The 115,343-nt window shown below is 41.2% G+C and carries 98 protein-coding genes, 2 tRNA genes and 1 riboswitch (2 of these 101 cut by a window edge); of the genes, 88 read left to right on the forward strand and 12 right to left on the reverse strand.

The genetic code is table 11. The features are described 5' to 3' along the window. From dgoD to IEW05_RS07450, 10 genes are all read left to right on the forward strand, one after another. Positions 1-325, forward strand: partial view of a galactonate dehydratase gene (gene dgoD, locus IEW05_RS07405; RefSeq protein ID WP_188537266.1) — the end only. Its footprint begins 827 nt before the window's first position; the window shows 325 of its 1,152 coding nt (coding positions 828-1,152); its start codon lies beyond the left edge, outside the window; the stop codon is at positions 323-325. A 123-nt stretch (positions 326-448) separates the two neighbouring features. Continuing rightward, positions 449-3,457 carry a glycoside hydrolase family 2 TIM barrel-domain containing protein gene (locus tag IEW05_RS07410; protein ID WP_188537268.1) on the forward strand — a complete coding sequence of 1,003 codons (3,009 nt, stop codon included), beginning with the start codon at positions 449-451 and terminating at the stop codon, positions 3,455-3,457. Between the two features lie 151 nt (positions 3,458-3,608). Next, positions 3,609-5,300: a cache domain-containing sensor histidine kinase gene (locus tag IEW05_RS07415; protein ID WP_194434100.1), complete on the forward strand. Its 1,692-nt coding sequence runs from the start codon at positions 3,609-3,611 to the stop codon at positions 5,298-5,300. Then, entirely contained in the window at positions 5,258-6,460 is a 1,203-nt protein-coding gene (locus IEW05_RS07420; RefSeq protein ID WP_188537272.1) for a response regulator transcription factor, read from the forward strand. Before IEW05_RS07415 ends, IEW05_RS07420 begins: the two co-directional genes overlap by 43 nt. A gap of 169 nt (positions 6,461-6,629) precedes the next feature. Further along, positions 6,630-7,952: an ABC transporter substrate-binding protein gene (locus IEW05_RS07425; protein WP_188537274.1), complete on the forward strand. Its 1,323-nt coding sequence runs from the start codon at positions 6,630-6,632 to the stop codon at positions 7,950-7,952. Between the two features lie 30 nt (positions 7,953-7,982). Further along, entirely contained in the window at positions 7,983-8,867 is an 885-nt protein-coding gene (locus IEW05_RS07430) for a carbohydrate ABC transporter permease (protein WP_188537276.1), read from the forward strand. A gap of 14 nt (positions 8,868-8,881) precedes the next feature. Next, complete coding sequence (locus IEW05_RS07435; protein ID WP_188537278.1) at positions 8,882-9,745, forward strand: carbohydrate ABC transporter permease; 864 nt, start codon at positions 8,882-8,884, stop codon at positions 9,743-9,745. A 202-nt stretch (positions 9,746-9,947) separates the two neighbouring features. Beyond that, entirely contained in the window at positions 9,948-10,940 is a 993-nt protein-coding gene (locus IEW05_RS07440; protein WP_188537280.1) for a hypothetical protein, read from the forward strand. Between the two features lie 14 nt (positions 10,941-10,954). Further along, positions 10,955-11,215: a helix-turn-helix domain-containing protein gene (locus IEW05_RS07445; protein WP_188537283.1), complete on the forward strand. Its 261-nt coding sequence runs from the start codon at positions 10,955-10,957 to the stop codon at positions 11,213-11,215. A 132-nt stretch (positions 11,216-11,347) separates the two neighbouring features. After that, complete coding sequence (locus IEW05_RS07450) at positions 11,348-11,932, forward strand: hypothetical protein (protein WP_194434101.1); 585 nt, start codon at positions 11,348-11,350, stop codon at positions 11,930-11,932. 124 nt (positions 11,933-12,056) lie between these two features. Here IEW05_RS07450 and IEW05_RS07455 read toward each other — a convergent pair whose 3' ends face one another. Next, entirely contained in the window at positions 12,057-12,965 is a 909-nt protein-coding gene (locus IEW05_RS07455) for a DMT family transporter (protein WP_188537288.1), read from the reverse strand. A gap of 137 nt (positions 12,966-13,102) precedes the next feature. On the opposite strand from IEW05_RS07455, the gene IEW05_RS07460 reads away from it, so the two are divergent. The 3 genes from IEW05_RS07460 (at position 13,103) to splB (ending at position 16,066) form a co-directional block, all read left to right on the forward strand. Beyond that, positions 13,103-14,515 (forward strand): aminotransferase-like domain-containing protein, encoded by a 1,413-nt coding sequence (locus tag IEW05_RS07460; RefSeq protein ID WP_188537290.1) that lies wholly within the window; start codon positions 13,103-13,105, stop codon positions 14,513-14,515. 78 nt (positions 14,516-14,593) lie between these two features. Beyond that, positions 14,594-15,022, forward strand: coding sequence for a DUF2383 domain-containing protein (locus tag IEW05_RS07465; RefSeq protein WP_188537292.1), 429 nt, complete (start codon positions 14,594-14,596; stop codon positions 15,020-15,022). An 18-nt stretch (positions 15,023-15,040) separates the two neighbouring features. Then, a complete protein-coding gene (gene splB, locus IEW05_RS07470) occupies positions 15,041-16,066 on the forward strand; it encodes a spore photoproduct lyase (protein WP_188537295.1) in 1,026 nt (341 codons plus the stop codon). 49 nt (positions 16,067-16,115) lie between these two features. Here the strand turns inward: splB and IEW05_RS07475 are convergent, their stop codons facing one another. After that, positions 16,116-16,904: an alpha/beta hydrolase gene (locus tag IEW05_RS07475; protein WP_229753290.1), complete on the reverse strand. Its 789-nt coding sequence runs from the start codon at positions 16,902-16,904 to the stop codon at positions 16,116-16,118. Between the two features lie 176 nt (positions 16,905-17,080). On the opposite strand from IEW05_RS07475, the gene IEW05_RS07480 reads away from it, so the two are divergent. From IEW05_RS07480 to IEW05_RS07625, 30 genes are all read left to right on the forward strand, one after another. Then, positions 17,081-17,218, forward strand: a complete 138-nt coding sequence (locus tag IEW05_RS07480; protein WP_188537299.1) for a putative immunity protein — start codon at positions 17,081-17,083, stop codon at positions 17,216-17,218. A 92-nt stretch (positions 17,219-17,310) separates the two neighbouring features. Continuing rightward, positions 17,311-19,122, forward strand: coding sequence for a sensor histidine kinase (locus IEW05_RS07485; RefSeq protein WP_188537301.1), 1,812 nt, complete (start codon positions 17,311-17,313; stop codon positions 19,120-19,122). Next, the gene (locus IEW05_RS07490; protein WP_188537303.1) at positions 19,115-20,710 is read left to right on the forward strand and encodes a response regulator; all 1,596 of its coding nucleotides are present in this window, start codon (positions 19,115-19,117) and stop codon (positions 20,708-20,710) included. Before IEW05_RS07485 ends, IEW05_RS07490 begins: the two co-directional genes overlap by 8 nt. Positions 20,711-20,816: 106 nt before the next feature. Next, positions 20,817-22,145, forward strand: a complete 1,329-nt coding sequence (locus IEW05_RS07495) for an ABC transporter substrate-binding protein (protein WP_188537305.1) — start codon at positions 20,817-20,819, stop codon at positions 22,143-22,145. A gap of 60 nt (positions 22,146-22,205) precedes the next feature. After that, positions 22,206-23,087, forward strand: coding sequence for a carbohydrate ABC transporter permease (locus IEW05_RS07500; RefSeq protein WP_188537307.1), 882 nt, complete (start codon positions 22,206-22,208; stop codon positions 23,085-23,087). Between the two features lie 13 nt (positions 23,088-23,100). Further along, on the forward strand, positions 23,101-23,934 hold the full coding sequence (locus IEW05_RS07505) for a carbohydrate ABC transporter permease (protein WP_188537309.1): 834 nt from the start codon (positions 23,101-23,103) through the stop codon (positions 23,932-23,934). Between the two features lie 406 nt (positions 23,935-24,340). After that, positions 24,341-24,613, forward strand: a complete 273-nt coding sequence (locus IEW05_RS07510; RefSeq protein ID WP_188537311.1) for a hypothetical protein — start codon at positions 24,341-24,343, stop codon at positions 24,611-24,613. Positions 24,614-24,627: 14 nt separating this feature from the next. Then, a complete protein-coding gene (locus IEW05_RS07515; RefSeq protein ID WP_188537313.1) occupies positions 24,628-26,352 on the forward strand; it encodes a hypothetical protein in 1,725 nt (574 codons plus the stop codon). Between the two features lie 120 nt (positions 26,353-26,472). Next, on the forward strand, positions 26,473-27,573 hold the full coding sequence (locus IEW05_RS07520) for a helix-turn-helix domain-containing protein (RefSeq protein ID WP_194434102.1): 1,101 nt from the start codon (positions 26,473-26,475) through the stop codon (positions 27,571-27,573). Positions 27,574-27,576: 3 nt separating this feature from the next. After that, positions 27,577-28,836, forward strand: a complete 1,260-nt coding sequence (locus tag IEW05_RS07525) for an FAD-dependent oxidoreductase (protein ID WP_188537317.1) — start codon at positions 27,577-27,579, stop codon at positions 28,834-28,836. Positions 28,837-29,206: 370 nt separating this feature from the next. Next, positions 29,207-30,121, forward strand: a complete 915-nt coding sequence (locus IEW05_RS07530; protein WP_188537319.1) for a DUF5692 family protein — start codon at positions 29,207-29,209, stop codon at positions 30,119-30,121. 201 nt (positions 30,122-30,322) lie between these two features. After that, positions 30,323-31,522: an MFS transporter gene (locus tag IEW05_RS07535; protein ID WP_229753291.1), complete on the forward strand. Its 1,200-nt coding sequence runs from the start codon at positions 30,323-30,325 to the stop codon at positions 31,520-31,522. 48 nt (positions 31,523-31,570) lie between these two features. Next, positions 31,571-32,668, forward strand: a complete 1,098-nt coding sequence (locus IEW05_RS07540; RefSeq protein WP_188537321.1) for a glucosaminidase domain-containing protein — start codon at positions 31,571-31,573, stop codon at positions 32,666-32,668. Positions 32,669-32,744: 76 nt separating this feature from the next. Further along, positions 32,745-33,092 carry a YojF family protein gene (locus tag IEW05_RS07545; protein ID WP_188537323.1) on the forward strand — a complete coding sequence of 116 codons (348 nt, stop codon included), beginning with the start codon at positions 32,745-32,747 and terminating at the stop codon, positions 33,090-33,092. A 23-nt stretch (positions 33,093-33,115) separates the two neighbouring features. Beyond that, the gene (gene bshB2, locus IEW05_RS07550; protein WP_188540771.1) at positions 33,116-33,772 is read left to right on the forward strand and encodes a bacillithiol biosynthesis deacetylase BshB2; all 657 of its coding nucleotides are present in this window, start codon (positions 33,116-33,118) and stop codon (positions 33,770-33,772) included. 173 nt (positions 33,773-33,945) lie between these two features. Further along, the gene (locus IEW05_RS07555; protein ID WP_188537325.1) at positions 33,946-34,884 is read left to right on the forward strand and encodes an aldo/keto reductase family protein; all 939 of its coding nucleotides are present in this window, start codon (positions 33,946-33,948) and stop codon (positions 34,882-34,884) included. A 47-nt stretch (positions 34,885-34,931) separates the two neighbouring features. After that, positions 34,932-35,375 carry a hypothetical protein gene (locus IEW05_RS07560; protein WP_188537327.1) on the forward strand — a complete coding sequence of 148 codons (444 nt, stop codon included), beginning with the start codon at positions 34,932-34,934 and terminating at the stop codon, positions 35,373-35,375. A gap of 104 nt (positions 35,376-35,479) precedes the next feature. Beyond that, entirely contained in the window at positions 35,480-36,223 is a 744-nt protein-coding gene (locus IEW05_RS07565) for a glycoside hydrolase family 25 protein (RefSeq protein WP_188537329.1), read from the forward strand. A 114-nt stretch (positions 36,224-36,337) separates the two neighbouring features. Beyond that, positions 36,338-36,919 (forward strand): bifunctional transcriptional activator/DNA repair enzyme AdaA, encoded by a 582-nt coding sequence (locus IEW05_RS07570; RefSeq protein ID WP_188537331.1) that lies wholly within the window; start codon positions 36,338-36,340, stop codon positions 36,917-36,919. Then, positions 36,882-37,448 carry a methylated-DNA--[protein]-cysteine S-methyltransferase gene (locus IEW05_RS07575; protein WP_188537333.1) on the forward strand — a complete coding sequence of 189 codons (567 nt, stop codon included), beginning with the start codon at positions 36,882-36,884 and terminating at the stop codon, positions 37,446-37,448. The genes IEW05_RS07570 and IEW05_RS07575 overlap by 38 nt, the downstream gene beginning before the upstream one ends. A gap of 542 nt (positions 37,449-37,990) precedes the next feature. Continuing rightward, the gene (locus tag IEW05_RS07580) at positions 37,991-38,932 is read left to right on the forward strand and encodes an alpha/beta hydrolase (protein WP_188537335.1); all 942 of its coding nucleotides are present in this window, start codon (positions 37,991-37,993) and stop codon (positions 38,930-38,932) included. A gap of 264 nt (positions 38,933-39,196) precedes the next feature. After that, a complete protein-coding gene (locus tag IEW05_RS07585; protein WP_188537337.1) occupies positions 39,197-40,372 on the forward strand; it encodes an alanyl-tRNA editing protein in 1,176 nt (391 codons plus the stop codon). 209 nt (positions 40,373-40,581) lie between these two features. Continuing rightward, a complete protein-coding gene (locus IEW05_RS07590) occupies positions 40,582-41,490 on the forward strand; it encodes a carbohydrate ABC transporter permease (protein ID WP_188537339.1) in 909 nt (302 codons plus the stop codon). 27 nt (positions 41,491-41,517) lie between these two features. After that, entirely contained in the window at positions 41,518-42,342 is an 825-nt protein-coding gene (locus tag IEW05_RS07595) for a carbohydrate ABC transporter permease (RefSeq protein ID WP_188537341.1), read from the forward strand. A gap of 127 nt (positions 42,343-42,469) precedes the next feature. Further along, a complete protein-coding gene (locus IEW05_RS07600; protein ID WP_188537343.1) occupies positions 42,470-43,828 on the forward strand; it encodes an ABC transporter substrate-binding protein in 1,359 nt (452 codons plus the stop codon). 117 nt (positions 43,829-43,945) lie between these two features. Beyond that, the gene (locus tag IEW05_RS07605) at positions 43,946-45,763 is read left to right on the forward strand and encodes a cache domain-containing sensor histidine kinase (RefSeq protein WP_188537345.1); all 1,818 of its coding nucleotides are present in this window, start codon (positions 43,946-43,948) and stop codon (positions 45,761-45,763) included. After that, positions 45,741-47,342, forward strand: coding sequence for a response regulator transcription factor (locus IEW05_RS07610; protein ID WP_188537347.1), 1,602 nt, complete (start codon positions 45,741-45,743; stop codon positions 47,340-47,342). Before IEW05_RS07605 ends, IEW05_RS07610 begins: the two co-directional genes overlap by 23 nt. Positions 47,343-47,373: 31 nt before the next feature. Next, positions 47,374-49,275 carry a DUF2264 domain-containing protein gene (locus tag IEW05_RS07615; RefSeq protein ID WP_188537349.1) on the forward strand — a complete coding sequence of 634 codons (1,902 nt, stop codon included), beginning with the start codon at positions 47,374-47,376 and terminating at the stop codon, positions 49,273-49,275. Further along, complete coding sequence (locus tag IEW05_RS07620; protein ID WP_188537351.1) at positions 49,256-50,377, forward strand: glycoside hydrolase family 88 protein; 1,122 nt, start codon at positions 49,256-49,258, stop codon at positions 50,375-50,377. Before IEW05_RS07615 ends, IEW05_RS07620 begins: the two co-directional genes overlap by 20 nt. Positions 50,378-50,471: 94 nt before the next feature. Further along, positions 50,472-52,241, forward strand: a complete 1,770-nt coding sequence (locus IEW05_RS07625) for a glycoside hydrolase family 3 protein (RefSeq protein ID WP_188537354.1) — start codon at positions 50,472-50,474, stop codon at positions 52,239-52,241. Positions 52,242-52,247: 6 nt separating this feature from the next. On the opposite strand, the gene IEW05_RS07630 is transcribed toward IEW05_RS07625, so the two are convergent. The 7 genes from IEW05_RS07630 to IEW05_RS07660 form a co-directional block, all read right to left on the reverse strand. Next, positions 52,248-53,090, reverse strand: coding sequence for a sugar phosphate isomerase/epimerase family protein (locus tag IEW05_RS07630; RefSeq protein ID WP_188537356.1), 843 nt, complete (start codon positions 53,088-53,090; stop codon positions 52,248-52,250). Further along, a complete protein-coding gene (locus tag IEW05_RS07635; RefSeq protein ID WP_188537358.1) occupies positions 53,087-53,791 on the reverse strand; it encodes a rhamnogalacturonan acetylesterase in 705 nt (234 codons plus the stop codon). Before IEW05_RS07635 ends, IEW05_RS07630 begins: the two co-directional genes overlap by 4 nt. A 101-nt stretch (positions 53,792-53,892) precedes the next feature. Then, a complete protein-coding gene (uxaC, locus tag IEW05_RS07640) occupies positions 53,893-55,290 on the reverse strand; it encodes a glucuronate isomerase (protein WP_188537360.1) in 1,398 nt (465 codons plus the stop codon). A 44-nt stretch (positions 55,291-55,334) separates the two neighbouring features. Next, positions 55,335-56,822: a UxaA family hydrolase gene (locus IEW05_RS07645; RefSeq protein ID WP_188537362.1), complete on the reverse strand. Its 1,488-nt coding sequence runs from the start codon at positions 56,820-56,822 to the stop codon at positions 55,335-55,337. A gap of 14 nt (positions 56,823-56,836) precedes the next feature. Beyond that, on the reverse strand, positions 56,837-58,246 hold the full coding sequence (locus IEW05_RS07650; protein WP_188537364.1) for a tagaturonate reductase: 1,410 nt from the start codon (positions 58,244-58,246) through the stop codon (positions 56,837-56,839). 142 nt (positions 58,247-58,388) lie between these two features. Further along, complete coding sequence (locus tag IEW05_RS07655; protein ID WP_188537366.1) at positions 58,389-59,384, reverse strand: LacI family DNA-binding transcriptional regulator; 996 nt, start codon at positions 59,382-59,384, stop codon at positions 58,389-58,391. Positions 59,385-59,493: 109 nt separating this feature from the next. After that, entirely contained in the window at positions 59,494-61,839 is a 2,346-nt protein-coding gene (locus IEW05_RS07660; RefSeq protein ID WP_188537369.1) for a helix-turn-helix domain-containing protein, read from the reverse strand. A 398-nt stretch (positions 61,840-62,237) separates the two neighbouring features. On the opposite strand from IEW05_RS07660, the gene IEW05_RS07665 reads away from it, so the two are divergent. The 9 genes from IEW05_RS07665 (at position 62,238) to IEW05_RS07705 (ending at position 73,227) form a co-directional block, all read left to right on the forward strand. Then, positions 62,238-63,572 carry an extracellular solute-binding protein gene (locus IEW05_RS07665; RefSeq protein WP_229753292.1) on the forward strand — a complete coding sequence of 445 codons (1,335 nt, stop codon included), beginning with the start codon at positions 62,238-62,240 and terminating at the stop codon, positions 63,570-63,572. Positions 63,573-64,017: 445 nt separating this feature from the next. Then, positions 64,018-65,565 (forward strand): extracellular solute-binding protein, encoded by a 1,548-nt coding sequence (locus tag IEW05_RS07670; protein ID WP_188537373.1) that lies wholly within the window; start codon positions 64,018-64,020, stop codon positions 65,563-65,565. Positions 65,566-65,698: 133 nt separating this feature from the next. Beyond that, positions 65,699-66,667, forward strand: a complete 969-nt coding sequence (locus IEW05_RS07675; RefSeq protein WP_188537375.1) for an ABC transporter permease — start codon at positions 65,699-65,701, stop codon at positions 66,665-66,667. 21 nt (positions 66,668-66,688) lie between these two features. Beyond that, positions 66,689-67,564 carry a carbohydrate ABC transporter permease gene (locus IEW05_RS07680; RefSeq protein ID WP_188537377.1) on the forward strand — a complete coding sequence of 292 codons (876 nt, stop codon included), beginning with the start codon at positions 66,689-66,691 and terminating at the stop codon, positions 67,562-67,564. A 51-nt stretch (positions 67,565-67,615) separates the two neighbouring features. Continuing rightward, positions 67,616-68,713: a glycoside hydrolase family 88/105 protein gene (locus tag IEW05_RS07685; protein WP_188537379.1), complete on the forward strand. Its 1,098-nt coding sequence runs from the start codon at positions 67,616-67,618 to the stop codon at positions 68,711-68,713. A 100-nt stretch (positions 68,714-68,813) separates the two neighbouring features. Further along, positions 68,814-69,923: a glycoside hydrolase family 88/105 protein gene (locus tag IEW05_RS07690; protein ID WP_188537381.1), complete on the forward strand. Its 1,110-nt coding sequence runs from the start codon at positions 68,814-68,816 to the stop codon at positions 69,921-69,923. Between the two features lie 33 nt (positions 69,924-69,956). Further along, positions 69,957-71,324: a glycoside hydrolase family 28 protein gene (locus IEW05_RS07695; RefSeq protein ID WP_188537383.1), complete on the forward strand. Its 1,368-nt coding sequence runs from the start codon at positions 69,957-69,959 to the stop codon at positions 71,322-71,324. 11 nt (positions 71,325-71,335) lie between these two features. After that, positions 71,336-72,232 carry a dienelactone hydrolase family protein gene (locus IEW05_RS07700; protein WP_188537385.1) on the forward strand — a complete coding sequence of 299 codons (897 nt, stop codon included), beginning with the start codon at positions 71,336-71,338 and terminating at the stop codon, positions 72,230-72,232. Between the two features lie 35 nt (positions 72,233-72,267). Next, positions 72,268-73,227, forward strand: coding sequence for a pectinesterase family protein (locus IEW05_RS07705; RefSeq protein ID WP_188540772.1), 960 nt, complete (start codon positions 72,268-72,270; stop codon positions 73,225-73,227). A 296-nt stretch (positions 73,228-73,523) separates the two neighbouring features. Here IEW05_RS07705 and IEW05_RS07710 read toward each other — a convergent pair whose 3' ends face one another. Both IEW05_RS07710 and IEW05_RS07715 read right to left on the reverse strand, forming a co-directional pair. Continuing rightward, positions 73,524-73,955, reverse strand: a complete 432-nt coding sequence (locus IEW05_RS07710; RefSeq protein WP_188537387.1) for a flavodoxin domain-containing protein — start codon at positions 73,953-73,955, stop codon at positions 73,524-73,526. 291 nt (positions 73,956-74,246) lie between these two features. Next, positions 74,247-75,599, reverse strand: coding sequence for an MFS transporter (locus IEW05_RS07715; protein WP_188540773.1), 1,353 nt, complete (start codon positions 75,597-75,599; stop codon positions 74,247-74,249). A gap of 389 nt (positions 75,600-75,988) precedes the next feature. On the opposite strand from IEW05_RS07715, the gene IEW05_RS07720 reads away from it, so the two are divergent. The 35 genes from IEW05_RS07720 (at position 75,989) to IEW05_RS07890 (ending at position 114,337) form a co-directional block, all read left to right on the forward strand. Continuing rightward, complete coding sequence (locus tag IEW05_RS07720; RefSeq protein ID WP_188537389.1) at positions 75,989-76,576, forward strand: TetR/AcrR family transcriptional regulator; 588 nt, start codon at positions 75,989-75,991, stop codon at positions 76,574-76,576. A gap of 30 nt (positions 76,577-76,606) precedes the next feature. Then, complete coding sequence (locus IEW05_RS07725; RefSeq protein ID WP_188537391.1) at positions 76,607-77,554, forward strand: SDR family NAD(P)-dependent oxidoreductase; 948 nt, start codon at positions 76,607-76,609, stop codon at positions 77,552-77,554. Positions 77,555-77,711: 157 nt separating this feature from the next. Further along, entirely contained in the window at positions 77,712-78,716 is a 1,005-nt protein-coding gene (locus IEW05_RS07730; RefSeq protein WP_188537392.1) for a LacI family DNA-binding transcriptional regulator, read from the forward strand. A 203-nt stretch (positions 78,717-78,919) separates the two neighbouring features. Beyond that, positions 78,920-80,191, forward strand: a complete 1,272-nt coding sequence (locus IEW05_RS07735) for an extracellular solute-binding protein (protein ID WP_188537394.1) — start codon at positions 78,920-78,922, stop codon at positions 80,189-80,191. A gap of 33 nt (positions 80,192-80,224) precedes the next feature. Continuing rightward, positions 80,225-81,169: a carbohydrate ABC transporter permease gene (locus IEW05_RS07740; protein WP_188537397.1), complete on the forward strand. Its 945-nt coding sequence runs from the start codon at positions 80,225-80,227 to the stop codon at positions 81,167-81,169. Positions 81,170-81,185: 16 nt separating this feature from the next. Next, the gene (locus IEW05_RS07745) at positions 81,186-82,019 is read left to right on the forward strand and encodes a carbohydrate ABC transporter permease (RefSeq protein ID WP_188537399.1); all 834 of its coding nucleotides are present in this window, start codon (positions 81,186-81,188) and stop codon (positions 82,017-82,019) included. Between the two features lie 8 nt (positions 82,020-82,027). Beyond that, positions 82,028-83,671, forward strand: a complete 1,644-nt coding sequence (locus IEW05_RS07750; RefSeq protein ID WP_188537401.1) for a glycoside hydrolase family 13 protein — start codon at positions 82,028-82,030, stop codon at positions 83,669-83,671. A gap of 64 nt (positions 83,672-83,735) precedes the next feature. Continuing rightward, on the forward strand, positions 83,736-86,063 hold the full coding sequence (locus IEW05_RS07755) for a glycoside hydrolase family 66 protein (RefSeq protein ID WP_188537403.1): 2,328 nt from the start codon (positions 83,736-83,738) through the stop codon (positions 86,061-86,063). Positions 86,064-86,229: 166 nt separating this feature from the next. After that, complete coding sequence (locus IEW05_RS07760; RefSeq protein ID WP_188537405.1) at positions 86,230-88,260, forward strand: alpha/beta hydrolase fold domain-containing protein; 2,031 nt, start codon at positions 86,230-86,232, stop codon at positions 88,258-88,260. A 367-nt stretch (positions 88,261-88,627) separates the two neighbouring features. Next, positions 88,628-89,887 carry a tyrosine--tRNA ligase gene (tyrS, locus tag IEW05_RS07765; protein WP_188537408.1) on the forward strand — a complete coding sequence of 420 codons (1,260 nt, stop codon included), beginning with the start codon at positions 88,628-88,630 and terminating at the stop codon, positions 89,885-89,887. Between the two features lie 174 nt (positions 89,888-90,061). Continuing rightward, entirely contained in the window at positions 90,062-90,532 is a 471-nt protein-coding gene (locus IEW05_RS07770; protein ID WP_188537410.1) for a low molecular weight protein-tyrosine-phosphatase, read from the forward strand. A gap of 15 nt (positions 90,533-90,547) precedes the next feature. Then, complete coding sequence (hrpB, locus tag IEW05_RS07775) at positions 90,548-93,082, forward strand: ATP-dependent helicase HrpB (RefSeq protein ID WP_188537411.1); 2,535 nt, start codon at positions 90,548-90,550, stop codon at positions 93,080-93,082. 315 nt (positions 93,083-93,397) lie between these two features. Further along, positions 93,398-93,898: a PTS sugar transporter subunit IIA gene (locus tag IEW05_RS07780; protein WP_188537413.1), complete on the forward strand. Its 501-nt coding sequence runs from the start codon at positions 93,398-93,400 to the stop codon at positions 93,896-93,898. 29 nt (positions 93,899-93,927) lie between these two features. Next, the gene (gene nagE, locus IEW05_RS07785) at positions 93,928-95,382 is read left to right on the forward strand and encodes an N-acetylglucosamine-specific PTS transporter subunit IIBC (RefSeq protein WP_188537415.1); all 1,455 of its coding nucleotides are present in this window, start codon (positions 93,928-93,930) and stop codon (positions 95,380-95,382) included. A 268-nt stretch (positions 95,383-95,650) separates the two neighbouring features. Next, positions 95,651-96,217, forward strand: coding sequence for an ATP-binding protein (locus tag IEW05_RS07790; RefSeq protein ID WP_188537417.1), 567 nt, complete (start codon positions 95,651-95,653; stop codon positions 96,215-96,217). Positions 96,218-96,408: 191 nt separating this feature from the next. Then, positions 96,409-96,768, forward strand: a complete 360-nt coding sequence (locus IEW05_RS07795) for a replication termination protein (protein ID WP_188537419.1) — start codon at positions 96,409-96,411, stop codon at positions 96,766-96,768. A 118-nt stretch (positions 96,769-96,886) separates the two neighbouring features. Beyond that, positions 96,887-97,082: riboswitch (cobalamin riboswitch) on the forward strand. A 149-nt stretch (positions 97,083-97,231) separates the two neighbouring features. Next, the gene (metE, locus tag IEW05_RS07800) at positions 97,232-99,514 is read left to right on the forward strand and encodes a 5-methyltetrahydropteroyltriglutamate--homocysteine S-methyltransferase (RefSeq protein WP_373285785.1); all 2,283 of its coding nucleotides are present in this window, start codon (positions 97,232-97,234) and stop codon (positions 99,512-99,514) included. A gap of 199 nt (positions 99,515-99,713) precedes the next feature. Beyond that, positions 99,714-100,340: an FMN-dependent NADH-azoreductase gene (locus tag IEW05_RS07805; protein WP_188537423.1), complete on the forward strand. Its 627-nt coding sequence runs from the start codon at positions 99,714-99,716 to the stop codon at positions 100,338-100,340. A 157-nt stretch (positions 100,341-100,497) separates the two neighbouring features. Further along, complete coding sequence (locus tag IEW05_RS07810) at positions 100,498-101,001, forward strand: metal-dependent hydrolase (RefSeq protein WP_188537425.1); 504 nt, start codon at positions 100,498-100,500, stop codon at positions 100,999-101,001. 33 nt (positions 101,002-101,034) lie between these two features. Beyond that, positions 101,035-101,520, forward strand: a complete 486-nt coding sequence (gene infC / locus IEW05_RS07815; RefSeq protein WP_188537427.1) for a translation initiation factor IF-3 — start codon at positions 101,035-101,037, stop codon at positions 101,518-101,520. Between the two features lie 93 nt (positions 101,521-101,613). Continuing rightward, a complete protein-coding gene (locus tag IEW05_RS07820; protein ID WP_188537429.1) occupies positions 101,614-102,111 on the forward strand; it encodes a hypothetical protein in 498 nt (165 codons plus the stop codon). A 140-nt stretch (positions 102,112-102,251) separates the two neighbouring features. Continuing rightward, positions 102,252-103,010 (forward strand): SDR family oxidoreductase, encoded by a 759-nt coding sequence (locus IEW05_RS07825; RefSeq protein ID WP_188537431.1) that lies wholly within the window; start codon positions 102,252-102,254, stop codon positions 103,008-103,010. 164 nt (positions 103,011-103,174) lie between these two features. Continuing rightward, positions 103,175-103,888: an MgtC/SapB family protein gene (locus IEW05_RS07830; protein WP_188537433.1), complete on the forward strand. Its 714-nt coding sequence runs from the start codon at positions 103,175-103,177 to the stop codon at positions 103,886-103,888. A gap of 104 nt (positions 103,889-103,992) precedes the next feature. Next, complete coding sequence (locus IEW05_RS07835; protein WP_188537435.1) at positions 103,993-105,768, forward strand: ABC transporter ATP-binding protein; 1,776 nt, start codon at positions 103,993-103,995, stop codon at positions 105,766-105,768. 23 nt (positions 105,769-105,791) lie between these two features. Continuing rightward, complete coding sequence (locus IEW05_RS07840; RefSeq protein ID WP_188537437.1) at positions 105,792-106,469, forward strand: response regulator transcription factor; 678 nt, start codon at positions 105,792-105,794, stop codon at positions 106,467-106,469. After that, the gene (locus IEW05_RS07845; RefSeq protein WP_188537439.1) at positions 106,466-107,536 is read left to right on the forward strand and encodes a sensor histidine kinase; all 1,071 of its coding nucleotides are present in this window, start codon (positions 106,466-106,468) and stop codon (positions 107,534-107,536) included. Before IEW05_RS07840 ends, IEW05_RS07845 begins: the two co-directional genes overlap by 4 nt. Before the next feature lie 111 nt (positions 107,537-107,647). Beyond that, positions 107,648-108,346: a response regulator transcription factor gene (locus IEW05_RS07850; protein ID WP_188537441.1), complete on the forward strand. Its 699-nt coding sequence runs from the start codon at positions 107,648-107,650 to the stop codon at positions 108,344-108,346. After that, the gene (locus tag IEW05_RS07855) at positions 108,336-109,433 is read left to right on the forward strand and encodes a sensor histidine kinase (protein WP_188537443.1); all 1,098 of its coding nucleotides are present in this window, start codon (positions 108,336-108,338) and stop codon (positions 109,431-109,433) included. Before IEW05_RS07850 ends, IEW05_RS07855 begins: the two co-directional genes overlap by 11 nt. Before the next feature lie 255 nt (positions 109,434-109,688). After that, positions 109,689-110,180: an RNA polymerase sigma factor gene (locus IEW05_RS07860; RefSeq protein WP_188537445.1), complete on the forward strand. Its 492-nt coding sequence runs from the start codon at positions 109,689-109,691 to the stop codon at positions 110,178-110,180. Positions 110,181-110,318: 138 nt separating this feature from the next. Further along, complete coding sequence (locus IEW05_RS07865) at positions 110,319-110,759, forward strand: VOC family protein (protein ID WP_188537447.1); 441 nt, start codon at positions 110,319-110,321, stop codon at positions 110,757-110,759. Positions 110,760-110,906: 147 nt separating this feature from the next. After that, positions 110,907-111,749, forward strand: coding sequence for an aldo/keto reductase (locus IEW05_RS07870; RefSeq protein ID WP_188537449.1), 843 nt, complete (start codon positions 110,907-110,909; stop codon positions 111,747-111,749). 25 nt (positions 111,750-111,774) lie between these two features. After that, entirely contained in the window at positions 111,775-112,992 is a 1,218-nt protein-coding gene (locus IEW05_RS07875; RefSeq protein ID WP_188537451.1) for an MFS transporter, read from the forward strand. Positions 112,993-113,317: 325 nt separating this feature from the next. Further along, positions 113,318-113,890 carry a nucleotidyltransferase family protein gene (locus IEW05_RS07880; RefSeq protein ID WP_229753294.1) on the forward strand — a complete coding sequence of 191 codons (573 nt, stop codon included), beginning with the start codon at positions 113,318-113,320 and terminating at the stop codon, positions 113,888-113,890. 93 nt (positions 113,891-113,983) lie between these two features. After that, positions 113,984-114,064 (forward strand) — tRNA-Leu (locus tag IEW05_RS07885). 191 nt (positions 114,065-114,255) lie between these two features. Further along, positions 114,256-114,337 (forward strand) — tRNA-Leu (locus IEW05_RS07890). A gap of 117 nt (positions 114,338-114,454) precedes the next feature. Here IEW05_RS07890 and IEW05_RS07895 read toward each other — a convergent pair. After that, positions 114,455-114,631: a YjfB family protein gene (locus tag IEW05_RS07895; protein WP_188537453.1), complete on the reverse strand. Its 177-nt coding sequence runs from the start codon at positions 114,629-114,631 to the stop codon at positions 114,455-114,457. A gap of 285 nt (positions 114,632-114,916) precedes the next feature. On the opposite strand from IEW05_RS07895, the gene IEW05_RS07900 reads away from it, so the two are divergent. Then, positions 114,917-115,343: the 5' portion of a DUF817 domain-containing protein gene (locus tag IEW05_RS07900; RefSeq protein WP_188537455.1), read on the forward strand. 380 nt of this gene lie beyond the right edge of the window; only the first 427 of its 807 coding nucleotides appear in the window; it begins with the start codon at positions 114,917-114,919; the stop codon falls past the right edge of the window.

Genomic DNA, 115,343 nt, shown 5'->3' on the forward strand with positions numbered 1-115,343 from the left:
GGCCTATGACGTTGCCGTAGCACCTCACTGTCCATTGGGGCCGATTGCGCTGGCAGCTTGCTTGCAGGTTGATGCGACCGCCCATAATGCGGTTATTCAGGAGCAAAGCCTGGGGATTCACTATAATAAAGACAATGATTTGTTGGATTATATCGTCGATCCAGATGTGTTCGCTTATGACGATGGATATGTAAAAATCCCGCAAGGTCCGGGACTCGGGATTACGGTCAATGAGGAGTATGTGATCCGGATGTCATTAGAAGCTCCGCATCGCTGGAGAAATCCACTTTGGAGACATAAGGACGGATCTGTAGCTGAATGGTAAAAGAATGGATCAGGCTCAAATCAAACAAAATGACCCCGTAATCAAACAAGAGTCAGTTTGAGAGCCCTTTCATATCCGATACAATAGAACAATCTAAATACGAAAGATGCGAGGGGAATAGATATGATCAATATACCGAAATATTGGGAAGATCTGAACGTACTTCAACAAAATAGAGAAGCTCCAAGAGCTTATTATATACCCTATGGTGACGAGGAATCAGCGCTCAAGCAAAAGCGTGGTAAATCCCCGTTCTATCGCACACTTAATGGGAATTGGAAGTTTAAATATAAGGAATCGGTCCAACAAGTAGATGATTTTTATCAGACCGATGTTGATGTCAATGATTGGGATGATCTGCTTGTACCTTCATGCTGGCAGGTCAATGGATATGATCAGCTTCATTATACGAACGTAAATTATCCTTTTCCTTGTGATCCACCCTATGTTCCGAATGCAAATCCGGCGGGTCTGTACGTAAGAGAATTCAACATTTCCAGCGATTGGGAAACGAAACAGAAATATATTGTATTTGAAGGCGTAAACTCATGTTTTTATTTGTGGATCAATGGAACCTGGGTCGGGTACAGCCAAGGTAGCAGGATGCCTGCTGAATTTGATATTTCACCGTATGTTCAATCTGGGAAGAACAAGATTGCCGTTATGGTACTAAAATGGTGTGATGGCTCTTATATAGAAGATCAGGATGTGTGGAGATTCTCGGGCATATTTCGGGATGTCTATTTACTGGCCCGCAACCCTGCTCATATCGTGGATGTATTCAATCGAGTGGAATTGGAGGACGATTACCAGGCTGGAATCATTACCTGTGAGTTAGATACCATAGGTGAATTAGAAGCTCGGATCCAGCTTATTGATGCGGATGGTCAGAGTAAGGCGGATGAAATTGTCAGCGTCAAGGGTAAGGGGAGCGTTACTCTTAACATCAACAACCCAAAACTATGGAATGCCGAAACCCCTAACTTATATCAAATGTTGATTACGGCTGGCGATGAGATATTACACTTTGCAATCGGTTTCAGGAAGGTAGAGATTATTGACGGCATATTCCAAATTAATGGTATGGCAGTCAAGTTAAAAGGAGTGAATCGACATGATTCACATCCTGTATTGGGACAGACGGTACCCATCAATCATATGATTCAGGATTTGAAACTGATGAAATTGCACAACATCAATACGATTCGAGCTTCCCATTATCCGAATGATTCACGTTTCCTACAACTGTGTAATGAGTACGGCTTCTATGTTATTGATGAGGCAGATCTCGAATGCCACGGGGTATTTCATGCCATCGGTGATTTCAACATGCTGACACGTATCCCGGAATGGGAGCATGTTTTTGTTGAACGTGCCGTTCGTATGGTGGAGCGCGACAAGAATCATCCTTCTGTCATCATATGGTCAATGGGCAATGAATCAGGTTACGATACGAACCACATGGCGATGGCGAGATGGACCAAATCAAGAGATAACTCGAGACCTATTCATTATGAAGGCTCTGATCCCCGACATTTTGGAAGTCCAGATGTAGAAGTGCTAGATATGGAGAGTCGGATGTATTCCTCACCTGCTTATATCGAAGCTTATGCCAAGGATGAGAATAGCACCAAACCGATGTTTATGTGTGAATATAGTCATGCGATGGGCAATGGGCCTGGGGATTTAAAGGACTATTGGGATGTTATCTATAAATATCCGAAGCTGATGGGTGGTTGTGTATGGGAATGGTCGGATCATGGTGTCTTGACCACTAATCATGAAGGAACGCCATATTACGCTTATGGAGGAGATTTCGGGGACAAGCCGAATGATGGGAACTTCTGTATCGACGGGCTTGTCTCTCCTGATCGAATTCCCCATACAGGCCTACTTGAATTAAAGAAGGTAATTGCTCCAGTCAGGATTGAAGCAGACAATTTGTTGGAAGGAACTGTCCGGATTACGAATCTCTATGATTTCATTGATCTCTCCCATTTGAATTTACATTGGAAGATCGAAAAGAATGGAGAACTTGTTCAGCAAGGACAGACCCTGTTAACTCAGGTTGGACCACATACTTCAAGCAGCGTAAAGCTGGATTATGTATTTCCTGAATCATCTGCTGATACTTATTTCTTGACAATCTCTTGCCGATTACAGCTGGATACGGACTGGGCGGATTCAGGACATGAAGTGAACTTCGAGCAGTTCAGACTGCCCGTTGAGATTCTGGAAGTGTCTGAACCAAAGCCAGCGAATCATTCTTTGCAAGTTACGGAACAGAATGAACAATTGATACTTGAAGGTTTTGATTTCCGGCATGTGTTCGATATGTATAACGGAACATTTATCTCAGTATCCAAGCATGGAGTAGAAATGATTCACAAACCACTCAGCTTCAATATATGGAGAGCTCCAATAGATAATGATCGCAAGGTCAAATTGCTGTGGATGGAAGAAGGCTATGATCGCGCACATATGCATGTATATGAGACAATCGTAACCGAACAACAAGAATCTGCTGTGGAATTACGAGTCAAATTTTCTCTGGGCGGATATATCAAGCCACCATTGCTACACGGAGTAGCCTATTGGCGAGTATCAGGCGATGGTGTAATCAAGCTGAAAGTTGAAATTACGGTCCGCGAGGATTTGATATTCCTACCAAGATTTGGTTTACAGCTAACGATGCCATCAGGTACAGAGGAAGTAGAGTATTTCGGAAATGGTCCTCATGAGAGCTATGTTGATAAAAGTCAAAGCACGCTGAAGAATAAATACTTAACAACAGTAGACGGGCTATTTACACCTTATATCATGCCGCAGGAAAATGGTTCTCATGATAATACGGATTGGGTCATTGTAACCAATGAGCAGGGGATGGGATTGAAGTTTACAAGTGCCAAGCCATTCTCGTTCAATGCCTCACACTACACTCCGGAAGACTTAACTTTGGCTCAACATGCTTATGAGCTTGTTCGCAGGAATGAAACGATTGTTCATCTGGATTACAAGATGAGTGGCGTGGGTTCCAACTCCTGTGGTCCTGAATTATTGGAGGCTTACCGTTTGGATGAGAAGCAGTTCGCGTTCGAATTGAATATATTACCATTATTTAAAGAAGACTAGTAATTACCCTTAAATGGTGTCCCTAAAGTGAGCAAATCAGGGGCACCATTTATTCAAATTTATAAGGTTATTTGATATACTTTGTAGATTCACTAGTTCATTTGCTATAAGAATAACCAGAAGAGGTATTATGATGAGCAACTTAGAGAGAATGAGATCCCGCATCAGACAAGCAGGAACTGTCAGAACAAAGCTAACGCTGATCATTTTTATTGTTGCTATTTTACCCGTATGCACACTTGGATATTTTTCGTATCATCAATCCTCCAAGGTTGTAAACTCACAGTTTGGTAGTTATGGTATGTATGCCGTTGAGCAACTTAAGCAACATGTGGATAGCAATTTAAAGCAGATGGATCAAATTACAGGTAATATCCTATCCTATCTCATAGCCTCGTCCATATTAGTTGAAGATAAAGCACCTTCTACGTTTGAACAATTTGTTGAGGAACGGGATTTTCAAAACTATATTTCCTCACTAGAAAACACAAATATATTTAATGTAGCCGTGATTACGCCTTCAGGAAGGGTCATCGGAAAGACCCTAATTAATGAGGAGAGCCTTGCTAACTCCCAGTTCTGGTCTAATGAATCTCAGTATAATGATAGGCATGTTATGATTCATATTCCTGACTATTACTCCGTTCCTAGCAACGACTATATGATCAGTTTGATGGTTCCTTTAAAGAACTCTTTCGGGTTACCTATAGGTAGTAAATTAATAATTGATATGAAAGCGGATACAATTCTTAGCTTAATTAAATCATTCGAAGTTGATACCAAATCCCACTTACAAATTAAAGATGCATCTGGACGCTCTTTGTTACCAGCATCTTCGAACTATACGAGTCAAGACAATGATATTGTATGGTCACGTTCTCTGGATACAGAGGATTGGGTAGTGGAGGCCAGAGTTCCTTATGCAACGTTTTATGAATCGTCTACCGTTATTTTGAAGTATTCTGTCTTTATTTCCGGATTAGCCGTGTTTCTAGGCGTGATTTTGGCGAGCTTCTTTTCCATTCGTTTTACGATGCCAATTAAGAAATTAGCTCATTCCATGCGTAGGTTTGGTGAAGGTGATCTGCTAATACGAACCCCTGTCATGTCATCGGATGAGCTTGGTTTTCTAAGTGAAGCCTTCAACAAGATGACAGAACAAATCGTGGAGCTTGTTAACGAAATCAGTAGAACCGAGAAGCTCAAAAGCGATGCTGAGCTGAAGATATTACATTATCAGATAAATCCACATCTATTGTTTAATACGTTGAATTCAATTCAATGGAAAGCGAAGCTAGCCCATCAACCCGAAATTCAAAAAATGCTCCAGCATCTTATCGTCGTTCTGGATGGAAGCCTTAACTTCAAAAAAACGCTTCTTCCCTTGAAGGAAGAAATCGAAATAGCACGTCATTTTATCGAGATCCAGCGCTTTCGTTATGACGATGTGTTCACCTTTAACCTTGAGGTACAACCCGGGATTGAACAATGCCTGATTCCACGAATGGTGTTTCAGCCCTTGCTGGAAAACATTTTTTTTCATGGATTTCGAGACGGTCATGGGAACATCAATATGGAAATATTTGAAGAAAGAAATATATTATTTATGGTACTTGAAGACGATGGAATGGGCGTCACCACGGAGCATATGAAGTTTATAGGTTCTGGCCAGAGGGTGCCGGATAAGCAAGGTGGATTAGGTTTACGGAATGTGGATGAACGTTTTAAGCTGCATTATGGTGATGTATACGGATTATCCATCGAATCAGACAGAAATAAAGGAACGAAGGTGACTTTGACATGGCCAAAGACAGTGGAAATTCATTCCCAATCAAGGTTCTAATTGTTGATGATGAGCAACTCGTAAGAAAAGGTCTTCGTATGACGATTAATTGGGAACAACATCAGATGGTTGTAGTGGATGATGCATCTAACGGAAGTCTTGGGTGGCACAAATTTTTGGAACATCAGCCCCAATTGGTTATAACAGACATTGTCATGCCGGAAATGACGGGGATTGAACTCGCGCAAAAAATCAAAAAAGAAGCCCCAGAGACTGCGATACTATTCCTGAGCTGCCACAGGGATTTTGACTATGCCCAGCATGGAATCCAATTGGGGGTACATGATTATATCGTCAAGACGGATATGGATGACGATCATATCAATGACTCATTACATCGTGTTTATGTACAATTCAAAGAGCACCTCACGAAGCAACAAACAGCGGTGGATATGGTCAATGAGCATCAAGATCGCACAATAGAGGCAATGGAAGATTGGCTTAATAAGCATAGTTATACAGCTAGAAATTATTTGTTAGAACGTGTACGTACAGAGTGGAACTGGATGTTATCCTATTCTTGTTTGATTCACGTGTTTATTCCTCGAGATAGTACTGACAGTAAAGGTATCTTTCTTAATCAATGGAAGGATATATCAATGGCTAACCCGAATCAATTAAAGTTACTTGAGTTAGACGAATATTCTGCATTTATTGCATGTACACCAGCGCTTCAGGATCTAGTGAGATCGAAGCTTGTAGACTTGAAATTAAAGAACAATTCATTAGAGTGGCGCCAAAGCAAACCCATTGTCAATGCTGAAGGTTGGTTAGATTCTGTAAGCAGGTTATATCGCATGTGGCAAGTAGAATGTAATACCAATTTGTTAAGCTTGACGCACAAAGAGGATATTATACAAGCCATTGATTTCATTGATCAGCATCTTGATACTGATATTAGAGCAGCAGATGTGGCTGCAATTATTGGAGTGAGTCGAAGTTACTTTAGTACGATCTTCAAGGAGGCAACAGGATATAGCATCATTTCCTTTATCTCTGATCGAAAGTTACATCGGGCTAAGGAGTTACTAAGTGTAACTACTATTCGTATAGAGGAAGTCGCCGAGAAAATAGGCATTCAAGATGTGAAATATTTTTCGAAATGGTTCAAGAAACATGTGGAGATTACACCTGGGCAATTTCGTCTTCAAACAAAATGACCATTTCTTTGAACAAATGTACAACTGTGCCTGGATCGTCTGGGCATTTTTTTTGTTTATCGGAAAAGATCACACTTTAATCAAACAACAGTCCGTTTGAAAGCCCTTTCAGAAGATTTATCATAATGAATGTAAGCTAGAATTTATCAACTACAGGGGGTTAAGATTCATGAAAAGAAAAAGCCTGCTATATGTACTCATTACTTGTCTGATGTTTTCTTTACTAGCAACTGCTTGCTCTTCAGATAACAAGCAGAATGAGTCCACTGCACCAGCTAAAGGTGACGAGAAGGTTAAGTTAGTGGTCTGGATTTGGGAGACCGCAAAAGACGGACTCGATTTGAATATGGAAGCGTTTAAGGCGAAATATCCAAATGTCGAAGTTGAATTTCAAACGATGAAGTCTACAGATCTGTATTCGAAATATCTGATTACTTCAAATACCGGAGATGTGGTACCCGATATTATTACAGTAGAATCGACAAATCTATCCCAAATTGTGCAGATCGACTCATTGCTTGATATCACATCTCGCGTAGAACCATATAAGGACAAGATGAGTTCCTATAAATGGGAAGATGCTACCAAGGATGATAAAGTCTATGCCATGCCATGGGACAGTGGTCCAGTTGTTATGTTCTACCGCAACGATCTCTTCGCACAAGCAGGCCTACCTACCGACCCAGAAGAAGTTGCGCAAAAAATTCAGACCTGGGACGACTATTACGAGGCGGCTAAGCTAGTTAAAGAAAAAACGGGAGCTATGATGTACGGAGATTCCAAAACGAACTCTAGTAACCGGATGTTTGAATCGATGATGTGGCAACGAGGACTCTGGTACTTCGACGCTGAAGGAAATGTTGCAGTAGATTCACCGGAAATTAAGGAAAGCGCAGATTTCCTCATTAAAATGCAAAATGAAGGACTTGTGTTCGATGCCCGTGCCAATTCTGACCAATGGGGTAACGGTATTCGGGATGGAAAAATTGCAACCGTTGTCGGCGGTTCGTGGCATGATGCAATTATTGAAAATCAATATTCTCCAGCGGACAAAGGCAAATGGTCTGTAACGATGATGCCTAAATGGTCCAAGGATGATAAATATACGGGTGCGAATCAAGGTGGAGCGAATTTGGCCATTAACAAAAATTCGAAACATCCTGAAGAAGCTTGGAACTTTATCGAATTTATGCTTGGTAGTGAAGATTCCCAAGTGCAAATGATGGAGAAAGCCGGACTATTTCCAGCGATGTTAGTTAATAATGATGCCTCGTTAGAGGAGAAATCAGCCTACTTCAATGATCAAGCCATTCGAAAAGTATATGCTCAGTCTCTTGCGAACACTTATCCATTGGCGTATACTTCCGATTTTCCAATGGCAAACAAACTTATGACAGATGTATGGGCGAAAGTCTTCCTGAATAACGATAGCTCAGAGAAAGCGTTACAAGAAATGGCTGCTGAGTTACGCAGCAAAACAAAGAGAAACTAAATTAATTCTGATAGGAATGGAGGGAACGATATGAAAACACCTAAATGGAACAAGCAACTGTTGTTTGCTCCCTATCTTTACATATCACCCTATTTCATTTTGTTCTTTTTCTTCTCGTTATATCCTATTTTGTATTCATTTTATATCAGTCTTACGGATTGGAATGGGTCTGGAGAGAAGCATATCATTGGGTTTGATAACTATGTACAATTGTTCGGAGATAAGACCTTTTGGTTATCCCTATGGAATAGTTCATTGATATTCCTGATGTATGTGCCGCTCATGCTATTTCTGGGTCTAATCTTTGCTTCCATATTGAATTCGAATTGGATGGTAGGTAAAGGATTTTTTCGGATGGCACTTTTTGTACCCAACTTCGTATCCGTTGTAGCCGTATCCTTCGTGTTCATCTTACTCTTAAATACGCAGGATGGTCTAGTTAACAGTATTCTCAGAAGTATTGGTCTGATTGATAATCCGATACCTTGGCTCGAATCGCCATGGTGGGCACGTATTTCCGTTGCCATAATGGTGTTATATCGCTGGCTTGGATACAATATGCTGCTGTTGTTGACAGGATTGCAGAACATTTCGAAGGATTTGTACGAAGCCGCATATGTGGACGGAGCGACAAAAATCAAAAGTTTCTTCTACATCACCATTCCGTTAGTCAAAAAAATGTTGTTGTTCTGTACGGTGCTCTCTACTATTGGAACATTCTCGCTCTTCACAGAGCCTTTTATTCTTACGCAGGGTGGACCGCTAAACTCTACGATGACCCCGGTATTGATGTTATACACAGAAAGCTTCCAAAACTTTAATTTCGGTTACGCATCTTCCATTGCCGTCTGCTTCTTTATTCTGATGATGGTAATCTCATTGTTGCAAATGCGTATATTTGACGATAAAGAGTAGGGCGGGAGGATATTATGGAAAAAACGATTAAAATACAAGCTAGAGACACTTCTAATAGCAAGAGCATATGGTCCTCATCTTTAGCCTTTATATTGATGGCTTTGGCTTCAATACTAACAATGTTTCCTTTATTCTGGTTGTTTAGTTCCTCGTTAAAGGATATAAGTGAAATATTTGTAAATCCACCGATCTGGGTTCCCTCAACCCTACATTGGGAGAACTTCAGGGAGTTATTTGTAGAACGAAAATTTGGTATCATCACGTGGAACAGCTTCTTGTTATCTACTACCTCCACGCTTGTAGCTTTAATATTTTGCGGATTGGCTGGGTTTGCTTTTGCAAAATATCGATTTAAAGGGAAGAAGTTTTTATTCGTACTAGTGCTGGCATCACTGATGATTCCGCATGAAGCTACAATGGTGCCCTTGTTCGCTATGTATAAGAACTTAAACTTGATCGATAACATTTGGGGAGTTATTTTGCCGGATTTGGCCAATGCATTTGGGATATTTTTCATGCGGCAATATTGTATGTCGCTTCCGGATGAGATGATGGAGGCGGCACGAATAGATGGTTGTACCGAATTTAAGCTCTTCCGTCGCATCGTACTTCCTAATTTGAGATCAGGATTTGCAGGACTAGGTATCATCCTATTCGTTAAACAATGGAATAACTTCTTATGGCCTTCAGTGATCTTGAGATCTCAGGAAAATATGACGTTATCCGTTGCGCTCAAAGCGCTTGAGGATAGCAATAATACACCGTACCATCTTATTATGGCTGGTTCTGTCATCAGTGTTGTGCCGCTTTTGATTATCGTGTTGATCTTTCAAAAGCAGTTAATTGCAGGGATGATCGAAGGCGCAGTAAAGGGCTAATTAATAATAGTTTATCGATACCCCATCTCGATTACGAGGTGGGGCTTTTACATGTATTAAGATCCCTTGACAATATTATGTAAATGTCGTATATAGTAAGTAGTAAGTGATAAGTAGTAAGTAGTAAGTGAATTTCCAAATGTTCATCATACAGATTAAACATCATCCGTAAGTTCGAAATTAAGAGTAGGGGTGGATGGTTATGACGGATTTAAAATTAGCACAAAGTTTTGCATTGATCGCATTAAATGCACAGAGTAGTCTTTATTTGACTAATGCAAAGAAAGTGTCTCTACGTTGCATGGCAGCTGCGGTTATTTTAGAGGCCAACTTAGAGGGATGTTTTACACAAGCAGAGAACAAGCTAACTTTCCACAAGGAAGTACTTGAACAATCTCATTCAACACTCTATAGAGAAAAAGTTCTGCAGCCCTTGCTTCATAACCATACTGAGGTGATAGGCGATCTAAATTGGTGGTTAAAAAAGGCTTCTAATCTATCTAAGAAAAAATTAAAAAAGTTTGAAATCGCGATATCAGATTATCTTAAGTCAATAAATATGCTGGAAGAAATCCCAAGTTTGTTAGGTAGCGACATGTATTTTGATTCTGCTGGAGTTGAAATGAGAGCATATCGCAGTAATTTGGAGACGTACTCGAGGATTACTGAGAACATTCGGGCTGAAATTTTGGAAGAGGGATCGGTAACGGATGAGATCATTTGTATGCTGTGGCTTCTTCGTGAAAGCGGTTGTATGCATGATTTCTTCTCGCGGAACGAACTGGAAAAAGTGAATACGAGAATGAATGAATTATATCAAAGTAATTTATTGGCAAAAGCCTTGTTTCCGATTCAAATCCATCATGGAATTGAGTTAGGAATCAAACAATTATTAGAAATGAAGACTAAGTTTATGAAGACATATACCGGTAGCAGTATCAATTTTTTCTTCCCTTTTCTAGAACGCTCACAAGCTGTTTTTATAGAAACAGAGGCTTGGTTCGATAATTCTAATAAAAGACTAAACTCCGTCCTTACAAGGTTAAGGTCATATGGACATGAAGTTAAGGTAATTGAGGGAGGATCGATTGCGACCCTTAAAATTGATAATATGTTATACGATGCGATGCCGCATTTTGTGATCATGAGAGTACCAATTCAAGGTGTGCGTCTTGTTCCGAAGCACCCAGTCTAAAGGAGTTGGTATTCATGTCTAGACAACGTTCAATGGAGACGATATTGGTGTCAGAATATGTATCCATTGGTGAATTGGTGCGACTTACAGGATCTCGTTATAGTACACTGAAGCACTACACCGAAGAAGGTATGCTGCCCTTTGAACAAGCCGAGGAGAATTTGACACGAAGGTATAGAAGAGAGGAAACCGTTGCTCGTATTCTTTGGATTAAAGAGTTGAAAGCGAACGGTTTATCGATTCCAGAAATTAAAGAAGCTCTAGACCATGAATAAAAGCATAGGGTGTGAACTCTAATGATATTTTATCGTCGTATAATTAGCACTCTTGTTCTGACGTCAATTCTTATAGCTTCCTGTTCAAATGCAACGGAAGAAACGTCTTCAAATATACATCCAGCAATTGTAATGGAACAAGATAGGGTTATTCATACAGCTCGCCAAATCGTTCCTGTGTCACAGGTCCCAGCATTGGATGCTTATTTAAGCAAGGAACAATATACGAAGATTGAATTTGACCGCCTTCAGGTAAGTTCGATCTATGATACGAATCAGGTTGAGGTTGTTCGAGTGGGATATGGCTGTGGAAATAAGATGTGCCAGAACGTATTGGTACAGGTGAAAGATAATGAGACTTTGAGTTTGGAGTTGCCTGAGAGCATCTATATGGACAGCTTACTATTGCAATCACAATATGATACACGAGCGCTAATCCAATATGGATATGACGAGGGGAATGTAAATCGAAGTGGGATTGTGGGGATTGACCTGGATACCTTTCAAATTTTGAAGATAACAGATGAAGATATAGAAAAGTTAATGGGTCAGATTCCAATACAAGAAAAAACATGGATAGATGCTCAGACGATTGAGCTAATGATAGCGGATGTTCCCGATGGATCGTTTGAAGCCTTAAAAGTGTGGTATGACATTTTAAATAAAGAACCAAGCAAAGCACCTACTCGAAAGGTAATAGTAACATTTACAACCTAATCATCAAGGAACATGAGCACCTTTTAGAAAGGTGCTTTTTCTTGATTTCAGCAATAATCATATTCCATCCCTTCCTACGATGAGAATGAACTTACGGATGAGATGGCTCAGTTTGGTACGCTCGTCACAATATTTGTTTACGTTTTATTACCATTTGTCTTAAAGCACCTAAGTTTACAAGTACAGTTCCAGCAATGATCGTGACAACCCCAAGTAGCGTGATCCAAGAGACGGTCTCATGATAAAAGAGTACACCTACTCCGACTGCTATCGGAGGAGAGATATATAGCCAGGTGGAAGGGAAGACCGGATTCGTCTTGGCTACAAGCCAATAGAATAAGGTATGTCCAACCATAGAGCCAAGCACGATCAGGTAGAGGAGCGATCCAGCTGTTTTGAAAGATAATAGGAATGAAGGATGCACGTCTTCGGTAATGAAAGAGAGTATGAACAATAATATTCCACCGTACATCATTTGCACTGCATTTAATGCGATTGGCGAGACATGGGACATGTTACTTATTACTTTCTTCGAATAGATTGTCCCGAGGGCATAGCAGCATTCTCCTATTAATATTGCGACACAGCCGATAAGCCATAAATGAGAGATGTTCAACGATAAATTAGGCAGTACTAATAGCAACACACCGATAAAACCGATGATGCAACCAAATAAGGAGTGTAGGGGCGCCTTTTGACGTAGAATAGCAGTCTGCAAGAGGAGAATCATGATCGGCCCCGTTGCTGACAACACCGCACCAAGTCCTGATGATACATATTGCTCAGCCCAATATAGAGTTGAGAACGTACCGAAAGTCAATGTTGCTCCGGTAAATGACATTTCTTTACGTAATAATAAAGAGAAGCTCGCCTTACGTTTCCATACCATCCATAGAAACAGAATAGATCCGGCTAGAAAAAAGCGTAGCCCTGCAGAGAAGAAAGGTGGTGCACCGGCATCTACTCCAATTTTAATCGCTAGAAAGGTCGTACCGAATATAAGACAGATTAATGCATAAGCCACTAGAATCATGTTCATGTCCCCTTTAGAAGTTGTTCGTTAATCATAAATCGGGCTGGACAGAACAGATAATAAATAACAGAACAGATACTGTGAGTTTTCATGTATCATGAAAGAATTAGATTATCTCAAGGAGATGTTGCAGATATATGAAAAAAACGGCGGGAACATCACGAAACCATTCATTATTTCGTCAAGTTTATGATTATATCTTGAATCATATTGAGCGTGGCGAATGGAGTGTCAATGATAAATTGCCCTCGGTACGCTTACTTGCTGAAGAGCTCAAAGTACACCGATTAACGGTGTTTAAGGCATATAGACAGCTGACTGAGGATGGCAAAGTGTATGTAAAGGACAAATCGGGATATTACGTGTCAGCGAATAATGCTGTAATTGAAGATGGTGCTATCGTTTCTTCATATATTCAATCAAGTCAACTATCCGATATTCAACGAATACCAGTTAAGTATCAATTCTCACAGGCATTGATTGATCCTAATTTACTGCCAAATTTGTATTTATCGGATTATGTTAAGAAAGTATTTGATATGTACCCTAAGGTAATGGGTACTTATGCCTCGGTACAGGGCGATGATGAGCTCCGGGAATCACTGAGCCAACATTTCAAAGAGCATCATCGATTGCAACTATCATCTGATGAATTATTGATCACATCAGGAGCTCAGCAAGCCATTAATCTGATCGCTCAAATGATGCTTGGAACCTTGGATTCGGTGTTAATAGAGCGACCCACATATAGCGTAGCGATGGATATTTTTCGCAGGCAAGGTGCGCGGCTTATTCCCGTGAATATCTCACCTGATGGGTATGATTTGGATGAAGTGGAACATTTAATGCGCACGTATAAGCCACGTATGTTCTATATGAATCCGACACATCACAATCCTACCGGATATACGGTTCCGGCATGGCAACGTAAATTGCTAGTGGAATTAGCTGAACACTATCAATGTTTGATCGTAGAAGACGATCCGTTTCGAGATATCTTTTTCGACGAGAAGCCGCCGCTACCTTTATTCGCTTATGACACGGAGGGCTGGGTGATATATATCAGTAGCTTTAGTAAATACATTGCTCCAGGTCTACGAATTTGTGCTGTAGCCTGCCGTTTTCCATTCATGAACCAGCTAATCAAGGCAAAGTCGATAGCTGATAACGGGACTCCGCAACTAAATCAGAAGATTTTTTTGCATTACTATTCATCTCCACGGTTACAGCAGCATTTGGATAAGTTACGTATAGCGCTTCAGATTCATAAAGAGATCGTGGAGGAAGAACTGGACAGGGCGGGCTGGGAATGGACGGCTCCACAAGGCGGACTCAATTTATGGGTTAAGTTACCCGGTGAGATCTCGGCTGAAGCTCTCTATCGGAAGAGTATTGAGCAGTCCATCAGCTTTGTTCCTGGAGTGATCTGTGATCCATTGGGAGAGTCGAAGTCGTGGATTCGTCTCAGTTTTTCCTTCGCGAATGAGGCTTTACTCCGTGAAGGAATGCAGCGGTTGGCAGCATTATCGCGGACTTTGGAGGTAAAATGAGCATTTATACCATCGTGCATAGATACCTCATATTGTTGCAAAACTAAAATTAACAACAAATGAGGAGCTAAACTTAACATGGATAACAGTGATGTAGTCAAAGAATTAAATGCTTTTCTCGAAGGCAATTATATGGCGGTGCTTTCTTATGAGCGATATATTCAGCATGTTGCGGATCAGGACATTAAGAAGGTACTTCAGGATATTCAGAAAGACCATAAATATCATGCCATACGGGTAGCCGAAAGAATTCAAAACCTGGGCGGAGTTCCTGCAGATGATGCGGGAATCCAAGGGAGCATGGTGGAGTTTATGAATCGTTTCAAAAAAGCCACGGATGATCCTAATTTTATTTTGCAGGATGCTATAAAAGGTGAAGACAAAGGGATTCAAATGTCCGAGCAATTGGTTAGAGGTGACTTGGATCCTGAGAGTCAGAAGTTAGTTAAAGATATTTTAAATGAAGATCGCCAGCATTTAGATCAATTAAATCATTATGTCCATTGAGATCAGGGGGACAAATCATTGAAGCGATTCGATCCCGATCTTATATTTTTCGAACCACAGTCGTTAGATTATCCCTTAGGAGAACAGTTATACAAACATTTTGAGCAAGCAGGCATTCCGCTCAAAATGACAACCTCTCACAATCGGGTAACGGGCATTCCAGGAGATACCGATGCACAGAAATATCGAAATGCAAAAAGGACATTAGTGGTGGGGGTTAGAAAAACTTTAAAATTTGATACCTCCAAGCCATCTGCAGAATATGCCATCCCTTTGGCAACAGGTTGTGCAGGTCATTGTCATTATTGTTATTTGCAAACCACGATGAGTTCTAAGCCTTATATCAGAGTATATGTAAATTTAGATGAGATCTTAGCAGCGGCTGAGAAATATATCGAAGAACGAAAACCGGAAATAACGACCTTTGAAGCGGCATGTACAGGAGACCCCGTTTCTTTTGAACATCTTACTGGAGCTTTGCGTTACTATATCGAATTTATGGGGAAGCAACCTTATGGACGGCTTCGTTTCGTAACGAAATACGACAATGTTGATTCATTATTAGATGCTAACCACCGGGGACATACCAGAATTCGTTTCTCGATCAACTCAAGTTATGTCATTCGTAACTTTGAACCTGCGACTTCTGGCTTTGAGGAGCGCATTGAAGCGGCGGGTAAGATTGCTGAGGCAGGATATCCGCTGGGCTTCATCATGGCCCCGATCATGATATACGATGGCTGGAAAGAGGATTATTTGGAACTAATCAAGAAGCTGCACGAACGAATTGGAGACATTGACATTGTCGATTTAGAATTTGAATTGATCCAACATCGATTTACCAAAGTTGCGAAGAACACCATTATGAAGCGATATCCCAAAACCAAGCTTGATATGGATGAAGAGAATAGACAGATGAAGTGGGGCAGATATGGCCGTTACAAATACGTGTACAAAAAGGAAGATGCCGTAGATATGGAACAGATGTTGCGAGAGCTTATACTCAGTCATTTTCCAAACGCAAAGGTGTCTTATTTTGTATAAAAGAAAACGTGAGGATGCAAGTACATTGCTTACCCTCACGTTTTTTTAATTATTTCTGCGTCGTTGGCAACCAGTTAAGAATAGCAGATGATATTTGCTCAAGCTGCTGTTTCGGGGTAATGTCCGCTTCATTGTCGCCTTTCTGCTGGCCATACGAACCGAATTGACCATGATTACCACCGTCTATGGATACGTATTTCGTCTTCTCTGCTGGGAGATTTTGCTTACTTTGTTCCCATGTGCTCCAATTCAATACTGCGTCTTTTGAGGCTGTAACTTGCAGGATCTCAAGATTGGAATCCTTTAAGCTGCCGCCTTCATCCGCATAAGATCCTAGAAAGAATACCCCGGATATTTTATCCGTATTAACAGCTGCGAATCTAGACGCGAATACTCCTCCAAGTGAATGTCCCCCTATTACATAGGTATCCTCTGGATGCTCCGCGATCAAATCCTTTGCCCGATTCTGTCCGAAGATAGCTAGGTCAAATGGCATTTTTGCTATATATACACGGTGTCCCGCTTCCGACAGCTTACGAGCTAGTGGTGCGTAGCTCTCGGCATCTACAAGACCGCCAGGATAGAATATCACGGTTGGTTGATTAATTTCTCCATCCGTAGGTTCAAAGCGAAAACCATCCTTAACAGTAGTAACCGTGGCTGCGGAGTCACTCACCAGCGCTTGCTTCGCTTCTTCTAGCGGCTCATATTTCATCACCTGATAGGCAACGGTTAACCCCACTACCAGCACAATCACAAGTGAAGACACAGAAATAAGTAACCACTTCCATATTTTTCGCTTTGGCTTGGAACGCACAAAACCTTGCCCATAATTCACGCTATTTTCCCCCTTAATCATGCTGTCTCCATAAAAAACTAGCGTACCACAGTCTGTATCTCTTCGACAAATGATGGACTTACATATTAACGTTTTTATTTCGAGACTTCTCAAACACCTTGATAATCCAGTATACTGACCTCAGTTATGTATTATAAGAATTTGGTGTAGGTCATATGAGAGGACATGCGATGGTGGCTTCTGATTATGCCATCAAAGCGGTTGGACTAGATACACAAAATGACATGACTCGGATTACGGAAGAGAGGGAATGGCAATTGCGAGAACTGCGACAATATATGTATCAGGAATAGATTTTTATTACTTAAGAACAATTTCTTTCTCTTATAATGTCAGCTAAAAGAATACTAGTTTTTGAAAAGTGTTAATTGAGAGGACGACAACGATGAGAACAGAACGTTTTATCTGGTTTAAAAGACTAAGGATTAAGAATAAGATCATATCAATCTATTTTCCGCTGGTCCTTATTCCGCTCTTATTAATGGGCCTTTTTTCTTACACCATCAACTCCGAAGCTATTATTAAAAAGACGAAAAAAAATATGCTCGATGAGTCCAGGCTCATTATGATGCGAATAAATACGATATTAAACAATGCGGACAGCTTTGCCAATCTCGCCATGCTTGATCTCAACAAGGATAAACAGCGGATGATTTCGCAAAGAGAGAAAAGGGCACCTCTTGACTCGCAGGCTAACGATGATTTCGTATTACGCAATCAAATTGAGAATAAGTTAGATTTTGCCCTCATGATCTTTCCTGATGTGGAATCAGCGTTGTTCATCGATCTAAATGATAATATCTACGTTACGGATCCAAGATTGAATCAGGGTACAACCCTGGGATTAAATAGCCCTATGTTTCAGGAAGTGAAGCGTCAAAACGGCATTAATACTTGGTTTCCCATGCAACGTCGGGATTATTGGGTGCTTAACAAGGAGCAGGCTGTACTTACCATCGGAAAGAAAATATTGGATACCGAATCCCTAGATACACTTGGATACCTGTTTGTAAATGTGAACGAGAAAGCGTTATCATCTATCTATCGTCCGGTAGGATCGGAGCAATCGAACGGTTATTATATCATCGACGACAGGGAACTCGTTATTTCCTCAAGTGACGAGAATCAAATTTTGCAGCCGCTAAATCCTGATCAAAAATTGAACTTCCCTGACCAAACAACCGTGCTTCAGGAAGAGAAGACGGTGAATGGAAAGAAAGTGCTGCTCACTGCGGCGAATTCTTTTGGTAAATCGGGTTGGAAATTGGTGAATGAAATCGGGCTGAAAGATTTGACGAAGGAAACGAGACAAGTAACAAAGATCATTGTAATCGTTTGCGGGGTCAGTCTCTTGTTTGCTTTGCTTGGCGCCGTTATTTTGTCTAAGGCTATTGCTTCGCCCATTGTATTTCTGGCCAAACACATGAGGCGGATTCGGGAAGAGAATATTTATAATCCGGTTGATGTTAAAAGTGGTGACGAAATTGGTATCCTCGGCTCGGGACTAAACATGATGCTTGGGCGTATTGACGATTTGCTTGTGAGGGTTAAGGAGGAACAACAGTCCAAACGGGAATATGAATTGGCACTTATACAGGATCAGATCAAGCCACATTTTTTCTACAATACTTTGGATTTAATCTATGTATTATGTGTTGCGGGGGAGAACGACAATGCAGGCAAGGCTACAAAGGCGTTAGCTGACTTTTATCGAATCGCGCTGAGCAATGGTAAAGAGATGATTACGGTGCGTGAAGAGATTCGCAACCTGCACAGTTATCTTTATATTCAAAGCGCTCGTTATTCTGATTTGTTTGATTTTCAAATTCTGATACCGAATGAGCTATTAAACAGTGACATACCTAAGTTGACCCTGCAGCCTTTGGTGGAAAATGCGATCTATCATGGATTGAAAGAGAAGGGGAGCTTTGGACATCTCACCATAGAAGGTGAACGTCATAAGGATGCAATACACTTGAGCGTGAAAGATGACGGAGTTGGTATTCCTCCAGAACGGTTGGAGCAATGGAAAGTGAGTGGTAGAGAAAGTCATTTCTTTGGACTTAACAATGTCAATGAACGAATCAAGCTGTATTTCGGGGAACGATACGGCATTCAAATCCAAAGTCAGTTAGGCAAATGCACCACCGTAACAGTTGAGATCCCACTAACGAATGGAGACATCGAACATGATTAAGATCTTATTTGCTGATGATGAGGCGGTATTTCGACGCTATTTTCGAAATGTAATTAATTGGGAGGCAAATGGGTACCAAGTATGCGGAGAGGCGAAGAATGGCTTGGAGGCGTTGGAGCTTGTAGAGCAGATTCGCCCCGATATCGCTTTTATTGATATCAATATGCCTTATATGAGCGGGATGGAACTAGCAGCGAAAGTGAAGACATTATATCCGACCACTTTTGTCTTGTTGGTTACAGGTCACAGCGAATTTGAATATGCTAGGCAGGCAGTCAAAATCGGTGTGGATGACTACATCCTGAAGCCTTTTGACAAAGAGGAATTACTCATGGCTCTTGCCAAAGTGAAAGCTTCCATGGAAAAGACTAGAGTAGAGAAGGACAAGACAAACAAAGAACAACATGTTTGGAAAGAAGGATTTCTTAATTTACTCATTAGTAATACATACGAGCAAGACAATGAAACCATACAAACTCAGTTGAAGCACTACCAGCTCGAAGAGGGTAGTCAACTCTTTAAGGTAGTTGCGGTGGAAATAGATGGTCTACATGAGCAATGGCCGGATTCCGAGGAAATAAGATTGCGCAAATATATCATCGGTAATCTATTACAAGATTTGGTTCAAACGGAAGGTCGGCATTTTATTTTTAATGGGCCGGAAAACCGTGTAATCTCGCTGATTCAATTCTCCGGTACACAAGATAAGGAGACTTTCGATAGTTATGGTTACGAGCAACTTAGTGCATTAATTAAAAAGCACTTTGGTTTTAGTGTTACCATCGGAATCGGCAGTCCCGGTGAGGGAATCCCTTCGATCCGTCAATCTTATATGGATTCGGTTATTGCATTGAGGAACAAAATCTCCATGAACCATAAAGATGTCGTCGATTATCAGGATATTACATCAAGGTCGGCCAATGTCGGCTTCTATCCAAGTGAGATGAATGAGAAATTATTGATTCATTTGCGGCAGCATGATGAAGAGGGGATTAAGAACAATTTGGATGCCATTCTCTTATATATTCAAACGAAGCAGCTATCTAGCGATTATATTCATATGATTATGGCGGGGCTTGTTTCCTTGTGTCTGACTTATATTTATGAGATGGACAAACGGGTTGATCAGCTGCTACCAGAAGGGTTCTCCCCCTTCAAGGAAATTTTCAACAAACCTTCTCTCGAAGCGGGTTTCACTTGGATCACAGATTTATATTTGACTGTTGCCCACCATTCCAAAGGAACAAAACGTTCCAAGTCAGCCAAGTTGTTGAACTCCGCTAGGGAATATATAGATACCCATTACAGCGATAATCAGTTGAAGGTTGAGGATGTTGCAAAGCATCTCTATATTCAACCGCGCTATTTACTAAAAATATTCAAACAGGAGCTTGGGATCAGCGTCAGCGACTATATCTTTGAAATGCGGATGCAAAGAGCCAAAGATTTGCTTGTATCCGGACATAATTTACGATTGACGGATATTGCAGAGATGGTAGGTTACAGCGACCCAGGCCATTTTAGCAAAAGCTTCAAAAGAAACACCGGATTATCGCCTAGCGAATATGAAGTCACACGGTCAAAATAATCCAGAAAAGAGGCCGGATCATACAAATGTGTTCCGATTTATCCCTTAATGAAAGCGTTCTTACTCATTACAATAAAGACAGATCCACGAAGGGGGATAAGAAAAAATGAAAAAAATGAAGTCTCATGCAATGGCAATAATTTTGCTCTCCGCTATGGTTGCACTGTCAGGTTGCGGTTCTTCCAACAAGGGTGCAGACAAGGAAGTCAGCGGAAATAAAGAAGAACAAAAACCGGAAACGGTTCAAACCGTCAAGCTAAAATTCTATGCACAATACAGTGGTCAAGAGAAAGCCGCTTATGATGCTGCGAAAGAAGCGATGAAGAAAATAATGCCGGAGGTAGAAGTAGAGTTTGAAGTTGCCGCACAAGATGACGAACAAAAAATTAAGACCTACGCAGCGGCAGGAACCTTACCAGATATCTTTTTTGCATCTAGCGGGCTCATCGAGACGTTGAAGAATTCCGACAATTTATTGATATTGGATGATGCGGTGAAAGCAAACGATATCGAGTCCAAATTGAATGAAACTTCCAAAGCGATGCTGTGGAATAAGGATGGTCATTCCTATGCGGTTCCTAATGTTGGTCAATGGGCATCGGTCCTATATTATAACAAAGAAATTTTCGATCAGAATAGCATCAAAGTACCTGCTAACTATACGGAATTATTGGAAGCGGTAACAGCTTTGAAAGCGAAAGATATTACACCACTTGCGTTATTTGCTAAGGAAAAATGGACGGGTGTGCAGCTGCTTGATATGGCTATTGTCGGATCCGATCCTGGTGGCTTGAAGAAACTTGACAACGGCGAAGGAACGTTCGCTGATGAAGCTTATGCACAAGGTGCGAAGAAGCTCGAAGAGCTTACCAAAGCAGGATTACTGTCTAAAAATGCTTTTAACACGACCTATGATGATGCAGTAGCACAGTTTACCTCCGGCAAGGCGGCTATGCTCTTGAATGGTGCCTGGGCAATGGGTGCTTTGGAAGAGGGACTCGGAGAAGGCAAGATAGGGCTACTGTACACGCCGTTTACAGATGCGGATAAGGTGGATAGCGTTCAGTGGAATATTAGCGGTGGCGGCTTCAACCAAGGTTTTGCCGTTTCGAAAAACACGAAATATCCAGAAGTAGCAGCAAAGTATGCAGCACTAATATCCCTAGAGTTTAATAAACAACGTGTCATTCAAATCGGAGATCCGAACCCAGTTCTGGTAGAAGATGTACAGCCTGAAAAAGGCTTTACGCCGATACAGCAAGAGTATGCAAAAGACGCAGTTAATTTTAAATCGATGACAACCTTCGCTTGGGGCTTTGAGAATGCTAAATTTAAAACGGTTATCGAAGATAACTCACAAAAGCTGCTCGCTGGTCAAGCAGCGGATGATTTTATTAAAGATATGAATAAAGAACTAGAGAGAGTCCGTCAATAAAAGGCACATCAAGCAGGTTGTCCTTAAATAGAGGGCAACCTGCTTTTAAAGGAGGCACATATGACATCGAAACAAAAATACAGGGTAGCATTATTTGTTTTTACGGCCCCGACGTTGCTTTTTTTCTCCATTATGGTTGTTTATCCGATTCTTCAGACATTCCAGAAGAGTTTCTTCAATTGGGACGGGTTAACCCCAGCAACCTTTAATGGACTTGATAATTTCAGACGATTATTTCAGGATGACGACTTTTGGGTATCACTCAAAAACGGTTTGATCTTTGCTCTTGTACTTGTTGTTTATCAGTTAGGACTGGGCACGGTGTTGGCTATCGCCCTCAGTAATAAAAAAATATTCGGTCGTAAATTTTTCAAAACAACCTATTTCATTCCTGTAGTCCTATCTAGTGTTGTGGTATCCCAATTGTTTATCGCTATATACAACACAGATGGCGGTTTGGTTAATAGTCTATTTACCGCATTAGGTATCAATTATCAGCAAGCTTGGTTGAGTGGAGAACACAGTTCGATATGGGCGATTGCTTTTACTAACGCATGGCAGAACCTGGGGGTTCATCTGGTGCTGATCTATGCCGCGATTAAGTCTATACCCGAGCAGCTCTATGAGGCAGCCACTATCGATGGGGCTAGCTTTTGGAGAACACATTGGAAGATTACAATTCCTCTCCTTGGAGAGACCTATAAATTCTGTTTGATTATGGCTATTACCGGCGGGTTAAATGCCTTCCAGAATATGTTCGTTATGACTAACGGAGGTCCAGGTAATATTTCGTATACTTTTACTTTTATGATGTACAAAGCGGCTTTCCGCTCTGGTGAATACGGATACGGTTCAGCTGCTGCGGCCTTCCTTGTTATTGAATGCTTGCTCTTTACCATTCTTATCAACAAATTCGTAGCCCGGGAGAAAATCAGTTATTAGACGGGAGGATCTTATGTTAAAGCGAGTAATGAGCAGAATATCATCCTATGGTTCTCTTCTGTTCTTTGTCCTAATTAGTCTATATCCACTAGTATGGTTGTTGTTTTATTCGTTTAAAAATAATGAAGAGATTTTTTCTACTAATGTATTTGGCGTGCCTCATGTGTGGCGGTTTGAGAATTATGTGAATGCTTTTGATGTCTTTGATCTAGTTCTCTATTTCAAGAATAGTTTTATCGTTTCGATTGGAACGGTTGCGATTACAGTGTTTCTCTCGCTTATGTTCTCTTATGCGGCTGCGCGGATGAAATGGCGATTTGCAGATACAGCCCGAATTTATATGACGGCCGGGATGTTTATTCCGATGCAAATTATTCTGATTCCACTACTTGTCCTTTCTCGCGATTTGCATTTGCAGGATAGTTATTTAGCGGTGATTGTACCTTATGTGGCGTTTCAGCTTTCTTTCTCTACGATTATTTTCTATGCCTTCTTTCGCTCGCTTCCCTTTGAAATCGAAGAGTCGGCGTCGATTGATGGTGCCAGTGTATACAGGACGTTCTTTAGCATCATGGTTCCGCTCGTGAAGCCGGCAATTGCTTCGGTTTGCATCTTCGTCTTTCTGTTCGCATGGAACGAGTTTCTGGTGGCTCTCGTTATGATCAGCGATAATATGCTTAAGACGTTGCCTCTTGGCTTGTTATATTTCCAGACACAGTTTGGCTCGGATTGGGGCACGATGGGCGCAGTTATGGTCATATCGACGATTCCAACGATAATTATCTATCTATTGTTCTCGGAGCAGATTGAAAAAGCATTGACCGTAAGTTCAGCCGTAAAAGGCTAGCTCCTACGTACTATGGGCACGGAAAGGTATACAGAACTGGTAGCTTACAAAGTGAAAGAAGAGAATAATTAAATAAAACATCGGGATTCCCGGTGTTTTTTTTGCTTGATTTTTAGTTATCACTCTTCGAGAGAATAACCCGATCAGGTCTCAGTCGGGAAATCCATTTGACTTACAACCGGTTGTTTCACCTCCATAAAATGAAGCCACTTTTTAGATGAGGGTATGAAACGTTCCTACGATTCTAGTTAAATAGTATTCCTGCATACGTGGATAAGTATGGGCAATTGCTCCTTAAGGTCGGATATTAGACTAATATTGTAAATGTACATATTATTTATCATTTTAGATACCAATTTCATGATAAGATGCTGATATATTACTATTAATTAAGGTGGTGGTTTGCTTGTTAGATAAAGAAAACAAAATATCAATCATACTTGCATGGATCGGAATTATTTATATCGTAGTAGGTTTTATTTTAGGGTTGGTATTAGGTAAAGATTCAGATGGATATGAACAAGTGTGGTCTTTGACCTTTATTTGGTGGGTTGGAGGATTGATCTCAGGAATGTTTTTTATTGGATTATCAGAGATTATAGAACAATTACATAGAATAAATATGAAATTACGTAAGGAACCAGTGAATGATGACGACTTAATCTTATTAAACGATTAATTCGGGGGGACGAAATGCTAGTTAATATTGAATGTCCTATAGAATTCCTTGATTATAAATTTTATAAAAGTAAAAGTACTGGTCAGGTTTACTGTTCGTTAACGTTTAATAACCTTACGAATAAACTTATTAAAGGTCTAAAGGCTACGATCTATTGTTATGATCAATTTGGCGACGCGGTTGTGGAAGGAAATAATAGAGTTGAATGTAAGATAGATTTTAATGATGGGTTAGCAAGAAATCAAAGAACTGACAAAAAAGTTTTGCTTTCAGAGTTTCCTAATACTAGAAAAATAGAGATTGATATATTAAAAGTCTTATATGATGATAAAACGATTTGGAGTAAGGATACTACAGAATTAGAAAAAGTAGATTTGATCAAGATAGAGAACCCAAGACTACTAGAATTTGTGAAATTACGAGCGGGCGAAGATGCTATCTACCTTGCTAGAAAGTATGAACATAGGTGGATTTGTCTTTGTGGCAGATTAAATCATGAACATCAATTCAATTGTTTAAGATGCAGTAGAGAAAAAATAGATGCCTTAACTAATTATAGTGATGAAGAAAAGATTAGTAATGATCTAAAAGCACATGAAGAACATACGTCTGAAGAACAAAGATTGATAATGGAAAAGAGCGAACGTCAAAGAGAAATAACGAAACACAAGGTAAAGAAATTGACTAAATACTGTTCTATTGCAGTCGCTATTTTACTAATAACTGGAATTGTTATCTATGGATTTATGACGAAATTTACATTTTCTAGGGGGGATAATGAGACTTTAGTAGAAGATGTAGTAGTTGATCAGCAAGTAAATGAAAGAGATTATCCTTTGGCTGAGGACTGGATCGTTGACACTACCTTTGTAGAAGTTGAAGGGGAAAAGGGCCTTGGAGAATTTACAATTAATTATCGAAAAGACGGTATCGTTAAAAGTAAAATAATTAGTAATATTATTAGGCCTGAAATCATTGATATTGATAACAATGGCTTAAGTGAGGTTGTGTTTAAGCACGCAATTGAACTCCCGGAGATTTTTTATGCTGAAACACTCTATTGGGAGGATGTTTACGATTTCGATATGGCCACTGAAGAGTTATATTTTGAAAGTGTAAGATATCCGGATTATTATAAGGACTATTTCATACCTGCAAATAATTTACTGCTCGCTGAATGCAATAATTCTGCTGAAAAACAAGCGTATGGAGTACTTCTGCAGGCAGCCGAAGATTTGATTAATGGGAATTTCACTCCTGATCAGAATCATCAAAGGATTACAAACTTGATAGATGCTAATATATTGGCAAATAAGCTGAAGATTACTAGAATAAAAGATAAGTTTTATGTTTACGGTATTACATATGATATGGAAATAAGCAAAGCCATAGAGATTCTTGGTGACCCTGATGAATCATTTGAGGTTGATTCAAAAGTTGCGATTTGGTATTTAGATAATGATTTAGAGCTTTATGTTGAATACTATTCAGATGAGCCCATATTTTATATTGCTTTGGGTGAATTTGATAAGATGATCAAGCAGGAAGTCATAAACATGTTGGGGGGGACGCTTGAACATGAACAAGATGGGAACATAGAATATGATTATTACTTAACTCCCTCGCAGTACCTTAGCTTTGGAATAATGCCAAAGGAAGGACGCTTTCGAATTCAGATTATGAACCCTGATGTCATTTATGCTACAGGAGGGAGTCATCAATTCTACACTATGAAATAGGAACAACAAAGAACAAAGAACCAAGAGCCGAATTTCGGCTCTTTTTTTGTGCCCGAGTATATATGTGAGATTGTTATAGAACAAAATGTATGCCTCAAATTTATTAACAGAAATCTAGTCATGTTCTATGCTAAAATTGAAGTGATTAATTTCCCCAAATTAATGTTGTTACGTCCGGACAAAGGGGTGAATGAGTTGAATGAGAAAGACAAATATCAGATCATTAGACAGGGGATCATCACAAAAAATGTGAGCAAAACCTGTATGGAATATGGTATTTCCAGAACCATTTATTATCAATGGTATAAAGCTTACCTGAAGCATGGTATGGAAGGGCTTACAGAAAAGGAAAGAAAGCCGAATATGCCCAATAAGGTAGATAAGCGTACGGAAAAAATGATTTTACAGTACGTAGCCAAATTTCCGGAAGACGGACCCAAACGGATTTATTATGAATTACAGGATGAGGGAGTTCAGGTTGGGGAGTCCGGTATTTACAACGTACTAAGGAGACATGGTTTAAGCAAGAGAGAGCAGCGTGAGGTATACGCTAAAGAAATCAAAGCTAGGAAGAAACAAGATGGAGAAGCAATGAAACAGAAGCAGCCTTCCATCGACTATAAAATGAAGAACCCTGGCAACGCCCACCCCGGTTATATGGTTCAACAAAGTATTCAATATATGGGCGTATTCCCGAAGATCGGGAAAGTCTATCAATATGTGATCTATGACGCTTACTCTAGATTAGGGTTAGTTAAGCTGTATAATCGCAAGGCAACCATTCACTTTATCGACTTCATGACGGTGAAAATTCTACCTTTGATGAAGACACTCAAATTCGAGATCGAGCATCTAGTTACGAATAAGAGTCGAGAATTTACCACGAACTGGGACAGAGGGAACCATAGGTACACTGAATTTTTACATAAAAATAATATAAACCAAGTGGCGATTACCGCAGACAATAAGGAGATATTTCAGCCCCTAGAGACATTTGTAGTCGTGTTGACCAAGGAGTTTTATCAGCAGGCTTGGAGTGATCCTACGATTGATTCTTTTGCGATACTAGAAAAGCGATTAGATTTATTCCTCCGTCATTATAATTTCAGTAGGGTCATCACGGACGGGCCTAATCAGGGCCAGATTCCTTCAGATGTCGTGCTTAACTACACGGGTCAGCAAGAGGCTTTGCCACTCTGGTTATTCACAAGGAGATCGTAGCTGATGGCAGATGATAGATTACAACACAAAATAGGGATCATTGGTGCGGGGATATCTGGCGTTACTCTAGCACATGAGCTGGCGAAAAAGGGATATACCAACATCACCATTCTGGAGAAGGATGATCGTGTAGGGGGCAAATGTCATTCGATAGAGTACCGGGGAAAAACGTATGAAATGGGTACACTTATCGGCTTGCCCTCCTATAAACATACCATGGAGCTCATGGCTGAATTCGATTTAATGGACAAAGGACCTTTATTGGAACGAGGTTTTTTTGATACCCAAGGGAGAAAAACTACGCAGATTCCGCTGAATCAAATGAGTGAGTTTATGGAGGAATTCAAACGGTTACCAGATATTGTTAGCCGATATGAATCTCTCAAAGAACCCGGTTTTCTCCATTTGCCAAGTGACTTGTATCAGCCCTTTGCATCATGGTGTGAAGAAAATGATTTGTCGGTCATTATGCAGATCTATATGCATTATTTCAGTACGTTTGGATTTGGCAACATTTATGAAGTTCCTGCTGCTTACGTACTGAAATTTCTAACTTACGATAACCTTATGGCTTTTATTGAAATTACTCACATGATTACTTGGCCAAAGGGAGTCAATGCTTTGATCAGACGCATGGCTGACGATGTAGAAGATCTACGGCTGACATGTGAAGTACATCGTATGATTCAAGAGGTAGACGGTAGAGTAAAGGTGGAGACAGGCCAAGATATGCTGTATTTTGACAAGGTCATATATACGGCTTCCTTAGAACATATAGGTCATATGGTTGAATTGTCTCCAACAGATCGGGCACTATTCGAGCTAATTATCTATGAACGCTTCCGGGTTTATGCTTATCGAGTAGAGGGGATTCCGGCACATTCTGGATATATCCCGTACAATATGTACCCTGAACGTAAGGGACATATGATGGCTTGGTACTACCGATGGGCAGATTTGGGTGCTACGGATTTGGTTACCGTGTATGTAGCAGAGAATGAACAGATGACAGATGCAGAAATGAGAGAATCAGTAGAACACAAACTTCGTGATCTTGGTGGAGAGAACATCCGTCTATATATGATGAAGTCTTGGAAGCAATTTCCCCATGTAGATTCAGCAGCACTACGTGAAGGGTTCTATGAGCGGCTAGATGAACTGCAGGGCAGAAATCAAATTTACTACGCCGGTGAAATTATGAATTTTCCTACGCTAGAGAACTGTGTCGTTTATGCAAAACACTTAGTGGAACGATTTTTTTGAAATATTGGGAGTAATAAAATTACATAAATACAAGGAACAGTCTTGTTTGCAGAGTGAAATCTGCCGATGAGGCTGTTTTTTACTTTCAAGAGGGGTTTACAGTTGGTGGGAGAATTAAGACGGGGTGATTAGGTAAAAATGGCCTAGTTTCTATGCGAAATCGAGCTTTCTTAGGCAAATCTACCCAGAAGGGGTATTTTTAAAATGGATTAGCGACTTCTATCTATTAATTAAGTGTAAACATAACTTGAAATGAGACTTCTAAAAGGTTGATAAATCAACATTCCTGTAGATTTGAAGGCAAATAGCCAATGCGATATATTCGAGTCAAGACATCATATTACTACTTAATTTGAAGGAGGGGTAAGTCATGTTTTTATTTGAATCGATTCCGTGGTATTCGGCACTCATGTGGTTCGTGGTACTTGCTGGATTAATGCTTGTTAATGAAATAGCACGGATGAGCAAATGGATTTCGCTTGCATTGTTTCTAGTACTACCAATAATTCTTACCGTAGCAGTTTGGCCTAATACAGCTGGCGAAGGTTCTAGTGTGGGTACTTGGTTCCACTGGGTTAAAGTTTACTCTGCATTGGCTGGATGCTTAGGATTCCTTGCCATCCGCTTTATCAAAGGTTGGAGCAGCAACAAATATATCTTGATGTTCCCGGCTATTATTTTGGCTGTTAACATTTTGGAAGCCGTTATTCGGGATTTCCAAGTGTACAGTTTGAATGGAATGGTAGACGGTGTCATGATGGTCGGCGGTCCTTGGAACATTATGAATGGGGTCGCAGGGATTTTGAACATCATTACGATCTCAGGTTGGATGGGTATCGTTATTAGTAAGGATAAGAAGAAAGATATGGTATGGCCTGACCAGCTTTGGTTCTGGATCATTGCTTATGACATTTGGAATTTTGCTTACGTATACAACGCGGTTTCCGATCATGCTTTCTACGCAGGGGCTGCATTGTTAATTTCATGTACAATTCCAGCGTTCTTCTTCAAAAAAGGTGCTTGGTTACAACACCGTGCTCAGACACTAGCGATTTGGATGATGTTTACCATGTCGTTCCCAATGTTTGTTGGCGAATCCAAATTCGCTGTACAGTCTTCGCACAGTGAAACGGCTCTATGGGTTGTGAGTGGATTGTCATTAGCAGCGAATATTGCTGTATTCGTATACCACGTCTACAAAATCACGAAACACAAACGCAATCCGCTTCACGTCGAAGTATATACAGATTTAGCAGCTTACAAAGCGATTGCAGAGAATAACTAAATATCGTAAGATAAGCAAACCTCTCATTTTCTAATGAGGGGTTTTTGCTGTTTTGTCAGGGCAAATTTTAGGTGAATAAATAAGATTGACAGATCATGACCCACGAGTAAAATGGGGACTACAGATAGATAAATAAAGGAGTGTATCAGGATCCATAATTCGCATAAGAGAAGACGGAAATTCTCGTCTCAACGCAAAAATTTGTATATCGCAACCACAGAAGGGATCTCTACCTCACTTTTTCAAGCGCTACTGGGCGGCCCATTTCTTACAGGATATTTGTTGTATTTAGGTGCAGACTCAAGTGTAATAGGTTTTGTTCTTTCGATTACCACCCTATTCAACATTGTGCAAATATTCATCGCATTTTTGGTTCAGAAATTGCAGGCTCGCAAATGGACACTTGTAATATTTATCGCGCTTCAAAGGACTCTCTGGGGTGCAACAGGACTTATTCCTTTTGTATTGGGTAAAGAATGGTGGGTGCCTGTTTTTATTGTTTTATATGCTTCTGCATTTTTGTCGAATACCGTGATCAATGTACTGTGGACTTCACTATTAGGCGATATTGTACCTGCAGGGGTTAGAGGAAAATATTTTGGGATCCGTAACACGATCACGAGCGCTTTGGGCAGCATTGCTATTTTTGCCGGAGGCAAACTATTAGATAGTTATCCCGAAAGTACAGGGTTCTTAATTCTGTATATCCTAGCATGGTTTTTTGGAATTATGAATATTGTTACGTTCTGTTTCTATCCCGATATCCCTTTCGAGAAATCAACAGAGAACCGGATCATGCCGATGATAAAGAAAACGTTTCGGGATAAATCATTTATAAATTCCACTATTTTTTTGGCTACCTGGTTATTTCTACAGACATTAGTTGTACCGTTATTCTCATATGTTATGCTCGATTTATTACATATTAATTATCAGACTGTCTCCTTGTTAACTGTTGTTCAGACATTTTCCATGATGTCGAGTTTATATGTATGGGGTAACCTGAATGCTAGATACAGTAATAGAACATTATTGTTCTGGACATTACCGATCATAGCTGGCTCTTGCCTAGCATGGGGACTTTTATCGTTCGTACCCGTACTTCCTGTATTATTTCTTTCACATATCTTGTTTGGGGTTGGCGCGGGTGGCTTTAATCAATTGGTATTCAATTTTACAATCGGGGATACGCCGAAGAGTGAACGACCTATGTTTATAGCCATGTTTGCTGCGATCACAGGTGTGGCAACTTTCTTCGGACCGATGATTGGTGGGCAATTATTTAAATGGATGAAAGTGTTCCCCGATTGGGTTCAGCAATATGGTTTCCAAACGGTGGTTGGATTTGTGATGTTAATTGTAGCTCTGACACTGGGTCGTCGAATACTTAAAGAGTTATAGTAATTAATGTATCCTGACTGAATATGAAGATGGGCTGGGATCTTATCGATGCAAGATTATGTGTTATCTAATAAAGAAATTGTTCGTCTAAAGCATTATATCGAGCATAAGCACCAGAGCCTTGATCCGAAACTGCGTGTTGCTATTCTATCCGATGCGGTGCATCGGATTATTGAAAGCCGTTTACCATCTTTTTCAGATGAGCTGAAACAACAGGTTCGTCACGAGCTACTCTTGAAGAATAGAGACTCTCTAGTAATTCAGGTGGATGATGTGCTTCAGCATTGTATGTCTTTGGATTTAAGTCAGGAGGAGCTATTATCGTCTTTAGCTGAGTGGATTTGCAGTAAATCGACTTTACCTGTGCAGGAAGAGGCGGTTCGGGATATTCTTCTTAGGTGGTCACAGGATTCCAGCTCTACCGTCTCTCTTCAAGCGTTGGAGAGGGAATGGGATCTACAGGATCGGATTGCTTTGGAGGAAATAGCGGTAACAAGTGAACCCATGATTCATTACGGAAACACAAGTTGGCCTAATCGAAGAATAACGATTGCGGTTGTAAGTTTTTTTGCGGTTCTACTTGCGATCCTGCTGATCAAATATCCAGTAGAACAGGAGTCCTCAGTCCCTGTACCATTAATAGAGCCGATCCAAAGGCCGCAACCCACATTGAAGGAAATACAATCTGTAGGTGGTATACCTTCGGGTTTCAAATATGTTGCTATAGATACAAAGCGCTTAAAGCAATATCTGCTCGAACGTGATTCCATGTTAGCTGAGGAATCGTATTTGTCAGCGATCGTGGAGGCTAGCAAGAAATATGATATCCATCCCCTTCTGTTGTTTGCTATTACGGGACAAGAACAGGGATTTGTTCCCAAAGATCATAAAAAGGCAGAAGAAATCGCCAATAATCCTTTTAACGTGTTTGGTAGCTGGGAGAGCTACAATACGACAATTGATGTGTCAGCTAATATCGCTGCGAAGACCGTAGTCAATGTAATGGGGCGACGCCCAGGTTCGATTCACCCGATCAAATGGTTAAATCTAACCTATGCTGAGGACCCCAATTGGTGGGAGGGTGTTACCTGGTTTTTTGATGATATGAAACAGAAGATTGAGGATGAATCTTTCGAGTGGCCTTGATTCTCCCATTTGAAATTATTGAGTTAGAAGGATATACTTCTTGAGGTATATATTTATTCAGCTAGGGGGGATGAAGATGCAACTCATCAGTCAATCGGAAGTGCAACGTAGAATCGACTTATTTAAAGATCAGGACTTATATATCCATCTTGAAATGACAACGGGAGCATACGCCGCCCATAGAGATAGCTCCAAACATCCGGCAGCAACTTTTATTACTAACTCAACGGTTAAGTATTCCCACGGTTCCATTTCTGGAAACGAAGGACCATACCGGGTTGGCTTAAAAATGCAGCATGGTTGGATATATTCGGAAGGGCTAACTCATTATGAAGAGAGTGAGACGGATCGATTGATCTTGGCAGGACATGACAGTCAGGGTAAACTCGTCGTTTCCTTGCAACTTAGTCGGGAGCCTTTTTAATGGAACAGGAGATGATGAATACAATGGAACAACAAATTCTTGTTGTGCTTCCGCACCCAGATGATGAGGCTTTTGGTGCTTCAGGAACACTAGCCAAACATGTGCAGAACGGAGCTAAGGTTACTTATGCTTGCTTGACTTTGGGTGAAATGGGCCGAAACATGGGCGTTCCACCTTTTGCTAATCGGGTAACACTTCCACAAATACGCAAGAAGGAACTGGAGGAGGCTTGCCAAGCTATTGGAATCCAGGATTTGCGATTACTTGGTTATCACGATAAGACGATTGAATTCGAGGACCAGGATCAATTGGATGCTGTGATTGATGGGCTATTGAAAGAGCTTCAACCTTCACTTGTGATTACGTTCTACCCAGGTTACAGTGTGCATCCTGATCATGACGCTACTGGGGCCGCTGTGATTCGAACCATCGGAAGATTACCAAGCGAACAAAGACCTGTAGTCCACTGTATGGCATTTTCCAATAATCATGAGCAATTCATTGGAAAACCGGATGTCGTAATGGATACTAAAGACTTCTTGCATACAAAGCTAGCATCGATTCGGGCGCATCGTTCCCAATTCCAAGCACCGGAACTACTAGGTAACAAGAAGGACGTAGAAAAAGAGCTCCAAAAGCAATTTGGAACGGAACGATTCTGGACTTATCGTTTTGAATAATGATTAAGCATATAGCTACATCGTAGATGTGAGCTGGACAATAGATAAAGGAGATCAGGGATGAATACCTTGATCTCCTTTTTTTGTATTCATGTAACAATGGAGATACATAGTTTAGTGTCAAATATGATTATGATATAGTTTAAGTAAGCTTGTCATAGGAGGAATGTGAAATGAAATACCGTAGATTAGGTGGCAGTGGTCTGAAGGTTAGTGAAATAAGTTTGGGAAGTTGGCTTACATATGGTGGTTACGTTGAGCGTGAGAATGCAGTTGGTGCGATCAAAACGGCATATGATCTCGGCATTAACTTTTTTGATACGGCAAATGTCTATGAACAAGGTGCTGCAGAGGTTCTCGTAGGGGAGACTTTGAAAGCTTATCCACGTGAATCTTACGTGCTAGCAACAAAAGTATTTGGCAAGATGGGCGAAGGCCCAAATGATCGTGGTCTGTCACGTAAACATATCATCGAACAAGCAAATGCTAGCCTAAAGAGACTTGGTCATGACTACGTGGATATATACTATTGTCACCGTCCAGACCCTGAAACTCCGCTAGAAGAAACGTTACGAGCACTCGATGATCTTGTTCGTCAGGGAAAAGTGTTGTATGTAGGCGTTAGCGAGTGGCAACCATCGCAGATTGCAGAGGCACTTCGCGTAGCAGATCGTTATCTGTTAGACCGGATTGTCGTGAACCAACCGATCTACAATATGTTCAATCGTTATATCGAGAAGGAAGTTATACCACTTTGTGAGCGTTCTGGTATTGGGCAAGTTGTATTCTCGCCGCTAGCGCAGGGATTATTGACAGGTAAATATTCATCCGTTACTGATGTTCCTGACGGAAGTCGTGCCGCGAAGCTAGATTGGATGCGTAAAGACATTACGGAAGAGAAAATTGCCAAGGTCCAAGAGCTTGAGAAGATCGCGAAGGATCTCGATATTTCTGTAGGTAATCTGGCACTCGCATGGATTCTGCGGAAAACCAATGTCTCAAGTGCGCTGATCGGCGCTAGCCGCCCAGCACAAGTTGCGGAGAATGCTAAAGCTTCTGACATCGAACTTAGTGAAGAAATTATTACTCAAATCGAAGGGGTTTTGCAATAATATAAGTATATTGCGACTATCATAGAAGAAGTGACACTGGAGAAGATATGTTATCATCGGTGTCACTTCTTTTTTGGCTATGGCAAAACTTTGAAAACGGAAAAATGTTGAGTATCAAACAGATCAGAAATTCTGCTGGTTGCATAAAATTAGAAGTTGCGAGGAATTTAGATATGAATACCAAAGCAAATACTTTCATGAAGGTTTTGCTTACCTGTATTTATGTGATTGGAGTTGCCTGTGTAATATATTACAGCTTTATGTATATACAACATTCTACTGAAATTCAGAATCCTGAAGCAATGCTACCTATGATGCAATATGAAACAGGAGCATGGATAATGATGCTGGGGATGCCATTTATGATTGCTTCATGTATATCAATGATATGGATATTCAAGCTAAAAAAAACGTTAGGCAGATTGTGGCTTTTATTACCTGCATTGATTGAAATAGTAGTGATTGCAAGCTACTGGATACTTGAACGTTGATGGAAGGGAATTTTGGTTTATTGAGAGATATAAAAATCTTTCCTATAAAAATGTTAGTTATCAATTTTTGGTTATGACATAGTCTTATACTTTGCGAGGTGCCTATGAATAGAAAAAGATTACTATTGAGCATTTTGGGGTTTGGCTGTGCTTGTGCAGTAATTTTAGGGATTCTGTTATACAACGGAGTAATATGGTTTAATCAACCTTCGTCACAAAAGTACCCCGTCAGAGGAATTGATGTTTCAGCTTATCAAGGTACGATTGATTGGGATGTTGTGTCCCAGCAAGAAATAGATTTTGCTTTTATCAAGGCAACTGAGGGCAGCAGTTCTCAAGACGAAAGGTTTAATTACAACTGGGAAAAGGCAAACCAGACCCCTCTTAAAATTGGTGCATATCATTTTTTCAGCTATGACAGTTCGGGGGCTACTCAAGCTGATAATTTTATCCAAACGGTGGGGAATTCAGCTGTGGCATTGCCTCCAGTGATAGATATTGAATTTTACGGGGACAAGGAAAAAAATCCACCAAGCAAGAAAGCGACCATTCAGATTTTAGATGAGCTGTTGAATAAACTGGAGCATTATTATGGACGGAAGCCAATCATTTATGCAACACATAAATCGTATGATTTATATTTAAAAGGTACGTATACCGACTACCCGATCTGGATTCGCGATGTGTTGAAAACTCCAACATTACCTGATAAAACGCCTTGGACTTTTTGGCAATATTCATCACGAGAGAAATTAGAAGGTTATGAAGGACAGGAAAAATTCATTGATATGAATGTGTTTCATGGAACGGAAAGTGAGTTTGAGTATTTTGTTAACCCCACAAACTGAAGGTTATTTGAGCTAATTGCCGTTCATGCACACTGTCGAAATATTGCTATCCTATTCAGGAACACTACTATATAAATAAAGATTATCTTATACTGTGCATATGAGGTGATCAAAATGGATCAAAAGTTATTTGACCTTGTATATGAAGCTGTTGTTAATCGGGAATCGACCTATGAAGGCGTATATTATACGGGAGTAAAGACTACAAAGATCGTCTGTCGGCCGACATGCCGTGCCAGAACGCCTAAATCAACCAATGTGACGTTTTATCGTACGTTAGAAGATGCGCTTCAAGCGGGCTTTCGACCATGTAAACGATGTAAGCCAGAAGCAAACGGAGCGCTTGGACCGGATGCGGCTTTGGCCGCTCAGGTGGATGATCTGATTGAGCTGCAATATAATGAGAAATTGACACTGGATAAGTTGGCGACTGCACTTGTCATTAGCCCCTACCATCTACAACGGACATATAAGCAAGTAAGGGGATATTCACCAGCGGAGAAGACAGAGCGTGTTCGATTACAGCATGCTCAGCAGTTAATATTAGAATCCAATGTCAACATTACGGAGGTCGGAGTGGCTGTGGGCTATAGTAGTCCATCGCATTTCACTTCGTGGTTCGCCCGTAGAACGGGGGTCTCTCCCACAGCCTATCGGAATGGACAAAGAGGAGGAGATTCAGCTGAAACCAAATAAACAATACCGTCAAACCATAATCGGCTTCAACCAGCCGTGGACATTAATAGCAAGTGAACAAGGAATTAGCCAATTGTTATACCCTCCCCATGTGACTACGCTCGCTGGCTTGGATCAAGATTTATCGGAGATGATCGAGGATCGTAGTCTGTTTGATGAATTCGGCATTGTTGACTTGTTGGAGCAGTATTTTGCCGGAATTCCCGTCAGCTTTGACAAGGTTCCTATAGACGTTGTTGGGACACCATTTCAACAAAGCGTATGGAGTGGATTGAGCCAAATCCCTCATGGAGAAACGTGGACGTACAAGCAATTTGCCGAAGCCATTGGGAAGCCGTCTGCGATACGAGCGGTTAGTACGGCGATTGGACGTAATCCTTTGCCCATCGTGTTACCTTGTCATCGGGTCGTTGGTTCTAACGGTACGTTAACAGGATTTAGAGGAGGCCTTCAAATGAAGAAGGACATTCTTGCTTTAGAAGGGATTACCCATATGAAGGTTACGGGACATGAACGTTTCCAGTTTTGAGTTTTGGTCCCGCGAATCACTTGGAATACCGAAAGCCCTGCTTAAACGAGTAGGGCTTTTAATATTTAATTTTAACGAATCACAGCAACGCTATTTGGTTCATTATCCTTGTTCTCACACTCTAACGAATCTTGATGAGCTTATTGACCTCTGATTCCGTGAAAAAATTCAATTATTAACAGATAGTGTTACTCAGATTCGTTACATTTACAAATTGGCTGTTTTCATTGAAATAACGATCATCAGTTTTCATACACCTTATCAAATAAGCTCATCTACTCACCCCTACTTCGAAATAAAAAGAACCGCTTTGATACGACTTGCTCAAACGAGCAGCATCGTATCAAAGCGGCATGTACTTCATACCGATATATTTTCTTTAAATTACCATATTATGATATTCTGATCAAGCCATATTGAACACTTAATCAAGCATGACGGCACAATTTTTAGTTGAGAATAGTTGGTAGCTCCGAGTATTGGGTATTAATATACTAAGCCTAACCAATGAAGGCTTAATATTACTTGGGAGATGAGAACCTATGGACAAGAAGATCGTACTAGAACCTGCAGCGCTACAAATCACCGAGGATACCTCTAAACCACCTTATTTATTCGAGCTTGGACCGGAAAAAGGGCGGGAAACCGTTGACTCTCTTCAATCAGGCGATGTTCATAAGCTTACCGTTGATATTCAGGATTTCGATATTGATGGCGGCCATAATGGACAGGTATCTGTTCGCTTGGTTCGACCGCAGAACTTAACAGGCAAATTGCCGATCATTTTATATATTCATGGTGCTGGCTGGGTATTTGGCAATGCGCATACACATGATCGACTTATTCGGGAGCTAGCCGTTGGAACACAAGCCTGTGTCGTATTTCCCAACTATAGTTTGTCACCAGAAGCGAAGTATCCCACAGCTATCGAGGAAATTTATGCGGTACTGAAGTGGGCTGCAGAAAATGGTCAGGATCATGGACTAGATCCAGCTCGTCTTTATGTAGCAGGAGATAGTGTAGGAGGAAATATGACTGCAGCGATCACATTGCTTGCTAAGGAGCGCAAAGGACCATCGATTCATAAACAGTTGTTGTTCTATCCTGTGACAGATGCTGCATTTGAGACAGAATCCTATCATGAGTTTGCAACGGGTTATTACTTACGCCGGGACGCCATGCAATGGTTCTGGGATCAATATACGACAGATCCATCTGAAAGATCGCAAATTACGGCATCTCCACTTCGTGCTTCGAAAGATCAGCTTACGGGATTACCTCCTGCACTAGTCATAACTGCAGAAGCTGATGTACTCCGGGATGAAGGGGAGGCTTATGCAAATAAGCTTCGTGAGGCTGGAGTTGAAGTCACCGCAGTACGGTTTCAAGGAACTATTCATGACTTTGTCATGCTCAATGATTTAGCGGATACTGCTGCTACTAAGGGAGCTATTATGTTAGCTAATGCTTGGTTAAAGGAGTAAATTGAGAGTGTGAAAATGTCTAATATAATCTGGGGAAAAGAAAGCAACCTACCTAGGGTTTCATTAGGGGTAGGTTGCTTATTTGTATTGGCTATAAGTTAGACACAGCTAAACACAGGGGTATACAAGTGTTTAGTGGTCTTTTTTGTGCTGACAATATTGCTCACTGCTCGAATATACGATACGATGCATGAAGATAACTTTGCGATGACGACAGATGTCTCAGTACTAGTGATGTAGTAACAGGAAGGAAGATCATTAATTATGACGAAGACGAAGAAGCTATTTTATGATTCCGTCTATTTGACGGAATGGCAAACAAATATAAGCCAAACGATAGAGAGAGAAGACGGGTATTATGTCATTCTGGAAGAGACCGCTTTTTATCCGGAGGGGGGCGGGCAGCCGAGTGATGAAGGTTTTATTAATGGGATTCCTGTGCTAGATGTGATTAATGAAGGAGAAGTAGTGTTACATAAGCTGGCGAGTTTACCTGAAGAGACCAACGCGCAATGTCAGCTCCATTGGACCAGAAGATTCGATCATATGCAGCAGCACAGCGGACAGCATCTACTTTCGGCAGTGTGCCTTGAGCTCTATCATGCTACGACCTTAAGTTTCCATCTGGGAACTGATTATGCCACGATTGATGTAGAGCTGGCAGAACTGACTCCTGATCAACTGACTTGTATCGAAAATGAAGTGAATAGGCATATTTATTTGAACCACAATATCCTTAGTTATTTTGTATCAGGGGAAGAAGTGGCACAGTTACCGCTAGTGAAGCAGCCGACAGTGACTGAGAATATTCGGATTGTTGAAATGAAGGACGTGGAGTATAACGCATGCGGAGGGACGCATGTCTCGTCAACGGGCGAAATCGGTATGATTAAGCTGTTGAAGGCGGAGAAGCAAAAGGGAAATACACGGATTTACTTCAAATGCGGATATCGAGCTTTAGAAGAATTTAATGATAGTCAGCGTATTTTAAACGTATTGTCCGTCAAATTTAATACGGGCAAAGATGAGATTATCGACCGGATAGAGAAGTGGGAGATGGAGCATAAGCAGCTTCAGGCTGAGCTTATAGCGTTGAAAGAGCAGAATGATAGATATGTGGCACAAGAATTGTTATCCAAAAGAGAAGGGAGCCTTCTCGCACACATTTTTGAGGATAAGTCCCTTAAGGATCTACAAAATTTGGCGATTAAGCTAACCGCTGACAACGAGCTTCAGGTGTTATTTGCTACGACTGCGGAGAATAAGATCGTTATGGCGCATAACGGGAGTTTTGATCCATCCTGTGGAGCATTCTTTAAAGCCAACTTAGGGGCATACAATGGAAAAGGTGGAGGTAGCGATAAGATGGCGCAGGCGGGATTCCCGACTTGGGAGGATGCTTCTGCTTTCTACGAATTTTCCAGAAAATCGCTGCAATAACGATTTGAAAAAGATGAGATGAAACACACATATAGATGTGCTTACAGGCTGTCGAGATTTTCTCGGCGGCCTGTTGTCGTCGGGCTCTCGTACTACCGTAGTCTCACGAAAAAGTAAAAATAGTTTCAAATCACTCATTTCTATTGCTTATGAGTTGACCTCGTTTTTTCTACAATGGGATTATAATTACACCTTTGAGGAGGAAAAGCATGAAACGGGGAAAAAAACTGACTCATTTGAGCATGGGAGTTAAAGAGCAAGTAGCAGGCTATTTGTTTGTTGCGCCTTTAATGATCGGACTCATTGTTCTTACATTAATTCCTGTTGTAGGATCACTATTGCTTAGTTTCACGAATTGGAACTTCGTAGCCGGAATGGGTGCCATTAAATTCGCGGGGTTTAGTAACTTTGTACGATTATTTCATGATGATGTATTTATGAAAAGCTTGTTAAATAATTTGATTTTTATTATTACAGTACCGATTACATTGATCGTAGCGCTAATTTTATCGATTTTAATAGACAAGCATATTTATTTTAAGGATTTCTTTAAAGTGATTTATTTTTTACCTTACATTTCAAGTGTTGTAGCCATAGCCATGGTGTGGCAGGTTCTCTTTCACCCTTCGCTTGGGCCAGTTAATAATTTCTTGATGTCGATCGGATTTGATAATCCACCGAAATGGCTTGCTGATATTGATTATGCGTTACCTTCGCTCATGATGATTCAAGTTTGGATTTTGTTAGGGTATAACATCATTATCTTTATCGCAGGGTTGCAAAGCATCCCCAAAGATTTGTATGAAGCTGCTGACATCGACGGTGCAAATACTTGGGTGAAATTCCGCAATATTACCGTTCCTTGTATTTCTCCTACTACTTTTTTCTTACTTGTAACAGGGATCATTGGTACATTCAAGATTTTCGACTTGATTCAAGTCTTAACACAAGGTGGTCCGGCAAATTCGACAACCGTTATCGTGTACGAGTTGTATGATACCGCATTTAATCAACTGAAAACGGGATATGCCTCCAGTATGGCGCTCATTCTGTTCCTTATCTGTCTGATTATTACTGGCCTACAAATGCTAGCACAAAAAAAATGGGTGAACTACTAAGTTCATTTAGGAGAGGAGCAGCAGGAAATGAGAACCTTGAAATTATCAAAAGTACTATGGACCATCGTCATGGCGCTACTTGGAATTGTGTTTATCCTTCCATTTTTCTGGATGATGTCCACATCGTTCAAGTTTGAAACGGACGTATTTAATTTCCCGATTGAATGGATTCCAAGAAAATGGAATGCCCTCGAGAACTATAAACAAGTATGGTCAGGAGATTTCGCACAATATTATCTAAACTCTATTTACATAACAATTACCACGACTGTAATCAACGTATTTGTCTGTGCATTAGCTGCATTTGGCTTTTCTAAATTACGGTTTCGAGGCAGAGATACCATGTTTTTACTTGTCCTTGCTTTGTACATGGTTCCACCGCAAGCATCGCTTGTTCCTCAATTCTTATTGTTTAATTGGATGCACCTCATAGATACACGCACAGGGTTGATTTTGATCAACAGCTTTAGTATTATAGGAGCCTTTATGCTTCGGCAATTTTTTATGGGGGTAAACAACGAGTTTCTAGAGTCGGGCAGAATGGATGGAGCTGGTCATTTTCGGTCCTTCTTTCAAATTGCACTCCCGCTCATTCGTCCAGGCATCGCGACTTATGCGATCTTACGTTTTATTTGGACCTGGAACGACTATCAATATCCACTTATTTTCTTGAAGTCGAAAGAGCTATTTACCATTCAGCTAGGAATCCGGTTATTCGGTGACCAATATGGTGATGTGTACTCTCTCATGATGGCGGGTGCTGTATCAGCTATCTTGCCGCTATTGATCATTTTTGCGATTGGTCAAAAGCAAGTGATCGAGGGGATTTCACTTGGTGGGGTTAAAGGATAAACAAGTCAAAATAGTTTCTCTTCAGTAAAATTTGAGAACTTCGCATAAAAATTCGTCGTGGTAGGATGTGTTTGTAAGCACTTACAGATAGGTGGTACACATTAAGAATTATTTTAGGAGGGTCCACATGAAAAAGAAATTATCAACAACCGTTGTAGGCTTGTCGTTAGCGTTGCTCGTGTCAGCTTGTGGTAGTGGCAATGGCGGTACAAATTCAGCTGCTCCAGAATCTAACCAAGGAAATAAGGGAACAGAGCCAGCTGCGGAGCAAGTTACAGTAAAAATAAGCACTTGGCAAACCGATGCGAAAGCGAAATGGAGTACCATTATTCCCGAGTTTGAAAAGAGTCATCCAAACATCAAAGTGGAACTGGATCTATTGAATGAAAAGGGTGATTCGATTGCATCCATGCAAAAACTAGATTTGATGGCAGCATCGGATGATCAACTCGATATTATTGAATTACCTTATACGAACTATTCACAACGCGCGGATATCGGTCTACTTGAGCCACTAGAAAGCTACATAGAGAAAGATGGCTATAAATACGAAGATGAGTATCTAGTAGATACCAAAGTAAATGGTAAAATCTATGCTTTACCTTCTTCCATGCAGCGTTGGTTCGTTCTTTTGAATAAAGAGATGTTAGATGAGGCGGGACTACCCGTTCCAACGGACTGGACTTGGAGTGATTTCGAAGAGTATGCTCAAAAATTGACGCAAGGTGAAGGCGCAACCAAACGTTATGGTGCTTATTTGCACAACTGGCCAGATTACTTCCAATTACAACTCATGAGTAAACCTGCAGATAATACTTACTTGAAAGCAGATGGAACTTCCAACGCTACGGATCCAATTCTTAAAGCGAACTTAGAAATGATGAAAAAGATGATGTATGAAGATAAGAGTGCAAATATGTATGAAGATATTATTTCGCAGAAGCTTGCTTATCGGAATCAATACTTCAACAAATTAGCTGCTATGCTGCCGATGGGTGACTGGATGGTAGCAGAGTCCGGTGGTACAGATACCATCCCAGCTACATTCGTGACTGCATTTGCACCGCTCCCTAAATTAGACGGAGAGAGCAAACACTATTCACCAGTTCAACCGACTTATATGGGTGTTTCTTCTAAATCAAAGAACAAGCAAGCAGCATATGAGTTCGTTAGATGGTATACTTCGGAAGGATTGGAAATTGGCGGACGTGTCTTTTCTGGGTGGGCGAAATCGGATACTAACAAGTTAGTTGATACCATTGTTAACGGTTCAAAGGATCCTTCTAAAATTGATTTGGAATCGTTGAAATATACAATGACAACTACGGTTCCTGGTAATGCTCCAGTACCAGAAAAGTATGCTGATGAAGCGAAGAACAGTGTCATTCCTGAAGCGGAATTGTACATTCTCAATAAACAAGATATCGATACAACCATTAGTAATATTGATAAGAAGATCTCGGATGTCGTTAAGAACAATCAATAATAACCCTTGTATTTAATCATGTTGATGCTTTAGGCAAAAGGATTTACAATTTAGGGGCAGGGGAAGGTTCTGGAAATCCCTGCCCCAATATTAATTGAGACTAGAGGCCAGCATCCAGTGAAAATCAGACAGCTTTCGTTACGTAATAAGTTAGTTGGGTCAGCAGTCGTTTGCTTGTTGATTCCGTTAATCGTCGTTTATCTCGTTACCAACTATTTAACGCGAGATCTTATCTTGGATAAAGCAATTTCGACAGCTGAGGATTCTTTGAAAGCATCTAAATCCGATGTGAACCGTATTTTTGAGCAAATGCTAGAGATATCGAACTTTGTATTATTGAACAATGAAATTAGACAAATATTATTAGTAGACCCCGAGAAGGTTGAGTCTGCAGCAAGTAGGGCAGATTATGTTATCAATACCAGCCGATTATCACGATTTCTAGACGATTTAATTCTTACAAATAAAGACTTTTATGTGACTATCCTAGGGAAAAATAATTATAAATATACGAGTTACTCTTATAGCGATTACAATCCCGTGCAATTATATGAACAGAATTGGTTCTCTAAGTTAGATCGTATGCCGAACTTCTCTACGTATTGGCTAGGACAACAAAATATTTACTATAACAAATCTGATATGAACTCATCCAATTGGGTGACGATCGGAAGGCCAATCAAGACAACCGCAGCTACCCCCATTGGTTATGTTGTGATCACGGTAAATGAACGGAAAATTCATCCCTATTTGCAGCATGGCAAGGATCAAGAAACCTTTTTGCTAGATGAACAGGGTGTGGTAGTCTCACATGTTGATTCCACAAAGATAGGTAAGAAGATGTCTTGGTGGAATGAAGGCGAAAATTCGCAGACGATTCAAATTGATGGTAAGAAATATATATATGTGGCGCAAGAGCTAGGGAGCAATAAATGGACGATCGTGAGTCTCATTCCACTATCATCAGCTGTTGCGAAGAACAAACAGATATTATTTGTTAGTTTTACCGTGCAAGTTCTATTTTCTATTCTATTCTTTGTATTGTTGACTGTGCTTATTTCGAAGTTTACAAGTCCGATTGCCAAGCTAACTCGATTTGTAAAGAAGATTGGGCGTGGTCAGTTAGAACTTCGTTCCGGAATAGGTGGACAGAATGAAGTGGCTCATCTGGCGTCGACGATTGATTATATGCTAGATCAGATTCAGTCCATGATTGAGCAAATTACGGTTGAGCAAAGCAAGAAACGGAAGGCAGAATTAGAAATGCTTCAGGCTCAGATAAACCCACATTTTATGTTCAATCTACTGAACTCTATCCGGCTTCATATTTTGATTCAAGGAGACCAGGAAAGCGCTGAACTGATTGGTTCACTGTCTTCTTTATTACGAATGACATTTAATCGAGATAATGAGTTTATCGCTCTCCAAGAAGAAGTGAATACAGTATCACATTATGTACGATTAATGAATTTTCGTCATGCTAACCAGGTAAGACTTGAGGTGGACTTAGCATCCGAAACATGCGCAAACGCTAGAGTTCCACGATTTTTGCTCCAACCTTTGATTGAGAACGCTATCATACATGGGTTTGAACAATTTGATGGAGAACTCTTTATCCATGCGGATATTATGCAGGATAACGGTAATGAATTGTTACAGATTTCTATACGAGACAATGGGATTGGTATGACAGAGGATCAGCTAAATGTCCTTCGATCTAAGCTTGATGATACCGAGGAGTCGGGAGATCATGTGAAAAAGGGATTTTCTGGTATAGGAGTAAGAAATGTTGTGCAACGATTACGACTAATTTATGGTGCTCAGTTATATATGGATATTAATAGTGAACATAACGTAGGTACGGAGATTACCTTTAGGTTCCCATTAGAGATTGAGAGAGTAGGCGTGCATTATGTTAACAGCAATTCTCGTTGATGATGATTATCCCGTTTTACGATATCTTTCGCAGACGGTTACTTGGTCAGCATTAGATATTGAACTAATCGGTTGCTACTCTAACGGGCTTGAAGCTTGGGAAGCAACACAGTTATCTCCGCCTGATATTGTGATTACGGATATAGGAATGCCAAAGATGAATGGCATTGAATTACTACAAAAGCTTCGAGGTATCAATTCGAATCTGCGAGCTGTAATCTTGTCATGTCATAATGAGTTTCACTTTGCACAGCAAGCGGTAAAATTACAGGTGAATGATTATATTTTGAAAGAAACTCTAGATGTAGGACATCTGCAACAAGTGCTGCATAAGATTTCAGCTGATTTAAATACGGTGAAGAAGACGTCAGCGGAAATGTTGCTATACAAACGCAAGGAATCGTTAAATAGAGTAGCGTTAAGAGAAAAGTTCATGAAAGATACGCTGTATCAATCATCAGCGAACAAAGAGACCTGGGTTGAACAAGCCCGTATCCAAGGGATTACATTAAACGCAAAGTATTATATCCCCATGGTCGTAACAGTGAATCGTATGACAAATGTGACTTTGACGCGGAAAATGAACGATTATACGATTGTGTTTGCTGTGGAGAATATACTTCAGGAAATCTTAACTTCGCAGCATCGCTGTGAGATTTTTCAGCATAGCAATAATGAATTGATTGTGCTATTCTGCTGTGAAGAACCGGATAAGGAGCAGCAATTACTTAACTATTCGGCAAAGCAAAGTATTTCTGCAATACATAAATATTTAAAAATATCTGTTTCTTGTTTCGTAGGACGTGAGGCATGCAATCAAGACGAGATTAGGAAGATTCTGCTACCCATGCTCAAAGAACCGACGCAACGCTTTTACTTAAGTGAATCAACAGTTCATCTTTTTGAAAAGGTAGCTTTCTCTGATTTGGATATGTATTCCGAATATTCACGTTATTATTCAGCTATTAATGATATGCTCGCTTTAAATCAACCTAAGGAACTGCAAGCGGTTCTGGATCGTTGGGTCGATTGGGTGAAATCCAATCGGTTTCATCCAGGTGATGTGAAAGAATGGACATTACAATTGTTGTTAGAATTGCAGTTGAAAACAAAAATAACTCTACAGTATCAAACAGATTTGTCCGAAGAAAAACTATATGATGTAATAAATTCAATCGAAACGATAGATCATCTGCAGCAATGGATGAGCCAATATTTTGAACAAATTTTCCGCAAAATGAGCTTGGTCGCTGTTCATTCTAAAAGACCCGAAATTATCAAAGCACAGCAATATGTAATTCAACATGTAACGGAAAAGATCACGCTGGAAGATATGGCAGGGTATCTAAATTTGAACTCTAGCTACTTCAGCCGCTTGTTCAAGCGAGAAACCGATTATAACTTTATTGAATATGTGAACATGATGAAGCTGCAAAAAGCGAAGGAATTACTGCAGCAGTCTAACAAAACGGTTGAAGATATCTCTGATTATTTGGGATATGCCAATAAAAGTTATTTCATTAAGTTATTCAAGCGCGAAATTGGGATGAGACCAAGTGAGTATTCAGCTTGGAATTAAAAAAAGCCAATAGGCAGAATAGGGATGACAAATGAAGTCAATACACCATGAGGCAACGTGGAAACAATTTCTTACGAAAGCTGATTTGCAACAAGCTGTTACAGAGACATTTGAACCTTTGAAGGATCGATTTACGCCAGGGTTTGCTGGACTGGAACTTGGAGCGACGGGTGCTGTATATAATGAAGCGATTGCACTCATGGAAGCGTTTGCTCGTCCTTTATGGGGATTGATCCCACTTGCAAGCGGTGGTGGTGAATCTGATCTGTGGCCCAATTATATTGAAGGGATTATTCATGGTACTGATCCTGAACATGCGGAATATTGGGGAGATTTCGGCACGAAAGACCAACGGATGGTCGAACAGTCCGTATTGGGATTAGGACTAGCACTTGTTCCACATCAAATTTGGGATCCGTTAAATAAAGAGCAAAAGGATTCCTTGTACCGATGGCTTAACCAAATTAATCTGGTAGATCGCTCAAATCCTAACAATTGGCTCATGTTCACTGTATTAGTGAATATTGGGTTCAAAAAAGTCGGCTTACCTTATAATCAAGAAATTATGGATAAATACCTCGATACAATCGATACCTATTATTTGGGTGATGGATGGTATTCTGATGGCAACACAGATCAACGAGATTACTATATTCCATTCGCTATGCATTTCTATTCGCTTATCTATGCTCAATTAATGGGAGAAGACGATCCCGTACGCGCGACTCGATATAGAGAACGAGCTACACTCTTTGCACAGGACTTCATGTACTGGTTCGCTGAGGACGGGAGTAGTATTCCGTTTGGTCGAAGTATGACCTATCGTTTTGCTCAAGTATCATTCTGGAGTGCGCTCGTGTATGCAGATGTTCAACCTTTTTCGCTCGGGGTCATGAAGGGAATCATTATGCGGCATTTGCGTTGGTGGTTTGACCAACCTATCTTTACGACAGAGAGATTGTTAAGTATTGGTTATGCCTATCCGAACCTAATTATGGGTGAGAGCTATAATGCACCAGGATCTCCATATTGGTCATTCAAAGCATTTTTGATTCTTGCCTTACCTGACGAGCATCCATTCTGGCAGGTAGAGGAGGAAGACTTACCGGAGCTGAAATCGGTTCGTGCCCAGCCGCATGCACGGATGACGATTTGTCGCCCTGAGGGAAATAAGCATGTAATTGCCTATGGATCAGGGCAAATGGCTAACTTTGAAATGGCACATAATGCTGCAAAGTATTCTAAATTTGCTTACTCGACCTTATTTGGATTCAGTGTACCGAAGGGATATTATGGATTAACACAAGGTGCATACGATTCTACACTCGCGCTGAGCGAATGTGATGAACATTACCGAGTACGTCGTGAATGTGAAGAGTTCCACATTGAGGAGAAAGTAGTCTACTCTCGCTGGTTACCTTGGCAGGATGTAGAGGTGCGGACATGGATCATTCCAGCAGGCATATGGCATATTCGAATCCATCAGATTCGAAATGGGCGCCAATTGGATGTGGCTGAAGGTGGGTTCGCAATCCAGCCACCAAAGGATTTTGCGATTACAGAGAAGGACATGATACGCGCTGTAGAAAAAGGTATTTCAGTCCATTTGCCATGGGGGATTAGTGGGATCATTAGTCTGGAAGGCTTCGAAGAAGCACAAAATGTCTACCCCGACCCCAATACAAACTTACTTAAACCACGTACAGTGATTCCAACTTTAACAAATCGCTTGTTAGTAGGGGAACATTGGTTGATTTCTGCGGTATTTGGTACAACGTATTGTGAAGATAATGCACGTCACTGGATGAATCCGCCGATTGTAGAACGTGATTTGGCGGGAGAGATCACTGTGCGTGATTCAGAGACTGACCTTATTTATTATTCTACAAATACTTCAAAGGAGTTGGGTAAGCATGTGGCAAGCGGCAATTGATAACGCAATCTTAAAGGTAAAAAATAATATTATGAAGCATCCGGGCAAACTTCCGCATATTTCGGAAGGTCAGTGTTATGACTGGGGAGATAACGGGGACTGGATCGAAGGGTTCTACATTGGAATGATGTGGCTAGCCCATGAATACAGTCAAGATCCTTTCTATAAAGAAGCGGCTGAGTCTTATCTAGCGAACTTTAAAGATCGTTTGGATCGTCATGTTGCCTTGGACCACCATGATATTGGATTCTTATATTCCTTGTCAGCTGTAGCTCAGTGGAAGATAACGGGAAGTGAAGAGGCGCGGCAAGTTGCTTTGCAGGCGGCTGATACGTTAGTTGCCCGTTGGCGCCCGAAGGCAGGGATCATTCAAGCGTGGGGGCTAGAAGGTGATCCAGAGAATGGTGGACGCATCATCATTGACTGTTTATTGAATCTTCCCTTGTTGTTCTGGGCATATGAGCAGACGGGAAATAAGATTTATTATGATCTTGCTTACCAGCATGCGCTTAAAAGTCAGAAATTCTTAGTGCGTGGGGATGCCTCTTCTTATCATACATTTTATTTTGATCCGGAGAATGGACATGCATTGCGTGGTGGAACGCATCAAGGATTTGAAGATGGGTCTACCTGGACACGCGGGCAAGCTTGGGGGATATATGGGTTTGCGCTTGCTTATCGCTATACCAAGAATGCTAGTTTCCTAGATACTTCTAAACGACTCGCTCACTATTTTATTGCACATTTACCTGAAGATCATGTAGCCTATTGGGATTTCGACGTGCCAGTTGAAAAGGATACGCCACGAGATAGCTCCGCATCCGCGATAACCGCTTGTGGCCTGCTTGAATTGCTAGAATTGATCGATGCTCATGATCCTGATCGAATCATATTTGAAGCAGCACTTCAGAGCAGTATGAAATCTTTGGTCGCAAACTATGCGACCAGTGATCTCCCAGATGCGGAAGGCCTGCTGAAGCATGGTTCTTATCATGTTAGAGGGGGAATCGCGCCGGATGGCTATGTGATCTGGGGCGACTACTATTACCTCGAGGCGTTAGTACGGATGGAAAAAGGGATTAAAGGGTATTGGTACAAATAGTTATCCGAATCGGACATAATATTAGGGAATGTTGACATAAAATACCTCTCTAGAGTAGGGTAAGCTTAGTTACCTATTTTAGGGAGGTTATTTTATGAAGAAGAAACCATTTTTCTTAATGGCCATTGCTGTAGTAATCGTTGCAGCGGTAGTCATCTATGCTTTGAATTCTTCCTCACCACAAGAACCTATCGCTCGGAAAGAGCATGATATCATATCAAACCTAAATGCCAAGGATATCGTGGCCAAAATGAATGACAAAGAAAAGATTGGTCAGCTTGTCATGTATACACCATTACGGAACCAAGAATCATTTTCCAAAGAAATGATTCAGGAATACTATATCGGAAGTGTTCTGTTAAATGATCAAAAAGTTTCGGCTAAGGAAGCAGCTACCTTTAACAATCAACTGCAACAATGGGCTTCGGAGTCTAGATTAGGTATACCTATGTTCATTACTGGTGACTTGGAGTATGGTGCGGCCCAAAGAGTTCCGGGTGAAGCTACCGTACTGCCTAGACAAATGGCAATTGGGGCAACTCAAAATGTCGAATATGCTTATCAAGCCGCTAAAATAACGGCAGCAGAAGCAAAAGCTATGGGATTCCACTGGAGTTATTCACCTGTTGCGGATGTGTACTCCAATCCTTTGAACTCGGTTATTGGCGTTCGCTCTTTTGGAGAAGATACTAAGCTCGTTAACGAGATGGTTGCAGCGGAAGTTAAGGGGTACAAGAGTGAAGGGATGATCTCTAGCGCCAAACATTTTCCTGGTCATGGGGACACAAGTTTCGACTCGCATACCACTTTGGCCACGGTAACTTACAGCGAAGATGTTCTAAGGAAGGTACATTTGCCTCCATTTAAAACGGCAATAGACCAAGGAATTGAGTCCATTATGACTTCACACATCATTATTCAAGCGATAGATCCTGAACTACCAGCAACCTTATCCAAGAAGGTTCTCACTGGTTTATTGCGTGATGAACTTGGGTTTCAAGGTATTATTGTTACCGACGCGATGGTCATGGAAGCCATATCGAATAATTGGGGAGCAGGAGAAGCAGCTGTGATGGCAATTAATGCTGGGGCAGATATCATCATGGCCAACGGATCCGCATCGGATCAGCTAGATACCGTGGATTCACTATATCAAGCTCTACAAGATGGTAAGATTACAAGAAGTCGAATTGATGAGTCAGTGGAACGTATTATTACATATAAGTTAGAAAATAAAATGTTTGATCATCGATTTGTAGACATCGATCATGCCACAATGGTGGTTGGAAGCAAGGATCACTGGGAGATTTCAGAGCAAATTGCACAGGACTCCATAACATTACTTAAGAACGTTAATGTTTTGCCGTTTGATCCACAAACCAACGAATCCACACTGATTGTCAGTGTGGCATATGCAGAGCAAATTGCAGAGACTGTAAGGAAAGTAAGCAAAGGTGAGGTTATCTCTTACCAAGCTGCCCGAGCGACCGGAGAAAAACTAGATGTAAGCCAAGAGAGTATAGACGCAGCCCTTGAACAAGCCCAATCTGCGGATCGAATTATCGTGTTTACTTATTCAGATAGTCAAATCGCGCAAGGTCAAATAGATCTTGTGAATCAGCTGCAAGGTACCGGAAAGCCGGTTGTTGCAGTATCCCTTGGAAATCCGAATGACATTTTGGGTTATCCGGGTGTATCAGCATATTTGGCAACCTACGCTTTAGATACTTGGTATTGGATGACCCCGATTCCTGTATCCTGGGATGCAGCCGTTCGGGTCATATTCGGTGCTAATCCGAAGGGTAAATTGCCGGTAACGATTAGTTCAGCGTATCCGTTAGGATTTGGTTTGAGTTACCCTTAATATCCGCTATACGCTCACATAAATCCGTTGCAAATAAGCAATGCTCGCTTCAAGATGCTCTTCTGTTGTACTTTCTATAATACCTTGGATATGTGGGCGCTGGTATTTCATATAACGAAGAATTGGTGCAAACTTGAGACAACCTTGGCCAATCGGAACAAAATGGACCCTTTCATCCGTAACTTTAAAGTCTTTTAAGTGAATGACGGCAATTCGATTTCCTAATAGTTCGATAGCTTCATTAATGATGTCTTCTTGTTGTGTGTAATTGGTGGGTGATATGAGATTCGCGCAATCTAAAATAATTTGTAGATTTTGGGATGGAATAACATCCAACAATCGGCGTGTCAGAGGAGCCGAGTAAAGGGGATGATTCTGCCCTGCTTCAATTCCCACCGTTACGCCAAAACGTTCGGCTTCGGCTACCATAGCTTTTACCGAGGTCACTACCTCTTGAAAAGCTTCTTCCGTAAAATTATCTTCAGTATATCCTTGCCCTAAGCTACCTGTTTCAGTCCCTACTAGACTAGCACCAAAGTCTCTAGCCAAACGAAGATGTGTAACGAAATCAGCTATAGCTTGTGTACGTTTGGATGGATCAGGAGCTACAATATTGACGTAACAACCTAGAACGGCAATTTGGATGCCTGCTTGTCTAAATTCATTGCCGAAATAACGTGCAGTTCCCGGGCTTAACATGGATAGGCTAGGAACACTTTCGGGAAAAGACTTTTGTACTGCAAATTGAATATGAGAGAACTTGTAACGTTGTATCATCTTTATGAGCTCATGTATTGGACGTATTCCAAAGTCATGGGCACGGATACCTAAATGAAGAGGGGCTATCATAAGAAATCTCCTTTTAAATGTTGTCTCAATCTAGACAGACTAGGAGCATTAGATTGATGAATAGCGTTAGCCACTAAATCAGCTATTTGCCGAGCTCCTACATCTGAGAAATGGGTATCGTCTATAATACCATTTGGATAATTAGGATGTGTCTTGTCAGGCAGATGAATAAACAGCTTCTTAGACTCGTGTTCTCCTAAAGTGTTGTATAGCTGTTGAGAAGCTTCGAATATATCGAGTAGCGGTGTCTGTGTCTGCGCAGCTACTTGCTTCATTGCTTCTGGATAAGGCCCTACAGCAAGAGGGTCGAGATGACCATCAACTGTAAAGCGACGGCGACTTACGGAAGATAATAATACGGGAACTCCACCACGTCCCCGGGCACATTCAATGAACTGAATCAAGTTACTTCGGTAATCTAGATCGGGATTGGTATAGCGTGCAGGATCATCGATCTTTCCGTCATTGTGTCCAAATTGAATAAACATATAGTCACCAGCCTGCATGTCGTGTGCTATGTGAGCCAATCGGCCTTCTGCTAGAAACGTTTTGGTGCTACGACCGTTAATAGCACGATTATCCACCTCAATAGAAGATCCAAAATGAGCTTGCAGGTATTCTCCCCAACCCGTCATCGGTTTTTCGGCAGCCCCTTTCAGAGCCGCAGTAGAATCTCCAGCGATAAACAGTGTGTGAGTCATATCTTTCTCCTCGCATCCTCGTATGTTTTCTAAAATGAAAGAGGGAGGAGGTTTCCGCTATGGAAACCTCCCATTCAATTACTACTCATGCGGTCAGATGATTAACAAAGTTGAAATCCAAAGTATTCGGAAGCATTACGGTATGAAATGTCTTCGACCATTTGTTCGAGCAATGTGACGTCATTTGGAGCCTCACCACGTTCTACCCACTCACCAACCAATTCACACAATACACGGCGGAAATATTCATGGCGGGTATAGGATAGAAAACTACGCGAGTCCGTTAACATACCTACGAAATGACTTAGTACACTATGATCGGCAAACATAGTTAGTTGCTGGCGCATCCCGTTTCGCGTATCGTTGTACCACCAGCCTGATCCAAGTTGGATTTTGCCAGCGGTGTCTTTTTGGTAGCAGCCCATTAATGCAAGCAACGCTGGGTAATCGTTCGGATTCAGTGAATACAAGATGGTCTTAGGTAAACCTTGGCGACATTCAGCTTGATCTAACATTTTCGAGAGCGCTTCGGTGATCGACAAATCGTTAATCCCATCGTAACCCGTATCAGGACCCAATTTCTCAAACATCGGGGTATTGTTGTTACGATAGGCATGCAAATGCAATTGCATGGTCCAATTCTTCTCATAATAGAACCCAATCAATGAAGAGAGGAGCTCCGTCCGGTACATCGTAATTTCTTCTTGCGACAATTCTTCACCAGCGAGCCTCTTTGCAAAAACCCGCTCAACCACTTGAAGGTTGCTTGCTTGATAACGCAGGACATCCAGTGCATGATCGGATAAACGGCAACCATTGTCGTGGAAGAAATCCACCCGTTGTTTCAAAGCCCCTAACAAATCGCTGTAAGAATTGATGGTAGTGCCAACAACTTGCCCTAATTTTTGAATCCATTCCTTGAATCCTATGGCATCAATGTTCAAAGCTTTATCGGGACGGAAAGTAGGCAGTACTTTAAAGTCGTGTTCTTCTTGCTTTAAAGCTTGATGGTAACTCAAATCATCCGCAGGGTCATCCGTTGTGCATACAATCTTTACGTTACAATTTTTGATAATATTACGGCGTTTAAAAGGCTCCGTAGCTAACTTCTGGTTCACTTCTTCCCAGATTCTAGGGGCCGATTCTTCATTTAAAAGCTCCGTAATCCCGAAGAAACGGCGAAGCTCCAGATGGGTCCAGCTGTATAAAGGATTGCCGATGATCTTAGGAACGGTTCTTGCCCAAGCTACAAATTTGTCGTAGTCGGAAGCATCTCCTGTAATATTGGATTCTGGGACACCATTTGCACGCATCAACCGCCATTTATAGTGATCGCCGTATAACCAAGCCGCGGTTATATTGGGGAACGGTTTGTTCTCATAGATTTCTTTAGGATCTAGATGACAATGGTAGTCGATGATAGGCATAGGTTTGGCATGTTCATGGAATAGTTGTTGTGCCATATCCGTGGTTAATAAAAAGTTGTCGTTTAAGAACATTTCATTTGCTCCTTTGATTTACAGGTTGATAGTCAGAAGTCAACTTACAAGGTAACTCCGGTTTTAAAGATGGCTAGTTCCCGTACATCATTTTGTTCGTTACGTGTTTTCTGACCACTTGCAACTGCAACCACATAAGTAATAAATTGTTCCAGCACCTCAGCCATGGATGTCTCCAGTAGGGAACCAGCGTTGAAATCCATCCAATGCTTTTTGCCCACGAAAATATCATTGTTTGTAGCGATTTTTACCGTCGGAACGAAACTGCCAAATGGTGTACCTCGACCCGTAGTGAACAAGACGAGATGACAATCGGATGCAGCGAGTGCAGAGGATGCCACAAGGTCATTACCTGGTGCCTGCAAAAGACTTAGTCCTTTTTTACGCAGCTTCTCGCCGTATTCCAATACGTCCACAACCGGGGAGGTTCCCGCTTTTTGAGTACAACCTAATGATTTGTCTTCCAATGTACTGATACCACCCGCTTTGTTACCTGGAGAAGGGTTTTCGTACACCGGTTCACCATAAGACAAGAAATATTGTTTGAAATTATTAATTAAGGAGACCGTTTGTTCGAACACTTCACGACTTTCTGCACGGGCCATCAGCATTTTCTCCGCACCAAACATTTCAGGGACTTCCGTTAATACGGTTGTTCCGCCTTGTGAGATAAGAAAATCAGAGAAGGCTCCTAACAGCGGGTTAGCTGTAATACCTGAAAAACCATCGGAACCGCCACATTTCAAGCCCACGTTCAGTTCACTAACTGGAATTGGCTCCCGATGATCATCTTGTGCTGCTACAAAAAGTTCTTCAAGGAGAGTCAAACCTGCTTCTACCTCGTCGCCAACTTCTTGTGCCACCAGGTATTTCACACGGCTGTCATCATAATCACCCATGAGGTTTCTGAATTCGGTAACGATATTGTTCTCGCAGCCTAATCCAAAGACCAAGACACCACCCGCGTTGGGATGTTTGACGGCATCGATTAAGATACTGCGGGTCATGCGGTGATCGTCTCCCAATTGCGAGCACCCGTAAGGATGCTTGAGAACCGTGATGTTATCAAAGCTCCCTAAGTCCGGATGAAGCGATTTGAATGTAGATAACATTTGCTCTGCAATGCCATTCACACAACCAACGGTTGGCACGATATACAAGTCATTACGAATGCCAACTTTTCCATTTGCACGGCGATACCCGTTAAAGGTTAGCTCACGTTTAGGATAGGTAACAGGATGAATGTCCGGTTGATATTCATATTCTTCTTCACCGGCTAAGTTGGTTTTGATGTTATGGGTGTGAACCCATTCGCCTCTTTGGATGAACGATGTTGCATGACCAATGGGGTAACCATATTTAGTAATGATCGTAATAGGAGCAAAATCTTTGAGCGCAACTTTATGTCCTTGCGGAATGTCTTGTTGAACTTGTAGCATTTGGTCATCAAAATGAAGCTCTTCACCTGCTTGGATCGGACGTAGAGCGACCGCCACCGTATCCCGAGGGTTCATTTTCATTAATGTTTGCATGTGAGCGATTCCCCCTATACCAGTTTTTGTAGAGCTGCACGGCTACCTAACTGTTCCAGCTGCTCTATATTGAATTCAATAACTTCGCTCAAGTCAGGAACCTTTGTTAAATCTTGGCCCCATAAGCTTTCCTCCTGAAGAATTGTGTGAACGAACGAAGTAGGGTTGTTCCACGCTTGATCGAAAATCGTTAGAACTTCTGTACTGTCTTGACGCTTCAATCGATCTCCTCGATAGCTTAGCAATAAAGCAGCAAAGGAGAGGGTCATGAGTTTTGGAAGGTCACCGTTAACCTCTTGGTATCGAAGTAAAACCGGTAACAGGCGTGTTTTAAATTTGGAGATGCTGTTGAGCGAGATGGATGATAATTCATGGCGGATAAATGGATTCTTGAATCGTTCTAGCACAGCCTCCGCATAGGTCAGTAATGATTCCTTCGGTAGATTGAGCATAGGGATCAATTCATCTTCCATTAATTGCTTAACGAAAGAGGAGAAGTCGCCATCGTTCATCACATCTTCAACGGTTTCAAGACCAGCTAATAAGGCGAGAGGAACCATAGCTGTGTGCGGACCATTCAAGAGATGAACCTTTTGTTCCCGGTAAGGGGTCATATCATTCGTCACAACAACATTTAGCCCCGCTTTGGAGAAAGGCAAGCGTTCGGAAATCCATGCGGGTCCTTCAATGACCCATAACAGGAAAGGTTCTGCTGTTACCATAATTTTGTCTTGATATCCGAGTTCGGCTTCTAACACTTTGGCTTTGTCACGAGGGTACCCCGGAACAATTCGGTCAACTAAGCTACAGCAGAAGGTATTCTCCGCTTCTAACCAGTGCAGGAAGTCCTGCCCTAACTGCCATTCCTCGGCATATTGAATGACGATTTGCTGTAACTTCTCACCGTTACGGTCGATCAACTCACAAGGGATAATGACGAACCCTTTTTTGCCTAATTGGAAACGTTTATAGAGAAGGGCGGTTAATTTGGCTGGAAAACTCTTCTGTGGTGCATCCGTAAGACGATCTTCAGGATGATAAGCAATTCCAGCTTCAGTCGTATTGGAAGTAATGAATTCAAACCCGTCATCTTCAGCTAATGCCATATAATCTTCATACTGGGAGTAGGGATTGATTACACGACTTATACTCGTAATAATCTCGGAGTCATTTACGGTTTGTTGATTTAAAATACCATTTAGAAAGATGGTATACAGATTGTCCTGCTCAGCCAATAATCCACTCAAGCCTTGCTCGATTGGTTGAACTAAGACTGCACTTCCATTAAAAAGTCCTTGGTTATTCATTTGCTGCAATTGCCAATCTACAAAAGCACGCATGAAGTTTCCTTCTCCAAATTGGATCATACGTTCTGGGAAACTAGGTAAATCGGGGTGAGTAATTCGCGAAAGTAGGGATGTCATAAGTGATCATAGCTCCTTTTTTTGTGGGTTAATTTTCAATGCACACGTGAACATTTTTATATATAAAAAAGAGAAGCTCTTTTTTATCAAGATGGATAAATCTTTTAATTGCTCAGCTTCCGAAATGGGTAATTGTATAGGATTAAACTTTTGCTACGGTATGGCGAATCATGAGGCTGGTTTTGACAAACAATTGCTCTGGCTTCGTTTCAGGTTGTGTCATTAATTCAATTAGCTTGGTTGTACCAAGCTCGCTAATGTCTGAAATCGGCCTGCGTACAGTCGTGAGGGCAGGGTTGGTATATCTAGCAAACACAATATCATCAAAGCCAATCAGGGATAGGCTAGTTGGAACTGCGACTTGATTCGCAAAACATGCATTCATCGCCCCAATCGCCATATCATCATTACTGCAAAATACAAGTGAGGGGGGCTCAGGCAGTGCTAATAAGGTACACATTCCTGTATATCCACTTTCGATACTATAATCGCCTGAAACAAAATAATCTGAAATGATGGAAAGCCGATGTGCGAGCAAACTATCAAGAAAACCTTGTTTACGTTCTGCGGACGATTTGAATCCTGACTTTCCTTCTATAATTGCACAGGTTTGATGACCTTGTGAAATGGCGTAATCGATAGCTTCTTTCACGCCAGCACGGTCGTTAGCTACGACATTCATAATGCTAAGATCCTCAAGTTGGCGATTCAGCACGACTAATGGTATGCCCATCTTTTTAACATGGTAGATAAAGGCGTTATCCGCATCACTCTGACTCATGACAAGTATGCCATCAAAACGATGAGGTGAGATGGTATCCAGGTTTTGAATACTATCAATTCCATTTACACTCAGGTTGTAATTTTCATCTAGAACATGGTTAATCCCTTTAATGACATCCACGAGAAAGCTTGCAGATGTTCCTTGATCAATGCTGGAGAGGAATAACCCGATCGTATAAGATCTTTTCATGACTAGGCTTTTGGCGCTGTAATTGGGTATGTAATTCAGTTCAGCAGCGATTTTCTCAATTCTATCGCGTGTTTCTTTCTTGATGAGCGTATTTCCATTGAGTGCCCGAGATACCGTAGTGTGTGATACACCAGCGACACGAGCAATATCTTTGATCGTAACCATAGGATCTCCTTAACAAACTATAATTGTTAACGATTTCATTCTATTTGAAGTTTCCAATAAAATCAAGGATTAAATACTATGCACACGTGAAAATTAATTCACTCCAATACTACATCGATTCATCAAGCTTCGTTTTTGATTTGGAAGCTGAATTACTATCACGATATTGCCCCGGGGTCATTCCTTCCTGCTTACGGAAAGAACGAATGAAATTTTGCGAATTGTTATATCTTAGTTTGGCAGCAATATCCTTAATGGGCATATCGGTCTCACTAAGCCATTTTTTAGCCATTTTGAATCTATACATCGTGAGGTATTCGCTGAAATAATAGTTCGTTTCCTTACGGAAGACACTGCTAATATAATTGGCATTGTAATGAAGACGCGATGCGCATTCTTCTAAAGTTAGATCCGTATCATAATCATGTTGAATCAAATCGATGATCTTCTCCGAGATGTTGTGATATTGGGCATTTTGCCTGCTGTTGAAGATTTTGATCATAGGATGAATGACCATACTCCAGAACCAATCCTCAATCTCTGCTACCGTGTGAAGGTCAAGCAACTCTTCAAATATCGAACCATTTGCATGATAAATTTGATTTAAACTAATCCCGGATTCCTGCATCATAATGAGTAGATTATTAAGTAACCGGGTAAGTGGAATTTGATATTCATGCGGTGAAAGCTCTACAGCAAAGATCGATTTAAAGAGCTGGTGGATCAGTTCTTTTGCTTTATCGGTTTCAGCTAGTTTGATGGCGTCCAGCAAGTCATTTTCTTTATGGGTTGGATAATTAAGATTCAGATAATGCTTACCCGAGTTAATATTCTCATACTGAATAATGACACCTTTGCCAAGCTTGATGCGATGCTTAAGTGCTTCAAGTCCTTCTCTATATGCGATTGATATTTTATGAACTGAGTTAAAGGGGAGACTCAGGCCAATACTGACTACTAGTTTTAGATAATTATGTATTTCTTGCTGCAACTTCTCCGTTAACGAATATAAGGTTTTGTGAAAAGACTCCGAATTACTGTCTTGGCTACCCAATAATACGACTACGGATTGATCCATAATGACAGGTGCAAGTCGTTGTTCCTGAGAGACTAACTCTTCGATAATATTGTGTACGGCAAATAATAATAGATTGAGATCTTTTTTCTCATAGCTTGTATCGTCAGAGAAATCGATGGATAAGGTAATGACAGCCATTGTTTTCCATTCCTCAACCTGCGTGAGATAGTGAAATTGTTCCAGCTCTTCAAGTAGTTCGCGCTTTTTGAGATTGCCCTTGAATGCATTGATCAGGAAAAACGTACGAACTTGTTGAATATGCTGGCGCACTTCTTTTTCAAGCTGTGATTTGGATTGGAATAAATGATGCATTTGTTCACCTATGATCTGAAACTCATTTGTATGTCTTAATCTGACATCCTTCTTACGTTGGCCCATTTGATTGAGCAGTCTTTCAATAGGTGTATACATACGTCTTGAACCAGTCCAAGCAAGCAGTATAGACAATACTAACATGAAGATACATAAATAGATTGTAATAGCACCAATCTTATTAGATTCTTTGGTCAAACTCTCGATAGAAGTAACAGATAAATACACCCAACCATTGAGTTGAGAACGTAAATAAGTGACCGAGTAGTCTTTTTTATTGATTAAGGTCTTGAATTGTCCGGATGTCTTCGTAGGATCAGAAATCAAAGAAACCTCACAAAATCCACTCTCGGTTACAGGCTTGCCAATGAACGAGAGATCAGGGTGAAAAAGGATGTTGTTATCTTCGTTTAGTATCATTATATTATCGAGTGACTGCGTGTCTGAATTGATATCATCTTGAAGGCTGCAGGCAGGTATATTAGCAAGAGCCAGTCCATATTTCTGTAGCTTCGAGGTCGGAAGCTTTTTAATAAGACTAATACTATAATTACATCCTGTCGGATTGATGCTTTCTTCACTATAGAACCAGGAAGAGGGGGTTAATATCCATGAAATATTGTCTGGTGTGTTAAGTAGATTCGAGAGTTGTTCATGGTCCTTATACTGATCTAATCGATAAAGCCCGGAATTTTTGATCATCCAATTTTGTCGTTGGTTTAATAGAATAACATCCTCTAGCTTGGTATCAAAGGATTGCATATTCCGTATTTCGTTCCTTAGGTCGTTATATAGAATGAAATCGTTCTCATTTAATGGGTTAGCTAGTGCTTTTTTTAACACACTAGAGCTTACAACTTGGTTTAAAGTTTGATTAACCGTGGTTAGCTTATGCTCCACATTGGAACTGATTTGTGAAATCAATTCCATCTTGCTTTTATTTACTTTTTTTTGAATCTCATTAGATGATGTTAAATATGAAAAAGAACCAATGAACAGAACGGGAACCGTACTTATGACAAAGGTAAAGATAGTTAGTTTACTTAAGAAGCTTAATGGTCTCACAAGACTCAGCACCTTTGCTTATGTATAAGTAATCACTTGATTTAAGTGTATGAAACCTACTAGATAATAACAATAATCATCTCGCATGGCGATAATCATTTCTCCTAATTATGAATAGGAAATGTAAATACTTCAAGGGTTATGGTGTATTCTATAATGGTACAAAGTTACATATTGAGGATCAATCTACTTAAGTTTATAGGGGGACACAAACGATGTATAGAGACACATATAAGCGAAAGGGAACTCAGCTTTTATGTTTGATAATCGCTCTCATGATGATTATTTTAAGCGCTTGCAATAGTAATGGATCATTAAGGAATAATTCTCATGCGTCTCGCCCGCTTATCTCTATTCTGGCGCCGCTTCATTTCCCCCAACAGCCATCGAAGGAAATAATGGACGAACTAGAAAGATTGACTGAAGTGAAGCTTGATATAAGATGGGTGCCTGATGGTGTATATACGGATAAAATGAACACCGCGCTTACAACAAATTCCTTGGGAAAAGTTACGTTCGTGAAATTTTCGGACTATAATCTAGTGAAAAATGCCATTCGTTCAGAAGCCTTTTGGGAGATTGGTCCTTATCTACAGGAATTCCCTAACCTCAAGAATCTAGATGAATCTATTCTGAATCAGGCTGCGATCGACGGGAAAATATATGGCCTATATACGGAGCGTCCTTCTTCCAGACAAGGAATCATTATTCGGCAAGATTGGCTTAATAATCTTCAGTTAAGTAAGCCCCAGACATTGGATGATTTATATGAGGTGATGAGGCAGTTTACTTATAATGACCCTGATCAGAATGGTGTACAGGATACGATTGGATTAGTAGATCGAAATGATCTCGTCTATGGTGTATTCAAAACCTTAAGCTCGTATTTTGGTACACCAAATAATTGGAAGATCGAGAACCATCAGATTGTTCCAGAATTCGTGACAGATGAATATATGGACACGATGGACTTTATGAAGAAATTGTATAATGAGAAATTAATTAATCAGGACTTTGCGCTTACTAGCAAAGAAGTGCAACGAGATGAATTTATTCGTGGGCAGGCCGGTATATTTATCGGTAGCATGACAGACGTCCAGCGATTATCTGTTGAGGCCAAAGCTCAGAACCCTCTGGCAGAACTTTCTTTGATTAACCGTATTGAGGGGCCCCAAGGTTATAAAGTATGGTCAATACCAAACTACAATGGTTTATATCTTTTTTCTAAGAAAGCTATTAAGTCGGAGCAAGAGTTGAAGCAGGTTCTTACTTTTTTCGATCGGACGATGGATAAGGATGTAGCTAATCTAATGAAATATGGATTTGAAGGTCGGCATTACCAACTCGAAGACGGGAAGGTTATCCTTCCAGAAGAGACATCGCAGCTACGCGTGCATGAAGTGAATCCTTTATATTCGCTGATGATTGCTGATTTCAGTAATAAGAACATTATGGAGGTAGCCAAGAAGGAGGAGTTGACCGCACTCGCGGACCAACTAAGCGAAGACAATGAACATTTCCTAGTAAATGATCCGACAGTTCAATTGAGTTCTCCAACCTATGATGAGAAGAATGTGGAGTTATCTTCCATTATTATGGATGCAACCTATAATTACATACTTGGTAATTTAGATGTTGAGGGATTTGGGCAAGAGGTTGAACGATGGAAGCGCAATGGTGGAGAGCTAATCATTCAAGAATATAATGAGGCAATTGCATGGGATAACAAATGAGGGGTATTGCTATACAAATTTTCGAATAACGGTAATTACTCCAGTTAATTTGATGAGAAAATCCTGATTTGAACTGTTAACTGGAATAGCTCCAGTAATTTCGGCGAAATCACCTGGATGATTAGCTTAAGCATCAATTTAGATGGAGAAATTCCAGTTAGGTTGGCAGTTAGCAGCAAGTAACGATGATTACATGGAGAAATTCCAGGTAATTCATCTTCAAATCAAAACCGATCAGTCTCAATAAGTTGAATAGTAACCTTTTCATCTAGGACGCCGAAAGGCGTTCTTTTTATTTGTGAACGCTACCAATTATCATCATAATCATTTGCTCACATCCCTTGAGGAACCAGGGTTTATGAGTAAATGATTATTTTCGTAATGAGATCGACGCTGTACTGTTGACCTTGTAACCAATACAAGTCCAATGGAGGTCAAAAACGGTATGAAGAAAAAATCATTCTCCATCTTCTTGACTACACTGTTAACTTTCAGTGTCATGTTATCTGCTTGCTCAGGTGGCAACAGCAGTAACAGCAGCAAGGAATCAAAGGATCCAGTATCTACGAACGAAGGTAACAAAGCAGCGGTTGTAGAGGCAGAGGGACCAACTGAAATTAAAATCATGCTTCCATTAAACACATCCGAGACACCGCCAGATACGATTAAGACTGAAGTTGAGAAAATAACGAACACGAAGTTGACTTATCAATTCTTCCCGGCGGATACGTACGAGGAAAAGTTGAATACTTCACTTGCTACCGGTTCGTTACCACAAGTAGTGTATCTAAAGAATCAGACAACTTTCGTTCAGATGAAAGAATCAATTAAGGACGGACAATTCTGGGAAATCGGGCCTTACATGAGTGAGTTCCCTAATTTGAGCAAGCTAAAACCAGAAATTCTGAATAATACAAAAGTAGATGGCAAGCTGTACTCGCTATATATCGGTAGACCTTTAGCACGTCAAGGCATCATTTATCGTAAAGACTGGGCTGACAAATTGGGACTCAGCGCACCTAAAAATGTGGATGAACTCTTCAAAATGGCGAAAGCGTTTACAGAGCAAGATCCAGACGGTAACGGAATCAAGGATACGATTGGTGTTGTTGACCGGAATGAATTGATCTATGGTGCCTTTAAAACGGTCTCGTCGTGGTTCGGAACACCGAATACATGGGGAGAACAGGACGGTCAATTGGCGCCAGAATTTACATTCTCGCAATATGTAGACACCATGGATTTTTTCAAAAAATTACGTGAAGGCGGTTATATGAACCAGGACTTCGCGGCAACAAGTAAGACGGATGCTGTCAATATGTTCACTAGTGGAAAAGCAGGTCTCTATATCGGTGGATCTATGCAAGATATTGATTCATTGAATAAGGATTTAATAAAGAATGTTCCTGATGCCGTTCTTGACACACACAGTATGGTTGCAGGCCCAGACGGGAAAATCACGCAGTGGATGATTCCGGGTTATAACAATGTCGCGTTGTTCCCGAAAACGGCTGTGAAGGATGAGGCAGAACTCAAGAAGATCCTGGCCTACTTTGATAAAATGATGACTCCTGAAGTATCAAACCTGATGTACTGGGGAATCGAAGGTATACACTATACGGTTGAAGATGGCAAGGCCAAAGCTGGAGATGACAAGGAACTGATTGAACGTGAGGTAAAAGGTTACAAGGACAGCGTGATCGGTGAAGCAGAAACCAATGGCATGTACCAACCTTATAACGTACTACCAGGTAGAATTCATGCCGAGGAATTGTTGCTTGAGAATGTCAAGTTCGGTGTAGCAGATCCAACCGCAGCGTTAGATTCAGCTACCTATACCTCAAAAGGTGTTGAGCTTCAACAGATCATTACAGATGCAACCTACAATTATATTTATGGTCAACTGGATAAAGCAGGATTTGAAAAACAAGTTGAGAGCTGGAAGAGTCGGGGCGGAGCCCAAATTATTGAAGAGTACAATGCTGCAAGATAATAAGGGCTATAAATCATTAGTTTAAAAGACTTAAAAATTGAAAAGGGCTGTTGATAGAGGATAGATTTCAGCAGCCCTTTCAATCAATACCACATTCGTACCTGAAACTTTTGGAGTAGAAAGGAAGAGATCCATGCAGGAAGTCACCGCTCAGCCTAATGCTGCCCCTCAACTAAAGATCAAGAAACCCCAACGCAGCAGTGAACTTAAAAAGCGGATTTGGAGAAATAAATGGCTGTATGTCATGTTAACACCGGGAGTACTTTATTTTATCATTTTCAAATATTTTCCGATGTACGGCTTGATTATCTCTTTTCAAGATTACAAGCCCTATAAAGGAATCATGGGTAGTGAATGGGTTGGTTTGCAGCATTTTCAAAGGTTATTTACCGAAGCCGACTTCTTAAATATTTTAAGTAATACACTGATTCTGTTCGGAATGAATCTACTATTCTATTTTCCGGTCCCTATCATCCTGGCTTTAATGTTGAATGAACTCCGGGGTACATTTTTCAAAAGATTTTTTCAAACCTTAGTGTACATCCCCCATTTCATGTCATGGGTTATCATTGTTTCGATTTCGTTCGTTATGGTCACGATGGACGGAGGAATTATTAACGAGCTCTTGACCTATTTTGGATTTGAAAAAGTCAATTTCCTGCTTAGTCCCGGTTGGTTCAGACCTATGTATATTATTCAGATTATCTGGAGAGAAGCGGGCTGGGGAACTATTATCTATTTGGCTTCCATTGCTGCTATTGACCCTGGACTTTATGAGGCGGCACGTATGGACGGGGCGGGAAGACTGAGACAAATCTGGCATATCACGCTTCCGGCAATTCGAGGTGTTATTGTCACCTTGTTCATTTTGAAAATCGGTTCCGTTCTTGATCTTGGATTTGAACATGTATATCTATTACTTAATTCCATGAATCGGGAAGTTGCGGAAATTATTGATACGTATGTATACACCGCAGGTATGAGACAAGGCAAGTTTAGCTACAGTACGGCAATCGGATTCTTCAAATCCATTATTGGATTAATTATGGTCATGGCTGTAAATAAAATATCCAAAAAAATGGGCGAAGAAGGCGTTTATTGATATTTTGCGGGAGGAATTGAAATGGTAGAGGACAGAACCATAGGTGGCAGAATATTTGCTGCTATTAACTTTACACTACTTGCAATTATTGCTTTGATTACGGTGCTTCCGTTCATTCATGTTGTGGCAGGTTCGTTCACGACAAGTGCGGAATTAGCGGCGAATAAATTCGTTTTGATTCCCAAAGTGTGGAGTTTTGAAGCATATAAGTTTATTTTCTCAACGAACACGATATTCAGAGCAATGGGTGTTTCGATTGGAATAACGCTTGTTGGTACTTTGCTAAGTATGTTTGTTACGGCACTGATGGCTTACGGTCTTTCTAGAAGGGATTTGGATGGACGTAATATCGTGAACTTCTTGGTTGTATTCACGATGTTATTCCATGGGGGAATGATTCCAACATTTTTGGTTGTCAAAGAATTAGGATTGATTGATTCTTATGCAGCGCTCATTCTTCCATCTACGATTAGTGCATTTAATATGATCATTCTTAGGAGCTTTTTTCAAAATATACCTGAGGGCCTGGAGGAATCAGCTAAGATCGATGGTTGCACCGATTTTGGCATATTATTCAAAATTGTATTACCACTATCTTTGCCAGCGATAGCAACGATCTCCTTATACTATTCGGTCACGTATTGGAATACTTACATGAACGCCATTCTGTATTTGGATGATAGTGCGAAATGGCCGATTCAAGTGTTATTGCGACAAATTGTTGTATTAGCCAGTGGCATGGATTATAGCTCTACACTGGATGCAGCGGTTCCACCACCGGATCAATCGCTTAAGATGGCTGTTATCGTTGTTGCAACTCTACCAATTTTAATGGTGTATCCATTCTTGCAGAAGCACTTTGCAAAAGGTGCGATGTTGGGTTCCATGAAGGGTTAGATCAAGCGCAAGGTTATAGAGAGATTATTAATTTGGAAGGAGCTTAGAACAATGACAATTCGCCTACCGGCGACACCTATGGATTGGGCCCAGAAGGCCTGCGATTCGTTAATGGACACTTACAAAGCGGGTGAACTTCCCCCAGCTCATCGTTGGCATTACCACCAAGGAGTTTTTCTCTGTGGGATGGAGCTCCTCTGGGAATCTCTCCAAGAGGATCGCTATATTGATTATATTCAGCAATATGTGGATGACCTGGTGGACGACAACGGGAATTTCTATTTTGCTCGAGATGAATTAGATGCAATGCAGGCCGGACTTCTGCTTTTTAATTTACATGAGCGGACGGGTAAGCTGAAGTATCGCATAGCTGCGGATAAGCTACGAAACTTGTTGCTAACTTTGAATAAAACCTCTGATGGTGGATATTGGCACAAAGATAAGTATCCGAATCAAATGTGGTTAGATGGGCTCTATATGGCTGGGGTATTCTCGTTGAAATATGCCAATGTATATGGAGATAGAAGCCTACGTGAAGAGGTATTACATCAAGAACGTCTCATGCGTAAGCATATGAAAGATGAAGTGACAGGTCTTTTGTACCATGCGTGGGATGAAAGTCGGCGAATGCCGTGGGCGAATTCACAGAGTGGATGTTCACCTGAATTCTGGTGCAGATCACTTGGATGGTATGGTCTAGCCTTATCTCAGTTTCTTGACCAGTTGCCTGTCGATGATCCGGGCCGAGAAGAAATTGGTTTAACGTTACGAGATTTCGTGTACACACTGATTCGTTATCAAGATAAGGATAGCGGTCTCTGGTACCAGGTAGTCGACAAAGGAGATCAACCTGAAAACTGGTTGGAGACTTCTGGTTCCTGTCTATTCATCTACACGATAGCCAAAGCAGTGAAGCACGGAATTGTAAGTGATGAAGTTATCAACGCTGCTTCGAGAGGGTACGAGGGTTTAATTCGAGTGATCCAATGGGACCCGCAGGGTAGATTAGTTCTACCAGATATTTGTATCGGTACTTCGGCGGGAGATTACGAGAACTATGTCACTCGTCCTAAGGTGACTAATGACTTGCATGGTGTAGGTGCCTTGATTATGGCATGCGTCGAAATGCAGTCTCTAATTCATAGGTAGATTTGTTCACATTATAGCTAGAAAGGGCTTGATTCTCTGGAGTGTTAATCATCAGAGATTCAGTCCTTTTATTATATGATCCATCGGGGGAGAGGCGAAAATGACATATTGGGGGATTAAGACAGCACATTCAATCATGGAACGTTGTCCAAAATTGTACGAAGACAAGGATCAACATGGTAAATGGTCCTATGACTACGGAGTTGTGTTGAGAGGATTTGAACTGCTGTGGAAGCAAACGGGGGAGCCTAAGTATCTTCAGTTCATTCAAGGGAATATGGATTATTTCGTCCAAGAGGATGGTTCCATATGGGGATACAAAGTGGATGAATACAATATTGATCACCTCAACAACGGCAAGTTATTGTTAAGCCTGTACAAAGAAACAAAGCAGGAGAAATATCGACGAGCAGTAGCGTTATTAAGAGAACAGCTCAAGTCACATCCGCGAACTTCTGAGGGGGCATTTTGGCACAAAAAAATATATCCTTATCAAATTTGGTTGGATGGTTTATACATGGGTGCCCCTTTCTATTTAGAGTACCTCCTGACATTTGAAGCAGGACAAGGGTTAGACGATGTGACGAGACAATTTATTCTGTCTAATCAACATACAAGGGATTCAGAAACGGGATTACTATATCACGCATGGGATGAACAACACATTCAACCCTGGTGTGATCCTCAGACCGGGTTATCAGCTAACTTTTGGGGACGCTCAATGGGTTGGTATCTCATGGCATTAGTTGATGTACTCGAATTGTTGCCGACTCAACACTCAGATTACGATAAACTGGTGACCATTTTACATGGCACTTTAATTGCTCTGAAGAAATTCCAAGATGCCAAAACAGGGGTATGGTACCAAGTAGTGGACCAAGGTGGGCGTAAAGGTAATTATTTGGAAGCCTCCGCTTCCTGCATGATTGTATATGCCATGGCAAAGGGGATTCGATTGGGTGTATTAGATGATAGTTGGTATGAAACATTAGACTCAGCATTTCTTGGGCTAATCATCGAATTTGTGCTTGAGACCAAAGAAGGATGGGTTAACTTAAATAAAAACTGCCAAGTAGCTGGTTTAGGTGGAGCCGATCAACGCGATGGTAGCTACGCCTATTATATAAGCGAACCTATCGTTACGAACGATCAAAAGGGAATCGGTGCCTTCTTGCAAGCTTGTGCTGAATACGAACAATTAAGAGATTAGCTCAGCAATAGAATAGGAAAGGAGACGATCACAATGCAAATTTATAATATTGAAGATTTTGGTGCGCGTAAGGACAGTGGAGAGCTGGCGACCCACGCGATTACGGCTGCCATAGCAGCTGCAAGCGAGGCAGGTGGAGGAACGGTGTATGTACCATCGGGTACTTTTCTGACGGGCTCGATATTTTTACAAAGCAATATTGATTTGAACTTAAGTCCCGGAGCTATTCTTTCATTTAGTAACAACCCCTTAGATTTCCCCGTAGTGGAAAATAGATGGGAGGGTGTGAAGCGAGAAGTTTATGCACCTTGTATCTATGGAAAGGGTCTAGTTAATATATCGATTACTGGAAGCGGTACGATAGACGGAAATGGTGCTCCATGGTGGTATAAGTTCCGAAATCAACCGGAGGAGCTAAAGTATCCAAGGCCGACCTTAATTGGGTTTGAGGGTTGCAAGCGTGTAACACTCAAAGATTTGACACTCACCAATTCTCCGAGCTGGACTGTGAATCCCATAGCTTGCTTCAATGTTACGATTGATAATTTGTCGATTCTTAATCCTGCCGATTCTCCAAATACCGACGGTATTAATCCGGAGTCATGTTCTAATGTCCGCATTAGCAATTGTAATATTGATGTCGGTGATGACTGCATTGCGATCAAAGCGGGAACCGAAGACACCAAAGAGCGAATTCCTTGCGAGAATATCACGATTACCAACTGTACGATGGTTCATGGTCATGGGGGTGTCGTGCTTGGAAGCGAAATGAGCGGGGATATTCGCAATGTGACCATTAGTAACTGCGTATTCAAACAAACGGACCGTGGTATCCGTATGAAATCAAGACGGGGACGCGGAGGAACCATTGAGGATATTCGAATCAGCAATATTGTCATGGAAGATGTGATTTGTCCATTCACGCTAAATCTGTATTATTTTTGCGGCCCTCGTGGCAAAGAACAATATGTTTGGGATAAGAACCCTTATCCAATTACAGATGAAACGCCGTGCTTTAGGCGCATTCATTATGCCAATATCACTGCTCGTAACGTTCATGCTGCAGCAGGCTTCATCTATGGACTTGCAGAGCAATATATTTCCGAAATTACATTTACTAATATAGACATCTCGATGGCGAACCATGCGGTTCCGGGTCATCCCGATATGTTGACAGGCATCGAGAAAATGACCAACCGTGGATTTTACCTTGGCAATGTGCAGGATATTCAATTTCATCAGGTTACGATTGAAAATCATGAAGGTCCGGCTTTTTGCATTGAGAATAGTGAAGGTGTAGAAATTGTGAGTTGCCGGTCGAAGAACACAAGAAAACCCGAACAACTGGTAGAGAAAGTTACAGTTACAGCGCTGTCTTCAGAACAGAATAGGTTGCAGTAGCGGAACGGGCTATGAAATCCGACAAACAGCTACTGCTACAGTTGTTAGGAGATCTCCCTACTAAGAAGACGATTTCAGCTAAAGTTTTGAAAGATGAGGTACTAGACGGGTATCGGCTTGAATCGATCTTATTGGATTTGAATGGGATGGAGCAGGTACCTGCCTATGTAGCCATTCCATTAAAGGGAGAAGGTCCGTTTCCGCTTGTTGTCTTTAACCATTCACATGGGGGAAATTATTCGAATGGACGAAATGAGTTTGTCCTGAGTAGTGCTTATTTGCAACAACCTTCATTCGCAAAGACCCTCACGGGGATGGGTTATGCGGCTTGTTGTATCGACATGTGGGGGTTCAATGAACGTGGTGGTAAAACGGAAAGTGAGCTAGTCAAGGAAATGCTGTGGCAGGGCCAAGTGTTATGGGGAATGATGCTGTACGATAATCAGAGGTTGGTCGATTATATGTGTCAGCGTGAGGATATTGATGCCGCCCGAATAGCTACAATTGGCATGTCTATGGGTGGATTAATGGCGTGGTGGTTGGCTGCATTGGATGAACGAATTGGGGTTATTATCGATATTTGCGGACAAGTGGATGCCCACACATTAATTGCCAAACGGGGATTGGATCATCACGGGTTCTATTCTTATGTTCCCGGTTTATTGAAGCATTTTACAACACTGGATATTCAAAAAATGATCGCTCCTCGACCTCGAATGAGTCTAGTGGGCAAAAGTGATCGGTTGTGTCCTCTAGAAGGTGTCGAACATTTGGCGGCAGGTCTGTCGGAAGCATACCGGGATGTAGGAAAACCTGAACATTGGCAACCTGTTGTTACTATTGGCGGGCATATGGAAACGTTAGAAATGCGGGTCACATGGCAGCAATTTTTGTCTGAGCACCTGTAATTATAATTTAGGGAATAGGGATGGGATCAAATATGATTGTAGTTGGCAAAGAATCTTTTTGCGACTTTCATACCATTCAAGCAGCGATAGATTCACTTGAGCAGCAATATTTAACAGAACCCGAAGTCATATATATTCTGGCGGGTGTCTACCCGGAAGAAGTACGAATCTATCGCTCGCACCTTACGATCATAGGAATCGGGCATGTGGAGATTGTGATGAATCGTTATGCGAAGGAACGGGATGAGACGGGGAGATCCATTGAGACCTTTGCGACTCCAACCTTATTCTTGGGTGGATCGCACCTCATGTTGGACAATCTCGTGATTGTAAATTCGGCAGGACAAGGAGCCGATATCGGCCAGGCCGTTGCGGTATATGGGCATTGTGATGAGGCGATTTTCAGGAATTGTACCCTCCGAGGTCATCAGGACACTTTATTCACGGGGCCATTGCCACCCGCTCCAAGAGAGCGGTTAGAGTTTGGCGGCATTCCTTTACGAGAGCATCATGCTCATTATCGCCAACTGTATCAGAATTGCTACATAGAGGGCACCATCGATTTCATCTTTGGTGGAGCAACGGCTTATTTTGAAGATTGTGAGATTCGAAGTTTACGTCATTATGAGAACCAATCCGGTTATATTACGGCGGCTTCAACTCCAGAGGGACAAACCTATGGGTATGTATTCAAGCGTTGTTTCTTAACTGCGGAACAAAATGATATTTCACCAGTGTTCCTAGGGCGACCTTGGCGTGAATATGCCAAAACTGTATTTGTGGATTGTAAGATGGGCACGCATATACATCCTCTTGGCTGGGACAATTGGAACAATTCTGCTAATGAACAGACCGTTTGTTACCAGGAGTACTACAGAGTTAAGGACATTGGTGCAATGACCCAGCAACGAGTGCCTTGGGCTGACTGTTTGGAGACGTTGGATGGGACGTACTGCAAAGAGCTTGTTTTCGCCGGGACCGAGTTTTGGAAGTGATATAGGAATTGATCTTAATAAAAGGTCACCAAACAAGGTGGCTTTTTATTGTGTACGATTATAGCCATGCCTTAAGCGTATACTCAAACATCGTATTTCTCTCCTTCGAAAAATGATAAAAAAAGCCGTTCCAGTGCACGGCTCATTGGTGAGCTTCATGCAATGAAGCGGCGTGTTCTTTACTCCGAATACATTAAGTATCTTGTAAAAAAGTACAAAGGGGTAAGAAGCAAATAACAAGATTGACAAATGTCTATGCAAGCAATTATATAAGCAATCATTTAAAATTTGAGAACTCATTTAAACTGTTGTGCAAATGCCTTGATTCTGTCAACGAAAATTCCTTTTAATTGATCCGTGCCTTCTTTAGGTGCAGCATAGGCTTTGTATCCACCAAATGATTCAATACAGATTGCTGCATTTCGTAGATCATCCGGGATATTATCGCCAATTATTTCTTCTGTCTTTTTGGGCTTCTCGTTACAAATGAAGTAGCCCATTTTCTTGCTGAGCAATTCATCTTTATTTTTTTTGATTACGTCGCGAATCGGCTTGTATATTTTTCCGTCTCTCACTCCAGCCCCTAAAATAATTGAATCAAATTCCGCCAGATTAGGTTCATTTATAGAAATATCGCAAATGGTGCATTTAGAGAGTTCTTCCGATAATACTTTTGCACATTGCTCTGTTGCTCCTGTTTTTGAAGCGTATAAGACTAGTACAGCCACATTTTCACACCCTTATATAGATTCTGCAAAACAAAAGCGCATCAAGAGAGTTGTATATTCCTCATTAAATATGGATCGAATGACTATAAAGTATCTCGTATATAAAGAATCTACATATCATTTATCTTGATGGACGAGATAAATAATATTCTAAAGTTGATGGTTACTATTGTCAAGTAATCACCATGGACGTAATTAACTATAATGAATTCCATAGAATGAAAAAAGAACGCCCAGATCCATTCAATGAATGATTCGGGACATTCTTTATCTCGTCATGAATACTATAGTTTACTTTTCGATGAATGACTTTTTAGACGGATCTTGTATTCGGCTAAAGACGACCAAGAATACTAAACCTCCAATGGCTATAGTTGCGATAAAGATCAGTATTAGATTGCTGTAGAGAAATGCAGCAACGTTGGTTATCGTAGGTAAAAAGGGGGAGGTCAACCAAGGTTGGGTCAATAAACCTCCAACGATAGCCACGCCAATTGCTTCGGCTAGGGAGCAGGCGAAATTCAGCAGGCCCATGCCCGAACCGGTTTCCTCCGAATGCAGTGCTCCCGCTACGCTAGCGGAGATAACGGTTTTCACAAAAGAGAGACCACTGAAAGTTAGGATCATTGCAGCAGAAATAAGCCAAGGGGCTTCATCTAAATACAACGAAACGCTCAGAAAACTTACACCTATCATGCATAAGCCGGTCAACATGGCAAACAGATTTCCTCGTTTATCAACCAATACACCACCGATGAACCCGAATAGGACCACACTGACCGTACCCGGAAAAAGAATGCCTACTCCAATGAGACTGGTCGACATATGATGCACATCTTTCATCATGTAAGGAACCATCGACACATAACCAGCCACCGTTCCTAACAAGATGCTTCCCGTGAGTACACCGATGATAAATGTTTTCCTACCGAACAAGGATGGCTCAATAAAAGGGTGCTCCACATGTCGAATACGCAATATAAATCCGATGAAACATATTACGCTAATGCTTATAAATACCGGATGGTACAGCGTTGTGAATAGCGTAAATGTCATAACCCCTACGGATAATAACGACGCCCCGACAAAGTCAATTTTCACTGTTGTTGCAGGTTCGTCAGGCAATGTTTGAATGAAAAATGGAATCGTCAGAAGTGTCATCATCGGCAAGATAAATAAAAAGGACCAATGAAGATAACCGGTTATGCTTCCACCGATCACAGGACCGATGCCTTCACCAAAAGCCACCATAGATCCGATCATACCAAATGCCTTACCCTGATGTATCGGTTCAATGCAACGGGCAACGATAACCATAATTAGCGCTGGAACTGCTGATACTCCAGCTCCTTGTACGAAGCGAGCGGTTAGCACACCAGGATAATACGAATGGAACAGAAGGCCGATTAAGGACCCTGTGCCATACATGAATAGGCCGAATAGAAGTAGTTTCTTCACACCATACAAATCCGACAACTTGCCATATACTGCTGTTCCTATCGCAAACGTTAGAATAAAGCCCGTATTTACCCAATTTGCGACCGAAGGCGCGATGCCAAACTGGGTGGCAATATCCGGCAATGAAACATTAAATACGGTCTCGTTAAGAAATCTAAAAAATGCAAGAATACTTAGCCAAACCATAGATTTTGGAATACTACTTACAACCAGCTTTGTCAATGAATAACCCCTTTATAACTCAAAGGGAGTCGCGCAGTTTACAGGGCCAGTGATGCGTCTTCCCCAAATTTTTGTACCCTTATCTGCAAGTTGTATCTCATCGTAACGCCTCCTGATTAAATAATTAGTATATAAAGATTGAAATAATTATACTTCATAAATGCAGCTGATCTATGGGATTAATTAACTATAATGAACTTTACCAAGGTAAGTATAAGAAATCAGGGTAATGCCATTTTCTTCTTCAAAATTATGATCTAAAAACGTTGAATAATTAAGAAATCAATGTATAATATTCGATATATATCAATTGATATATATTGGGTTAATCGCTTCAACTAAAGGAGAAAGACATGGCACCTAAACCTAAATTTACGAAAGATCAAATCGTCGATGCAGCATTTGAAATTGCCAGAGTTGAGGGATTTGATGGAATTACGATCAGAAAGGTAGCAGATCGACTAGGTAGTTCAATTGCTCCAATTTATGTGAATTTTAAAGACGTTGACGAATTGCTCCAAGAGGTAATCCAGAAGACGATCGCTGTTAGCAAACAATTGTTAATGGAACAAAAATCAGGGCACCCGTTTCATGACATTGGAGTCGCCAGTTTGCGGTTCGCTAAGGAATATAGTGTGTTATTCCGGGACCTAGTCATGAGGAAAAATGATCACATCAACGAGCAAGATCAAGAAATGAGCATGCTTATTGAAATGATGAAACAAGACCCTGATCTCAAGGGCTTAACAGAACATGAGCTGATGACCATCCTATTAAAAATGAAAATTTTCCAGACTGGCCTTTCCCTTATGGTGGCCAATGGATTACTTCCGGACGATTTTAATGAGGAGAAAAGTATTGAAATCTTAGACAGCGTTGCTACAGATATCATCACTGTTGCTCAAATGCGTAAAGCTGGAAAATTGGATATACAGGATTGATCGTGTACGAATTTAGGAGGTGTACATATCATGGAGGGTCAAATCGTCATCATTACAGGCGCTAATTCGGGGATAGGAAAAGCCGCGGCACTAAAGTTTGCAACCGAAGGGTATCGTGTTATCATGGCTTGTCGCAATATGGATATTAGTAGAGTTGTACAACAAGAAATCATCCAAAAATCTAACAATACTAATGTAGATCTATTGCAGCTAGATGTCTCATCCTTTGAATCCATACGTTCATTTTGCGCAGCTTTTAAAGAAAAATATCCTCGCTTAGACATCTTGATACATAACGCCGCTTACTTAAATCATGGCGAGAAACAATATAAGCTTAGCCCTGATCATATTGAATTAACTTTTGCTACGAATACGTTTGGCCCCCTCCTGATGACAAATCTATTAGTAGATCATCTCCAAAAGTCGCAAGATCCAAGAGTACTCCATGCTTGTACGACGAACATCAAGCACTTCTTCGACCCGAAAAGGAAAATTGATTTCGATAATCTGCGCGGCGAACTTCGTGATTCACGGCCCTTTAGTGTATATAAGATGTATGGAGACTCCAAAATGGCGCTATTAATGTTAACCTTCAAAATGGCTGAGGAACTAAGGAGCCAAGGGATCCAAGTTAATGCCCTGCAAATTAATCGTGTGAAACTATCTGAAGAGACCATTCAAAAAATGAGTCCCTTGTGGAGAGTTCTAGCAAAACTGCAAAATCTGAGCAACCCTTTACCATCGGGTATGGCTGATACTTACTTTCATATTTGCACCTCGGATGCTTTTAAAAATGTGACAGGGCAGCTTATCAACCATAAGCGTGAGATCGTTCAGTCATCCACTAGCGAGAAGGGTATAGTGCAATTGAGAAATCTATTCGGCTCAGCTAGTTATCCTAGCTATGCGACGGATGTTGATAATGTTGAACAGATATGGAGGATATGTACTGCACTGATGAAAAGTTATCTTAGTTAATTTGTTTTTTTAAGAATGGTTCAAAAAATGTTTGACAGATAAAAAGAAGGATGCTAATCTGTGTACGTAAACGTTTAATTAGATTTCATTTAATTCAAGATTTCAATGTAATACATAAAGCGTAAACGTTTACTAACAGGAGGTGAATTTTGTCGCTATGGCTGCTACGATTAAGGATATTGGAAGAGTTGCTGGTGTCTCAACTGCAACCGTTTCAAGAGTAATTAACAATCTTGGTGGGTACAATGAGGAAACCGAGAAAAAAGTGATGGCTGTGGCGAAAGCACTAGGATATCGGAAGAATGAAAGCGCTAGAAGTTTGGTGCAAAAGTCAACCAATACCATTGGTGTGATTATGCCGGATGTCGCTACAACATTTTATGGTGACATTATTAATGGACTTGAAGATGCTTCTTACGAGAATGGGTATAGCGTTATATTAACCCATGCTGGCATTAATGGTTGCCGAATTCATGAGAGTTTAAATTTGATGGGGGAAAGAAGGGTAGATGGGATCATTATTGTATCTGTCGAGTTGCACGAAGCAGAAATTGAAGCTTTGATGTCACTTGATATCCCCTTTATCTTGCTATCTACAAAAACGAATCGCGAAGATACACCTTATATCAAGGTTGATGATTTCAGTGCGGCCTATACAGCCGTGAATTATCTTATTGAGAATAACCATCGTGTCATTGGGATGGCAGGAGCTAATCCTGATGATCCCATAGCGGGTACCCCGAGAATTAATGGGTATATTCAAGCTTTAATAGACCACGAGATTAAGGTTGACTTGAATTTGATCAAAGCTGGGGATTTTAGTTTTGAGTCAGGAAAAAAAGCCATGCAAGAATTTATTAAGGACCAAGCTCCTATCACGGCAGTATTCTGTGCTAGTGATGAAACGGGTTTAGGTATCATTTCAATCTGCTTTGAGAATGGTATTAGCGTACCTAATGATATTTCATTAGTAGGATATGATAATTCTACGGTTTCTTATATGTCCATACCTCCTCTTACAACTGTTGCTCAACCATTTTATAAGATGGGGAGCGAAGGTTGCTTGAAATTGATAGGCTCGATCCAAAATAAAACCAAGATTGATTCAATCGTGATTCCACATGAATTGGTTATTCGTCAATCCGTAAAAAAATTATCTTAAATCAAGATATTTTTTTATACATTACGTAAACGTTTACGTTGCGTTGATCTTCATCTTTTATTTCATTGAAAGGAGAAATCATGTATTAGCACTCATGCCAAAGGGCAAATGAAAAATTAAGTTTTGTTAAATTTGCTTGTAAGCGTTTCAGAACTGATTTTAAGATTTAACCTATATTTTATAAAATCGGAGGAACAAATTTTATGAAAACAACAAAAGTATTGACACTGTTTGCCTCAACGGCATTGTTAATGAGCTTGGTTACAGCTTGTGGCGGTAATAATAAACCAGCAGCTTCCGAAAATAATAGTGCTCCTAGTAACGAGAAAGTCAAGCTAACGATGTGGCATACCTTTAGCGATGTAGAAACAGAAGTATTTGAAAAAAAAGTCATTGCGAAATTTAATGAAGAGTATCCCAACATTAAGATTGATGCAACGCGCATGCCGGCTGGGGATGAGTTTAATCAGCAATTAGTACAAGCCGTATCGGGAAGTAGTGCGCCTGACTTAGCTCGCATGGATATAGTAGATGTTCCTAGATATGCCAAGCTAGGAGCTCTAGAGCCACTGGATGGATATGAAGGATTTGATGCGATTAAGAGTGAGATGTTCGAAGGCCCTATGTCCTCTAACTTCTACGATGGTAAATACTATGGCTTACCGTTAGATACCAATACCAAGATCGCTATTTATAATAAAAAGTTGTTAGAAAAAGCTGGATTGACAGAAGCTCCAAAAACATTCGATGAATTAGTTGCAGCTGCTAAAAAAATCTCGAATGATGAAACTTTCGGCTTTGCTCCGCAAAATATCGAGGTTTGGGGAACGATGCCATACTTCTTCTCTCTTGGTGGAACATATACAAATGAAGATTACACGAAAGCAACAGGTTATTTGAACAGTGATACAAGTGTGAAAGCACTCGAACAATTAGTTTCTTGGAACAAAGAAGGATTGGTTGGTAAGTCATTTGAAGGCGGTCTAGGTTCATGGGAAGGCTTCAAGGGCGATAACTATATGATGATTGACGATGGCCCATGGTTCGCGTCGGCCAACCAAGATGTTAAAGATAACATGGAATTTTCATTATTCCCAGCAGGATTAGCTGGTAGTATCGAAACCAATGGTGGAGAAAATACAGTTGTTTTCAACTCTAGTAAACATAAAGAAGCAGCTTACACCTTTGCTAAATTCTTAGCTTCTGACGTAGCACAAACTATATTTGGCGAAGAACTACGTATGATGCCTGTGAATACCAAAACAGGACAAAAAGATTTTGTCAAAAACGATGAAATGTTGAGTCTTTACATGGAACAATTGAAAACGGCTGTATCTCGTGTGCCGTCACCAGAATGGACTGTAATCAATAACGTCATCACAAAAGCATTTGAAGCAGCTATCAAAACAGATGAAACTCCAAAAGCCCTATTAGATGATGCTGCAAAACAAGTGGATGCCTTATTAACAAAATAAAGAGCATGATAGAACTAAAAGGAGGACCAAGCCATGGAGTTTTCAGATCGATATAAGAAATTAAACTCAAAAAAGAACAAATACAGCTGGTCTGAGACAAGAGATGCGTGGCTATTCACAGGTATTGGCGTTGTACTTTTCTTGGTATTCGTTTTGTATCCACAAGTCAAAAACTTCTATATGGCTTTTACAGAGTACAATATCCTTCCCGGGCAGCCAAGTAAATTCATTGGACTAGATAACTTTAGAACGATGTTCTTTTCAGATGGTGCTTTGGGTGAAAGCAAATATTTCTGGGTAGCTTTTAAAAATAGTCTGTGGGCGGTTATCGTAACCGTCCCCGGACAGTTGATCCTTGGCGTGATGCTTGCAACCATCATTCATAATCTCACTCGAGGCCGTCTTCTCTACAAGATTTTGCTCTATATTCCGGTTATCTCGAGCTGGATCGTTGTATCCGTTTTATTTAAGTATATTTTTCAAGATACAAAAGGCTCGCTGGTTAACTACGCACTTATTCAGGCGAATTTGATTGATACACCCATCGCTTGGTTACAAAATGCGACTACAGCAAATATCGTAATTTGGGCGTTATGTATTTGGAAAGGCGTGGGTTGGGTCATGATTATTTACACGGCCGCCCTTCAATCTGTACCCAAAAGTATGTACGAAGTAGCGAAAATCGAAGGTGCGAATGCGTTCCAAACTTTTTTCAAAATTACCATCCCATTACTTAAAGAAACAACCATCTATTCGATCGTTCAGCTAACGATCGGTGCCTTCGGCATTATGATTCAGGTCATTATGATCACCGGTGGAGGACCTATGGGTAAGACGGAAACGCTGAATAGTTACATGTATTCGCAAGCATTCTCTCAATTTAAGTTTGGTTATGCATCTGCGGTATCTATAGTAATGGGCATCGTGGTCATTGGAATTACACTAATTCAACGTAGAGCATTTAAAGAAGGGCAATAGAAAGGATGGTATACCTATGAAGAAGAAAAAAATAGCAATGCAATTAGTTCTACAAGTATTGCTTATAGGGGCATCCATTCTTGCTATCATGCCTTTCCTATATATGCTGGCGACTGCATTAACCAAAGATACGTACACGATGCCTAACCCTCCTATTTTGATACCAAAAGAATTCTATACAGGCAATTTTGTTTCCGCGTGGACATCCAATAGTTTCTCACGTTACTTCGTAAACAGTTTGTTTGTTTCATTAGTCACGATGGTGTTAACGCTTGCGATTTCAACAGCCTCCGCTTATGGGTTTGCGAAACTACGTTTCCGGGGCAAAAATGTAATTTTTAACGTGTATCTTTTCTCGATGATGATTCCAGCCGTGCTTGCCTTAGTGTCTCAATATACTGTTTTGAATGGTTTGAATTTAATCGATACATACCGAGGGCTAATTCTACTCTATATTAGTGGCGGTGTGGCGGGAAACACCTATTTTCTCAAAGGGTTTATTGAACAATTACCGAATGATTATGAAGAATCCGTCATGATTGACGGGGGAAGTCGCTTTACTGTGTTCAGCCGGATCATCCTCCCGTTATGCCGACCTTCAATAGCTACGTTAGCCATTCTATCGTTCATGGGGACATGGGATGAATTCTTCGCGGCGTTAACAATCATTAAAACGGCTTCGAAACGGACTTTACCGATTGCGATTCGCTTGTTTCAAGGGCAAAATGCAACTCAATGGGGACTTGTGTTTGCAGCGGCACTTATAGCCTTGATTCCAATTCTGATTATTTATATTACGTTCCAAAAATACTTTATTAAAGAAACTGACGATGGTGGTGTGAAAGGATAATGGAATTGATGAGTGAGACCACACCTGTAGAAAAAGAAGTGAAATGGTGGCAGACTGCTGTAGTGTACCAAATCTATCCGCGAAGTTTCCAGGATAGTGATGGAGATGGGATTGGCGATTTAAGAGGAATTATTAACCGTATTGATTACTTGAAATATTTAGGGATCACTGCGATCTGGTTATCACCAGTTTATAAATCTCCCAATGATGATAATGGTTACGATATTAGTGACTATCAAGATATTATGGATGAATTCGGAACGATGGAAGATATGGAAGAATTGATTGCGAAAGCCAATGATGCGGGTATCAAAATGATCATGGACTTAGTCGTAAATCATACTTCGGATGAACACAAATGGTTCGTTGAAGCTAAGAAAAGTAAGGATAATGAATACCGCGATTACTATATTTGGCGTGATCCTGTAGATGGGGGAGTTCCTAATGGCCTGACCTCTACATTCAGCGGGACTGCGTGGGAATTAGATGAAGCAAGCGGACAATATTTCCTGCATTTATTCAGCAAACGCCAACCAGACCTGAACTGGGAGAATGAAAAGGTTCGCCAAGAGGTCTACAATATGATGAATTTTTGGTTGGATAAGGGTGTTGGGGGCTTCCGAATGGATGTAATTGATTTGGTCGGCAAAATCCCTGATCAAGAAATTACGGGGAATGGCCCCAAATTACATGATTACCTGCAAGAAATGAATCAACAAACCTTCGGTTCCCATGATGTCCTTACGGTAGGCGAAACATGGGGAGCAACCCCTGAAATTGCCAAACTATATTCTGATCCGAAACGAAAGGAACTATCTATGGTGTTCCAATTCGAGCATGTAAGTTTGGATCAACAAGAAGGCAAAGATAAATGGGACTTAAAACCGCTAAGTGTCGCCGACTTGAAGAGGGTCTTAGCGAAGTGGCAAACATCATTGGGTGACGAGGGTTGGAACAGTCTATTCTGGAATAATCATGACCTACCGCGGATTGTATCGAGATGGGGTAATGATCAACAATTCCATGATCAGAGTGCCAAAATGTATGCGGTTCTCTTGCACATGATGAAAGGAACGCCTTACATCTACCAGGGTGAAGAAATAGGCATGACCAATTATCCCGTCACAACAATTGATGAAGTAGAAGATATTGAATCCGTAAATATGTATCATGATCGTTTAGCGAATGGGTATGCGGTTGAAGATATCATTGCATCGATTAACGCAAAAGGCCGAGATAATGCACGCACACCGATCCAATGGGATGACAGTGACCATGCTGGCTTCACGACAGGAACTCCTTGGTTGCATGTGAATCCAAATCATAAACTGATCAATGTAAAAGATAACTTAGAGAATTTAGATTCTATTTTCCATACGTATCGTCGGTTAATCCACCTTCGTCAGAATAACCCGATCATCGTCTGGGGAGATTTTGAGCTGATTGAACATACAGCTGAAGAAGTATTCGCTTATTATCGTGAATATGAAGGTCTAAAATGGTTAATCGTTGCGAATATTTCTTCGACGGACAATGAATTTTCAGTGGATGCAGAAGTCGCGGAAATCATCATAAGTAACTACAATCGACAAGAAATTGTTGTGAAATCTGTGAAGTTAAAGCCGTATGAGGTATTTGTTGTAAAGGTTTAAATGTTAAAGCTCACATGTCCATTTTATGTGAGCTCTTTTCATAAGTAAATCTTGGAGGTAGAGTATGAGATTTCTCAAAATTATCGGTACCGTGTCAGCATGTTTATTAACAATAAGTGTAGTGTCAGGATGTGAAAATGTGCTTGATCAAGCCCAAATAGATAAGAGTAGCGTGAAGATTATTCAATTAACAACAGATAAAGCCATGTATGATCCCACTGCTCAAGTTAAAGTCATCGCAAAACTAGAAAATGTGACAGATAAGAATGTAAAAGGGAACTATACGTTGACCGTTAGCCATCTGGCACAACAAGTGGGAGAAGTAGTAGAAGGGAATTTTTCGGTAACTGGCTATGAATCCACTAATATTGAGATCCCATGGACAGCACCAGATGAAGATTATAAAGGTTACTTGTTTGATTTCCAATTGCAAGACAATAAAGGTAACACAGTGACTTCCGAAACGATGGGTGTTGATGTCTCTTCCGAATGGACGAAGTTCCCTCGTTATGGTTATGTGACGGAGTATAGCGACAAAGTAGATACGGAAAAGGTGATGGAAACGCTCAAAGATTTCCGTCTCAATGCTATTGAATATTATGACTGGAAGTATCTGCATCATCAACCTGTTCCGGCTGACGGTTCCATGGAATGGGAAGATTGGGCGGGCAGAAAAATTTCAGGGCAGACGGTCAAAGATTATATCGCCGCTGCGAAGGACCGTAATATGGTCAACATGTCCTACAATATGATTTACGCAGCAACCAATAATTTTGCTGAGTTTGGTGTGAAAGACGAATGGGGTCTATGGTATGCCGAAAATCATGGAGGACCTGGCCAAGTTAAAGGGGATCGTTTTACGTTCCACATGGGGGCAAGCCCTTCAGGTCAATCGGACTTATATTTCTTTGATATCCAAAATCAAGAATGGCAGGATTATATCATTAAGCAAAATATTGAAGCCATTCAGACGATGGGTTTTGACGGATGGCACGGCGATACGGTTGGTGAGTGGGGGAAAATGTGGACCTCTGACAATCGTGGCGATGACATGCAAACCCTATATGTCAAGGATGGCTATACAGAATTTTTGAATAAGGCCAAAGAAATGTTGGGACAAGATAAATATCTGGCTTTTAACCCGGTAGGGGCTCAAGGGATTGAGAACGTGAATAAATCGAATGTGGACGTATTGTATACAGAGATGTGGCCTTGGGATCACGATAGTGAGGGCAACCAATATGATACTTACATGGGGTTAAAACGTGAAATTGATCAATCCAGACAAGAAAGTGGAGGCAAGTCTTTAATTATTCCTGCCTATATGGAATATGATTATGCACAGCGAAATTCAAGCGTGCCATTTAATATGTCTGCCGTATTGTTAACAGATGCAGCGGTATACGCAGCCGGTGGGTCACGGATTGAACTAGGTGATGGGGTGAACATGCTCTCGAATGAGTATTTCCCGTATAAAAATCTATATATGACACCAGAACATGTAAAAAGACAGTCAGCATTACAAGATTTCATTGTCGCCTATCAAAATTTACTGCGTGATGGGCAAGAGGACAATGGAAATCTCATCGAAGTAGCCGATTACGATTCAAGTATCGATGGTCAAGCGCAGACGATCTGGGCTTACAGCAAATCGGATACGAAATATGATACCATCCAAATGATTAATTTAGTGGATGTGAGTACCGACGATTGGCGTGCGAATGAAGGCGAGAAAGATACGCCTCGCATGTTGTCGGATGTAAGAGTGAGATACTACTCGGAGAAAAATATTCAATCCGCATGGGTGACTTCACCAGATCCAGCTTACAATTCTCGTTCACACAAACTTGATTTTACAAAAGGTTCTGATGCAAATGGATCTTATGTGGAATTAACGGTACCTTCGTTAGAATATTGGAACATGTTGTATTTTTCGGAGGAAGATACGGCGGCTTCTACACATAACGAAAGTATCGGACAAGTTAAACTGTACGAAACAAAGGAAGAATTGGCTAATGGTGATATCAAATCGGGTCTTGATCACTGGAGCTTATACAATGATGTGGCACAAGTGAAAGATGGAAAGATTGTCTTTGAGGGGCTACACTTCGCACAAAGTATGAGCCAAACCGTGACTGGATTAGAAGACGGTACATATGAAGTGAGCTTAACAGGTAAGCAGTATGGGATGAAGGCCCATATCTCACGTATGGAATTAACCGGAACAGGTTATCCGAATGTGTTCGTCGATTTACCGGTTGGGGAATCTACGGGTTCTATCAAACAAGAAGTACGAGTGAGAAACGGACGACTGAAGATCACCATTCACCATGAGAGTATTCTAGGCTCTAATCTTGAGATCGATGAGGTCAAATTGAAAAAAGTTGAATAACTGAGGATAGATCTTTAAGGGATGCTCCAATGGAGCATCCCTTTTGCTGTCGGAAGAAATGCGTATTATTACTCCCAATAAACCAAGGAATACATCTTTGTTAGAGACAAACTTGAGCACTACAATGAATCTAGATTTACATTATCATCCAACGGGAGGTTATATATTGAAGAAACGGCTCATATACGTTCTTACGATTCTACTACTGATAATATTAGCAGCTTGGTTGTTCGTATCACGATACGATATGATGTCAAATCATATTATCTTCAGCAACGAACAGAGCAGAGTCAGGTTTTTGTCTCCCATATATGATGTTAATGTGCAAAGAGATATCGTCTATGCGAGCAAGAAAAATGAGACAGAGTCCAAAGAAGACTTGAAACTTGATTTGTATGAACCTGCTAATGATACTAACAAGCAAAGACCGGTAGTTATTTTCATTCATGGCGGCGGGTTTTATATGGGAACGAAGAGCGATGCGGCAACCATTTCCGCAGATCTTGCCAAACGAGGATATGTCGTTTTGTCCATAGATTATAGACTTAAGGTCAACCCGTCTTTCAACTATCCCAAGACTCTCGCAGATGATTACGAGGATATATACGACGTGATGGGTTGGGTTAAGAATAATGCAACTACTTATGGGCTAGATGCTGAACATATAGCTTTAGGTGGTGATTCTGCAGGGGGAATACTCTCGATAAACTTTGTCAATGAATACTTGATTCGTGAACCCTCTTACATTAAGCCGATATTTGCAATTATAGATATATACGGAGGATCGCTGAGATTAGGTCTACAGGATCATTATCCTCCCGTATTGATCGTTCATGGAACTCAGGACCAATCCATACCGTACCAACAGAGTTTAAATTTTAACAATGCACTTGAGGAGAAGGGAATTTATCATAATCTATTAACGATGGAGAATGTGGGACATGATTATAAGAACGAAAAATACTTTGACATGATTGTTGAAAATTCATCACACTTCCTTTGGAATGTATTGAGTCGTCCCCAAAACGAGTGGCTTCCGGAGAGCACGGGGATCATGGCCGTTACTGGTGAACAATTCGATATTAAACTGCCCCAAGGTTACATTAAGAATTTAGATGAAGGAATACTAAACATTACTTTGCCAGAGGGATGGTCGTTAGTTAACACTAAAGACAATCCGTCTTTGCGAGTACAAATTCCTATTAGCTTAGATCGGGGAATTTATTCGATCATTGTTGCTCAGGAGCACGGTAAAGAGCCGGATCGGAGCTTTGCGCTTAGTGTAAAAGTCATCGATCCATTGAATGTTAGTTTTGAGACTTATTTTGATAACACCGACCAAAAAATAAAAACTCATGTCCAAGTAACCAATCAATCGAATAGACGTTTTAATGGATCTCTTCAATTCACATATGACACGGATCAAGCATCTCAAGGATCTTTTACCTCCATAGTAGATGAATTAGATCCAGGCATGAGCCAAACGATAGATATCCCTGATCTGGTACAAGGGAAGCGGACCGTGAGAGGACTTAACAATTCGGATACATTATTGCAGATGACCGAGGACTCATTTCATGCGTTACGCATTCATAAGCTCTCAAATCCAATCCAGATCGACGGTAACTTGGAAGAATGGAAAGAGCAAGTATCTTTCGATGTGAATGATGTTAAGATGGATAATTGGAAAGGTGTGCAAGATACTAGCGGGGTCGGTCATTTAACATGGGATAACAATAACCTATATCTTGCAGTGGAAGTTACAGATGATAAACACTCCCAAGAGGAGAATGGAGATGCGATTTGGAACGGAGATAGCGTTCAGTTTGCGATTGGTGTAGCGAATGAAGATGGTAGTGTTCCAGGTGATTACCATGAAATGGGTGTAGCTTTAACTGATAAGAGGGACTTGTCCAAGTGGCGTTGGATGGCACCGGCGGGTTTTGGAATGGGTGAATATGTTGAAATTGACCAAGCAATCATCCGCAATAATAATAAAACAATCTATGAGATGGCTATTCCATGGAGCGAATTGACAGAGGACACTAAGGCTATGAAACAAGGTGTGAAATTGAAATTTTCTATGCTTATTAATGATAATGACGGGAATGGACGCAAAGGATGGCTGGAGTTCAATAGCGGAATAGGGACAGCCAAGAATATTCATGCTTTTGGGGATTTGTACTTGGTTGATTGACATAAGTAAATTATTTCACTATACTGTCTGTAATCTTATATACGATATACGTTGAAAGAGCCCAGTAGCAGCTTAATCACTGTTCTAGAAAGCCGGGGATTGATGGAACCTTGGTACACATTAAGTTAGCGAATTACACTCTGGAGTATCTTGGGTAATGCCGAGCGGAAGTGGCGAACGATAACTCGCTTAAGAGTGGCATGAATGGCGCACGTAAGTGCGAGAGTCCATTGGTGCAATTTGGGTGGTAACACGGTTATTCAATCGTCCCTATGTCTACAATAGACAAGGGGCGATTTTTTGTTGTTCGCAAAAGGAATGATTTTTCGTAATAGGATATCTACTAATTTGAAGGAGTGGTATAGCTATGAATATTATCGCCGAACTTGAATGGCGTGACGCCATTAATCAACAAACAGATGCCGAAGGGCTTAGAAAATTGACTGAGCAGAAAGCCGTCTCGCTATACTGCGGCGTAGATCCAACGGGTGACAGTATGCATATCGGTCACTTGATTCCATTCATGGTACTGAAAAGATTTCAGCTAGCAGGCCATCGTCCGGTCATTCTGATCGGTGGCGCAACGGGTACGATCGGTGACCCAAGTGGTCGTCAATCCGAGCGATCATTGCAAACATTGGAACAAGTTCAAGCAAATGTTGATGCTCTTACCGCACAAATGAAAAAGCTGTTTGTGACCGATGGAGACAATCAAATTCGGATGGTAAACAATTACGATTGGACGCACAAAATCAATGTGATCGAATTTTTGCGTGATTACGGTAAAAACTTCAGCATCAATGCAATGCTTGCAAAGGATGTTGTGTCAAGCCGATTAGATAGCGGTATTTCTTTTACAGAATTCTCTTATCAAATCTTGCAGTCACTTGATTACCTGCATCTGTACCAGAATGAAGATGTGCAGTTGCAAATCGGTGGCTCTGATCAATGGGGCAACATTACAAGTGGTCTAGACTTGATCCGCAAGAAAGAAGGATCCGAAGCAGTAGCATTTGGACTTACGATCCCACTTATGTTGAAAGCCGATGGGACGAAATTTGGTAAAACAGCGGGTGGGGCGGTTTGGTTAGATCCGAACAAGACGACGCCATTTGAATTCTACCAGTTCTGGGCAAACACCGATGATCGTGATGTCGTGAAATATCTGAAGTACTTTACGTTCCTTTCGAAAGAGCAAATTGACGAACTGGCAGAAAAAGTGCAGACCGAACCACATAAACGTGAAGCTCAAAAAACGCTGGCTGAGGAAATGACGAGATTCGTTCATGGCGAGGAATTGCTGGAACAGGCCAAACGCATTACTGCAGCTTTGTTCAGCGGCGATATTAAATCGCTGACTGCGGATGAGATTGAGCAAGGCTTCAAAGAAATGCCAACATTCGAAGCAACGCTCGAATCGAAGAATATCGTTGATTGGCTTGTTGATCTAGGCATTGAGCCTTCCAAACGTCAAGCGCGTGAAGATATTACGAAAGGTGCGCTCTCGATGAACGGGGAGCGGATTACCGATGTGGAACTGGAAGTGACAGCTGATCAAGCGATTGGCGGCCGTTTCATCATTATCCGTAAAGGTAAGAAAAATTATAGCTTGGTGAAATTGTCATAGAAGAAAATAGGGGAACCTCTTTAAAGTTCTAAGGGAGGTTCCTTTGTAATTTCATTGAAAAAAAATTCGATTATTAGTACAGTTGACAAGAGTACAACTTGCTTTAAATATTTAAATGATACTAATGAATGCTCCCTTTCAAGGTTCCAGCTAATTATAGGAGGTAATTAAAATATGATTAAAGTACTGTTTGTATGTTTGGGTAATATTTGTCGGTCACCAATGGCAGAAGCCGTATTTCGTAATCATGTAAAAAATGTAGGGTTATCAGATCGAATAGTTGTTGATTCTGCAGGTACAGGAGATTGGCATGTCGGACATACCCCTCATGAAGGGACTCGTAAAATCCTCGATCAATATGGTATTGATTACTCGGGGATGTTTGCAAGACAGGTGAGTACGGAAGATTTCAATGATTTCAAATATATTATTGCCATGGATGATATGAACGTCACTAATTTAACTCCTCTGTTCCCAACAGATCATCAAGCTGAAGTGAAGAAACTACTCGAATTCGTACCGAAACATGCTGGTGGAGATGTTCCAGATCCTTATTACACGGGTAATTTTGAAGAGGTATACGAGATGGTGGATGAAGGCTGCGTAAATTTACTTAAGTATATTCGAGAACAGCAAGGTTTGTAGAATAAGGAGATCTTAATGACACAGCTTCCGATAGATAAAGTAATTCCAGTTTTACAAGAACATTTGAAAAACGGTAGCTCAGCAATATTGTTGGCGGAGCCAGGTGCGGGTAAGACAACACGGACTCCGCTGCAATTATTACAGGAACCATGGCTAGCGGGACAAAGTATTCTACTGCTTGAACCAAGAAGATTAGCAGCAAGATCTGCTGCGATATATATGGCGAAGCAACTCGGAGAATCGGTTGGTGAGATGGTAGGATACCGAATTCGTTCGGAGAGCAGGGTGTCTAGCCGAACTAGAATCACGGTCGTAACCGAAGGTATTCTGACGCGCATGCTTCAGAACGATCCAGCGTTGATCGGGGTCGGGCTGGTTATTTTTGACGAATTTCATGAGCGGAGTATTCATGCTGATCTGGGTCTGGCGTTAGCTCTCCAGAGTCAGCAAGTACTCCGTGAAGATCTTCGGATTTTGATTATGTCGGCCACACTGGACCCGAAGCCCATAGCACAATTGCTTGGAACATCTGCGGTCGTTCAAAGCCAAGGACGCAATTATCCTGTAGAAACAAGGTATTCAGGGAGTGGATTAAGAGAACCAATAGAAGTAACTGTAGAACGAGTGATTATGAGCGCTTTGAATGTTCATCAAGGGAGTTTGCTCGTTTTCCTTCCGGGTGCCAAGGAAATCCGTCGCGTAGAACGGCGATTAGCTGGGAATGTACCTAGCGATGTCATTTTGGCACCGCTATTTGGTGCATTGTCGCAAGTTGAGCAGCAACGGGCGATTGAAGCGGCACCTTCCGGCAAGCGCAAGGTCGTATTAGCAACATCAATCGCAGAATCGAGCTTAACGGTTGACGGTGTGACCGTCGTCATCGATAGCGGCTTGCGGCGTACCTCGCTGTTCTCTCCGCGCACGGGAATGAACCGCTTAGTGACGACTCGCGCGGCCCGCGACTCGGCCGATCAACGCCGCGGACGTGCTGGGCGAACAGCGCCTGGCGTATGTTATCGCCTATGGAGCGAAAGTGAAGATCGCGCACTAGAAGAGCGCACGCCGCCAGAGATGCTGGAAGCGGACTTGACCCAACTCGCACTGGAGGTCGCTGCATGGGGAGCGGCGTCGCCGGAGGAGCTGGTTTGGCTAGATGCTCCTCCAGTAGCTCCTTATGGACAAGCAGTACAGTTGCTTCGGCAGCTCGGAGCATTGGATGATCAACATCGAATAACCGAGCATGGGATCAAGATGAACGAGCTTGGTCTACACCCGCGCTTAGCTCATATGCTACTCCGCGCAGAAACACTTGGTTTGGGACGGGTGGCGTGTAGTTTAGCTGCGCTGTTGGAAGAGCGTGATTTATTTAAAGGGCAAGTAGCAGGACGTGATTGCGATATGGTCAGCCGACTGTCGATGTTGATGGAACACAATGGCTCAATGACGAGCCCCAACTCGTCATTGGCTTCAAGTTATGACGTTGATCCAATTGAACTTCGACGTATTCTTGAGCTCAGTTGTCAGTGGGAAAAAGTACTTAGTTTTGGCAAATCTACCAATGGTACTGAGCAAGATTGGCAACGTTACTGTGGATTATTAATATCTTTTGCATATCCTGATCGCATCGCTCGTCGTCGTCCTGATGGGAGGTTCTTGCTGCGTAACGGTCGTGGTGCTGTATTTACTTATCAGCAACCACTAGGAACAGAAGAGTATTTGGCGATTGCAGAAGTGGATGATCAAGGGTCGGAAAGTGTAATTCTTCGAGCAGCTTCGCTTGGGGAGAGCGATTTGAATACCTTTTACCGTGAAGATTTGCATGAGGAGAAGATCGTACAATGGGATGAGGAAGCCCAGAAAGTTAAGGTTCGTCGTCGACTTTCGCTTGGAGCGATTGTGCTCAAAGACGTTCCTGATCCTAATCCTTCGCAGGAGGATATCACGAGGGCGCTGCTGCAAGCTGTTACGATGCAGGGGGTTACTATTTTGCCGTGGAACGGTAAATCTCGTCAATTGCAGGCTCGAATTGGGTTCATGCATAAGCTTGATGAACGTTGGCCTGATGTATCGGATGAGGCTTTGTCCACTAAACCGGAGCAATGGCTCGCTCCCTATATCTCAAATTTTCGGAAGCCTTCGGACATGAAATCTTTGTCATTGTATTCTATATTGGAGAACTGGCTTGGGTGGGAAAGAACCCAACAATTAAATACGGAGGCTCCAACACATTTACTAGTTCCAAGTGGATCAAAAGTTCTGATTCATTATGATGGTCCGCAGGCTCCATACGTTGCTGTCAGGCTTCAGGAGGTGTTCGGGATGATGGATACACCTCGTATCGGATATGGCCAAGTTAAGATCACTATGCATTTGTTGTCCCCTGCGAGTCGCCCTGTTCAGGTTACTTCTGATTTGCATAGCTTTTGGAAGAATACGTATTTTGAAGTGAAGAAAGATTTAAAGGGGCGTTATCCCAAGCATTATTGGCCGGAGGACCCTCTGCAAGCGACAGCAACACGTAAAGTCCGCCCGGAACAAACAAAAAAGTAATGAAGTAGTGATTATGGACAAATTAAGGCGCTTACATTTTCTTGTTGACGGAATAGAAAGCATGAATTATTATAGATTCATAAATCAATTACGATTTCTCTTGGCGTGTTACCGTTATATAAATGGGCATGAGCCAAGGAAAGCGGATCCTATATTTATAGGTCGCTTTCCTTGGCTTTTTTTATTGTAATTTTATATAACTCCTGTGCGTATAGTGTGATAGATGGACGGGAAGTGGGTAACAATAAGGTAACACGGCTAGGTGTAATCGCTACCATTGCATAGTTTATATACAACAGATTGGGAGGTCTTAACATGTTTTCAAAGTGGAGAAAAAAAACAGAAGAGAGTAAAGTCATAGAAATTTTCTCTCCCGTAACTGGTCAATCCGTTTCACTTACCGAGGTTCCAGATGAGGCATTTGCTGGAGGACATATGGGTAAAGGGGTTGCAATTGAACCTTCAATAGGTAAGCTTGTTGCTCCATTTGAAGGTACCGTTGCTCATGTCATCAAATCCAATCATGCACTTATGTTGGAACATTCATCAGGGCTACAATTTTTGTTTCACATTGGCGTGAACACCGTGTCATTGAAAGGCGAAGGGTTTGTATCCCATGTTGCTACAGGGGATAAGGTGAAACCAGGTCAATTGTTAATTGAATTCGACATCGAGAAGATCCAAAATGCAGGGTTTCCAGTAATTACACCTATCATTGTTACAAACGCCGATGAGGTGACCAGCAACATTGAAACTATCTTCGGACCTGTGCAGGCAGGCAGCGATGTCATTTTAAAAGCGGTTATCAAGTCATAGTATTTCAAAAAGGAAAGGATGATTAATTCATGTTGGCTTTTCTGCAAAAGATCGGGAAGTCGTTAATGCTTCCAGTCGCCACGTTGCCAGCAGCCGCTATCCTGATGCGGTTTGGTAACATTAACTACATCACGGAGTTTCACTTTGGGGACAGTGTAGGGGGATTCCTAAATACTTATGTTGCACCGTTTCTAAATGCGGGCGGGGGTACGATATTTGATAACCTCCCACTGATATTTGCGGTTGGGGTTGCAATTGGATTAGCCGGTGATGCGGTAGCAGCATTATCCGCAGTAATCGGGTATATGATCTTACTTAAGTTGCTTGCAATTGTACCAGGAATTTTCCCTAGCATCATGCAATCCGCTGATACTAAATTGAACATGGGTGTTCTCGGCGGTATCTTGGTAGGCTGTATCGCAGCAGCACTCTATAAGAAATATCACAAAATTAAACTTCCGGATTGGTTGGGCTTCTTCGGTGGTAAACGTTTCGTTCCGATGGTTACAGCCTTCACAATGGTAGTAGTTGGTTTGATTTGCGGATTAATCTGGGGTCCGGTTCAAAACGTTCTGGATACGTTCGGAAACTGGGTTGTAAGTCTCGGAGGTATCGGTTCTGCAGTTCATATTATTGCTAACCGTCTCCTTGTACCTTTTGGTCTACATCACATTATTAACTCGATCGTTTGGTTCCAAATTGGTGATTTCACCAATGCCGCAGGAGAAGTTGTACATGGTGACCTGACCAGATTCTTCGCTGGCGACTCTTCAGCTGGTATGTTTATGACTGGATTCTTCCCAGTTATGATGTTTGGTCTTCCAGCAGCAGCATTTGCTATTATTCACACAGCTAAACCAGAAAGACGTAAAGCGGTTGGATCTATCTTCATGGGTGCTGCTCTTGCTTCATTCTTGACGGGTATTACTGAACCATTAGAATTTGCTTTTATGTTTGTTGCACCAGTACTTTATGGTGTTCACATTGTCTTATCGGGTATTTCAGCGTTTGTAACGTATGCGTTTGGTATGAAGCTTGGTTTCGGTTTCTCGGCCGGTTTGATCGACTATGGACTCGGTTGGGGGCTCTCTTCGAAACCATTGCTACTGATTCCAATAGGTTTAGTCACTGCGGTCCTGTACTATGTGATCTTCCGCTTCCTCATTGTGAAGCTGAACCTGAAGACACCGGGCCGTGAAGATGACTTCGAGGAAGAAGTGGCAGAATCCGGATCTGGTGCTGTTAATTCAGACGGACGCGCCGCTCAAATTCTAACTCAACTTGGCGGACCAAGCAACATTAATTCCGTTGATGCTTGTATCACACGTCTTCGTCTCATCGTTAAGGATGAGAAAGCAGTTAACGACGCAGGGCTGAAGAAGCTTGGAGCTGCTGGTGTTATGAGACTCGGTAAAGGTGCAGTACAAGTCGTATTCGGACCACAATCTGAATCGATCAAGGATGAAATCAATTTAATGTTGTAATGACATTTAAGTAACGAAGTTTTTGATATAAGGCAGGGCGGATATTAATCCGCTCTGCTTTTTATTTTACATCAGTACTATACTTGATTTCAAATTTGTTAAACTTAGGGCAAATGATCATAAATTTAACTGTTGTTGCACTAACTCACCGATCAGGAACTAGTGCAAATCGGTAGTATGATGATAAATATAACTAGTTCATAACTTACTATGAAATGGGTATTACAGGTGATTAAGATCAAAATAGTCTAATATAACGGAGGTAAGTATGATCAATAGAATTCATATCCTTGGAGCATCAGGCTCAGGAACATCGACGCTAGGGAACCAATTATCGTTAATACTGCCGCATGTTAATTTTGATAGTGATGACTATTTTTGGAGCGAGAAATTCACTGTGCCAAGGGAACGTGAGGGCAGAATTAAGTTATTAAAGACGGATCTTTCAAACCAGAAGAACTGGATTCTATCTGGAGCTGTATGTGGATGGGGCGATGAACTGAAGGATTATTTCGATTTGGTGATTTTTGTGTTTACCCCTAAGAACATTAGACTACAGCGATTAAAAAGAAGAGAATTTCAAAGATATGGCGATGACATCTTGCCAGGTGGAAGTAAGTATGAGCAATCACAAACTTTTTATGAATGGGCATCACAATATGATGAGGCCGGATTTGAGATTAGAAGTAAATACCTACATGAACATTGGATGTCCGAATTGACTTGTCCGATCTTGAGAATTGAAGGAGACCACTCCGTTAGAGAAAGAGTAAATATGATCTTAAATTACCTCAAAACAAACGATAATTCGTACGATACTCGACATTTGATATAATATTATAAAATTTCAACATATGAAAAATTCACAATAGAAAAAGAAATTCAATACGTTTCTACTACATACCTGCTTACCCATCATAACAAGTCGTTTATTTCAACATCTATAGGTTTAAAAAGGCTTATTAGACCCCTTATTGTGAAAATTTCACACCTTATGTATACTGGAAAAAGAATGGGGTGACGAAGATGGCATTCATGATAGCGCAAAGGGCGTATCTTAAATTATTTCTGATCGGGATGGTCGAGAAAAGAAGAGGATACGGATATGAAATGTTGGAGGAGTTGAAGGAACTGTTCAAGCCTTTCGGTTACGTTCCTCCACAAAGTGAGATATACCGAGCATTACATGAACTGGTGCAGGAAGGTGTATTGTATCGGACTAAGAAATTAAAAGGCAATGATCCAAGTGTGGATTTTCAGGAAATCGTCCTATATCACTTTACTGAAGATGGTCATGATAAGGCGGAGTTGTATAAAAAACAGGTCAAGACGGATCTAGACCGATGTATTGGAATGCTTAATAAAGCGGTTACAGATCATTTTTAAAGCAATTTTTCTTTAATATTTATTATTCCGAGTTGTTTTCTGTTGTATTATGGGTCAAGATGCAGTAACATGAATTTAATATTCAGGAATTATATTGTTTTTAAGAGCATATTTACAACTGAATAATGTGGAGATAGGTGTTTCAGTCCATAGTACTGAAGCTTAAAAGGGAAGTTCGGTGTAATACCGACGCGGTCCCGCCACTGTAACAGAGGAGTCGAATGACACATTGCCACTGGTGATATATCACTGGGAAGGCCGTTATTCGGCGTAGATTCTGAAGCCAGGAGACCTGCCTATTTTGACAGCACTGTAGTACCTACGGGAGATAGGGGGGTGTTAAAGATGCAAGCCGTTGAATATCATTTCATGGGTCCTCTTTAGCTATTTCGCTAATGGGGACCTTTTTTATTTCGTTTAATGATGAACAAACTACACAAAAAACTTATAGGAGGTCATGGCATTGAGTAAAGTACTGAGTGGTAATTTGGGTTATCCAAGAATTGGCCAACAACGGGAATGGAAAAAGGATATTGAAGCATTCTGGGGTGGGAAAATTGAGGAATCGGAGCTTCATGAGCGTCTGACAACCATCCGTCTTAATAACTTGAAAATTCAGCAAGACAAAGGTATCGATATTATCCCTGTCGGTGATTTTACTTATTATGATCATGTGCTCGATACAGCAGTTATGTTTGGTCTTATTCCGGCGCGTTTTGAATTTAATGGTGGGGAAGTACCATTGAGTACATATTACGCTATCGCACGGGGGAACAAAGGTGCAGCGGCCAGCGAAATGACGAAATGGTTCAATACGAACTATCATTATATTGTTCCTGAGCTTGGCGCTAGAAGACCAGAGCTTACGTTGAATAAGCCTTTAGCAGCCTATCGTGAAGCTAAGGAGAAGCTGGGGATTGAAGGAAGACCAGTATTGCTTGGTTTATACACTTTCCTGAAGTTATCCAAAGGCTTTGATAATGACGGATGGGATGAATGGATCGAACAACTACTTCCATTATATATTCATGTATTGCGTGAACTACAACAAGCAGGAGTGAAATGGGTACAGGTCGATGAGCCTGCATTGGTTACCGCTGTAAATGCTGAAGATCTTAATCGCTTAAAGTTGATCTATGAGACAATTAAGAAGGAAGTTCCTGAATTGTCTATCTTCTTGCAAACCTATTTCGAAGCGTTAAGTAACTATGAGGATATTGTGAGCTTGCCAATTGACGGTATCGGACTTGACTTGGTTCATGGATTGGAAGGGAATTTAGATTCGCTTCGCCGTTTTGGTTTACCAGTAGGTAAGACGCTGGGTGCAGGGGTCATCGATGGCCGAAATATTTGGCGTGCAGATCTAGATCTTCAATTTAAGTTGCTAGATGAGGTTGCTAATTTAGTAAATAGTGCAGACATCATTGTACAGCCTTCATGTAGTCTGTTGCACGTTCCAGTATCAGCTGCTGCTGAAGTATCATTACAACCAGTTCTACAGCAGGCACTTGCATTCGCTGAAGAAAAACTTGACGAAATCGCTGCACTGAGTAGAGCAGTAGTTGAAGGCCAACCTGGTGAATTGTTCCAAAGTAACCGTAATGCCCTAGATAACTTATCTGCTGATCCTGCGCGTAACCGTGCGAATGTAACTCTTGCGGTAGAAAATATCCTACATCAGCCTTCGGAGAGACATAGTGCATTTAGTGTACGTAAATCACTACAAAAGGAAAAATGGCAGCTTCCATTCCTTCCAACAACAACGATCGGGAGCTTCCCACAAACCGCAGAAATCCGTTCTGCTCGCCAGAAATGGCGTAAAGGTGAATGGTCTGTGCAACAATATGATGAGTTCATCAATGAACAAATCAGACAATGGATCACACTTCAAGAGGAGATTGGGCTTGATGTACTAGTTCATGGTGAATTTGAGCGTACTGACATGGTGGAGTTTTTCGGTGAGAAGTTACCAGGGTTCGCATTTACCAAGGGTGGATGGGTACAGTCTTACGGGACACGATGTGTGAAGCCGCCGGTCATTTATGGTGATGTTGATTTTGATTCACCGATGACGGTGAAGGAGACTGAGTATGCACAGTCGCTTACTAGCAAGCCAGTTAAGGGGATGCTGACAGGACCGATTACGATTCTGAACTGGTCCTTTGTGCGTAGTGATTTGCCTCGCGAGAAGGTAGCTTATCAAATCGCCCTTGCACTTCGTAAGGAAGTAGAGGCGCTTGAGCAAGCAGGTATTGAGATGATCCAGGTGGATGAGCCTGCATTGCGTGAAGGTCTTCCGTTAAAACGAGAAGATTGGGAAAAATATTTGGACTGGGCTGTGAAGGCGTTCCGTGTGTCAACTTCCACGGTGAAGGATACGACTCAAATTCATACACATATGTGTTATTGCGAATTCCATGATATTATCGATTCAATTCAAGCATTGGATGCCGATGTGATCTCCATCGAAACATCACGTAGTCATGGTGAACTGGTTCATAGCTTCGAAGAACATACGTATCCACTCGGTATTGGATTAGGTGTATATGATATTCATAGTCCACGTGTTCCCGCTGAGGAGGAAATGATCTCGATGGTTGACCGTGCCCTCAAAGTACTTGATCCCGAATTGTTCTGGATCAACCCAGACTGTGGATTGAAGACTCGTGGTTTGGAGGAGACGGTATCCTCATTAAAAATTATGGTGTCCGTTGCTAATCATTTCCGTGCGAAGGTAACGAACTAGGATCTATGTTAAACTAAATACTGCGAGACCTATGAGCTATTGCTGTATATAGCTTCAGAGGTTTCGTAGTTTTTTTTATTCGAAACTCTACTTGACAAAATGATAGATTTCTAAGATACTATAAATTATTAAGTAGCAATACTATATTATGTATATGATAAATAGTAAGTGCAACCACAACAGGAGGGAATTACCAATTATGTCTACCGTTTTATTTGTAAAAGCAAACAATCGTCCAATGGAACAATCTGCAACAGTTAAGCTATATGAGAGCTTCGTGAAAACTTACAAGGAAACTCATCCAAATGATGCTGTTACCGAGTTGAACTTGTTCGAAGCTGATCTTCCTTACTACGATAACGATATGTTGAATGGACTATATAAGCTTGCCAATGGTTACCCATTGACTGCTGAAGAGCAAAAGGCTGCTGATCTAGCGAATACTTACCTTGATCAATTCTTAGGTGCAGATAAAGTCGTATTTGCATTCCCACTTTGGAACTTCACGATTCCAGCTCAACTTCTAACTTATTTATTCTACCTGAACCAAGCTGGTAAAACGTTCAAATACACTGAGCAAGGACCAGTAGGTCTGGTTGGTGACAAGAAAGTTGCATTGCTTCACGCTCGTGGTGGTGTTTATTCTGAAGGACCAATGGCTGGACTTGAAATGTCATTGAATTATGTGAAGAATACTCTAGCATTCTGGGGTGTCCAAAATCCTGAAACTGTTATTGTTGAAGGTCACAACCAATTCCCTGATCGTGCTGAAGCCATCCTTCAAGAAGGCGTAAAACAAGCAGCAGACTTGGCTGCAAAATTCTAATAGTAAACTATTGAATTTATAATAAAGATAGAAGCTACTTCATAGGTCGATTACAGACCTGTTGGAGTAGCTTTTTTTTGCGCCTTTCCCTGATAGCCATGCGATCATATGTTTGCTATAATACATGAGACAACTTAGAGAAATTCGGAGGAATATTATGCTTCAAAAAACTCATAGCCTCGCAGGTATAGTAGCTGCGGAATGCGTTATTATGTATTATCATCAGCCGCTACTGTCATGGGAATCAGGTGCTGCGCTGCTTATTGGGTGTATGGCTGGACCACTCGCAGATGTTGACAAGAGGGGATCTACCATGGCGAAGATCTTTTTGCCATTATCTTTTATCTTACAATTGTTGCGGGTGAAGCATCGAACATTGACGCACTCATTGCTCTTCTTAGTGGGACTTACCATGCTATTATCTCCCCTATCTCCTTTTTTCTATTGGACTTGTTTATTAGCCTATGCCTCACACCCGTTAATCGACATGCTTAATGATAAAGGGATCGCCTTATTATGGCCTTGGAACATCAAATTTCGCCTTGTGCCCTCGTTTTTAGCAATCAAAACGGGTTCGCATGCAGAAGACTTGTTCCGTCTATTTTTATTGATCATAGTAATAGTTCTACCCATTGTATTTTTATTGCCTGAGGGGTTTTAAAGGTTAAATTGAGGATGAGGTGAATAAATCGAAATGATTACGAATGAACAAATCAAAGCGACTGAAGTCCTGTTGACTGGTGTAAATGGAGAAGACCTGGGTGTGGTCCCAACTAAAGAAGCGCTACAGATGGCAAAATCACTAAAAGTAGATCTTGTCTGCACATCGCTTATGTCCAGTCCTCCACCATGTAAATTGGTTGGTAAAGGGAATTATAAGATAGAACAGAATAAAGCCAAACAACAAGAACGTAAGGCATCATCGGGAACTAAACTAAAAGAAGTTAGGCTTACTTCCCATATCGAAGAGCATGATTATGATACGAAAAAAAGACAAGCAGAACGAATCTTGACTGCGGGGAATGATGTACAGTTAACAGTACTAGTGGACAAGAAGAAATCCGATCCGGCCAAACAATTGGCGGAAGAACTTGTTCGCGATCTGAAACATTGCGGGCAACTGGATAAAGGGATTCAAGTAAGTGGGAAACAAGTGATAGCGATTCTGAAAGCCAAGTAAATCAGTTTATTTCGCATCTATACCATGGAAACAATTGCAACATACCCTCAATTACTACCGTCTAGGGTTATAGAGAAGAATAGGGGGAGTTAGATGCGAAAGAAGATTTGGCTGTCGTTGTTATTGGCAATCTCGTTAGTCATAACGTTCTATGTTGGATATATAATCGGTGATAAGAGTAATGGCCTTTTAACTCCAAATGCTGCCAATAAGGCGATACAATCTAGATGGGTTAATGAGAAGGAACCGCCACTACCTCAAATTTTAATTGAGGGTGTTAATATTAACGTTTATCGAAGCAGCTATAGTTGGTGTACGCCGTCTTCAGGCAAAAACTCAGATACTAGCTGTGTTGCTGTGGACGCCTCGATCCCGGAAATCACACCGACCATTGTTCCGGCAGGTTCAATGATTGAGACCTTAGCACCTAATGGGATTAAACAGTTTACGTTATCAAATAGAACCGAAGGTTTCGACGGTGATCCTTACATCGTACCTACGAATAAAGGCATCTATCTGTACCATATTCATTGCGAATGGTTCTTGGATCAAGGGCAATCGGATTATTACTTTTCTATCGAAGTTGCATAAACGTTACGTAAGGAATGACAGCTCTTGGGGCTGTCATTTTTATTTTTATCCTAATGATAATAGACACAAGATTGTTAGAATATTTGCACCTTGCTTACATAAGATAATCATTAGCAAACTTTTGAAGGAGGAAAATATGCATGAGATTACAAGGTAAAGTTGCTGTAGTTACAGGAGCAGCATCTGGTATGGGAAAAGCTATTGCAGAATTGTTTGCACTAGAAGGTGCGAAGGTTGTAGTATCGGATATTAACTTCGAAGGTGTTGAAACCGTTGTATCGGGTATCGTAGCCAATGGGGGTACAGCCATACCGTTAAAGACAAATGTTGCCGAGAAACAAGATATTGACCATCTTATCGATACTGCGGTACAAGAATACGGTACACTAGACATTCTCGTTAATAATGCGGGTATTATGGACGGTTTTGAACCGGCTGGAGATATTGAAGATGAGAAGTGGGAACGAGTATTTGCGGTGAATACGACAAGTGTCATGCGTGCAACTCGTAAAGCACTACCGATCTTTTTAGAGAAACAGAAAGGAGTTATAATCAATATCGCCTCGACTGGTGGATTACATGGGGCACATGCAGGTGCAACGTATACGGCATCCAAACATGCTGTAGTTGGTTTTACGAAAAATACTGGCTATATGTATGCTCAGAAGGGGATTCGTTGTAATGCCATAGCACCGGGCGCTGTCGAAACAAACATTGCTTCATCTATGAAGAATTTGAATGAATTTGGTTTGGGACGTTCTAAGTTGGGACAGAGCTTAATTCCACGTGCTGGACAACCTGAGGAAATCGCAAGTGTAGCCTTATTTTTAGCTTCGGATGAATCTAGTTTTGTAAATGGTACAGTGGTTACTGCTGACGCGGGTTGGACTTCACTCTAAACCTGTTAATTGTGATACAATCTTAAGACTGCCACCATGGATCAGGAAGAATGGTCTTTGGCGACAGTCTTTTTGGTATCTAAACTAAAAGAGATAAAAATTCAATTTGGACAAAGTTAGTGAATACAATTATACTCACTTTAAATGCTCGAAGGAGAGGTATTATGGATATTGATCTTGTAATGGTACTTAAACTATGTTCGGCCTTATTATTTGGATTATTTATTGGTATTGATCGGCAATTGAAACAGAAGCCACTGGGTATTAAGACGAGTATGGTTATCTGTATTGCAAGTTGTCTGGTGACGATCGTATCGATTGAAGCGTTTGAGAAATTTGCAGGACCGGCTCACCCCAATATGGACCCCATGCGACTCGCGGCTCAGATCGTAAGCGGGATAGGTTTTCTAGGTGCTGGGGCTATTTTACGTCGTAGTAACGAGGGGATTTCAGGACTTACCTCCGCTGCAATGATCTGGGCGGCATCAGGTATTGGGATCGCTATAGGAGCGGGCTTCTTTGTTGAGGCAACGCTCACGGTTATTTTGTTAATTATTGCGGTGAACTTTGTTCCTTATATTATAAAATGGATTGGGCCCTACAAGCTGAATCAACGGGACGTATCGATCAAGATCGTCATGGAAGATCATGGTAATGTAACAGAACTTATCCGTGTTATTGAACGCAAAGAACAAACAGGACCTGGGGCTAAGCAACAACGGCACCATATACGAAGATTGAAAATTAAAGATTTAGACGAAGGACGGCAACGGGTTGATATGGTCATAGCTGCTTCGGAAAAAGAATACACCACGGAAATATATCATTTTCTCCGCAAGATTGAACATGTGATTAGTGTAGAGGTTGAGAATTTGTAGTTATTTTGGTGTCCGTTTAACTTCAGTTTAAATATCTAGGTTATTCTTTCTTTAAGCTTATAGGAAGATTACAGCTTCCAAGGCAGGAGAGAGGGAGAAACATAATGGAGCAAAGTAAATCGGTTCTTTCAAATTCAAAGAAGGGTTCATTCTTCAAATTAATGAAGGAAACAAAACCATCCCTTTGGATGTTAAGTGTTGCGTTACTGCTAAGTGTGGTGTCTACGTTAGTTGGACTTGTCATTCCAATGTTTACGAAAAATCTGGTAGATGGATTTAGTCTGTCTTCCATTAATAGTTCCCAGATCATTGCAATCGGGGCTGCGTTTATTGGGCAGACGATTGCTTCGGGTGTCTCCATTTATTTGCTTAACTATATCGGACAAAAAATGGTCGCAGGATTACGAGATAGGTTGTGGAAAAAGCTACTAGTGTTACCCGTTCCCTACTACGATGGTAATCGGACAGGAGATTCCGTCAGTCGCATGACGAATGATACAGGTGTCATCAAGACACTCATATCTGAACATGTCGCCAGCTTCTTCAGTGGGATCATTTCCATTGTTGGTTCGATCGTGGTTCTGTTCTATCTAAACTGGAAAATGACCTTGATTATGTTTACTGTCATTCCGATTGCCGCTTTAATTCTTGTTCCACTTGGTCGGAAGATGTATAAAATATCGGTAGGAATGCAAGATGAGACCGCAGCCTTTACCTCTACGCTCTCACAAGTACTCTCGGAGATTCGACTTGTCAAAGCCTCCAACGCCGAACAAAAAGAATACAAGAACGGCAGTATGGGGATCCGTAATTTACTGTCGTTTGGGATTCGAGAAGGTAAGGTAATGGCATGGATCAGTCCAATTATGTCTTTTGTGCTGATGATGTTATTAGTCATCGTGATTGGTTATGGTGGGATGCAGGTATCCTCAGGCGGATTAACTGCAGGTGAGTTAGTCGCATTTATCCTGTATTTGATTCAGCTCATTATGCCGATGACCCAACTAACTACTTTTTTTACACAATTGCAAAAAGCTAAAGGAGCAACTGAACGTATTATGGAAACGCTGGATGCGGAAGAAGAAGCATTCGGTTCCGGAGTAGAAGTCAACAATGCCAATCAATCAGTTATTTTGTCCCAAGTCTCATTTGGATATAAACCTGATGAACCTGTGCTTCAGAATGTTAGTTTTGAGATGGATCCAGGAACGGTGACTGCGGTAGTCGGCCCAAGTGGCGGCGGTAAAACGACTTTGTTCTCCATGATAGAACGCTTTTACTTACCACAATCAGGTGTCATTTACCTTGGAGAAGAGCCGATCGATACCTTCAATCTTCGCTCTTGGCGCGAAATTATTGGCTATGTCTCTCAAGATAGTCCAATGATTGCTGGTACGATAGCGGAAAACCTATGTTATGGGGTCGAGCGCAAGGTTAGTGATACAGAACTAAGAAGTGCGGCTAGGATGGCCTATGCCGATGAGTTTATCTCAGAACTTCCTAATGGCTATAATACGGATGTTGGAGAACGAGGTGTGAAGTTGTCAGGTGGCCAGCGGCAACGGATTGCCATAGCAAGAGCACTGCTACGTGATCCCAAAATCCTGATGTTGGATGAAGCGACTTCAAGCTTGGATAGTCGATCCGAAGTTGTGGTTCAGAAGGCTCTGAAGAATTTGATGGAAGGGCGCACAACGATTGTCATTGCTCATAGATTGTCTACCGTTGTAGGCGCGGATCAAATTATTTTCATTGAGAAGGGGCAAGTAACTGGAAGAGGTCGTCATGAAGAACTGCTACAAACCCATGATATGTATCGTGAGTTTGCTGCACAACAGCTCCAGATTGCAGGTGCCGGGGAAGATGAAGATACGATATAAATATAGTAATAGGAGAATCAAATATGGCCAAAATACTCGTAGTTGACGACGATATGCATATTCGCGAACTAATCAGAGTGTTTCTCGAAGAAGCTGGAATGGAGGTGCTTGAAGCCGCTGATGGTCTTGAAGCATTGTCTGCACTAGCGGAGGAGCGAGCTGATCTAGTCATCATGGATATTATGATGCCGAATATGGACGGATGGGATTTATGTCATGAATTGCGGCGAGATTATGATATGCCATTACTGATGCTTACAGCAAAAGGTGAAACGAAGCAGATTCTCAAAGGATTTGAGCTCGGAACAGATGACTATCTGGTCAAACCGTTTGAACCTGCTGAATTGGTAGCAAGGGTTAAGGCTCTGCTTAAGCGCTATCAGGTTGCGGTATCCCAGATGGTCAGCATTGGGCAGCTTAATATGAATCGTCGGAGCTATGAGGTTTCCTCTTTGGAAGAGAACTTTACGCTCCCGCTTAAAGAGTTCGAGCTTTTGTTCAAGCTAGGGAGTTATCCGGGTAGGACGCTTACTAGAGAACAGCTAATCGAAGATATTTGGGGATATGATTTCGAAGGAAATGAGCGTACGCTCGACGTTCATATTAATCGACTTCGGGAACGATTCCCGGAAGAGAAGTTCAATTTCAAAATTACGACAATTCGCGGTCTTGGCTATCGATTGGAGGTCTTTGACCGATGAGGACAAAGAGCTTTTGGAAGAAGACTTGGTTCGTTGTAGTTCATATATTTCAGATTGTGGGTATCATGATTACTGTGGCTCTTTCCTGGATGGCGGCCAATTTCTTAACGAAGGCAATTTATACAATATATAGCCAACCTACTTCCCACTACCTAGTGCAAATCATTGATGCAGTGTTAGGGGTTATTATCTTTATTGTAGTAGTATTTGTTATTGGCATCTTTCTCCGTCCGAGACAATTGGCTTTAATGACGGCTATCATCGATGCGATGCGGCGGATATCTAAAGGCGATTTCAAAGTCAAATTGGAGATGACTGAACAACGTGGTGAATTTCAAAAAATTATCCAAAGCATTAATGAAATGGCACAAGATTTAGGTCAGCTCGAAAGTATGAGGCAAGACTTCATATCCAATGTATCGCATGAAATTCAATCACCGCTTACCTCTATCCGTGGGTTTGCTCGCGCGTTAAGAAATCGTGATCTTTCTGAAGACAAACGAGAACACTATCTTGACATCATCGAAGGGGAGAGCCGGAGATTATCGCAAATGAGCGACAATCTCCTAAAGCTGTCTTCATTGGAATCGGACAAACCATCTTTTGAGACGCATTGTTACCGTCTCGATCATCAACTACAAAATGTTGTATTGGCCAACGAACCACAGTGGTTAGCAAAAGGAATCCAAGTTGATTTGAATTTACAAGAAATTGAGATCAAGGCAGCAGAGGATTTATTAAATCAAGTGTGGGTAAATTTACTTCATAATAGTATTAAATTTACTCCAGACGCTGGTGCGATTTCAATCAGACTGATCGCAACGGAGAATGGGGCAGAGGTGACCATTGAAGATACGGGAATTGGAATAGCATCAGAAGATCTCGTTCATATCTTCGAACGCTTCTATAAAGCAGACAAATCTAGAAACCGTGAAGCTGGTGGGAGTGGTCTCGGCTTGTCCATTGTGAAAAAGATAATCGATATCCACCAGGGCGATATATCAGCTCAATCACAGATTGGTCAGGGAACACGTTTCGTCGTCACCGTGCCCTATTCTTTTGAATAAGAATGATAAGATCGTAATCCTTTCTTAACTTTTTCTTAGTACATGAGGTTATACATCATGCTATGATAAAATAGTGTGCATACTAGCCTCAATAAAAGGATGATCATTCTTATGAGTAAACAAATATTAATAGTTGATGATGACGATAAAATTGCTAAATTGATTGAAATTTATTTGCATAATGAAGGATATGTCGTGTTCAAAGCAGATAATGGACTCACGGCACTGGATATGATGGAACAGGAAGATATCCATTTAATCATTCTCGATGTGATGATGCCCGGATTGGATGGCATCTCGGTGTGTATCAAGATTAGGGAAACGCGAACGACTCCTATCCTGATGCTCAGCGCTAAAGATGGCGATATGGATAAGATCACGGGTCTGATGACCGGTGCTGATGATTACATGGTAAAACCGTTTAATCCTCTGGAGTTGGTTGCTCGGGTGAAATCGTTACTTCGACGCTCATCCTATGCCTCTATTCAATCACCACAAGCTGCTCCTGAGCATATTATTAAATTTGGCTCGCTGCAAATTGATAAGGAGACACATTCAACTACGATTGATGGACGCTCTGTCAAACTGACACCGATAGAATTTGGAATCCTGTTTCTACTAGCCAGCCATCCGGGGAGAGTATTCGGGTCGGAGGAAATATTTGAGCTAATATGGAAGGACAAGTATTTCGAGAGTAACAATTCGGTTACGGTACATATCAGTCGACTTCGGGACAAGCTGGAGAAAGAAATGGATGGTGAAAAGCTGATTCACACGGTATGGGGGGTTGGCTATAAACTTGAAAGCTAGTCTACGTTTTGTTGCATGGTTGTTCTGGACAATTGTAACTACGCTCGGCTCCGTGCTGTTACTTGTCCTATTAAGCAAATTATTCTATAAATTTTATCCAAGTGTAACTTTTTATTCAGTTATGGCATGGATCAATCTTAATATTGGTTTTCCTTTAGCATATTATCTCCTTGGGGTCCCCATACTGCTATTGTTCTCACTATATTTCTACCGGCGAAGTGTCAGACGACATGAAGAGAAGTATCTGAAATTGTTGATTGAAGAAGTTCATAAGATGGAAGATGATTCAGCAAATAGAATTCCAGTAGAGAATGTAGGACAATTGGGTCAATTAGCGAATGACATTAATCGGATGGTAGACAGGCTTAGAACCTCCATGGATGAAGAACGACGTGCAGAGCGAACCAAGAATGAACTCGTCACGAATGTCTCTCACGATTTACGAACACCGTTAACATCCATTACAGGTTACTTGGGTTTAATCGAACAGGATCGGTATCGGGATGAAGTAGAGCTGCGTTATTACGTCAACATGGCCTATGAGGAATCCATACGACTGAAGAAGTTGTTACAAGATCTATTTGAGTATACAAGACTCCAGGACAAGGAAATGAAACTCTTTCGAAGCAAGATTAATTTAGTGGAAATGCTGAATCAGATCGCTGCACATTTCGCTTGGCAGTTGCAAGAGAGTGGCATGGAATGTAGGCTCATGATGGAGGAGCAACAGCTATTTGTAATGGCTGATGGCGATAAACTCAGGAGGGTGTACGAGAACTTGATTTCGAATGCCATCCGCTATGGTCATGACGGCAAATATTTAGATATCCGTGCACGTGTCGATGGCCAAGAAGTCGTTACCGACGTAGTTAATTACGGGGAACCTATTCCCAAGTCCGATCTACCTCATTTGTTTGATCGTTTCTATCGCGTGGAGAAGTCACGTGCGAAGCATACGGGTGGCTCGGGAATTGGCCTTGCCATTGCCAAGCACATCGTTGATCTGCATCACGGAAGCATTGGCGCAGACAGTGATGAGTACCGGACAGTCTTTACGGTTAGACTTGGGCGAGATTACAATTCATAAAATTCAAAATATTTTTTTGAAAAAAGCGTAAATTTTTAAGAAGATAACGCGTTATTCCTTTGATGGAATAACGCGTTTTTTGTGCTTAAACTTAAATTTCAGGTTAAGAATGCACTGAAAATCTTAATATAATCTTAAGGATTTCTTAGTTTCTAAGTAAACTCTATCCCTCATAATGAACAATGGTAAGAGACATACATGAGACCATGAAGCTTCTTTTACAGAAGCACTGTAATTATTAGGAGGATCATTTAAATGAAAACTAAAGGAATAGATCAAATATACCGTGTTTATAGTAATGATGTATATCGTTATTTACTCTACTTAGGGCGGAATCACCATACTGCTGAAGATTTAACTCAAGAAGTGTTCTGTCGAGCTTTGAAGCATGTAGAACTTTTGGATGGTAAACGGACGAAAGCATGGTTGCTTCGGGTGGCCCATAATGCCTATATCGATCGTGTGCGCAAGGAAAGTCGTTCATCTATTCATGATCAAGAGTATTTTTATGACTTTGCAAGTGAAGATACCCCCGAGTCTTGTATGGTTCGTCAAGAGAATCGTAAGGAATTATATGGGATGTTATCTATGTTACAGCCTAATCAGCAGCATGCGGTACTTCTGTATGATGTACATGGCTTTTCATATCAAGAATCAGCCGATTTGATGGGGATTACACTATCGCATTTCAAAATTATTCTATACCGTGCCAGACAAAAGCTCCGTCAATTTAGTGAGTCGGCCTAATAGTTGTAAGATGACCATGATTGTATTCTCAAATACAATTATGGTCATTTTTTCTTTTTTATTGTAGGATATAGAATACCATAAAAAGTAATATTTACATTTACCCGCACTAAAAATTACAATTTGGGAGGGATTCGCATGATACCGCAACGAGTTACATTGGTTACTTTAGGAGCTATTGATCTACCTAGTCTTAGAGCGTTCTACAAAAGATTAGGATGGGAGGATACACCCGCGAGTACGGATGAATATTGTGTGTTTACAACAGCGGGAGTTCTGTTAAGTTTGTTTCCATATCATGAATTGGTAAAAGATGCAGGACTAGATGTGCAGGCCGAAAGCGGTGCGAAACCCTCCTTTAGAGGTATCTCGCTTGCCATCAATGTTGAAGAACCGGAAATGGTTGATGATGTAATCAAGAAAGCTCGTGAAGCTGGGGCAGAAATTCTTAGGGAACCTGAGGAGGCTTTCTGGGGAGGTCGTACAGCGTACTTTGCTGATCCTGAATATCATGTTTGGGAAATTGCCTGGAATCCGTCGGCTGTGTTTGATGAGACTGGTGCCATGATCTCATTCTAACTTTATTTTAGAGACAGTCAGTTTTTAACTTTATTTGACGGCTGGAGGATCTCTTCGGTCGTCTTTTACATTGTTGTTCTCTTTTAAAATGGAACATTGTACCTCATAATAGAATGGTGAAAACCAATTCAGAGGAGGATATGGACGGTGCCAAACCATTTACAGGATACAGTAACATTGAACAATGGAGTAAAAATGCCATGGCTTGGTCTTGGTGTATACAAAGCGCAAGAGGGTGATGAAGTCGTTCGCGCAGTCAAGTCGGCGATTCAGGTCGGCTACCGTAGTATTGATACGGCAGCAGCGTATCATAATGAAGAAGGCGTCGGTCAGGCTATAGCGGAAGCCATCCAAGAGAATGGACTGTCCCGTGAAGATATTTTTGTTACAACAAAAGTATGGAATACTATGCAGGGTTATGAGACTACCCTTGAAGCATTTGAAACGAGCTTAAGCAAATTGAATCTGGATTATATTGATTTATATCTGATTCATTGGCCAGTGGGGGGCAAATATAAGGATACTTGGAGAGCGCTTGAGAAGGTGTATAAAGAAGGGAAAGTGCGCGCTATCGGGGTAAGCAACTTTAATATCCATCATTTGGAGGATCTACTCACGGATGCCGAGGTTGTTCCTGCGGTCAATCAAGTGGAGTTTCACCCGCAATTATTCCAGAAGGAACTTCTAGAATATAATCATGACAAGGGGATCCAACTTGAAGCATGGTCGCCGCTTGGGCAAGGGAAATTAATTGAGGATGAATCATTAAAGGCCATCGCTGCAAAATATGGTAAAACACCCGCACAAATCATTTTGCGTTGGGATTTACAAGTCGGTGTTATTACGATTCCTAAATCAGTGAATGAACATCGTATTGCGCAAAATGCTGATATTTTTGATTTTCAATTGGATGGGGAGGACATGGCTGCAATCGAGGCCTTAAACCAGAATAAACGGTTTGGCTCCGATCCAGACAATTTTATTTTCTAATTATAATTTAGATGGAGAGATAAAGATGAATCATACTGCTGCAAAATCAGCATCACCAGCAAAAACCGTCTATCCTATTTTATTTGCGATTAGTATGGTCCATTTGCTCAATGATACGATGCAATCTGCTATTCCAGCATTATTTCCGGTGCTGCGTGAATCGTTATCCCTTAACTACGGACAAATTGGCTGGATTGCCTTTGCAATGAATATGACGGCATCGGTTTTCCAACCGCTTGTCGGTTTATATTCAGATAAACGCCCAAGGCCGTATATTCTTCCGTTAGGTGTATTTTTTACACTGATTGGGGTGCTTCTGCTGGCATTCGCACCTACTTATGGAGTTATTTTGTTAGCCGTGACATCTGTCGGTTTGGGTTCATCCGTGTTTCATCCTGAGTCATCTCGTGTTGCTTATCTAGCTGCAGGAGAACGCCGGGGTTTGGCGCAATCGATCTTTCAGGTTGGTGGGAATGTCGGGACCTCACTAGGACCACTGATGTCAGCCTTGATCTTTATTCCACTTGGGCAAGGAAGTGTTGCTTGGTTCGCCTTGGCTGCAATTATTGCTATTGTGATACAGTTCTTCGTTGCCAAATGGTATGGAACGCAAGTGATTCAGCCTCGTCGGAAAAAAACACAAGGTAGCGGGCAATCAGCTGCCAAATCGGCACTTAGCAAGGGAAAAGTTACTTTTGCGATTACGATACTCATTCTGTTGCTATTCTCCAAAAATGTATATTCCATCAGCATTTCAAATTTCTACGCTTTTTTTCTAATGGATCATTACGGGGTGCCTAAACAAGAGGCTCAATGGTATGTATTCGCATTCCTGGCTGCAGCTGCAATAGGAACGTTTTTTGGTGGGCCGCTTGCGGATCGATTTGGTCGCCGAAATATTATCTGGTTATCGATACTAGGGACAGCACCTTTTTCACTCATGCTACCTTATGCCAACTTGTTCTGGTCGGGTATACTCGTCGTATTAGCTGGATTCATCATGTCGTCGGCGTTTTCGATCATTGTTGTGTATGCGCAAGAGTTACTTCCGGGTAAAGTTGGACTCGTATCGGGATTGTTCTTTGGACTTTCTTTTGGCCTAGGTGGATTAGGTTCAGCGTTTCTGGGTAATTTCGCTGATCAAATGGGGATTTTCTATATCATGAAGTTATGCGCATTCCTACCTTTGATTGGGCTGTTGACCATGCTATTACCGAAGGATGAAGCTTTACAAAGTAATTGAATACATATGCGGTAGGTGGTCAAGTGGCAGTGGTGTGACTGTGGCTTTATCAGGAAAAACTCCATGTACTTCGTTGAATTAATTGACAGAGGTTATGATTAAAAGGAAAAACTCCTGTTTATTTGCGATTATTTCGTTTAAATGACGTTTTAATGCAAAATTAACGGGATTTTTTCCATTTAGTGTAGTTTGTATAAGCAAATAGCTTAATTTAGCTGGAGTTATTCCTGATAATGTTAGGAATCAATTCATGTGAGGTATAATTAATGTCTATTCTAGCTGTGGAAATAGAAGTTAGTTTGAAGATATTGAGGTGGATATTGAAGTGAACTCGAAAATAACAAATCTGGATACTCAGGGGTTATTAGATGCAATTAGTCAAAATGCTGATATGATGGCGGATTTACGGTCCGTATCCTTATTGTCTTTACCCCAGGCCTGCATCGCTGCAGGATATATCCGTAATTATGTATGGGACATTTTGCATGGTTATGAGATCAGAACACCTTATAATGATGTTGATGTTATTTATTATGATCCTTCTTGCATCGAGGAAGAAATCGAGAAGAGCTATGAGGCTAAGCTAAAGGAAGTAAGTCCAGCTCATCAATGGTCAGTGAAGAATCAAGCGCGAATGCATCTGAAAAGTGGAGCATCTGCGTTTCGTTCTGTTGAGGATGCGATGTTATATTGGCCAGAGACGGCCACGGCGGTTGGGGTTCGTTTGGATGCGCGGGGAGAGGTCGAACTCATTGCACCACATGGGATGGATGATTTACTGACACTCCGTCTTCGTCAAAGTTCGTATTGCCGGGACCATCAATTGTTTATGAAACGGATTACCGACAAAGAATGGTTACGCATTTGGCCGCAATTACGAATTGTTGAGGATGTATAAATGATTATTTTACTGATTTTTTGAAAAATGCTTGACGCATGGTATATCCTCGTGATATTATCTTAATTGTCGCTGATGCGATAAGGTTAACAAGCGCGTGTGGCGGAATGGCAGACGCACCAGACTTAGGATCTGGCGTTTCACGACGTGGGGGTTCAAGTCCCTTCACGCGCATAAGATGTTCTACAGGAATGAGTCGATTGCTTTCGCAGTCGGCTCATTTTGTTTTATTAGGTAAAGTGTAAACTTACATCTAATTATATGGAAAATAAAACTTGACTTTCACTATCCATTCTTGTTATTATATTAAATGTCGCTGTTGCAGTTTGCATCTAGGACAGATACGGTGAACGCCGTAATCACACGCGCGTATGGCGGAATTGGCAGACGCACCAGACTTAGGATCTGGCGTTTCACGACGTGGGGGTTCAAGTCCCTCTACGCGCATAAAGAAGAAAGCCTTGGATATCAAGGCTTTTTTCTTGTTTATTAATGAATTTACCTCAGGATGACCCCATTAAAAAGAGAGTGGAGAGACTAAGAGCCTCTCCATGATGCTTCTTCCTACACTTTGATGTCTAGATTGCCGCCTAGATTAGGTAGGACACTTTGCTCCATCATTTTGATGAGTGCTTGTCCTTCTAAGGTAGCTTGATCTTTTGACATTTTAAGAACAGAGATACTAACGTCTTGTTGTAAGCTGGTTTGTGCCATTCTAGATGAAAGTGCAGCAATATCCATGATGTCTACCTCCTATAAAGTTAAGTACATTTATTTTATCGGTAAGATGACACGAAAAGATAAGTAGGTTAACTCACTCCACAAGAGTGAGTTTTTTTTATTATTGACGATTTACCAATAGGAGGTGATTCCCACTTATACCTCACATTCATTTCATTGAACTCAATGCAGGATACAAAATTGTCCCAATCTTCAGGGCACTTTATGGTAAAATCTCAATGAACATTGCTCGCACACTAATATAGCAAAACCTACTTATATCGATTACTGACTGTGGAGGGAAACATGAGGTTTATACGTAAATTGTTACTGTTCGGATGGTTAGAAGCAATATCGTGTATTTTTCCCGTTATTATTTTTTCGACGCTTGGATTGACCAAATTTATCGAAATACCTGGAATAGCTAGATATGATTTGATCCTGATTATCTGTTTGTTAGCTCAAATTGGTATGGTTCTGTTCAAGTTGGAAACGCTGGATGAACTTAAAGTAATCTGTATGTTTCACGTCATTGGACTTGGATTAGAAATATTCAAAGTACATATGGGGTCCTGGGCTTATCCTGAAGAAGGGTGGAGTAAGGTGTTCGGGGTACCTCTCTACAGTGGGTTCATGTACGCGAGTGTAGCCAGTTATATTTGCCAGGCTTGGCGTAGATTCGATCTACACATCACGGGTTGGCCAAAGACTATATTCACGGTCATGCTCAGCA

This window comes from Paenibacillus segetis (genome assembly GCF_014639155.1).
In the GTDB taxonomy this organism is placed as follows: domain Bacteria; phylum Bacillota; class Bacilli; order Paenibacillales; family Paenibacillaceae; genus Fontibacillus; species Fontibacillus segetis.

Coding starts and splice junctions, on each gene's coding strand:
- IEW05_RS07410 (WP_188537268.1), top strand. CDS start 449: ATGATCAATATACCGAAATATTGGGAAGATCTGAACGTACTTCAACAA.
- IEW05_RS07445 (WP_188537283.1), top strand. CDS start 10,955: ATGTCTAGACAACGTTCAATGGAGACGATATTGGTGTCAGAATATGTA.
- IEW05_RS07895 (WP_188537453.1), bottom strand. CDS start 114,631: ATGGATATTGCTGCACTTTCATCTAGAATGGCACAAACCAGCTTACAA.
- IEW05_RS07465 (WP_188537292.1), top strand. CDS start 14,594: ATGGATAACAGTGATGTAGTCAAAGAATTAAATGCTTTTCTCGAAGGC.
- IEW05_RS07690 (WP_188537381.1), top strand. CDS start 68,814: ATGACATATTGGGGGATTAAGACAGCACATTCAATCATGGAACGTTGT.
- IEW05_RS07415 (WP_194434100.1), top strand. CDS start 3,609: ATGAGATCCCGCATCAGACAAGCAGGAACTGTCAGAACAAAGCTAACG.
- IEW05_RS07730 (WP_188537392.1), top strand. CDS start 77,712: ATGGCTGCTACGATTAAGGATATTGGAAGAGTTGCTGGTGTCTCAACT.
- IEW05_RS07505 (WP_188537309.1), top strand. CDS start 23,101: ATGTTAAAGCGAGTAATGAGCAGAATATCATCCTATGGTTCTCTTCTG.
- IEW05_RS07525 (WP_188537317.1), top strand. CDS start 27,577: ATGGCAGATGATAGATTACAACACAAAATAGGGATCATTGGTGCGGGG.
- IEW05_RS07835 (WP_188537435.1), top strand. CDS start 103,993: ATGGAGCAAAGTAAATCGGTTCTTTCAAATTCAAAGAAGGGTTCATTC.
- IEW05_RS07755 (WP_188537403.1), top strand. CDS start 83,736: ATGAGATTTCTCAAAATTATCGGTACCGTGTCAGCATGTTTATTAACA.
- IEW05_RS07555 (WP_188537325.1), top strand. CDS start 33,946: ATGAAATACCGTAGATTAGGTGGCAGTGGTCTGAAGGTTAGTGAAATA.
- IEW05_RS07720 (WP_188537389.1), top strand. CDS start 75,989: ATGGCACCTAAACCTAAATTTACGAAAGATCAAATCGTCGATGCAGCA.
- IEW05_RS07460 (WP_188537290.1), top strand. CDS start 13,103: ATGAAAAAAACGGCGGGAACATCACGAAACCATTCATTATTTCGTCAA.
- nagE (WP_188537415.1), top strand. CDS start 93,928: ATGTTGGCTTTTCTGCAAAAGATCGGGAAGTCGTTAATGCTTCCAGTC.
- IEW05_RS07860 (WP_188537445.1), top strand. CDS start 109,689: ATGAAAACTAAAGGAATAGATCAAATATACCGTGTTTATAGTAATGAT.
- IEW05_RS07845 (WP_188537439.1), top strand. CDS start 106,466: ATGAGGACAAAGAGCTTTTGGAAGAAGACTTGGTTCGTTGTAGTTCAT.
- IEW05_RS07665 (WP_229753292.1), top strand. CDS start 62,238: ATGGACGAACTAGAAAGATTGACTGAAGTGAAGCTTGATATAAGATGG.
- IEW05_RS07430 (WP_188537276.1), top strand. CDS start 7,983: ATGAAAACACCTAAATGGAACAAGCAACTGTTGTTTGCTCCCTATCTT.
- IEW05_RS07515 (WP_188537313.1), top strand. CDS start 24,628: ATGCTAGTTAATATTGAATGTCCTATAGAATTCCTTGATTATAAATTT.
- IEW05_RS07810 (WP_188537425.1), top strand. CDS start 100,498: ATGCTTCAAAAAACTCATAGCCTCGCAGGTATAGTAGCTGCGGAATGC.
- IEW05_RS07745 (WP_188537399.1), top strand. CDS start 81,186: ATGAAGAAGAAAAAAATAGCAATGCAATTAGTTCTACAAGTATTGCTT.
- IEW05_RS07585 (WP_188537337.1), top strand. CDS start 39,197: ATGACGAAGACGAAGAAGCTATTTTATGATTCCGTCTATTTGACGGAA.
- IEW05_RS07795 (WP_188537419.1), top strand. CDS start 96,409: ATGGCATTCATGATAGCGCAAAGGGCGTATCTTAAATTATTTCTGATC.
- IEW05_RS07695 (WP_188537383.1), top strand. CDS start 69,957: ATGCAAATTTATAATATTGAAGATTTTGGTGCGCGTAAGGACAGTGGA.
- IEW05_RS07750 (WP_188537401.1), top strand. CDS start 82,028: ATGAGTGAGACCACACCTGTAGAAAAAGAAGTGAAATGGTGGCAGACT.
- IEW05_RS07440 (WP_188537280.1), top strand. CDS start 9,948: ATGACGGATTTAAAATTAGCACAAAGTTTTGCATTGATCGCATTAAAT.
- IEW05_RS07545 (WP_188537323.1), top strand. CDS start 32,745: ATGCAACTCATCAGTCAATCGGAAGTGCAACGTAGAATCGACTTATTT.
- IEW05_RS07420 (WP_188537272.1), top strand. CDS start 5,258: ATGGCCAAAGACAGTGGAAATTCATTCCCAATCAAGGTTCTAATTGTT.
- bshB2 (WP_188540771.1), top strand. CDS start 33,116: ATGGAACAACAAATTCTTGTTGTGCTTCCGCACCCAGATGATGAGGCT.
- IEW05_RS07825 (WP_188537431.1), top strand. CDS start 102,252: ATGAGATTACAAGGTAAAGTTGCTGTAGTTACAGGAGCAGCATCTGGT.
- IEW05_RS07715 (WP_188540773.1), bottom strand. CDS start 75,599: ATGGTTTGGCTAAGTATTCTTGCATTTTTTAGATTTCTTAACGAGACC.
- IEW05_RS07700 (WP_188537385.1), top strand. CDS start 71,336: ATGAAATCCGACAAACAGCTACTGCTACAGTTGTTAGGAGATCTCCCT.
- IEW05_RS07480 (WP_188537299.1), top strand. CDS start 17,081: ATGAGAGGACATGCGATGGTGGCTTCTGATTATGCCATCAAAGCGGTT.
- tyrS (WP_188537408.1), top strand. CDS start 88,628: ATGAATATTATCGCCGAACTTGAATGGCGTGACGCCATTAATCAACAA.
- IEW05_RS07595 (WP_188537341.1), top strand. CDS start 41,518: ATGAGAACCTTGAAATTATCAAAAGTACTATGGACCATCGTCATGGCG.
- IEW05_RS07840 (WP_188537437.1), top strand. CDS start 105,792: ATGGCCAAAATACTCGTAGTTGACGACGATATGCATATTCGCGAACTA.
- IEW05_RS07500 (WP_188537307.1), top strand. CDS start 22,206: ATGACATCGAAACAAAAATACAGGGTAGCATTATTTGTTTTTACGGCC.
- IEW05_RS07620 (WP_188537351.1), top strand. CDS start 49,256: ATGTGGCAAGCGGCAATTGATAACGCAATCTTAAAGGTAAAAAATAAT.
- IEW05_RS07575 (WP_188537333.1), top strand. CDS start 36,882: ATGGACAAAGAGGAGGAGATTCAGCTGAAACCAAATAAACAATACCGT.
- IEW05_RS07520 (WP_194434102.1), top strand. CDS start 26,473: ATGTTCTATGCTAAAATTGAAGTGATTAATTTCCCCAAATTAATGTTG.
- IEW05_RS07615 (WP_188537349.1), top strand. CDS start 47,374: ATGAAGTCAATACACCATGAGGCAACGTGGAAACAATTTCTTACGAAA.
- IEW05_RS07490 (WP_188537303.1), top strand. CDS start 19,115: ATGATTAAGATCTTATTTGCTGATGATGAGGCGGTATTTCGACGCTAT.
- IEW05_RS07725 (WP_188537391.1), top strand. CDS start 76,607: ATGGAGGGTCAAATCGTCATCATTACAGGCGCTAATTCGGGGATAGGA.
- IEW05_RS07685 (WP_188537379.1), top strand. CDS start 67,616: ATGACAATTCGCCTACCGGCGACACCTATGGATTGGGCCCAGAAGGCC.
- IEW05_RS07805 (WP_188537423.1), top strand. CDS start 99,714: ATGTCTACCGTTTTATTTGTAAAAGCAAACAATCGTCCAATGGAACAA.
- IEW05_RS07635 (WP_188537358.1), bottom strand. CDS start 53,791: ATGACTCACACACTGTTTATCGCTGGAGATTCTACTGCGGCTCTGAAA.
- IEW05_RS07435 (WP_188537278.1), top strand. CDS start 8,882: ATGGAAAAAACGATTAAAATACAAGCTAGAGACACTTCTAATAGCAAG.
- IEW05_RS07780 (WP_188537413.1), top strand. CDS start 93,398: ATGTTTTCAAAGTGGAGAAAAAAAACAGAAGAGAGTAAAGTCATAGAA.
- IEW05_RS07650 (WP_188537364.1), bottom strand. CDS start 58,246: ATGACATCCCTACTTTCGCGAATTACTCACCCCGATTTACCTAGTTTC.
- IEW05_RS07570 (WP_188537331.1), top strand. CDS start 36,338: ATGGATCAAAAGTTATTTGACCTTGTATATGAAGCTGTTGTTAATCGG.
- IEW05_RS07645 (WP_188537362.1), bottom strand. CDS start 56,822: ATGCAAACATTAATGAAAATGAACCCTCGGGATACGGTGGCGGTCGCT.
- IEW05_RS07820 (WP_188537429.1), top strand. CDS start 101,614: ATGCGAAAGAAGATTTGGCTGTCGTTGTTATTGGCAATCTCGTTAGTC.
- IEW05_RS07450 (WP_194434101.1), top strand. CDS start 11,348: ATGGAACAAGATAGGGTTATTCATACAGCTCGCCAAATCGTTCCTGTG.
- IEW05_RS07455 (WP_188537288.1), bottom strand. CDS start 12,965: ATGATTCTAGTGGCTTATGCATTAATCTGTCTTATATTCGGTACGACC.
- IEW05_RS07655 (WP_188537366.1), bottom strand. CDS start 59,384: ATGGTTACGATCAAAGATATTGCTCGTGTCGCTGGTGTATCACACACT.
- IEW05_RS07680 (WP_188537377.1), top strand. CDS start 66,689: ATGGTAGAGGACAGAACCATAGGTGGCAGAATATTTGCTGCTATTAAC.
- IEW05_RS07675 (WP_188537375.1), top strand. CDS start 65,699: ATGCAGGAAGTCACCGCTCAGCCTAATGCTGCCCCTCAACTAAAGATC.
- uxaC (WP_188537360.1), bottom strand. CDS start 55,290: ATGTTCTTAAACGACAACTTTTTATTAACCACGGATATGGCACAACAA.
- IEW05_RS07850 (WP_188537441.1), top strand. CDS start 107,648: ATGAGTAAACAAATATTAATAGTTGATGATGACGATAAAATTGCTAAA.
- IEW05_RS07590 (WP_188537339.1), top strand. CDS start 40,582: ATGAAACGGGGAAAAAAACTGACTCATTTGAGCATGGGAGTTAAAGAG.
- IEW05_RS07790 (WP_188537417.1), top strand. CDS start 95,651: ATGATCAATAGAATTCATATCCTTGGAGCATCAGGCTCAGGAACATCG.
- IEW05_RS07865 (WP_188537447.1), top strand. CDS start 110,319: ATGATACCGCAACGAGTTACATTGGTTACTTTAGGAGCTATTGATCTA.
- hrpB (WP_188537411.1), top strand. CDS start 90,548: ATGACACAGCTTCCGATAGATAAAGTAATTCCAGTTTTACAAGAACAT.
- IEW05_RS07830 (WP_188537433.1), top strand. CDS start 103,175: ATGGATATTGATCTTGTAATGGTACTTAAACTATGTTCGGCCTTATTA.
- IEW05_RS07600 (WP_188537343.1), top strand. CDS start 42,470: ATGAAAAAGAAATTATCAACAACCGTTGTAGGCTTGTCGTTAGCGTTG.
- IEW05_RS07670 (WP_188537373.1), top strand. CDS start 64,018: ATGAAGAAAAAATCATTCTCCATCTTCTTGACTACACTGTTAACTTTC.
- IEW05_RS07740 (WP_188537397.1), top strand. CDS start 80,225: ATGGAGTTTTCAGATCGATATAAGAAATTAAACTCAAAAAAGAACAAA.
- IEW05_RS07495 (WP_188537305.1), top strand. CDS start 20,817: ATGAAAAAAATGAAGTCTCATGCAATGGCAATAATTTTGCTCTCCGCT.
- IEW05_RS07630 (WP_188537356.1), bottom strand. CDS start 53,090: ATGATAGCCCCTCTTCATTTAGGTATCCGTGCCCATGACTTTGGAATA.
- IEW05_RS07580 (WP_188537335.1), top strand. CDS start 37,991: ATGGACAAGAAGATCGTACTAGAACCTGCAGCGCTACAAATCACCGAG.
- IEW05_RS07565 (WP_188537329.1), top strand. CDS start 35,480: ATGAATAGAAAAAGATTACTATTGAGCATTTTGGGGTTTGGCTGTGCT.
- IEW05_RS07625 (WP_188537354.1), top strand. CDS start 50,472: ATGAAGAAGAAACCATTTTTCTTAATGGCCATTGCTGTAGTAATCGTT.
- infC (WP_188537427.1), top strand. CDS start 101,035: ATGATTACGAATGAACAAATCAAAGCGACTGAAGTCCTGTTGACTGGT.
- IEW05_RS07610 (WP_188537347.1), top strand. CDS start 45,741: ATGTTAACAGCAATTCTCGTTGATGATGATTATCCCGTTTTACGATAT.
- IEW05_RS07540 (WP_188537321.1), top strand. CDS start 31,571: ATGCAAGATTATGTGTTATCTAATAAAGAAATTGTTCGTCTAAAGCAT.
- IEW05_RS07530 (WP_188537319.1), top strand. CDS start 29,207: ATGTTTTTATTTGAATCGATTCCGTGGTATTCGGCACTCATGTGGTTC.
- IEW05_RS07560 (WP_188537327.1), top strand. CDS start 34,932: ATGTTATCATCGGTGTCACTTCTTTTTTGGCTATGGCAAAACTTTGAA.
- IEW05_RS07875 (WP_188537451.1), top strand. CDS start 111,775: ATGAATCATACTGCTGCAAAATCAGCATCACCAGCAAAAACCGTCTAT.
- IEW05_RS07735 (WP_188537394.1), top strand. CDS start 78,920: ATGAAAACAACAAAAGTATTGACACTGTTTGCCTCAACGGCATTGTTA.
- IEW05_RS07485 (WP_188537301.1), top strand. CDS start 17,311: ATGAGAACAGAACGTTTTATCTGGTTTAAAAGACTAAGGATTAAGAAT.
- IEW05_RS07425 (WP_188537274.1), top strand. CDS start 6,630: ATGAAAAGAAAAAGCCTGCTATATGTACTCATTACTTGTCTGATGTTT.
- IEW05_RS07770 (WP_188537410.1), top strand. CDS start 90,062: ATGATTAAAGTACTGTTTGTATGTTTGGGTAATATTTGTCGGTCACCA.